The following is a 113968-nucleotide window of genomic DNA, read 5'->3' on the forward strand; positions in this document are numbered from 1 at the left end:
GATCTGTGTGTCTGGGGATTCAGCCGAGCAGCTTGCGCTGGCGGCTCTTGTGGTCTGTGTACGTCTTGTAGGCCTGCTGGGTGGATTCCAGCTCGGAGACTGCCGAAACGGGGACGTCCCACCAGGACTCGGAGCTCGGGGCGTCCAACAAGGGATCGGACTCGACGTGGATCACGATCGGACCGGTTTCCGGGGCTGCCTTGGCTTCCTTGATCGCCGCGCCGAGGGCTTCGATGACGTTTTCGCCGGGTTCGATGCGAATGACTTTCGCTCCAAGAGACTCGGCGTTCGTGGCGAGGTCAATGGGCAGGTGCTCTCCGGCGTCGAAGCTGTGCTGCTCTTTGTCCAGGACCCGGTACTGGGTACCAAAGCGCTGGGAACCGAGGGACTCGGACAGCGAACCTATGGACGCGTAGCCGTGGTTCTGGATCAGCACCACGATCAGTTTGATGCGTTCGGCGACGGCGGTAACCAGTTCGGTGTGCATCATCAGGTAGGAGCCGTCCCCCACCATGACCACCACATCCCTGTCGGGGCCGCCGGCTGCGGCTTCGGCCAGCGCTGCTCGTTTGACGCCAAGGCCGCCGGGAATTTCGTAGCCCATGCAGGAGTACGCGTACTCCACGTGGTAGCCGAACGGGTCCCGGACGCGCCACATCTTGTGCAGGTCACCGGGCAGCGACCCGGCGGCACAAACGACAACGTCGTGGTCGTCCATGGCCTTGTTGGTGGCGCCGATGATTTCGTTCTGGGCAGGCAACGGCGTGTAGCGGGTTTCGAAGGCTTCGTCCACGATCGCGTTCCAGCGCTTCTTCTCCGCCGCGACCTTCTCTTCCAGGTCCGCACCCACGCGGTAACCTCCCAAGGCCTGGTTGAGCTTCACCAGCGCCTTGCGGGCATCGGCGACGATCGGCAAGTGCGTGCCGTGCTTGTAGGCATCGATCGGGGCGACGTTGATGTTCACGAACTTCACGTCCGGGTTCTGGAACGCGGTCCGGGACGCGGTGGTGAAGTCCTCGTAGCGGGTGCCAATCCCGATGATCAGGTCCGCTTCGGCAGCGATGGCGTTCGCCGCCGTCGTACCGGTAGAGCCGATGGCACCGAGTGAGAACTTGTGGTCCCAGGGCAGGACGCCGACGCCGGCTTGGGTGTTACCCACCGGGATTCCCGTCAGCTCAGCGAACTTGGCAAGTTCGTCATTCGCGTAGGCGTACAGGACACCGCCGCCGGCAATGATCAGAGGCCGTTTAGCGGCGCGGATGGCCTCCACGGCACGGCGGATGTCATCGTCCTCGGCCTCGGGCCGGCGGATCCGCCACTCACGTTCGGACAGGAACTCTTCGGGAACATCGAAAGCTTCGGCCTGGACGTCCTGCGGCAGGGAAATCGTCACCGCGCCCGTTTCGGCCGGATCAGTCAGGACCCGGAGGCCGTGGTGGAACGCGGAGAACAGTTGCTCCGGCCGGGAGACCCGGTCAAAGAACTTCGACAACGGCCGGAACGCGTCGTTCACCGTGATGTCATACGCGTGCGGCAACTCCAACTGCTGCAGCACCGGGTCAGCAGCGCGGGTAGCGAAGGTGTCCGAGGGCAGCAGCAGAACGGGCAATCGGTTGGTGGTAGCCAATGCGGCACCGGTCAGCAGGTTCGAAGAGCCCGGACCGATGGAGGTGCTGATCGCGAACGTCTGCCGGCGACGTGTATGCCGGGCATAGCCCACGGCTTGGTGGACCTGGGCCTGCTCGTTGCGGCCCTGGTAGTACGGCATGATGGACGGGTCCGCGGCCTGGTACTGCTTCAACGCCTGGCCCACACCGGCTACGTTGCCGTGCCCGAAGATACCGAACGTGCCCGGAATCAGGCGCTCGCGGTACTCGACACCGGCCACCGAATCCACGGTGTACTGCTTGGAAAGGAACTCGACCACGGCCTGCGCCACGGTCATCCGGTGGGTAGACATCTTTTCTTACTCCGATACTTTCACGGGGATGCGGTCTGAGGAGGAATGGCCGTTGGCATCGGCGTTGGTGTTTGTGTCGGGCGCAGGGTTGTTCAGCAACGAGGCGGCCGTAGCGACGGCACCGGCCACATCGCCGTCGTGCGGGTAAAGCAAGGTTCGCCCCACCGTCAGGCCGCGGACGCCCGGAAGCGCGAGTGCCGCCTGCCAGGATGCGAACACCTCATCTTGCGTGCCGCTCGGGTCACCGCCCAGCAGGACGGTGGGAAGCGTCGTGGAAGCCATGACCCGTTCCATCTCGTCCACAACGGGCAACTTCATCCAGGTGTAGGCGCTGGTGGAACCCAGTCCTTCGGCGATACCGACCGACTTGATCACGGCATCGGCGCGGAGGTCGTTGCGGACCTTGCCGTGCGAATCGCGGACCGAAAGGAACGGTTCCACCATGGCGATGAGCTTGCGCTCAGCCAGGGAATCAATCGCCTTGGCGGTGGCTTCCAGGGTCGCGACCGTGTCCGGGTCGCCCAGGCAAATGCGGGTGAGCATCTTCCCGCCGTCAGCTCCGAGCGCTTCCAAGGCAGCGGCGGTGTGGCCGGTGAAGCGGTCGTCGAACTCGTTGACCAGGCCAGCGAGGCCGCCACGGTTCATGGAACCGAAGACGAGCTTGCCTTCCAAGGCGCCCAGGAGCAGGAGGTCGTCCATAATGTCCGGCGAAGCGAGGATGCCATCCACGGCCGGGTTGGCCAGGGCGATCTGCAAACGGTCCAGCAGTTCCCGGCGGTCAGCCATGGCCATGGGGTCCGTGCCCACTGACAGGGCGCCGCGGGCCGGGTGGTCTGCTGCGACGATGAAGTTCTGCACGCCGTGCTTCAGGCCAGGATGACGACGGCGGGTGGCGGCTGCGCGGGCAACGGCCTCCGGGTCTTCGAGCCGGATCCGGCTCAGGTGCTCATAGCGGCGGGGGTCATCGTTGGGGCTCAACGCACTGCTCCTTCGGTAAGGGTGGCACCGGGAATGGGGCGGCCGCGTTCGGCGAGCAGCGAGGTGACCTCGTCCGGCGTCGGCATCGCATCCGCGCACGAAAGGCGGGAGGCGACAATCGCGCCCGAGGCGTTGGCGTAGTCCAGGACCTCGGACAACGGCCAGCCGGACAGCAGGCCGTGACAGAACGCGCCCCCGAAGGAGTCGCCGGCTCCGAGGCCGTTGAGGGTTTCCACCGGAACCGGGGCGGAGACGACGCGTTCGGTGCGTGTCTTGGCCATGACCCCTTCGGCGCCAAGCTTGACGACGGCGATCTCGACGCCGGCGGCCAGCAGGCGGTCGGCCTGCTCGTCGGGTGTCCCTTCGCCGACTGCTACGGCGCACTCTTTGTCGTTGCCGATTGCCACCGTGGCGTACGGGAGGATCTTGGCGACCTCAGCGCGGGCTTCCTCTTCGGAGGCCCAGAACATGGGGCGGTAGTCCAGGTCCAGGACGGTGAACTGGCCTTCCTTAAGGCTGGTCCGGGGGCGGGCCTGGTGCGCCGCGAGGTGTGCACCGCGGCTGGGCTCCTGGCACAGGCCGGTCACCGTGGACCAGAAGATCCTGGCTTCGCGGATTGCGTCCAGGTCGAGCTCTTCGGCCTGGATCTGCAGGTCCGGGGCCGTGGGAAAGCGGCCGTAGAAGTAGAGCGGGAATTCGTCTGTTGCGGGCTTGATGGCGCAGAATGTCACCGCCGTGGGGTACTGCGTTACGGGTGAAACGAACGAATCGTCCACGTTGAACTTGCGCAGTTCCCGGTGGAGGTAGGTGCCGAAAGCGTCGTCGCCGGTGCGGGTAATGACTCCGGCGCGGCGGCCGTGGCGGGCGGCAGCAACAGCCACGTTGGAGGGCGAACCTCCGAGGTACTTGCCGAAGGACGTCACGTCCTCCAGGTCCACTCCGATGTCGTTCGGGTAGATATCAACGCTGATGCGCCCGATTGTGAGCAGTTCGTGGGTCACGATGATCGTTGACCTTTCTCTTGTGAACTCTGAACCTCTGAGCGCTGGGCCCCGATGCCATGCCACCCCTCAGTGAGCGGGGCCACATGACTACTTTGCACCAGATTTCATGTCCTGTCAAAGGTTTGTACTGACATATTTACAACATGACACGGACTGCTTTTACTTGCGCGGAACAGCCAGTTCTCCGGTGACATACTGGCTGCGCCCGAAGCCGAAGGACCAGTCCCCGGCAGTGTTTTCGACGTAGCCCACAAAGACGTCCTCGCCACGGACTCCCACAGCTGCCAACCCACTGGCAATGGCTTCGAAGAGGGAGCTTTTGGCCATCTGGCTTCGACCCTCCTGGGTGAAGATCTGGATCATGACCACGCCGGCGGTCCGCTCAAAACCAAGCCCTGCGTCCTGCGCGACGATCTGCCCCTGGGGATGTTCCGTGAGGATGTGAAAGTAGTCCCGCTCCGGTATTCCGTATTCAGCGAGGATGGCGTCGTGGATGGCGCGGCTGATTGCCGCCAGTTCCTCTGGCGCGCGGCCTTGGTTCAGATCGATTCGAACGAGTGGCAAGGTGTTCCTCCTCCAATAGTTTGTCCTGACATACTAACAAATTGAGGAGGTTGGTGTACAGACGTCGCCAAAGGATTTGCGCGGCACAAAATGCTTAAAGAACGACGGCGGCCCGTTACCTTCCGTGGGGAAGGTACCGGGCCGCCGTCGGGGGTCAGCCGTTGAATGCTAGAGCGTAGCGAAAACTTCGCGCAGCAGCGTAGCGGTCTCGGACGGCGTCTTGCCGACCTTCACGCCTGCAGCTTCGAGGGCTTCCTTCTTCGCCTGGGCCGTGCCTGCAGAGCCGGACACAATGGCGCCTGCGTGGCCCATGGTCTTGCCTTCAGGGGCCGTGAAGCCTGCCACGTAGCCGACAACCGGCTTGGTGACGTTGGCCTTGATGAAGTCGGCTGCGCGCTCTTCAGCGTCGCCACCAATTTCACCGATCATGACGATTGCCTTGGTCTCGGGGTCAGCCTCGAACGCAGCCAGGGCGTCGATGTGTGTGGTGCCGATGATGGGGTCGCCACCAATACCGATAGCGGTGGAGAAACCGAGGTCGCGCAGTTCGTACATCATCTGGTAGGTCAAGGTACCGGACTTGGACACCAGGCCGATGGGGCCCTTGCCCGTGATGTTCGCCGGGGTGATGCCAACCAGTGCTTCACCGGGGGTGATGATGCCGGGGCAGTTCGGTCCGATGATGCGGGTAACCTGCTTGCCGTCAGCGTCCACCTTGGACTGGGCGAGTGCCCAGAATTCGGCAGAGTCCTGGACCGGAACACCTTCGGTGATGACAACCACGAGGCCGATGCCGGCTTCGATGGCTTCAACCACTGCATCCTTGGTGAATGCCGGCGGTACGAAGACGATGGAAACGTCAGCGCCGGTTTCAGCCATGGCTTCCTTGACGGTGCCGAAGACGTTGATTTCCTTGTCGCCGTGCAGGACCGTGGTGCCGGCCTTGCGGGCGTTGACGCCACCAACAATGTTGGTGCCGGCCTTGAGCATCAGGGCGGTGTGCTTGGTGCCTTCGCCGCCGGTGATGCCCTGAACGATGACCTTGGAGTCTTTGTTGAGGTAGATAGACATTCTCGGGTCCCTTTACTTAGCTGCGTTGGCGAGCTCGGCGGCCTTGTCGGCGCCCTCGTCCATGGTGGCGGCCAGGGTAACCAGCGGGTGGTTGGCCTCGGTCAGGATGCGGCGGCCTTCCTCGACGTTGTTGCCGTCGAGGCGAACAACCAGCGGCTTGTTCGCGGAGGTACCGAGCTCGGCCAGTGCACCAACGATGCCCTTGGCAACAGCGTCACAAGCGGTGATGCCGCCGAAGACGTTCACGAACACGCTCTTGACCTGGGAGTCGCCCAGGATGACGTCCAGGCCATTGGCCATGACCTCGGCGGAAGCTCCACCGCCGATGTCCAGGAAGTTTGCCGGCTTCACGTTGCCGTGGTTTTCGCCTGCGTAAGCAACGACGTCCAGGGTGGACATCACAAGACCGGCGCCGTTGCCGATGATGCCAACTTCGCCGTCCAGCTTGACGTAGTTGAGGTCCTGCGCCTTGGCCTTGGCCTCGAGCGGATCAGCTGCGTCCTTGTCCTCCAGCGTGGAGTGGTGCACGTGGCGGAAGTCAGCGTTCTCGTCCAGGGAAACCTTGCCGTCGAGGGCAACGATGTCGCCTGCGCCGGTGCGGACGAGCGGGTTGACCTCAACCAGGGTTGCGTCTTCCTTCTTGAAGACGTCCCAGAGCTTCAGAATGACGTCGGCCACTTTGCCGCGCAGTTCTTCAGCGAAACCTGCTTCGGCGACGATTTCGTCGGCCTTGGCCTGGTCGATGCCTACAGCGGGGTCGATCGCGATCTTGGCGAGTGCCTCGGGACGCTCGACAGCAAGCTGCTCGATTTCCATGCCGCCCTCAACCGAGCACATGGCCAGGTAGTTGCGGTTGGCTCGGTCCAGGAGGACTGAGAAGTAGAATTCCTCGGCGATGTCAGCACCCTGCGCGATCATCACCTTGTTGACGGTGTGGCCCTTGATGTCCATGCCCAGGATGTTGGTGGAGTGCTCAAGCGCCTCTTCGGCAGTCTTGGCAACCTTGACGCCGCCAGCCTTGCCGCGGCCACCAACCTTAACCTGTGCCTTGACGACAGTTACGCCGCCGATCTTCTCGGCAGCTGCCTTTGCTTCTTCAGGAGTGTGCGCCACGATGCCGGCGAGCACGGGTACACCGTGCGCTTCGAACATATCGCGCGCCTGATATTCAAACAGGTCCACGGTTTAGTGTCCTTCTACGTCGAAGTAGTTTTCTGTTCAGCCGGGAACCGCGATGACCGCGATAGCCAGCTGCGGAGAGTACGCGGTCAACAACCGGATTGAAGCCGGTCACATTGCGTAAGGTCCTCTCGGAACTTTAGCCCTTTAGGGAGTCCCGCCAGCTACACACTACCTGTTAAGTGAGTAACCTTACACTTCTATCGGATGTAGAAAAACCGCATAAAGTCGCGGTTTTTGGGCTGGCCGGCGCCGGTTACGGCGTTTGTTTCAGCGTCCCACGGACCGTTTTGCCGCCGTCGGAAATCAGCTGGTACCCGTCCCGCGTCACGAAGAACGCCACGCCACCGGAGACGTTTCCGCAGGCGACCCCGCTGTTATAGGCCGAGCATCGAAGCCCGTTGCGCTCGATGTTCTGCCCGTCTGCCAGCTCGCGCAGCTTGGAAATGGGGCCGTTGCGGCTTCCTTTGGGCCCGAACTCGGACTCCATTTGTGTTACGCCGGAACGGCACGCGCCATAGACCGCTTCATCCGGGGACAGCAGCACTGTCCCGCCAAGGTACCCCAGGCCGGTGCCCGCACAGTCGTCGGCGATGTCCGCAACGTCCGGCTTGCCGTACTTTGCCAACTCACAGTGCACCACCGGGACCACCGCAAACTTGTTGTTCGCCGCGTCCGAATACGTATTGGCCTCATACGGCAGGTTGAGGTGCCCGCCACGGGACGAGGTCATGGCACAGACGATGTTCCGGTCGGCGGTGACGAACGCTGTCACGTCCCCGCCGACGGACAAGGCCGTCTGTTCAGTGACCGGAACCTGCTGGAGCTGCTGCAGTGGAGGCAAAGGCGCCGGCGGGACATAGTCCGGATCCTTGGTGGCAAAGGAACAGCCCGAAGCCAGAACCATGACCAAGGCGGCAAGAATCCCCCACGCAAACCGTCGCATGCCCTTCATTATGCCCGTCGGGCGCCGCTCCGCCCGGCGCGACGCCGCCGGCTGCCCGTTGCAGCCAACACGAATCCCATCGTCAGAAGGCCTGCGACGGCCCACAAGCTGGTGCTGAGCCTTCCGGATTGGACGCCGGTGGCCGCCAGTTCGGCCTCAATCAGTCCAGCGTCCGACGACGACTCCAGGGTCCCAGCCGGAAGTACCACTGCTGGAGGTGCTGGAGGTACGACGTCCAGGGGCGGGTTCGCTGCGGGAGGCGGTGCCGTGTCCGGAGGCCGGGTTTCGAGAACGGTTACGGTGGTCCAGAAGATGTCCTGGGTCAGAGCATCACCGTCCCGGACATAGACACGTATCAAAAATGAACCAGGCCGGGTGGGCGTGCCTGTGAGATACCCATTCGCGTCCATGTACAACCCGTCCGGACCAGGGTCGCTCGAGCTGAGGCCGCCGGCGAAGTGCCGCTGCGTGGCATAGCCGAAGACATAGGGCGCCACACCTCCCGTAGCGGAGGCGATCCTTGCGGAGTAAGGCTCCCCGAGCACTGCCGGCGGCACGGGATACCCTGCCGTTTCCATGCCCAGTTCGTGAACAATGATGCTGAAACTCTGGTCTCTGGAGCCGTACCGGTCCTGGACCCGCAGAGTGAACCGGTAGGTGCCGGCACTGGTGGGCACGCTGTGAACCCTTTCTTGGGCCAAGCTTAACCCTGTCGGAAGTTGTCCGGACAGCAAGGCAACGGTCACGTTCTGAAGATCGGACCCGGTATAGCCCAGTGGAACCTCGTACTGCCTTCCCACCACCCCGTCAGGGAAGCTTCCGTAGCCGGGCGGCAGCCCACCGACAGCCGGGTACACGGAGGGCTCCCAATAGGTAGCAACGTCGATGTAGACGGGTGCCTCCACCGTCTGCTGCGGTTGCGACGAATCAGTCACCTTTACAATCGCCGAGGACCCTGAATTCGTGGGGATACCCGAGAACGTCAGTGTTGACGGATCAAAGGACAATCCCTCGGGAACATTGGTCGCTGACACCTTGTACGGGGCTGTCCCTCCCGTAATCGTCAACGATTCTTCAAACTTCTTGCCGAGAAAAGCACGCAGGTTGCCGGGCGTCACAATGATTGGCTCTGCAGCCTGGACCAAAGCATCGGGCGTAGGCGTTGGCGCGGTCTCTGGCACGACGACGGGAGGTTCCGTGGCCGGTGGAGCCTGCGTCGGTGCCGGAGGTTCCGTGGCCGGTGGAGCCTGCGTCGGTGCCGGAGGTTCCGTGGCCGGTGGAGCCTGCGCCGGTGCCGGACTCGCCGAGGCAGCAGGCGCAGTGGGCGGCGGAGAAGCGTCGGCATCGGCGACTCCTGCCGGGGCGAACTGGAGCGCCAAAGCAGCAGCCAGGACTCCCGTCAGCGTCATTTTTACGGCCTTACCGGCAAATCCGTCTGCCCCAACCATGGCGCGCATGCGCGTCCTTCCCCCAACAGGAATGCAACTTTTCAGGCGGCGCGCAGGCGGGGTCAGAGTCACATCCGCCCCAAACGCAACGCCCGGTCAGTCTAGGGGTGTGTTGCGCCCGTGGCAATGGCTGGCGGCGAAGGGGCGGGGCTGCGAAAGTCTAGGCATCCAGTTTGGTCAGCGGGGCGTAACGCAGCAGCAGCCGCTTCTCGCCGACGTCGAACTTTACCTTCGCCACGGTCTTGTCCCCCGCGCCCTCAACACCGAGAACCACGCCGTTGCCGAAGCTCGTGTGGTTGACCTTGTCCCCCACCACCACCGAAATGACTTCCTTCTGTGGCTGCACCCTGTTGCGTGCGACGGCGGCCGGAACGTCTGCGTCGAAACCTGCGGTGGGGCTGGCGGCGGCTCCTCGGGAAGTACCCGCACCCCAGAACGAACCACCGTAACGATTGGAGCCGATAGGGGCACTGCCCCAACCGCCGGCCTGGCGGCTCATGCCTTCACGCTTCCACTCCACCAGCTCGGACGGAATCTCCTCGAGGAACTGGCTGGCCGGGTTGTACTGGCTCTGGCCCCACATGCTCCGGACCTCGGAGCGTGTGACGTACAGCCGTTTGCGGGCACGCGTCAGGCCCACGTAGGCCAGGCGCCGTTCTTCGGCCAGTTCCTTGGGATCCGTGGCCGAGCGCTGGTGCGGGAAGATCCCGTGCTCCATGCCGGTCAGGAATACCACCGGGAACTCCAGGCCCTTGGCAGTGTGCAACGTCATCAGCGTCACCACACCCATACGCTTGGCCTCTGCCACTGCGGCGTCGATATCCGCGCCCGGGGCGTCAGGGATCTGGTCTGCGTCGGCCACCAGGGAGACCTGTTCCAGGAACTCACCGAGCGTGCCTTCGGGGTTGTCGCGTTCATATTCGCGGACCACGGCCACCAGTTCGGCGAGGTTCTCCACCCGGGATTCGTCCTGCGGGTCATTGCTTGCACGCAGTCCGGCGAGGTAACCGGTCTGTTCCAGCACCGCTTCCAGTGCAGCCGCGGCGCCGGACCCGGAAGCAACCTCGGCGAGGTCGTCCAGGAGTTTCACGAATCCGAGCACCGCGTTCACGGAGCGGGTAGCCATGCCCGGAGCTTGGTCTGCCCGGCGTGCGGCCGCCATAAAAGACGTCCGTTCCCGCTCCGCCAAGGCCGCGACAGCACCCTCCGCACGGTCGCCGATCCCCCGCTTGGGTTCGTTCAGTACGCGGCGGAGGTTGACGTCGTCGTCCGGGTTCACCAGGACGCGCAGGTACGCCAGGGCGTCCTTGATTTCCTTGCGCTCGTAGAAGCGAGTGCCGCCTACAACCTTGTACGGCAGGCCCACCCGGACCAGGACGTCTTCGATGGACCGTGACTGCGCATTGGTCCGGTAGAAGATGGCGACATCGCCTGGGCGCAGCCCGTCCTCGTCCTGCAGCCGGTCGATTTCCTTGGCGATGAACTGGGCTTCGTCATGTTCGTTCTCGCCCACGTAGCCGACGATTTTCTCCCCATCGCCCTCGGCAGTCCACAAGCGCTTCTCCTGCCGGTTGGGGTTGCGGGAGATCACCGAGTTGGCGGCGCTGAGGATGTTCTGCGTGGAGCGGTAGTTCTGTTCAAGCTTGATGGTCCGGGCATTGGGGTAGTCGGCTTCGAATTCCACGATGTTGCGGATGTCCGCGCCGCGGAAAGCGTAGATGGACTGATCGGAATCGCCCACCACAGTTAGTTCGCTCGGTTCAACCCCGCTATCGCTTCCCAGGCCCACAATCTCCCGGACCAGCGCGTACTGGGCATGGTTGGTGTCCTGGTACTCGTCCACCAGGACGTGCCGGAAACGCCGCCGGTAGGACTCTGCGAGCGCCGGGAAGGCCCGGAACATGTAGACGGTCTCCGCAATGAGGTCATCGAAGTCCATGGCATTGGCTTGGCGCAGCCTTTGGGCGTAACCCTTGAAGACCTCTGCCACGGCCTGCTCAAAGGGGTCGTTGTGGTTTGCCGAGGAAATGAAGGAGTCGGCGTCGATCAGCTCATTTTTCAGGGCGGAGATCTTGTGTTGGATGGCTTTTGGCGGGAACTTCTTGGGATCCAGGTCCAGGTTTTTGGACACCAGTGTGATCAGGCGCAGCGAATCCGCGGAGTCGTAAATGGAGAAGTTCGAGTTGAGGCCAACATTCGCAGCCTCCCTGCGCAGGATGCGAACGCAGGAGGAGTGGAACGTGGAGATCCACATGGCCTTGGCACGGGCACCTACCAATGCCTCGATGCGTTCGCGCATCTCGGCGGCGGCTTTGTTGGTGAAGGTGATGGCCAGGATCTCGCCGTGGTGGGCGCGTTTGGTAGCGATGAGGTAGGCGATGCGGTTACTCAGGACGCGGGTCTTGCCCGAACCGGCACCAGCCACGATCAGCAAGGGGCTTCCGGCGTGCTTGACCGCTTCTTCCTGCTGCGGGTTCAGCCCTTGGAGGAGCGCATCCGCGGAGGGCAGGCCAGAGGCGCCGTGGTTGCTCCACCCTCCGGAGGCAGGACCCTCGGAAGGGCCCGATGAGCCGCCGCTGCCCTCCTGCAGTCGGGCGCCACCCGCGCCTCCACCGGAGCCGGAAAGCTCCGGGGCAGCCTTGACTGCGGCTTTGGTGCCTGCTTTGAAGGGTCCGTCTGCGTAGGGGTCGAACAACATATCCATGGTGCCTACCAGTCTAGGCGGTGCCCCTGACAGTCAGCGGCGCGTTGTCCACAGGCCCGGGTTACATGCCTTTCCCTGCACTAGTGGTTTGGGTCCTCCACCAGCCAGCCTCCTGCAACCAGCCTGTCCCTGAGTGCGAGCCTGGTCAGTGGTTCGGGACCGTCCTGGAACTTGCGTCGCACCGAAGCCAGGTGCTTCTTCACCCCATCGACGGAGATCCCCAGGACGTTGGCCGTCTCGGCAAGGGTTCCGGCGGTTCCGCCCAGATAAAGGGACACAACCTGGTGTTCCCGGGCCGACAACACCGGCCCGGACCGCTCGGAATCCAGTGCCGCCGCGACTTCCGCCGTAATGTAAGGCTCTCCCAGCGCTGCGTTGCGGATCGCATTTTCCACCACCCCTGCCGCCACGGTCTTGGGGATGTACGCCAGGGCGCCCGCCGCTATGGCCTGCCTCATCACTGCTGGATCCAGGACTGAGCTGCAGACCACCACTTGGGGTCCGGCGGACAGGATTGCCTGGATTTTGGCGCGCAGCGGCACATGGTCGCCCAGCAGGACGTCCAGGACCACGACATCCGAGAGGGCTCCGATGTGGGCGGCAGCTTCGGCCCAGGAGGCGAACTTTCCCACGACGCGGATCCCTGGGGCATTCGCTTGGATCCATTGGGCGAGGCCCTCACGCAGGACCGCGTGGTCTTCGACGATGTCCACTTCGATGGTGGGTCGGGATAGTGGGTAGCGCAGCATTTTGGACCTCCCCACATATGATTCTGCCTAAGTCGTCACCATATTAGGTGACACGTTTCGGGGGAGACATTCATGGGGGCATGGATCGACCGACCGGTGGCCAGCCGGGAGGCTCTGGGTAGTTCGGATTTATTGGCCCGCGGCGGGGCCGTGGTCAGCTTTGTTTTTGTTGCGGCCGCATGGATCTACGCCAGGCCGGCCAGCGACGGACCCGCGTGGCGAAGCCCCGCCACCACCGCTGTTGTGGTTGTCCTTATCTCCTGCCTTGCCGCGATGCTGCGCACTGATGCCTGGCCCGTCCGGCTGGTCACCGTCCTGGCCCTCATCACCTTGTCCGAGCTTTTGGCCGGAGTCACGTACCGGCAGGACTCCGACTCCCTGCTCCTGGCACATTCGGTTCTGCTGGCTACAAGCTCCGTCCTGGTCCTGGCGTTACGGAACACGTGGCGGTCCGTTCTGTTTACCGCGTTCCTCGGTCTGTTGGTATTCGGGCACACCTACACTGTGTCCGTGATCCATCGCCTGGGCCCCACCACCGTGCTGACGGTCCTGGGTGCCTGGTTCGTCATGCTCGTCATCCGCCATTCAGCACCAAAGGCCGTGGCCATCCACTGCGATGACCAGGCGATCCGGCAGGAATCGGCCACGGCCCAGGCCCTGGCGCGGGATGCGGCCGACACCGCCATGGCCCAGGCCCGGCTCCTCCACGACACGACCCTGAGGACGTTGACGGTGCTCGCCCGCGGTGGGGCCGGGGCCGACCCCGACGAGTTGCGTGCCCTGCTGGCCTCCGCCACGCACGACGCCGGCGGGCTGGGTTCGGGACCCACCGCAGCTGCCGCTGCCGTCGCCCCGGCGAGCAGCGGCGACGGCGTGCCGCGCACCCAGGCCGGGGTGGCCGTCGTCGAACCTTCCACTGTTCCTGAACTTGCCGAGGTGCTCAGGGACCGGGCCGGGCGCCACAGCGGCAAGCTTTTCACGGTCGAAGTCTTCGGTGAGGCCGGTGCGCTGCCGGACAACCTTCAAAGGGCGCTTGTTGACGCGGCAGAAGAGTGCATGGTCAACGCAGCCCGGCACGCGGGCACGGACCACGTCGATGTCCTCGTCTCAAGGTCGGGCTCAGCGGTTTCGGTGCTGATCAGCGACGCGGGCTCCGGTTTCAACGCAGACGCTGTGCCAGCGGAGCGCTTCGGCCTACGGCAATCAGTGGTGCAGCGCATGAACGACGTGGGCGGCCACGCCAGGGTGCTTTCCGCTCCCGGCCGTGGCACCACCGTGGTCCTGGACGTGGACACAGCATGAAGCCGGAACGCCCCTACATCTCGGGCAAAGCCGGTCCGCTGTTCCTTTCCCGCAGCATCCTTTTAGCCGGGACCCTCACCGTCTGGTCGGTCTCCTTTGTCACGTCCGCCAACTCCTTGGACGGAAGCGACCGGGACCTGATGAGGCTGGGCGCGCAGGCCTTCGACCTGCTGGGATTCACTCTTGCGCTGTTCGCTTCAGATCCAAAGACCAGGGCCTCGTACTTGCCGTGGCTGCGGCTGGGCTGGCTCGGTACATCCGTTGCCTCCGGATTCGCGACGGCGAGTACGGTCACCTTGGCCTCCGGTTATAACGCGTTGGCCTTCAACGTCCTCATGGGGACGGCCCTGGTTTTTCTGTTGAGCATGCGGTGGGACCTCATGGGTTTCCTGTTCCTGGTGGGAGTCAACGCGGCCCTCAGCGGCGCCTACTACGCTACGACGCCCCGTTTCGGGTCCGGGGAAGGGCTCTTCATTTTCTTCATCACCCTCATTCCGGGACTTTTGGGAGCCCTGGCGGTCATCGGCATCCAAAGCCGGCTGGAACAGGCCGTGTCCCGGCAGGGAAACGCATTGCCCTTCATGGAAGAACGACCCGCTGATGCACACCTACCCGCGCCGTCCGACGTGTTGGCACAGACACATCACCAAATACAGGAACTGTTCGCCAAGGTGGCCAGGAACCAGCACCTTCCCCTGGATCCAACGGTGGCCGAAGAAGCGCAGGCTTTGGCCTCACAACTAAGGGGGCAGTTGATGTTGCTGCAATCCAGTACGTGGCTGGTCGCCGCGCTGGGCTTGGCCAAGATGGAGTCCACGGTGGCCGTGGCTGCCCAGCCGGACCTTGCCGAGCGCATCCCGCAGGCGCAACGATTGGCGGTCCTGGCGGTGACCATGCTTCTGGCAACCCCCGTCGGCGGTCACGAGCGCGGCGGTCCCGAGCGCGGCAGCGCGGAAGCCGGCGGTCACGAGCGCGGCAGCGCGGAAGCCGGCGGTCACGAGCGCGGCAGCGCGGAAGCCGGCGGCAACCTCCAGGTCTTCCTTGAGCCTGACCTGGATGACCGCATCCTGATCACGTGGAGGGTGCGCAACCTTAATCCCAGCCGCTGCACCCCCGCCTTGTGGAGCGAACTGGAAACCCTGGGTGTCCCCCGGGTTCAAACGGACCCCAGCGGCGCCAGCATCATGGTCCACGTGAAAGCGCCCCGGCAATGGTGACGCGGGTGCTGGTGGTGGATCACCACCAATTAATGATCGACACCCTGGACGCCTGGCTCCGCTGCCACGCGCCGGACTTGGTGATCAGGGCCAGTTCCACCGCCCTGCCGCCCGGGGACCAGGGCGAGGGCTGGGCCGCACTAGGGATAGATGTCGCTGTGCTGGGCACCGTGGACAGCCACGAGGAGCTGGTACCAGCCGTGCGCCATTTGGTGGGGGCTGGCCTCCGCGTCGTCGTCCTTGCCACCGCCTTGGATGGGTGGGACGCCGGGGCAGCCTGCGCCGCAGGGGCCCTGGGGTACGTGCCAAAGGCCGCCGGACCCCAGTACATAGAGCACGCCATCCGCTCCGTGGCCAGGGGGAAGCTCTATGTGCCCCCGGAAGTCGCGGCCGTCATGGTGGACACGGCACCGGTGCGGATCAAGCTGTCGCTTCGTGAACAACGCCTCGCGGAACTCTACCTGGGCAGCGAAGCCATGCCTGTGCGCGGCGTGGCAGATGCCATGGGAATCAGCGAACAAACCGTCAAAGCCCACCTGCACCGGATCAGGCAGCGGTACGCAGCCGCCGGGATCAGGCTCGGCAACGTGATCAGCCTGCGGAAGCAGCTAAGCACTGACGGCTGGATCACGTAGCTCCTCCGGTCCCGCCTCCGGCATGGCTTGAGGTGCAGTTTGCTGCAGCGCCTTCTCCGGCCCGGACGCGAGGATGCTGGTCAGTGCAACCAGCAGCGGCACGCATAGTGCGGCGTGGAACCCGGAAACCAGGAGCTGCCGATAGATCTCGGGCTGCCCGGACCCCAGTATGACCACCCAGAACTGCAGCCACCCTGCCACGACCACCACCACTGCCACGCGTCCCACGGCGGCCTTCTTGCGGAAGGCCACAGCCAGTCCAAGCAGCAGCGTCAGCAGTTGCATTGCCACCAAGGCAACGGGTGCCGCCTTCAATGCGGTGAACAAACCCAACACCACCGGGAAGCGGCGGTCCTTGGCGAACGGCTCGTGGCCCTGGCCCTCCATGAACGAACCGATGTAGCCCAGTTCAGGTGTCAGCATGGCGGTGATCCCGCGTTCGCCCATCCCAATGAGCCGTTCAGGATGGGTGAGGTAGAAAGCTGCGAGCCTGCCCGCGCCCACCTGTTCCTGGAATTCGTGGAACCTCGGGTTCAGCGCAGCCGACCGCGGCGACGCGACTGTAGTGCCACTCGCGGCAACAAATCCCGGATCAAGGCCCAACCATTTCAGATCCTCCTCCGGGGTGGGACTGTGGGGCAGCAGTTCAGCGAAGACCGCGTTGTAGATGTTGAGGTCGGCAGTGCGCTTCGGTTGCGCCGCCATGAAGGCCACGGTGAAGGCTGCAATGGCCGTGATCGCCACCAGCGGCATCGCGAAACGACGCCATCGGCTTCCTTCTGGTGCGCGGCGCCCTGAGCGTCGCGTGCTCCCCTGCGGCAACCACAACAATGCCAACGCCAGCACAGGCAGCCACGACACCATCTCGGGTTTGGCCGCGATGGTGAATACGCCGGCACCGACCACCGGCAGGATGGTCACCCAGCGGCTCCGGGCACCGTTCCAGTAGTTCAACAGGGCCACCAACAACCCCAGCGTTCCCAGGAAAGCCGCGGGTTCGGGGTAGGGAGAGATGAAAAAATCAGCGAAAACGCCGTCGGCCATCACCACGGTCACCAAGGCGGCGACGAGAACCCGGAAGCTGGCACGACCCGGGAGCACAGCAACCAGCGCGGCGATCAACAGGCCGAAAACCAGGCAGCAGACGATGCCCACTGCCCGCATATCCAGACCACCACCCCAGCCAAAGAGCGGGGTAACCAGCTTCCCCAACCACAGGAAGGCCAGCTGGGACGAGTAGACCGGCTCACCGGATCCGGCGGCACCGCAGGCTTCACCCACCAGCGGATGGGCTGTCCAGCTGGGATAGATGAACCGCGTGAAATCTGCGTAGTCCCAAGGCCGGACGTTACTTACGCCCAGGGAACAGACCAGGCCATTGCCATCTCCCTGGTCGCCCACCCCCACCGGACCCGGCACAAACAGCCGCACCAGCATCGCAATGGCGGATACCAGCCCAGCAACGAGGGCCGGGGTTCGGACTCCCCCCAGGGTCAGTTCTCCGGGACCGAACGTCCGCGCGAGGAACCTCCCCGCCATACGCAGCGGGCCCGGCCGTGGGCCCATGCCGGACCTCACCGGAACGGGAGCGAACTCCTCGACGTCGGGCTTGGCTGATTTTCCAACCGTCGTCTCAACCATTGGCTACTTCCCCACTCACCGTGCCGGCAACGGGTGCAAGGGTCCCGGTCCAGCGTTCAGGGCCCGCTGACTGCCGCGGTGCCACGCCACAACGGACAGCCCGCGCACCGCCGTCGACGCGCACTATCGGCCGAACTTCCACATCTGCGGGGAGAACATCCACGTTCAGGAAATCGAGCACGAAAGGAAGGCAGCGTTCCTGCTGCGCGGCCAATGGCACCAACGAAGCGTCCTGGCCAAACCAGGCACTGACATCCTCAGTAGTATGCGGCTCGGAACAGGACGTGTCCGAACCTTCGGAACCCAGCACGCCGTCTTTGATTTCCTGGACGTAGCAAAGCCGGATCGGAGCGGAGCCCGGCCCAGCCAGGGCGCCTTTGAGGTCGCCCCTGCTCTCCCTGGGAGCCATATCAGCCGTGGTTGTCAGGACGTCGCAACGCACGGTCCTGCTGCCAGCCGACCAGTCAGCGCGGGTGGGATAGTAACCAGTGATTGCCATTCCTGTGGTGGCATCGCGCTCCGTGCCGCCAAGGTACCTGCGCAGTTCCGCGGCCGGGCATAAACGGGCGGTGAGGTTCTGGAGTTGCTCGTGCAGGGGACGCTCCGTCTCCTCGGACAGCGGCTGGGGCACAGCAGCCACCAGGAAAGTCTGGGTGGTGTGCGGCTCAGAACACGCAACCGCCGGACCCCTATGGCTACTGGCTCCATATTCCTCGGGAGTCGAAATGAGGTAGCACTGCCCCACGCGGATTCCACTGTCCGTGGAGACCGCGCCAACCTCCGCGTCCGTAGCAGCACCGGCACCGCAGCCGGTCAGGGCCAGGGTCAGGGCCAGGGCCGAAGCGAAAGCGAGAGCCGGGAGCACGGCCAGCCGTCTAGGACGCACGCCGCCCCCTCCGCTTGGCAACCGGGCGGTCCTTGCGGACGACGGCGGCACGCACCAGGACGATGATTGCGGCCACGAAACCGAAGATCACCACGAAGGAACCCAGGAAGTGGTGCATGAGGTCAAAGCCCTGCTGGCCCCAGCTCTGTTGGGCGGCGGCGATCATGAAGTACCGGGTTGCGTTGCTCAGGCACACGATAGCCAGGGCGGTAAGGGCAGCAGGCATGAGCCGCGACACGGGAATCCGCCCCATCAGGAACAGGATCCCCGCCAGGGCGGCGATGGGCGTCAGGAGAACCGCGCTGGAGCACAGTCCTGTCACCATGAGGGCGTAGGGCTGGCCCGCCCCCACGTTGTGGAAGATGATGTCGTCCACGCTGTAGGACGCCCCGCCCAGGATCCCGTCGAAAACCGTGGCCATGAGCCAGGCTTCCGCTGCCCTGATGTGGTCCTGCTGCAGCATGGCCACCGTGGCAGCGGCCAGGAACAGCAACCCGAGCATCCCTCCGCCACGGGCCTTCTGCGCGGGGATGGCGCGTGGCCCCCGGGGAACGTTGACATCGCTGAGGTTGGCGCTCGCAGCCACTAGGCTTCCTTCGCTAGTAGTTTGACGTCGGCCTCATGGTTGCGGCGTGTTTTCGCCCACCCGTGCCGGCCCGTGATGAGGCGGTACGTTGCCCTCAGCACGGTGACGTAGTTCTGGTACATGTAAAGCCAATAGCCAAGGCCCCACACGACGCCGGTCATGAAGTTCTTTTCCGGAGTGACTTGCCGCCTGTACACGAGCCCCCACAGGGCGAAAGGCAGGACGCCCGTTGCGAAGATCAAGGGGATGATGAACCACGCGGCCGAGATCCACGCCGCGAAGCTGCCCATGGTCAGGGCACCTTGGGCCACCATGGTGACAAACAGGGTGGGCCACAGCACCAGGCCGATGATCTGGATGAAGGGCTGAATGAGGAAGTAGCTGGATTCGATGGCGCCGACGTTGCTGAAGTACGGCGACTCAAAGATCCGTTTCAGGTAGGTGCTGCACTGCATCCCGCCGTGGCACCAGCGCGTCCGTTGTGTCAGGAGCCGCCGCAGGTCCGGCAGAGCTTCCTGGGCCACGTGCGTGTCATGCATGTAGACCGTTTTGTAGCCGCCCAGCATGATGTGGATGGCCAGTTCGTAGTCCTCCAGCAAGGCACCGTGCCATGGCTGGCCTGAGGTCCTGGCGATGGCATCGAGCGCGGACAACCGGGTAAATTGGCCGTTTCCGCCCAACCCGACCGTCAGCGTGTGCCGCCTCAGGGACTGCATGGCCGCGATGGTGGTCCTGAATTCCATGTCCTGCATCAGGACCAGGTAGCGGCCGAACGAGCGCTTGATCCGTTCCCGGCCTGTGCCGCCCTGGAGGTCGGGATCGTCCAGGTTGGACATCCAGACGGCGGTCTGGGCGGCACCTACCTCGGGGTCACCGAATGCGAGCGGACCGGCCGCCTGCCGGAAGGCATTGCCGGCAAGGTGGCCATCGGCGTCGACCACCAGGACGATCACCGAAGAACGGTCGACGCCGGCGGGCAGCCATGAGTCCAACGACCGGTAGGCGGCGTTAAGGGCGTCGCCCTTACCGGTGCGCGCGAGCGGACGCCGGCGGCGGACCAGGTGGATCATGTCGTCCTGGTGGGAGGCCGCGCTGACGAGGTCCGCAGTGGCGTCGTCGCTGTCGTCGTCGACAACCCAGACGTGGGCCTGCGGGAATTGCGCCCGGAGCAGTTCAAGGGTCTTGCCGATCACCACTTCCTCGTCACGGCACGGGATGAACACATGCCACGAGAAGCTGCCGGGATCGCCTTCGGGATCAGGCTTTCGCCGAAGGAACGGGACCAGGATCACCAGGATGTACGACAGAAAAACCACCAGCAGCACAAAAGCCAATGCCTGGGCGGATTCGAGTACCGACATGTATTTCCGATGCTTGGGGCTTGGCCGATCGGCCGGGATGGGAGGTAGGGGGTGGCGGGACGGCCCTTGCAGGAGCCGTCCCGCCGGTGGTGCTACGGGTTGGGGCCCGTATCCCGCTTCGCAGCCTTGAGCCTGCTGTTACGCAGGACCACGAAGCCGGTAATCAGCAGTGCGACACCCACCAGGATGACCCAACCAAGGGTTGGGGCACCGGTAACAGCGAGGGCGGTACCGCCGGCTGCTGTGCCGCCTGCAGTCCAGTTATGGCCGTACATGAGGCGTTCTCCTTTCGCTGTTGCCTGATGCGCTCACAGCGATCAGGCAGCAGCTACCGCAGTCTGGCGGCGCGAGCGGACGAACAGCCAGGTGAGCAGTGCCAGGAGTGCAACGCCACCGCTGATGGCCATGGTGTCGGTGTTGACCAGCGGGATGGCCGCTGCGTCCAGGTTGGGACCAACTGTGGCGCTGGCGAGGTTGACGGTGGCAATGGAGCCACCGGCAATACCAACCTGCAGGGCGCGCTGGGTGAAGGCACCCGACGGAGCTGTTTCCTGGACGTTGACCTTGGCCGAAACCAGGGCCGTCAATGCGTTGCCCAAAGGAGTGACCAGGCTTGTGGCCAGGCCCCCTACCAAACCGTTGACTGCCGTTTCCAGGGTGGTGACTGCAAGCAGGGCCGTGGTCTTGGCGACGTTCGGCAGGCCGAGCGGCGGGAGGGTGTCAGGCAATGCCTGAACCGCGGCGCGGGTGCTGGACAGGGTGGTGGCCAGGATGCTCTGGATCTTGGTGGACACGGCAGCCGGCAGGAAGGAGACGAGGTCGGTCCCGGCAGGCAGCGAGTTCAGGTCCGCGACACCGGCCGCAGCCAACAGGTCAGCCTCGGTGATCTCGATGACGCCGCTGGCAAGCGGGTTGGTGATGGGCAGGCCAACAGCGGACAAGGCCACGTTGGCGGTGTTAAGCAACGGAGTGAGTGCTGTGGAGACGCCGCCCACCAAGGTGCCGCCAACGTTCGCCGAGACGCCTGCGACGGCGTAGGCACCCTGCGGTGCAGCGCCTTGGTCCTTCTTGGCTGCTGCGGCAAGGGTGGTGATGTCCAGGTTGAGGTTCACCAGGTCGGTGCCACCGAGGATGGCGGCGGTACCGGCCGTGATGCGGGCCGCGGGGATGGACGGGTCGCCCGAGGTTGGGAGGCCCGCGGGCAGCGTGACCAGTCCGGGGGCGCCGCTTACGGTGCCGGAGAAGGCTTCCGAGGAGCCGTCGTTGACGGCCTTGCCGTACTGGCTGACCGCGCCAACCTGGATGATGCCGTTGTTCTGCAGCAGCGGAATGTTGCCCGCGCCGACGTTGACGACGCCGAACACGGCGCTGAGGTCGAGCGGGTCGCTGTTCTCGATAACCGCCGGACCGGTGGGCGGAGTGCCGATCTGCTGGGCGGTTGCTGCGCCATTAGCGGCGAGGTTGGCGAAGTTCGGGATGGCCAGGACGGAACCATCGATGATCTGTCCACTGCCGAGCGAAATCACGTCAGTGGGTGCTGCATTTGCCGCGGGTGCGGCGACGAGGCCGATGGCCAAAGCCGAGACGGCGGTAACGCCGACGGCTGTGGGCCACAGCTTGCTCTTGCTGTTCAAGTACTTCCCCCTTGCGAACGCTGCAGGACAGGGCTGTTCTGCAGCTGAGACCGTGGGGGCAGTCGCCCCCCGGTGCAAAGTAACAAGGGCAAACGGTGGCAGTTCGCGGTGGTACCCGAAGGGGTTAACGCCGCTTTCGGGCCCCTAGGCGAACTGGGGAACAGAGGCGAGGGCCGCGCTTAAGTCGCGGACCGCCGTCGAGCCTCCAGCGACGAACCAGTTCATTCCGTTGACCTTCACGACGGCGGTGTCCCCGCCGGCCGCACGGACGATCGCCTTGCCGGGGAGCCAGTCCCATTCGGGGCAGCTGTGCTGGAACCAGCACCCGAGTTCGCCGTCGGCGACGCGGCCGAGGTCGCAGGAACCTGAACCGAACATGCGCAGCGACGCTGCCGTGATGGCTGCGGCGTGCCAGGGCATGGCCGTGCGTGGATCGGCCAGCCACGTGGGGTGGATGTAGGTTGCGGCGCAGATCTCGCCCACCGCGCGGTCCCCGGAACCTGAAATGGGATCGCCGTTCAGCGTGGCGGCCTGTTCCTGTCCGCCCAGCCACAGCTTGTCCAGTTCGGGCTGGTAGATGGCGCCGAGCAACACCTCGGGGTCCACCACGGGGTTGCCACCGTGGTCCGAATCGTCACGCTTCAGGGCAATGGCCGAGCACCAATAGGTGGAGCCGTGCAGGAAGTTGTAGGTTCCGTCCACGGGGTCGATCACCCAGGTCCGGCCGCTGGTGCCGGTCACCGATGCGCCTTCCTCGCCCAGGATGCCGTCTTCCGGGCGGCAGCGCCGCAACTGTTCCAGGACGTAAGCCTCGGCCGCGTGGTCGGCTGCCGTGACGACGTCGGACACCGACGTCTTCCGTTCCCCCTGCAGGCCGCCCATCCGCATGAGCAGCGCCAGTTGGCCTGCTTCGCGGACCAGGGCGCTGGCCAGTTGGTAATCGTCGAGTGCTGGATCGAGTTCAGTTGCGGTGTGCCTGCCGGTGGTCATGGGTCCAGCTTATGTGGCGGGATAATGAATGACATGGCCAAGACACCAGCGCAGCGCATCAAGAAGCACGGAGCAAAGGCAGTGGTTCCCGATCACTCGCTGCCTCCCGTGATCAACACCACCACCCAGCGCACCCCGCAGAAGGCCCAGAGCAACTCCAAGCTCATTGTGATCGCGGGCGTCGTGGCCAGCCTGTTCCTGTTCTGGTACCTGCACCTGCTGACCCTGAACCAGATGACGCAGCTCTCCGGTGGCCTGGCCATGCCGGACTCGCTGATCGGCGGGTTCTCGCAGGAGTACGTGGCGCAGCTTCGCGCCGCGATGGACGAGTCCGCGCGCGGCCAGTTGAACTACGTCCACAAGACCGCCGGCACGTTGTTCCCCCTGATTTTCGGCTTCAGCTGGCTGTTGCTGATCGGCACCAACGTGGCCCGCAAGTCCTGGCGCTGGGCCATGTGTGCCGCTCCGTTGCTGTTCGCAGTGGCCCACCTGTGGTCCAACGTGGCCATCGATTCCATGCTGGCCGCCGAAACGCCCGACGCCGGTGCCGTGGCTTTGGCTTCCGGCCTCACCATCGCGTCGTGGGTGCTGTTCCTGGTCAGTCTCCTCTGCGGCGTGGCTGCCGTGTTCCTGGGGCGGAAGGGCGCAAAGACCGCCTGATTTTCCGTGCTCCTACCCGCCCAGCGCACCACTTGTTCGCGAGCGGCGCACCACTACCCGCCCAGCGCACCACCTGTTCACGAGAGGCGCACCCCTACCCGCCCGGCGCACCACCTCTTCGCGAGGGGCGCACCACTACCCGCCCAGCGCACCAGGGATGACGGGTGCGCTCGGCGGAAAAGGGTGCGAAGTCCCGGGCCCAGGCCACCTCACCCTGCCTTGATCTCCCTGCGATGCCGCTGCACCCGTTGGGCGATCACCAGGCCCGCCGCTGCCAATCCAACGGTGACGGGGTAGCCCATCAACCGCTCCAGGGTGCCGGGCTGGGGCACATGCATTCCGGTGATCCCGCCAATAGTGAGCGCACCGATACAGACCAGGCCGCACGCGCCGAGGAACCAACTCACCGGGGTCTGCCGGAACCACAGCACGGCAAGCAGGATCAGGGCAAACCCTCCCCCAATGAAAAACATGAGCGCCCCGGCGAAGTGCCACGGCGAATCCAGGTCCTCTGGCACCAGGCCCACCAACACTGTTCCCACACCAGCCACCCCGGTCAGGACGCGAACACCGACCGCCAGGAGCCACGGGACCGTGAGCACCCGAACGGGAGCTGGGGTGTTGGGTGCGTCCCGGAATCGCCGGGCAGGCATGCCCGGACGCGCCGCGACGCACAGCAGCCCGGCGGTGAGGAACAGTGCACCAAGGACCAGCCCCAGGCCTTGCACCACAAACGAGGCGTTCATAAGCAGATGCAACGGCGAGCACACCGACCTGTCCTCGTAGATACCGCAGGACACCGCGCCGAGGTCGCTGATGTACCCGGTTGCCCTGCTGTAGGGCTCGGGACCAGCCCAGGCCTGGATTACCGCGGCCTCGGCCACGAAGTACTGGACTACGCTGAGCTGCGCCCAGCCTCCGATGTTTGCGCGGACGCTTCGCACGTCGGGTAGGAACGATCCGGCTGGAGCCGCTGTGGTCAGGTGCCCTTTCATGGTCGCCAGCCTAGCCGTGTTCAGGCACTGCCCTGGCAGCTTGTATGCTTGTAGTCGTGTCCGGGCCCTGAGCTCCAGCAATGGGTTTCATGCCGTGGACACAGGCCCTCGTAGCTCAGTGGATAGAGCACGGCTCTCCTAAAGCCGGTGTCGTTGGTTCGATTCCAATCGAGGGCACTTGAACTACCAGCAGCCCACCCCGGACCTGCGGGCCTACCTGGCCGGCAGCTGGAACGTGGAGCGGACCCTCCTTGACCGGGCTACCGGCACCCGCGGTACCTTTACCGGCGTCGTGCGTTACAGCGGGAACGCCGACGGCGGGCTGGACTACCGTGAAGACGGAACCATGCACTGGCCCACCCATTCGGGCGCGGCATTTCGCGAATACATCCTCAGGCCCGGGGCCGGTCCGGAGTCAATGGACGTTTTCTTTCCCGACGGGCGGGCCTTCCACGTCATGAGCTTCTCCGAGCAGGGCCATGAGGACGAGCACTGGTGCGATCCCGACGATTACCGCGTCAGTTACACCTACGAAGGGCCGGATTCGTTCAGTTTCGCCTGGGATGTCCGTGGTCCTGCGAAGGATCTGCTGCTCGAATCGCATTTGAAGAGGCAAAAATGAACCTGATCATTGTCAGCGCAGTCTGCGTCTACAACGAAGCCGGGCACCTCCTTACCGTCCGGAAGCGCGGAACGGACAAATTCATGCACCCCGGTGGCAAGCCCGAAGCCGGCGAAACCGCGGCCCAGGCTGCTTCCCGTGAGCTGTTGGAGGAAGTCGGGATCGACGTGCCGCCCGAAGAGCTCCAACCCGTGGGTGTTTGGCTGGCTACGGCCGCCAACGAGGCTGAAACCACCATTGAAGCCACCGTGTTCACAGCCCCCGGCACCTGGCTGGCACACCCTTCCGCGGAGATCGCCGAGATCCGCTGGCTGGACCTCCATGCGCCGCTGCCCGGGGACCTTGCCCCACTCCTGACCGACCACGTGCTGCCGGCCCTCACCGCACCCCGGTAGGTGCGGGAGGCGTTACAACTCCGGGACTGCTTCCTGGGCTACCGCCGTGGCTTCCGCGAACTGGGTTTGGTACAGCTCGGCGTAGCGTCCGTCGGCGGCCAGCAGCTCGGCATGCGTACCGCGCTCCACGATCCTGCCGTCCTCAACCACCAAAATGGCGTCGGCGGCGCGGATGGTGGACAGCCGGTGCGCAATAACGACGGCGGTACGTCCCTCAAGCGCCTCGCCCAAGGCCGCCTGGACGGCGGCTTCGTTGGTGGAGTCCAGCGCGGCCGTTGCCTCATCGAGGATGACGACGCGCGGCTGCTTGATGAGCAGCCGGGCAATGGTGAGCCGCTGCCGTTCGCCGCCGGAGAGCCGGTAGCCCCGCTCTCCCACTACCGTCTCCAGGCCGTCGGGCAGGGAGCGGATCATTGTTTCCAGGCGGGCCCGCTTGAGTACGTCCCACATGTCCTCTTCGGTGGCGTCGGGGCGGGCAAGGCGAAGGTTGGAGGCAATGGTTTCGTGGAACAGGTGACCGTCCTGGGTGACCATGCCCAGGGTGTCACGCAGGGAATCGAAGCGGACGTCACGGACGTCCACGCCTGTCCCGGGGGCCTGGCCGCCCAACCGGACAGCACCGGAATCGACGTCGTACAACCGGGAGAGCAACTGTGCCACCGTGGACTTGCCCGCCCCGGAGGAACCCACCAAGGCCACCGTCTGGCCGGGCTCTACCCGGAAACTGACGCCGTGCAGGACTTCCTCGCCGCCCCGGGTGTCCAACGTGGACACCTCTTCAAGGGAGGCCAGGGAAACTTTGTCCGCCGACGGGTAGGAGAAACGGACGTTGTCGAACTCCACCGCCACCGGGCCAGCAGGCACGGAAACCGCGTCCGGCTTCTCGGTGATGAGGGGCTCCAGGTCCAGGATTTCGAAAACGCGCTCAAAGCTGACCAAAGCACTCATGATTTCCACGCGCGCGTTGGACAGGGCCGTCAGCGGAGCGTACAGCCGGGTCAGCAGGAGCGCCAGGACCACAACGTCGCCCGGAGCCAGCTGGCCGCCGAGGGCCAGCCAGCCGCCCAGACCGTAGACCAAGGCCAGGGCCAACGCCGAAACCAATGTCAGCGCCGTGACGAACGTGAACTGCAGCATTGCTGTGCGGATACCGATGTCCCGGACGCGTCCCGCGCGGTCGGCGAATTCACGGGACTCTTCATCCGGCCGGCCAAACAGCTTCACCAAAGTGGCGCCGGGCGCGGAGAACCTTTCCGTCATCTGGGTTCCCATGGCGGCGTTGTGGGCGGCAGCTTCACGGCGGAGGTCCGCCAGCTTGGAACCCATGCGCCGTGCAGGAATCAGGAAGATTGGCAGCAGCACCATGGCCAGCACAGTGACCAGCCACGAAGTATTGAGCATGACTGCCAGTGTCAGGGCCAAAGCCACCACGTTGCTGACTACGCCGGACAAGGTGCCCGCGAAGGCAGACTGGGCCCCGATGACGTCGTTGTTCAGGCGGCTCACCAGCGCACCCGTCCGGGTCCGGGTGAAGAACGCGATGGGCATGCGCTGCACATGGTCAAAGACCCGGGTGCGCAGGTCTACGATGACGCCTTCGCCAATGATCGATGACAACCAGCGCGTCAGCAGGCCTACGCCTGCTTCGCCCACGGCCACGATCGCGATGAGGACGGCCAACCAGATAACCGTTCCTACCCCGGCGTTGGCGATGATGGCATCAACCACCTGGCCCGCAAGGACCGGAGTTGCGACAGCCAGGAACGCTCCCGCGATCGACGCGATGACGAAGGCAATGAGCTTGCCCTTGTGCGGGGCGGCAAAAGCCATCACCCGTTTTAGCGTTTCCTTCGAGAACGGCTTGGAGCCTGACTTGGCGGTGGTGATGTTGTACAGCGAGCTCCAGGCCACGCGGTCCATGCTCATGGTTACTTCTCCTGGCTTGGGGTGTGATGGAGCTCCCGGACGTGGCCGTTGTCCACGTGCCAGCGCGAATCGAGCCGTACGTTTTCCAGCAAGCGGCGGTCGTGGGTGACCAGCAAGAGTGCGCCTTCGTAGTTTTCCAGCGCCTCTTCAAGCTGCTCGATCGCGGGGAGGTCCAGATGGTTGGTGGGCTCGTCAAGCACCAGCAGGTTCACGCCGCGGGCCTGCAGCAATGCGAGCGCGGCACGGGTCCGCTCCCCCGGTGACAACGAATCCACTGTCCGGGAAGTGTGGTCGGCCTTCAGGCCGAACTTGGCCAGGAGCGTGCGGACGTCCGCCGCATTCCAGTCCACCAGCACAGCTTCAACCGCGTCCCCAAGGTTGCTGCCGCCGTCGAGCAGTCCGCGGGCTTGGTCAATCTCGCCGACGGCCACCGAGGCACCCATGGAAGCGTCGCCGTCGTCCGGTTGCTGTGTTCCCAGCAGCAGCCTGAGCAGTGTGGACTTGCCGGCACCGTTGGGTCCGGTGATGCCGATGCGCTCACCACCGTTGAGCTGGAGGCTTACCGGTCCGAGCGTGAAGTCGCCTTGGCGCGCGACGACGTTGCGCAGGGTGGCGACGACGGCACTTGAGCGGGGCGCCTGGCCGATGCTAAACTGCAGCTGCCACTCCTTGCGGGGCTCCTCCACCTCGGTGAGGCGGGCGATGCGGGACTCCATTTGACGGACTTTCTGGGCCTGCTTCTCGGAGGATTCGGTGCTGGCGGCACGACGGATCTTGTCGTTGTCCGGGTTCTTCTTCATGGCGTTCCGGACGCCCTGGGAGCTCCATTCACGCTGCGTGCGGGCGCGGGAAACGAGGTCCGCCTTGGTGTTTGCGAAATCCTCGTAGCGTTCGCGGGCATGGCGTTTGGCAATGTCGCGTTCTTCCAGGAAAGCCTCGTAGCCGCCGTCGTATACGGCGACGGAATTCTGTGCGAGGTCCAGCTCCACCACGGCCGTTACGCACCGGGCCAGGAATTCGCGGTCGTGGGAGACCAGTACCACGCCGCCGCGCAGGCCCTGGACAAACGACTCAAGCCGGGCCAGGCCGTCCAGATCAAGGTCGTTGGTGGGTTCGTCCAGCAAAACCACGTCGAAGCGGCTGAGCAGCAGCGCGGCCAATGCCACGCGGGCCGCCTGTCCGCCGGAGAGCCCCGTCATGAGCGCATCGGTACCCAGTTCCAAGCCGAGGTCGGCCAGGACGGCCGGGATGCGGTCTTCGAGGTCTGCGGCCCCGGACGCCATCCAACGGTCGAACGCCAGGGAGTAGGCGTCGTCGGCTCCTGGAGCACCGGATCCGAGCGCTTCAGCGGTGGACTCCATCTCCGTTGTGGCCTTGGCGCAGCCTGTCCTGCGGGCAATGTACGCGGCGATGGTCTCGCCTTCCGTGCGTTCATGTTCCTGCGGCAACCAGCCCACGAAGGCGTCCGACGGCGCTAGGCTGACGGTTCCCTCCTGCGGCTGGTCGACACCGGCCAGGATGCGCAGCAGCGTCGATTTGCCCGCGCCGTTCGCTCCCACCACGCCAACGACGTCGCCGGGCGCTACGGTGAGGGAAAGTTTCGAAAAAAGGGTGCGGTGGCCGTGACCACCGGCAAGATCCTTGGCCACCAAGGTTGCAGTCATTGTGTCTATCCTCCAGCAAGGAAACGCAGGGAATCAGGCTGCGATTCCCGCAGGCATGGAAAAACCCGTTGGTCCGGACTTGGGGGGTGTACGGACCAACGGGTTCAATCATCAAGCATAATTCAATGTGGCGTCAGCGTAAAATCGATTCGTACTCCCACTTCCGGTTGCCCGATGAGCGAAACCGGGCTGCCCCTGCGACACGTTCCTGAAAGTTCCACATGCCCTTACAGTCCAAGGCGTTCCAGCGCTGGCTTCACGGCGTTGCGCCCGATGCCAGCACTGCAGACGTCTGCAGGATCGCCGGCATCAAGAGGACAACCCTTGCCCAGCAGCTGGTTCGCGGCAAGGTGGCAGAATCCACCCTGGTCAGCATCAGCCGCGGCTTCCATATCAATCCCGTGCAGGCGCTCTCCACTTTCGACCTCTACTCGGAGCTTCGTGGCGACCCCGTTCCGCCGACGCCCTGCGAACTTGTGAGCCAAGTGGCCACCATCGATTTATTGCGGGCCGTGGTGGAGCGCAGCGAACCGGGTTCCGACCCTGCCCCGCACCTTTCGGAGCCGCCGCACCCCACGTCCGTGCGGAACTGGGTGGACGCGATCGACGACGGCGAGTTGCGGCACCGCGTCAGTGTCGCCACCGGGATCGCTCCGCAGAACTTTTCGGCCCACCTGACAGCCAACAGGCTTCCGCCCGAACTCGCTGTAGCAACGTCGCGTGCTGCCGGGGTGGGGCCCGCGGGAGGGCTGGTGGCCGGCGGGCTCATCACCGAAGCGGAGGCGGGTTGGCCGCCGGATGCCCGCAGGAAAGCCTTGGACGCCATGACGCAGAGTTCACTGGTGACCTTGGCCGGCGAACGGCTCCTGGCGCTCGGTAAGACTCTGCGCCGCCAAGAACAAGACCACGAACGTACTGAAAGAATTTGGGAGAACCTCGGATGACGGCTGTCCTGCCCTGGGTCACGCTGGTTGTTTGCCTCGCGATAACCCTCGCACGAATCCCCAGCGCGTTGCGCGGCGAGAACAGGGATGTTTTCTACATCTTCTCGTTGATCACGCTGAGCATTTTCATCAGCATCGAAGCGCCGTACCTGGTCATTGACGGCTGGCTTGGCGGGATGAACATCGGCAACCTGGTGCTGCGCTTCCTCCTGTATGCCACGTTCTACTTCATGGGCATCAAGATCGCCATGGCGTTCGGATCAGCATCGGCCGTGCGCGCAATCCGCGGACCCATCGGTATCACCGCGGCGGTGCTGGTGGGAGCCTTGACCATCTACTTCTTCGCCATCACGGACACGCGGGGTTCCTCGGCCGGCATGAGCGGGCTCACGTGGGGGCCTTCGCTGGACGGCTATGCGGCCATGGGCCGGCTGTATCCCGGGTTTGTTGCCGCTTGCTTGGTGCCTGCGATCTGGCGGACGGTGGCCAGCACGGCTCCCGTGCTGCTGCGTGTGGCTTCCGGGTTCCTGCTCCTGGGTCTCTGCCTGCTGCTGCTCTCCCAGTTCTTTCCGCTGATTCCGTTTTCAGAGGCCTGGCTGCGGGTGCTCATCAACTACTCGGCGGCCATGGCCACGTGCATCGGGCTGGCCGGAATCTGGTTTTCGAAGGCTTACGCCCGTAGAAAACAACGACTCTTGGCGTAAGACTTTCACAAAAGCATTAGATCGTGGCACAATCATGAATGTGTGAAAGCGGCTGCAGCCTGACACCGGAATCAGAGAACGGGTTTCCGGTGGATGTGGCGCCCACCGGATCACAATTGGGGGGATGAGTGGTGGCGGGCTGTTGGGGACCGCCCCCACTCAGCCTTTTTAACGGCCAAATCGCCGCCCCCACCGGGCATCCACCAAGCCGGGTCCCGCGTGATGGCTAAGATGGCACCATGAACAGCCTTCGCACCCGCCGCACAGTCCTCGCTGCCACCCTGGCCTCGGTCGCCCTCGCACTTTCCGCCTGCGGTGGCGGGTCCACTCCTGCCCAGTCCGGCGGAGACACCTCCCTCTCGGACGTGAAGTCCAAAGGCGAGCTGGTTATCGCCACCGAAGGCACCTACCGCCCGTTCACTTTCCATGCCGAGGGCGCCGGGGACCTGACAGGGTTCGATGTCGAGATCGCACGGGCAGTGGCCGACAAGCTTGGCGTGAAGGCAACGTTCCAGGAAACCCAGTTCGATGGCATCTTCGCGGGCCTGGAAGCCAAGCGCTTCGATACCATCGCGAACCAGATCTCCATCAATGACGAACGCAAGGCCAAGTACGAGTTCTCCACGCCGTACACCGTGTCCACCGGCGTGGTGGTCACCAAGTCCGATAACAACAGCATCAACAGCTTCGCCGACCTCAAGGGCAAAACCACCGCCCAGTCGCTGACCAGCAACTTCTACAAGATGGCTGTCGAAGCCGGCGCGAACGTCCAGGCAGTTGAGGGGTGGGCCCAGTCGGCCACGCTCGTTCAGCAGGGACGCGTGGATGCCACGGTGAACGACAAGCTCACCTACCTCGATTACGCGAAGACCACCCCCGACTCCGGTTTGAAGGTCGCAGCTGAGGCGCCGGACAAGACCGAGAGCGCCTTCGTTTTCCGCAAGGGATCCACGGAACTCAGCACGGCCGTGAGTAAGGCCCTCGCCGATCTCCAGTCCGACGGAACCCTGGCGAAGATCTCCACCAAGTACTTCGGCGCGGACGTCACCAAATAGATGAACTGGGACCTCATCTGGAGCTCCTTCGGTCCCCTGATTACAGGGGCCGTGACGGGGACCATCCCCCTCACGCTCGCGTCCTTCGCTTTTGGCCTGGTGCTGGCCCTGTTGGTCGCCCTGCTGCGGCTGAGCCCCAACGTGGTCCTGTCCGGGATCGGTCGCTTCTACGTCTCAGTCATTCGCGGTACTCCCCTGCTGGTGCAGCTTTTCGTGATCTTTTACGGCCTGCCCAGCATCGGCGTCAAGCTGGATCCATGGCCCAGTGCGATCATTGCCTTCTCCCTGAACGTGGGCGGCTACGCTGCCGAAATCATCCGCGCGGCCATCCTCTCGGTGCCTAAAGGCCAGTGGGAGGCCGGACACACCATCGGCATGTCGCGCCCGCAGGCACTGCTGCGCATCATCCTTCCCCAGGCCGCCAGGGTGTCCGTCCCGCCGTTGTCCAACACCTTCATTTCCCTGGTCAAAGACACGTCCCTCGCATCCTTGATCCTGGTCACCGAACTGTTCCGCAATGCCCAGCAGATTGCCGCTTTCAGCCAGGAGTTCATGGCCCTGTACCTGCAGGCAGCCTTGGTCTACTGGGTTATCTGCCTGGTCCTCTCCACCGCGCAGTCCGCCGTTGAGAGGAGATTGGACCGCTATGTCGCCCACTAATACCCCGGAACCGCAGGCCGCCCCGGTACTGGAGGCGAGGAACCTCGCCAAGGCCTTTGGCAGCAACCAGGTACTGCGTGACATCGACATCGATATCCGCCGCGGCCAGGTGGTGGCCCTGATCGGGCCTTCAGGCTCGGGTAAGACCACGGTGTTGCGTTCGCTCAACGGGTTGGAAATTCCCGACGGCGGCACCGTCACCTTCGGCCAGGGTGATGCCTCAGGTGAGCTTGCCATCGATTTCGGGGCCAAAGTGGGCAAGAAGGAAGTGGCCGCCCTCCGCGACCGCAGCGCCATGGTCTTCCAGCACTACAACCTGTTCCCGCACATGACCGTGCTGAAGAACATCATTGAGGGGCCGGTCCAGGTCCAGAAGCGCCCCAAGGCCGAGGCCATCGCCGAGGCCGAACGGTTGCTGGAACGCGTGGGTCTTGCCGACAAGCGCGACGCTTATCCCTTTGAGCTTTCGGGCGGCCAGCAGCAGCGCGTCGGAATCGTCCGGGCACTTGCCCTGAAACCCCAGCTCCTCCTGTTCGACGAACCCACCTCCGCCCTGGATCCGGAGCTCGTGGGTGACGTCCTAGGCGTCATCAAGGAACTCGCCGAAGAGGGGTGGACCATGGTGATCGTCACCCATGAGCTGGCCTTCGCGCAGCATGTGGCGGACGAAGTCATCTTCATGGACGGCGGTGTCGTGGTGGAACGCGGCCCTGCTGCCGAGGTGCTGCGCGCACCCCGGCAGGAACGAACCAAGCTCTTCGTGAAACGGCTACAACACGACGTCTAGCCGCGGCTGAAGCGCAAGGTCACCAACTGGAACGGGCGGAGCACCAGGTCCACCACGGAGCCTTCCTGCACCACGACGCCGGGGGCATCCACGGGGCGTTCCAACAGGTCCGTGGCCGCGACGCCTTGAGCCTGGAATCCGGGTGCGACCTTGCCGGTCGAGCGCTCCCCCAAGGATTCGTAGAGCCGGACGACCACATCGCCCGATCCGTCCTCAGCCAGTTTGACCGCCTCCACCACGATCGCCGGATTGGTCACTGAGACCAGCGGCTCCACGGCGTGCCCGCCCGTGACGTACCGGGGCGCCAGGTTGGTGCGGTAACCCTCCTCCACGGCGTCAGCTATCCCTGCACCGGGCCTGATGGACAGTTCAAGGGTGTGTTCGCCCCGGTCCGCTTCCGGGTCCGGGAAACGGGCGGAGCGCAGCAGCGAGGTGCGTACCGTCGTCGTCGTTCCGCCGTCCTCACGGACCGCCCTGGTGACGTCGTGGCCATAGCTGGAGGAGTTGCTGACCGCCACCCCGTATCCGGGTTCGGCGACGTGAATCCAACGGTGGGCGCAGATTTCGAACTTGGCCACTTCCCACGAAGTGTTCGTGTGGGTGGGCCGGAACACGTGCCCAAACTGTGTCTCGGACGCAGACCGGTCAGCACGGACGTCCAGCGGGAAGGCGATCTTCAGCATCTTTTCGCGCTCCTGCCAGTCCACCGCGGTGGCGATGCCCAGTGACTTCGAGCCGGCGTCGAGCGTGATGCGCTGCGTGATGGTGGAGGAGCCCACCTTGCGTTTGACAACCACGACGGCGCCCGCTGCGGTGCGCTCGAGGTCGGCGCTGTCCGCCCGGGTCAGCGGGGTGACGTTTCGACGATAGAACTCCTCGATGTCCCAGGCATCCCACTCGTTCGGGGTGTCCCTGAACAGCTCCAGCAGGTTGCCCGCCTGGCCCGGCGCGATGGCCTCACGGCCGCTGGCATGGTCCACGAGCGAAGTGATGAGGCCATCGGAATTCAGGACGGCGCGGATGACGCCGTTGTCCAGGACGAAGCCTTCGGTGTCATCCTGGACCTGCACGGCCGGGCTCGGGGTGCTTGCTGCACCGACACCTAAAGCAAGGACTCCGGCGCGCACGTGCGGGGCAGCATTGAGCAGGTACTCGGTGCCGCCTGGTCCCACCAGGGCCTTCGCAGCGGCGCTGATGATCTCTTCAAGGTCGCGCGCAATGGCCTCATAATTGCGTTCCGCATCCTGGTGGACCCAGGCGATGGAACTGCCGGGCAGGATGTCGTGGAACTGTTGCAGCAAGACCAGCTGCCAGAGCCGTTTGAGCTCCTCATAGGGGTACGCGTAATCCGCGCCGAGGCGGACGGCGGCCGTGGAGCACCAGAGCTCTGCCTCACGGAGAAGGTGCTCGCTGCGGCGGTTTCCCCGCTTGGTCTTGGCCTGGCTCGTGTACGTTCCACGGTGCATCTCCAGGTACATCTCCCCCACCCATACCGGCAGGTTCGCGTACTCGGCCTCGGCTTTGGTGAAGAAATCCCGGGCCGTGCCCATTCGGACCTTCGGCGATCCTTCCAGGTCCGCGGTGCGGTGCGCGGCAGCGACCATTTCGCGCGTTGGCCCGCCACCGCCGTCGCCATAGCCGAACGGCACCAGCGACATGGTGCCGCGGCCGTGGTCGCGGTAGTTGCGCTCGGCATGGGCCAACTCCCTGGCGTGCAACTCCGCGTTGTAGGTGTCAACGGGAGGGAAGTGCGTGAACAGCCTGGTCCCGTCGATCCCTTCCCACGAGAACGTGTGGTGCGGCATCCTGTTGACCTTGTTCCAGGAGATCTTTTGGGTGAGGAACCAACGTGATCCGGCGGCCTTGACGATTTGTGGGATCGCTCCGGAGTAGCCGAAGGAATCCGGCAGCCATGCTTCCTGGCATTCGACGTCGAACTCTTTCAGGAAGAAGCTCTTGCCCTCCACGAACTGGCGTGCCATGGCCTCCCCACCGGGCATGTTCGTGTCGGACTCCACCCACATACCGCCGACGGGAACGAACTGTCCGGCTTTGACCTTCTCCCTGATCCGGACGAAGAGCTCGGGGAAGTACTCCTTCATCCACGCCATCTGCTGGGCGGAGGAGCAGGAGAAGACGAAGTCCGGGTCCTCGTCCATCAGGGCCACCACGTTGGAGAAAGTCCGGGCACATTTGCGGATGGTCTCACGGACTGGCCACAGCCACGCCGAGTCGATGTGTGCATGGCCTGTGGCCAGGAGTTGGTGGGCGGACGCATACGCCGGCCTGCTGAGGACCTCCCGGAGGGCTTCCCGGCCAGCGGCGGCGGTACCGGCGACGTCGTCGGGGTCCATGATGTCCAGCATGCGTTCCAGGGCGCGCAGGACCTCGTTGCGCCTGGGCAACTCGGTGGGCAGCTCATGCATCAGCCCGCTGAGGGTCCAGATGTCCTGGTTGAGTTCCCACACAGTTTCGTTCAGCTCCGCCATGGCGATCCGGCCCAGGCGGTAACGGGGTTCGTCACCGGAGGTCGCCTTGTCCCCCAGCGGGGTGGGCGCGAAGGACCATCCCTGCGCTACGTCCGGGTTGGCCGCGGCCTCCACATAGAAGTCCACTGAGTGTCCGCCGCCAAGAAGTTTCAGGGGAACGTGGTAGTTCCTGGGCGAGATCGCCTTGATGATGCTGCCGTCCGCCCGCCAAGCGGTACCTTCGCACTGGAAACCGGGGACATCGCTGTTGAACCCAAGATCCACGATGATCTCCACCTCGGTGGAATCCGACATTCCCCAGTCCTGGGGCACTTCGCCCTGCAAACGCAGCCATTTGGTGCTCCAGGCCTTGCCCCATGCGGCGCCCTGCTCCTGCGGGGTGAATAGCTGGCGCATGGCCTCGGCGACGGGCACCGGCTCACCAGGAGCATCCCAACTGCTGAGGTCCAACGGTATGGCCCTGCCATAGATGGCCGGAAGAATGCGTTCCCGAACAAATCGATCGAGACGCTGTTCAGTGATCCGGCGGTCGTCGTGCAATTAATTCCCCTTTGGGCGTAGGCTTTAAGGACACGGCGTGATGGCAGGTTCCCCACAGGCTGTTTTTCAACGCCTGTTCCTGATACCCACGGTTCCATTCGATGGATAAAATCTACGTTGTTCCAGCTCAATAGCCAAGTGACCGGCGAACCGACAGGGTGACCTTAAGAACCCGGCTCCCCCGTAATCCGGTCCCGTCCCGCGTACACATTGAGGCTGGAACCCCGGCTGAACCCCGCCAAGGTGATGCCCGATTCCACGGCCAACTCCACTGCGAGGCTGGATGGAGCACTGACTGCGGCCAGCACGGGTATGCCCGCCATCGCAGCCTTCTGGACGAGCTCGAAGGACGCCCTGCCCGAAACCTGCAGCACTGTCCCCCGCAACGGGAGCATGCCGGCACGCAAAGCCCAGCCAACCACCTTGTCCACCGCGTTGTGGCGCCCCACATCCTCCCGCAGGCAGAGCAGCTCTGAAGTGCCGTCGTCGTGAATCCTGAACAGCCCGGCGGCATGGACGCCGCCTGTCTTCTCGAAAACCGCCTGCGCCTCGCGGAGGCGGTCCGGGAGGGCAGCAAGGACGCCTACCGGAACGGTGACGTCGTCCTCCTGCGGCGTGTGGTGCGAGGATTTGCGGACCGCCTCGATGGAGTCCGTGCCACAGATGCCGCACGAGCTTGAGGTGTACACATTCCGTCCGGTGTCCGGGCGTACCACATCGGGGCGCAGCTGGGCGTCAACAACGTTGAAGGTCTGCACGCCGTTCTCGTCCTCCCCCGAGCAGAACCGCTCGGAGATCAACTGCGAAGGCTCCCAGATGATGCCCTCGGACACCAGGAATCCTGCGACGAGATCAAAGTCGTCACCCGGCGTACGCATGGTCACCGAGAAGGACATGTCGCCCAGCCGGATCTCCAGGGGCTCCTCCACGGCCAGGACGTCTTCCTTGAACCGGACTGGGTGCTCCAGCGCCTGGGGAGAGCCGTCCAGGACGAACTTGTGCACCTTGCGGCGCTGGGTTACGCGTCCCATGTCAGGCCACCTCGCTTTCGTGCCGGACGAAGCGCACCGTCATCGCTTTGTAGCCCGGGGTGTTGGATTCCCTGGCCACCAACTCGCGATGTACCAGTGCGTTGGCTTCCGGGAAGTAGGCGGCAGCGCAGCCCTTGGCTGTCGGGTACTCGACGAGCCGGAATTTGTTGGCCCGCCTTTCCGAGCCGGCAAAGGTGGAGATGACGTCCACCAGGTCACGGTCCTCGAAGCCAAGCTCCACCAGGTCAGCGGAATGGACGAGTATCACGCGGCGGCCCTCCGAGACTCCACGGTAACGGTCATCCAGCCCATAGAACGTGGTGTTGTATTGGTCGTGGCTTCGCACGGTCTGCAGGATCAGGTGGCCGGCGGGGGCTTCCAAATACTCCAGTGGACGAACGCTGAAGCGCCCCTTGCCGATGTCGGTGGCGAAGGTACGGGTATCGCGGGGCGGGTTGGGCAGGACGAAACCATTCTTGGTGCGCACCCGGGCGTTGAAGTCTTCAAATCCAGGAATGACACGCGAGATGTGGTCCCGGATCACGTCGTAGTCCTCCGCCATGGCCCGCCAGTCCACGCCATGGTCATCCCCAAGGGTTGCCTGTGCCATGCGGGCTACGATCACCGGTTCACTGAGCAGGTGCTCCGAGACCGGTTCCAGCCGTCCCTGCGTCTTGTGGATGACCGACATGGAGTCCTCCACGGAGAGGAACTGCTTACCCGTGGGGTGTTTGTCGTCGGTGTCGGTACGGCCCAGCGTAGGCAGGATCAAGGACGTCTTGCCGTGGACCACGTGGGCACGGTTGGGCTTGGTGGAAATGTGGACCGTCAGCCCCGCACGTTTCAGGCCTTCTTCCAGTGCTGCCGTGTCCGAACCTGCCGCGGCGAAGTTGCCGCCCATGGACACGAAGACATCCACTTCACCCTTCTCGAGGGCGTGCTGGGTTTCCACCGAGTCATAGCCGTGGTCGCGCGGCATCCGGAAGCCGAACTCCTCGTCCAGGGCCGCAAGGAACGACTCCTTGGGCTTCTCCCAGATGCCCATGGTGCGGTCGCCCTGCACGTTCGAGTGGCCGCGGACCGGGCAGGCTCCGGCACCCCGCTTGCCGAAGTTCCCTTGGAGCAGCAGGAGGTTGATGATTTCACGCAAGGTATCCACCGAGTGGGGCTGCTGGGTCAGGCCCAGCGCCCAGCAAATGATGGTCGCCTTGGAGGCAGCCATCATTTTCGCCGCCTTGGTGATCTCCGCGCGGGTCAGGCCGGTGGCGCGCTCCGTTTCATCCCAGTCCACCACGGACCGGGCCTCCGCGTAGGCAGCGAAGCCTTCGGTCTGCTGCGAGATAAAGGAATGGTCGACGACGGTCCCCGGGTTGAGTTTCTCCTCCTCCAGGAGCAGGTGGCCCAGCGCCTGGAACAGTGCGAGGTCTCCGCCCACCTTGATCTGCAGGAACTCGTCGGCGATGGTGGTGCCGCCACCGATCACTCCGTTGAGGGACTGCGGGTCCTTGAAGTTCAACAGTCCCGCTTCGGGAAGCGGGTTGACGGCAACGATCTTTCCGCCGTTGTTCTTGCAGTCCCGCAGCGCTGACAGCATCCGGGGGTGGTTCGTTCCGGGGTTCTGGCCAACCACCAACACCAGCTCCGCGTGGTGGATGTCCTCCAGGGACACCGTGCCCTTGCCGATTCCGATGGTGGGGTTCAGTGCGCTGCCGGAGGACTCATGGCACATGTTCGAACAATCCGGGAGGTTGTTGGTGCCAAGGCTTCTGGCGAACAACTGGTACATGAATGCGGTCTCGTTGGCGGTGCGGCCAGAGGTATAAAACACGCACTTGTCCGGCGTGGTGGCGTTGATGTGCTCCCCAATGAGGGCGAAAGCGTCTGCCCAGCTGATGGGCGAATAGTGGGTGTCACCGGGCTTGATCACCACAGGCTCGGAAATCCGGCCCTGGCTCCCCAGCCAGTACTCGGTCTTGCCTTCGAGGTCCTTGATGGAGTGCTCGGCCCAGAAAGGCGCGCCCACTGTCCTGGTGGTGCTTTCCTCGGCGATCGCCTTGGCGCCGTTCTCGCAAAACTCTGCCGGGCTTCGCCTGCCGGTGATGGATTCCGGCCACGCACATCCCGGGCAGTCGAAACCGCCATGCTGGTTGACCCGCAGCATGGAGCGGACCGTGCGGGTGACCCCTGCTTGCGAATAGCCACGTTCAAGGGCCACTGTGACGGCCTTGACGCCGGCTGCGGCTCGTTTGGGCGGGTGGATCTGCAGGTCATCTTCATTGATGTCCTGTTCGGGAGCGTGCCTGTTCATGAGTCCATCATTGCATCTTGGCCGGACACCCGGTCTACAGTGCACGCGCCGTTCAAGCGTCCAGCGCACTCCAGTCCACCGGACCGGCAGGGGCCTTCTTCGCTGGCCTGGCCGGTGCCTTGCGGGGCTTGTCATCCGCCGGCTTGGGTGCGGGCAGCGGCTTGCCCCAGGGCAGGGCGAAGGCGGGGACCAATTCCCCCATCTGTACGCCGTGCGGCGGGACCACCATGACCCCATCCGCAGCTGCGAGGCCGCGCATCATCCCAGGACCCGCATGCTGGGCCGGCGACGCCAGGCCATACATCAGCCTGAAGGGCATCAAGCGGGTCCGGCCAGGATCCGCGTCAATCATTGCGCCGCAGGGCACCTCGGCCACATCCTCGAGTTTTCCGTGTCCCAAGGCCGCCAGCAGCGGCCCGCCCACCGTAAACAAGGCCATCATCGCTGCGAGCGGGTTTCCGGGCAGTCCCAGCACGAAGCGGCCGTCCGGCAGTTCGGCCAACACCGCCGGATGGCCCGGACGCATGGCGATGCCATCAATCAGCAGCTCACCACCAAGCTCGGCCACCGCCTTCCGGAAGTGGTCAGTGCCCGAACGCCCGGTGCCACCGGTGGTAATAACGACGTCGGCTGGCGGCTCGGCTTCCACGTCAGGTCCGCCAGGCAGCGGCTCCGTGTCCTGGAAATCCGTGTCCTGGAGGGCAGCCAACCATTCCTCGTAGCTGTCGCCTACCCTGAGCTGCTCGCCCGCGATGCCGCCCAAAAGTTCCACGACGGCCCCCAGTTGCGGGCCAAAGGTGTCCCGGACCTGCCCCGGCCCTGGAACACCGTGGACAACTACCTCCGAACCCGTCAGGAGGAACCGGACCAGGGGTTTGCCCAGCACATTCAGGTGGTCCAGTCCGGCAAGGGCCGCCAACGCTATGTGCGCCGGATTCAGCACCGTCCCGGCCTTGAGCAGGACCTCCCCCTCCGTGGCCTCTTCGCCGGCCCTGCGGATGTGTTGGCCGTTGCGTGGCTCCCCCGGCTTCGCCCTGCCGCCAAGCGCAAGTATCGGCAGCCCGTCGTCGTCCGTGGTGATGTCGCCGCTCTCGCTGCGCAGCACCGCTTTGGCTCCGGGCGGTATCAGGCCACCAGTAACGATGGGGCTTGCCTGGTGTGGTGCCAGCCGCTGCCCTGGCTCGCTAAGAATCCACGGACCACTGCCGTTGACGGCCCAGCCGTCCATGGCCGACGACGCGTAGTGGGGCATGTCCTGTACGGCCAGGACGTCCGAGGCCAACGTGCGGCCGATGGCGGAACTGATCGGGACCGGACCGGGCGGGATGGGTGCAGCAACCTCGAATGCCCGGCTGCGAGCCTCCTGCCACGTGTGTGCCGCGTGATGGCCCTCCCTGGGGGCCTCCGTCATTCGGCGTCAGTCCCGGTCTCCGCGTATTCCTTGGCTACCTTGCGGGCCAGGTCCAATGCCGCGTTCATGGAGGCGTCGTCGCTTGCCTGGCCGATCCCCCGGGCCATTCCGGCCGCGTACCCGGCTATGAAGGTGGTCAAGGGAGCAGCGGGCCGCACTACTGAATGCGCGGCTACTCCGGCGACTGCGAGGACCTCATTGACGTCCACTTCGACGCCTTCCAACTCGAACGCCTGCAGCAGTGTGCGGCACCATTCCTCGAGCGTCTCTTCCTGGCTCTTCACGTCCGCCTCCAAGTCGTAGTCAATGCCCAATGCCGTGGCGTCCTCCCACGTATCCACATCATCCGTGGCCCCGGCGGGGACGTCGACCTCCAGCAGGTTCAGCCTAGCAAGCAGCCGGAACACAGAAGAGTCCGTTAACCCGGAACCGCTCGAAGCTTCCGCCACTTTACGTTCCAAGGCCGCGGTGCTGTACACCCCAAGCAACGGCTGCTTACGGCCGTCAACAGATACCGCCATGGCACCTTCCACCTCCGGATGCCTCTCGAGCGCCGCCCGAAGGGCACCGACTCCGCGGGCAGCGTGTGGCATGTCGCAAGCCAGCACCAACGTCCACGGGCACGGCAAGGCCCGGTCCCTCAGTGCGGCCAGCCCAGCGGCGATCGCAGCAGCAGGCCCTGCGAATGGCGGCTCCTCCCGCGCACGGAGGAAGCCTGCTTGTGACGCTGGATTGTCTGAACCGTCGGGGCCCACCACAACCACCGCAGCTGCACCGCGCGATGCCTGCAGGGCATGCGAAAGGAGGGTGGCGCCGTCGTACGTCAAAGACGGCTTGGGCACGCCACCGAGGCGGGTGGCCCTGCCACCCGCCAGGACGACGGCGTTGAACTCCATCCGCCCAGATTACCCGGGGCGGGCGGAGTCCGGCAGAAATCGATCAGGCAGCGGATTCCGGCAACAGGAACGGGTCCCAGTCCGGCGCAGGTTTCTCGAGTTCCTTGATCTGCCACATGGTTCCCTGGGGCACGCCAGGCTTGAAACGGAGTTTCCAACCCATCTCAGCCAGCGTGTGGTCGCTCTTGGCGTTGTTGCATTTCAAGCACGCCGCAACCAGGTTTTCCCAGGAATCCGCGCCACCCCTGGATTTGGGGTGGACGTGGTCTATGGTGTGCGCTGTTTTCCCGCAATAGGCGCAGCGGTGGCCGTCGCGGCGAAGGACGCCTCGGCGGCTCACGGCGGTGATCTTGTTGTACTTGGGGCGGATGTAGCGGTTGAGGAGGATCACGGATGGTCGTCCGAGAATCTCCTGTGGCCCGACGACAGGCTCGTCGCCTTCGGCCACTACGCTCGCTTTCCCAGTCAGCACAAGGACCAGCGCCCGGCGGAATGTTATTACCGCCAGCGGTTCATATCCAGCATTCAGAACGAGTGTGCGCATGCACGTACCTCTTCACGGCCGCACCCGTCAGGGGCACGAGGGCCGGCTGCCCTCTGCATGTACGGGCTGTGGATCGACAAGATAAGGGTAAGCACTTATATGCCGTATCAACGAATCTTTCTGTCGTTTCCCGTGTGGTGTCGGCAAAAGTTCATGCGTGGTTAAAGCGGAACACCCCGCCGGCCTCAGCCTGCGGGGTGTTTCGGGAAGTACGTTGATCAGCCGTTGACGCGGATGAAAACCGGCCCTGAGCCGACGTTGACGCTGAACAGTGCCGTGGTGGATCCGTTCCATCCACCGTGGACTGCCATGCCGTTGCCGACGTAAACAGCGATGTGGGCCTGTCCGGCCAAACCGCCGTTGGCGTAGTAGGCGAGGTCACCCGGCTGCGCTTCTGCTGCACTGACGGTACGGCCCAAAGAGAGGTAGCCGGCCGGCCAGTCATGGAAGTGGATGCCCACGGCTGCCAGGGAGTTGGTCACCAGCATGGTGCAGTCCTGGGTCACGCCGAGCTGGGCGTACGCTGCGGCGGCAATAGCTGCACCGAGGCCGCTGGAAGCTGCCGGAGCCTTGGCAGCCGTAGCCGAGCTGTTGACGGCAAGCGTCGCGTTGCCGGCGGGAGCAGCCGTGGTGACGCTCTCCGTTGCCTTGGCTTCAGCCTTGGCAGGGGCCTTCGTCTCCACGGGAGCCGGAGCTTCCACCGTGGTGACGACGGGACGTTCGTAGGAGATGGCCACCGTGGAGTCCGCGGCGATGGTCGACTGGACCACTGCCTGGACGTCAAGGGCGGAGGTCGCCGTGGATTCGCGGTCAACGTTGGTCTCGGCGGCGTTCGCTGCGACACCGCTGGTCAGGACCAAACCGGAAGCCGCAGCGATAACGGCCGCCTGGCGGCCTACGGTACCGGCGTTGCCGCCGACGGCCTTGGCAATGATGGCAAGCGAGCTGGTCTTGGGGGCCGCAGCGCGATGCCGTGCAACCTTGTTTGCACTGGTCATGATTTTCTCTTTTCGTATCCGCGCGCAGTGGGGTTACACGCGGGTAATGGGCAGCCAGCACTTGGGGGGTATGCTGGCCGGCCCCGAACCGGATGTTTTCTAGCGAAGGGTGAAGAAGGAAGAGGTGCCTGTGGAGGCTGCCGAGTGCAGGAGGGTGCCCTGGCTCGGGTTCAGTGCGCTGATCATCATGCCGTTGCCGACGTAGATGCCGACGTGGGCTCCACCGTTCTGCATGACCAGGTCGCCGGGGGCCGGGGTGCTGGTGGGCTTCATGGCCGTCCAGGCGTTGACGCGGGGAATGCTGATGCCAGCCTGTGCGTAGACCCACTGGGTGAAGCCGGAGCAGTCCCAGCCGTTGGGCGTGGTGCCGCCCCACACGTAGGGGTGGCCGATGCCGGTGTAGGCAATAGCGGCAAGGCCCGAGGCAGCGGCGCTTGCAGCACCGTCGGTAGCTTCGGAGGACTTAGCGGTGACCGCCGTTGCGGCATCCTGGGAACCCGCGGTGCGCTGGGTAACCTGCGATGCACGCTGGACAACCTTGGGGGCTTCCTTGGTGGCCACGACCGGGCTCTCGAAGGCCACGGTGGCGGTGGGCTCTGCCGTGACGACGGCGGTAGCGACCAGCTGTTGGGTGCTGGAGGCTTCCGACTTGGAGACATCGGTGTCAGCTGCAGTGGCCGGGAGGCCGACGCTGAGGACAAGGCCCGAGGCTGCTGCCAGAACGACGGCCTGACGGCCAACGGTACCGGCGTTGGACGAAACAGCCTTGGAAAGAGTGTTCAAGGGGTTCGTACGAACCGATTCAGCGCGGTGGCGCGCAGGGGTAGTGCGTGATGACACGTAGGTAGCCTCTCCCAATGCCTGCGAGGTGAGCTGTCGGATTCGGATGGGAGTCATCCGGCCGCGCTGCTTCAAGGAAGCTTTTGCGACTTAACCCCAAGGTCTTCTTGCGAAGACCAGAAGTGGTTCCCCCGCCCCTGCCAGACGATTTATGCGAACGGACCTCGAGTGGTGGCAGAGCTAGGCAATCCACTCAAGTGCACCGGCCCCCTAAAAAGCCGATGCGCTTTGTACGGTACAACAGTTGAACGCGAATGTCACATTCAGGTCACGGGGTGTCTCAAAATTCGAGAGACAACCATCAACTGGATTAAAGCCAGCCCATGGGGTCGACAACTTCGCCGTTGACCTGGACCTCGAAGTGGAGGTGGCAGCCCGTGGAAGCGCCCGTGGTGCCGCTCAGCGCGACGGTATCGCCGCGGGTGACGGTCTGGCCGACTTTGACGGTGAAGGACGACAGGTGGTTGTACGTGGTCTCGAGGCCATTGCCGTGATCGATGACCACGCGGTTGCCTCCGCCGTACTCGTGCCAGCCGGCAAAGGTGACCTTGCCAGTGGCAGCTGCATGGACGGCCGTGCCGCACTGGGCGACGAAGTCCTGGCCGCGGTGGAAGTCGCCGGTGCCGCCCGTGAGGGGGCTGACCCGGTAGCCAAAGGGCGAGGCCGTCGTCAGGGTGTCCAGGGGGCTGGCAAGGGTTCCTACGGATGAGGCGCGCTGGATGCTGCCGACCGACTGGGCGCTGAGCAGCTGCTTCAGCTTGCCGTCAGGGTCAGCTGCGGTTGCAACGGCAGCGCGGCTGAAGTCGATCTTTGCCGACGCGGCTGCGGAAACCTCTGGCTGGCTGCCGCCGGATACGGCAAGGGCGGACTCAGTTTGGCCCGACTCCGACGTTGCCATCACGGGGCTTGTGGCCGGCAGTCCGACAGTCAGGGCCAAGCCGGTGGCGGCGAGTGCCACTCCGGCTTTCTGCCCGACGCCACTGGCTGCGGCAAAGTCGGCAACCTGGCGCAATGGGCTCTTACGGCGGCGGACTTGACGCTCAGTGTCGCGGGGCCGGATCTCCATTGTGGCGCGGGCTGGCCGCAGCTCAACAGCGGGGCCGGTCGCGCGGCGACGACCCCTGACGTTCTGCGATGTCAAACTCTATTCCTCTCTGAAAAGCCTGCGAAGTTAGCTGTCGGATTCGGGTCAGAGAGTTCAAAGACCCGGTCCGCACGAAGCGCTCACGGCACACAGGTATCCCAGGAGGGACTTGCATAAATGGGCACTTCTGCTGCGGACTTCACCCCAAGGCTGCTTCTTTAGACAGCCGCTTGTGGTTCCCCCGCCTCTGCCAGTGGTGGATGGCACACCTGATCCGCTGGCAGAGCTCGGCTCCGGATCAGGTAACGCTTTGGTATCGGCGCTAGTAGATAACTATAGGCGATTAAAGCCTGCAGTAATAAATTCGTTATCAACAGGAAAGCGCGTGATGCCGGGGGCCTTTATCATCTATCCCGGAAAACCGAGGTCACACTGTCGCGCAGGGCGCGAAAGTGAGGTTTGACACGGCATCCCCGAGGAGGCGGCGCCCCGAAGGGAGGTTAGCCCAGGGAGACGAACACGTGGGCTGCAACCTCAGGCGGCAGCTCGAGCGCTCCCTCGATGCCGGGAACCCGGACGGAGATGTATTCGCCAACACGTTCCAACGACACTGCGGCACCGGGACGGATTCCGCCCTCGTCCAGTTGGGTGAGGAGTTCCGGTTCCACCTGGATGGGCTCGGCAAGGCGGCTGACCACTACCCGGGAATCGGACGCGTAGCCATCCATGGCCTGCAGCAGGTTGACGTCGAGCCGCGGGATGGTCTGCGTCGGCAGGCCGCCGAGGGCTTCAAGTCCTGGAATCGGATTGCCATAAGGGGACTCGGTGGGGTGTTCGAGGAGTTCGTAGAGCCGACGTTCAACCCGCTCACTCATCACGTGTTCCCAGCGGCAGGCTTCATCATGGACGTATGCCCAGTCGAGGCCAATGACATCGGCAAGGAGCCGCTCGGCCAGGCGGTGCTTTCGCATGACCTCAGTGGCGCGCTTGCGGCCCATCTGGGTCAGTTCAAGGTGGCGGTCGTTGGAAACGATCACCAGGCCATCGCGCTCCATGCGGCCGATGGTTTGCGAAACCGTGGGGCCGGAGTGCCGCAAGCGCTCGGCGATGCGGGCCCTGAGCGCCACAATGTTTTCTTCTTCAAGCTCCAAAATGGTCCGAAGATACATCTCAGTGGTATCGATCAGATCCGTCATCCAGCTCAGCTCTCCTCGAACGCAGTTTCCTTGCGTAATCTCCACCGTACCGCGTCCCTGGCCGGGGCAGCCGGTGTGCACCGCTGCCCCTTGAACGCCAACCCCCAGCCTAGCTTATTTGGAATTACTCTGGATAATTCCGGTCGCATCCGGTTGCTCCGCGTTCCACGTGGCGGACTATGACGGGTGCAGGTTCCTGCCCCCGAGCCGTGTCAGGCAGAATTGGGGAGTCGAAGGGGCAGCGGATGCCACCTGCCACGACCCATCTCTAGCCGATACCCATTGGAGCCACACGTGAGCGACAACAGCATCACCATTCCCGCCGATCTGCTGCCTAAGGACGGACGCTTCGGCGCAGGACCGTCCAAGGTCCGCCCGGAACAGATCGAGGCGTTGTCTGCCGCATCGGCCACCATCCTGGGCACATCCCACCGGCAGGCCCCGGTCAAGAACCTCGTCGGATCAGTCCGGGAAGGACTCAGCCAGTTCTTCCGCGCGCCCGACGGATACGAGGTTGTCCTCGGCGTCGGCGGGTCAACCGCATTCTGGGACGTCGCTGCCTTCGGCCTGGTGGAGAAAAAGGCCCAGCACCTTTCCTTCGGTGAATTTGGTTCCAAGTTCGCTGCTGCCACCAACAAGGCTCCGTTCCTTGAGGCTTCCTCCATCATCAAGTCCGAGCCCGGCACCCGCCCCGTGGCCCAGGCCGAAGCCGGCGTCGATGTCTACGCGTGGCCCCAGAACGAAACTTCCACGGGTGTCGCAGCTCCCGTGACGCGGGTGCAGGGCGCGGACGAAGGATCGTTGGTCCTGGTGGACGCAACCTCCGCTGCCGGCGGCCTGGATGTCGATGTCTCGGAGTCGGACGTCTATTACTTCGCCCCGCAGAAGAATTTCGCCTCGGATGGCGGGCTGTGGCTCGGCCTCTTCTCCCCCGCAGCCTTGGAACGCGCTGCCCGCGTCAAGGCATCCGGCCGCTGGATCCCGGATTTCCTGGACCTGCAGACCGCCATCGACAACTCCAAGCTCAACCAGACGTACAACACGCCGTCGTTGTCCACGCTGGTGACCCTGGATGCCCAGGTTCAGTGGTTGAACAGCAACGGCGGCCTGGACTTCGCCAGCAAGCGCACGGCGGACTCCGCCAACCGCATCTACTCCTGGGCAGAAGCCTCCGACTACGCCACGCCGTTTGTTGCCAAGGCTGAGGACCGCTCCAACGTCATTGCCACCATCGACTTCGACGACTCCATCGACGCCGCTGCGATCGCCAAGGTCCTGCGTGCCAACGGCGTGGTGGACACGGAGCCGTACCGCAAGCTGGGCCGCAACCAGCTGCGCATCGCCACGTTCGTTGCCATCGAGCCAGACGATGTTTCAGCGCTCCTTGCCAGCATCGACTACGTCGTGGGCGAACTGAAGAAGTAATCCACGGTAAGGATTCAGCTGGACCCAGGGGTCGGCGTCGTTCGGTAAAGCCGGACGGCGCCGTCGCTGCTTAACGCCCGGAACCGCCGTCGCCCTCTTCCGTGCCCGGAGGGGCAAGCAGCGACTCCACCCGGAAATGCTTCAGGCCGCGCGCCCGCCGATCAAAGCGGAGCCTTAATTGCTTCGCGCGGATGATCCATACCAAACCGACGACGGCGGTGCTGACGCCGGCTATCGCGGCGACGCCCACCGCCCAGCGCGGACCGCCGACGTTCGCCACCCACCCCACCAACGGGGCACCAATCGGTGTCCCGCCCATGAAGATTGCCATGTACAAAGACATGACCCGCCCCCGCATGACGGCCTCCGTGGTTGATTGCACGTACCCGTTGGCACTGGTGATGAGGGTGAGCGCGAACAAGCCGCAGGGAACCAGCGCAAGTCCGAAAAGCGTGGCGTTGGGCGCCAGCGCAGCGAGCGTGCTGGAGACACCGAAACCGCCGGCTGCCAGGAAGATCAGTCTCAGGCGGGGCCGGCCGCGTCGGGCAGAGAGCAGCGCTCCGGTCACTGAGCCGATGGCCATGACTGAACTCAAGGCCCCAAAAGCGCCGGCGTCCATACCGAACTGGGTGCCTACCATCGCAGCGATGAACAGCGGAAAATTGAGGCCGAACGTGCCCACGATGAAGATGGCCACCAGGACCACCTGGATATCAGGCCGTCCCCGGACGTACCGAAGGCCTTCGCGGATGCGCCCCTTACCTGGAGCAGCGCGCGGTTGCGCCCTCAGTGACGACGTCGGTATCAGCTTGAGCGCCCAGAGCATCGCGGCGAAGGACACCGTGTTGATGAGGAAGACCCAGCCGGGCCCCACCACCACCGTGAGGATGCCGGACACTGCCGGACCGATCATCCGGGCTACGTTGAAGGATGCGCTGTTCAGTGCCACCGCGTTGGGCAGGTAATCGTCGGTGACGAGTTCTGACACGAACGTTTGGCGGACGGGGGCGTCCAGCGCCATCACGATGCCCAACAGCAGGGCAAAGATGTAGACGTGCCATAACTCTGCGACTCCCAGAAGCACCAGGATGCCAAGACCGGTGCTGAGCAGGGCCATGGCCACCAGGGTGAGGAGGAGCAGCTTCCGCCTGCTGTAGCGGTCGGCGAGCAAGCCCGCCCAGGGGGCAAGGAACAGCTGCGGACCCAGCTGGAGGGCCAAGGTAATGCCCATGGCGCCGGCGTCGTGCGCGGTCAGGTGGTCAAACACCAGCCAGTCCTGCGCAGTACGCTGCATCCAGGTGCCGATATTCGAGATCAGGGCACCGAAGAACCAGATGCGGTAGTTGGGAATCCCCAGCGACTTAAAGGTGGACATCAGTGTCCACCATCGCTTGGTTCACCCCGGGTTTCCGCAATGCTTATTCAGCCCCGGCTTCGTCGGCGTCGTCTTCTTCTGTGTCGTCTTCTTCTGTGTCTGCTTCGGGGTCGTCCGCTTCGGCGTCCGCATCGACGGGCCCGGTAGCGTCATCCTCGTCGGCCTGGACGGATTCCTCCGTGACATCGCCGACGGTTTCCTCCACCAACGGAGTCTCGTCCTCGGGGCGGACACGCTTTGCCCACGGAACCCATTCCGGAGCGAGGATGGATTCCTCGGACGGCAGCAGGCCGAGCTCACTGACGGTCACGATCTTGGAACGCGAGTTGCGCGTCACCACCGCATACCACTGCCAGCCGCCGTAACCGGCGAGCTTGGACTCGAACAAGTGCGTGACTACGCGGTCGCCCTCCGACTTCGCGCCGAGGTGCGCACCCACTTCGCCCGGGTTGGCTATTCCTTGAACTGCCTCACGTGCAGTATCGACGGCGGCAGCCAGGAAAGCGTCAGGCTTGCCGGTTCGCCAAACAGGCAAACCGGCCCGCGGCTGCTCCGCAGCGGGCTTCCGCGCGGGGGCTTCCCCGTTTCCAGGAGCCTGGGCAGCGTCAGGGGCCGAATCAGGGCTTCCCTGCGCGCCCCTTCCGGCCTTTGTGTCCTGTGCGGATTCCGATGCCATGGGCCTAGGCTTCCAGCTCGTCGGCAACCTTGCGCAGCGCCATGCTGATGGCCTTGGCCTTGTTCCCGTCCGGGTACTTGCCGGAGGACAGCGAGCCGGAGAGGTTGTCCAGCACCGTGACGAGGTCCTGCACCATCGGTGCGAGGTCCTTGGCGTTCATGCGCTTGGCCTTGGCAATGGAAGGCGTCTTCTCCAGGACGCGAAGTCCCAGCGCCTGCGCACCGCGGCGACCGTCAGCCACACCGAACTCCACGCGGGTGCCGGCCTTGAGTTCCGTTACGCCCGCGGGCAGGGACGTCTTGGGCAGGAACACTTCCTGGCCATCTTCGGCCGCGAGGAATCCGAAGCCTTTTTCCTTGTCATACCACTTGACCTTGCCGGTAGGCACGTAATCAACCTTCTTCGTTTATTGCTTTGGGAGACACGTCGGGCCGTTACCGCATCCACAGGGTTCTGCGGGATCGAGGGTGACAGCCCGGTCCGTGTTGGTCTGTTCCTTCAAGGTTATCCTGCCGGACCCCCTAATCCCGCTTTGGGGCGCCCACGCGCGTACCCGCGCGGACCCATGATGTGCAGCGACGGTCGCGGAGGCATGCTCCTGCTAGCGTTGGTGGCATGAATTCCCCGGGTTACCGCCGCCCCCTCGTGATTGCTGCCGCCGTCATTGCCGTGTTGTCACTGGCGGCCGTCGGCGCCGTCATTGCGATTGCTTCGACGGGCGGCGCCGCCCCTGTTTGGATCACCTCTACGGCCCTTTACGGGCTGCCCGTGGCGTTCATGCTGGCTGCCGTCCTGGTGGTGGACGCCATCCGCCTTCGTCGCCGACAGTAACCGTCCCTCCTCCTGGCGGGCACGAGCGGCCCAAGGGCGGTACCGTTGGATTGATGTCCCTTATTCGCGCGCTCAGCAAGGAACTGGAAGCGCGCAGCGATGATTCGCTGCGGGCCTTGTTTGCCGCGCGGCCAGACCTCATCTCGCCCATGGCGCCGGACTTCGCAGCCCTGGCAGCCAGGGCGAGCGCCCGCGTGAGTGTCCAGCGGGCCTTGGAACGTTTGAACAAGCCCGAGATGCAGGTGCTCGAAACCCTCCATCTCTGCACCAATGCCGATACCGGGCACAGTGTTTCGGCGGCCGGTCTGAAGAAAGTCATTGCCGGTTCCACCCTCTCTGCCTTGGATCCCATCCTTGCCAAACTGCAGGAACTGGCCCTGATCCACCGGGCAGACCCGCCCGTCGGTTCACCGCCGACCAGCTCACGGCAGCGCTTCTACCTCCCGGTCGGCAGCCTCAAGGACGTCATCGGTATCTACCCCGCGGGACTCGGCCGGAGCTATACCGAACTGGTCCGGCTACAGCCCGCCTTTGCCCAGCGGGCGGTCCAGTTGGTGGCCGAACTGCACCAGAGCGGGCTCGGCATCCATCCGGCAAACACACCCATGGACGCGGCCCTTGCTCTGCAGCGGTGGACCTCCAATCCCGCTGAGCTGCGGGCCATCCTGGCAACAGCCCCGGAACGCACCGTCGCCCTCCTGGAGAAATTCGGGAGCTGGGCCATGGGCGCGGTACCCCAGGCCCAGCGGCGGGCGTCGGTCACCCACGAGAGCCGCGACGTCGGACCCATCGATTGGCTGTTGGCGCGTGGGTTGCTGGTCCCCTTGGACGCCAGCCACGTGGAACTGCCCCACAGCGTGGGACTCGCCCTGCGCGGCGGCGCGATCGTGGATGACTTCACGTTGGCCCCGCCGGTTCCGGAGCTTGGCCACACGAGTGCCGCACTCCGCCGTAATGCCGCCATGGGAGCTATTGCTGAGACCTTGCGGCTGACGGGTGAGCTGCTGTTTGCCGTCCGCGAGCAACCATTGGCCACGCTCCGGAGTGGTGGCGTGGGCGTCCGCGAGCTCCGGCGCCTGGCAGAATCCGTTCGAAACGGGGTGCACGAAACTGCCATCCTCCTCGAACTGGCCGCGTTGGCCGGACTCCTGCGACTGGACGTGGACAGCTCCACCTGGGTACAGCCGCCGGCATTGGAGTGGCTCAACCTGCCCCGCCAGGAGCAATGGCTCTGGTTGGTCAATGCTTGGTTGGCCAGCGAGCGCGCACCGTCCTTGGTGGGACAGCCGCTCACGGGCTCGGCATCCTCGCCCACCCACCAGGGCGCTGCCGGCACCACCATTAACGCCTTGTCCGCGGAGGCTCAACGGCCCGACGCTCCGGTGGTCCGGCGGCGGGTCCTGGAAATCCTGAATGAGCTGACCGTGGAAGCAGCCGCGCCGGACGGCAAAGCGCCCGTCCTGGATGCCAGGGCCGTGCTGCAGCGGGCCGAGTGGGCGCAGCCTCGGATGTCCAGGCGTTTCAGTTCACTGGTCCGCGGCATCCTCGAGGAGGCGACGCTCCTGGGCCTGATGGGCTCGGGCGCACTGACCCAGTTGGGTTCGGCGATTGCCGATGCACAACCGGAACAAGCCATGACCATCCTTGGCGAGCATCTGCCCGCCGCGGTGAACCACATCCTGCTGCAGGCCGACCTGACGGCTGTCGCGCCCGGTTACCTCGCGCCGGAACTCAGCGAGACACTGCTGTTGATGGCCGACGCCGAGGGCCAGGGCCCGGCGTCGATCTACCGGTTTTCTGCCGCCACCATCCGCAGGGCGCTCGACGCCGGACAGGATGCGGAATCGCTGTTGGCGTTCCTCCGTGAGCACTCAGCCACCGATGTGCCCCAGCCGTTGGCATACCTGATCCAGGACACAGCGTCACGGCACGGCCGTCTCCGGGTTGGCACGAGTGCCAGCTTCATCCAGAGCGACGACGAAACCGCCATCACCGACCTCCTCCAGGAGGCCAGGACATCCGTGTTGAGCCTGGTGCGGATCGCACCCACCGTTCTGACGTCGTCTGCGAGCCCACGGGAAACGGCGCGGGTGCTGCGCGAGCTGGGACTGTCGCCTGCGGTGCAGGAGGCCGAACCCGCCGTCGTGCGTTTCAAGCGGACAACGGCGGTTCCCGGCAGTGCCCGTCCCGTCTACACGGCACCTCGAACGGCTCCGCCGGACGAAGATGTCGAGGCACAACTTTCGGTCCTGCGCCAGCACCGCGGGGTTCCGGCGGAAGCGGCCGGGGAGGCGTCGACGCAACTCGGGTTGGAGACGCTGCAAACGGCCATCCGGTTGAAGCAGGCAGTGATCATGAACGTGGTGGACAGCCTGGGGAATGCCAACACCGAAACAGTTGTTCCTGTATCCGTCTCCGGCGGACGCGTCAGGGTGTTCGATCCCGCCAAGGAAACCGAACGGGTGTTGTCCATCCACCGGATCATCGATGTGGAACCCGCCAAAGAATTGCGTTCGTGAAACGCACAGATCGTGTAAACCGCGCCGTGAAGCTGCGCAAGTGAGGATTCAACAGTGACCGACGGTCCGCTGATCGTTCAAAGCGACAAAACCATCCTGCTGGAAGTCGACCACGAGCTCGCCACCGAGGCCCGGCATGCCATCGCCGCGTTCGCTGAGCTGGAACGCGCCCCGGAACATATGCACAGTTACCGCCTGACGCCCTTGGGCCTGTGGAACGCCCGGGCTGCGGGGTTGGACGCTGAGCAGGTGCTGGACACCTTGCTGAAGTACTCGCGCTTTCCCGTGCCGCACGCCTTGCTGATCGACATCGAGGAGACCATGTCGCGCTATGGCAGGCTTCGGTTGGAGAAGGACGCCCAGCACGGCCTCGTGATGCGGACCGATGACTACCCCGTGCTGGAGGAGGTCATCCGGGCCAAGAAAATCGCACCCCTGCTGGGGCCGCGGATCGATGGCGAAACAGTGGTGGTCCATTCATCCCAGCGCGGCCAGTTGAAGCAGTTGCTCCTCAAGCTGGGTTGGCCTGCCGAGGACCTTGCGGGCTACGTGGACGGGCAGCCGCACCTGATCATGCTGGACGAGAGCGGCTGGCAGCTTCGCCCATACCAGAAGCTGGCCACGGAGAACTTCTGGGCCGGCGGCAGCGGCGTCGTCGTGCTTCCCTGCGGTGCCGGAAAGACGCTGGTAGGCGCGGCTGCCATGGCGACGTCTTCCACCACCACGCTGATCCTTGTAACCAACACCGTTTCCGCGCGGCAGTGGAAGGACGAGCTCCTGAAACGGACGTCCCTGACAGAAGACGAGATCGGCGAGTACTCCGGCGCGGTCAAGGAAGTCCGGCCCGTCACCATCGCCACGTACCAGGTCCTGACCACCAAGCGCGGCGGGCTCTATCCGCACTTGGAATTGGTGGACGGCCACGACTGGGGACTCATCATCTACGACGAAGTCCACTTGCTGCCCGCTCCGATCTTCCGGATGACCGCGGACCTGCAGGCCCGGCGCCGGCTGGGCCTGACGGCAACCCTGGTACGGGAGGACGGCCGCGAAGGTGAGGTCTTCAGCCTGATCGGCCCCAAACGATATGACGCACCGTGGAAGGACATCGAGGCCCAGGGCTACATCGCACCTGCGGACTGCGTGGAAGTCCGGGTGGACCTCCCCCGTGACGAGCGCGTGGCTTACGCCATGGCTGACGACGCCGATAAGTACCGGCTATGCGCGACGTCGGAAACCAAAACGCAGCTGGTGGAGCAACTCGTTGAGGTACACAAGGGCGAGCAGTTGCTGGTGATCGGGCAGTACATCGACCAGCTGGATGAGATTTCCGAGCGGTTGGACGCCCCTCTGATCAAGGGCGAAACCAGCGTCAAGGCACGGCAGAAACTCTTCGACGCCTTCCGTAAGGGCGAGATCCACACCCTGGTGGTGTCCAAGGTGGCCAACTTCTCCATCGACCTTCCCGAAGCTTCGGTGGCCATCCAAGTGTCAGGCTCGTTCGGCTCGCGCCAGGAAGAAGCACAACGGCTCGGACGGCTCCTTCGTCCCAAGCAGGACGGCCGCGCCGCCAGGTTCTACTCCTTGGTTGCCCGCGACACCCTGGACCAGGACTTCGCAGCCAAGCGCCAACGGTTCCTGGCCGAGCAGGGCTACGCCTACCGGATCATGGACGCAAAGGACGTTGGTAAGGACGTCGGGCAGGAGCAGTAGGGTGGCCCGCGCGGACTTTTAAGGTCAGGACCCTTGCGGTTAATGTCCAGCAACTTTACGATTCCTAGTGAAGCTCTCCGCCCTTAAGGTTTGCCCCTGGTCCAGGCAATCCGGCGGCCAGCCGTCGGCGGTGGGGGGAAATCCCGCAGCCAGGGAGCCGGCGGTTCGAAGGCCTAGAAGAATCTGAGCATTTTCATCCAGAGGATTCCCCATGCGTAAAGCCCTCCTGGTCCTTTCCGCGATCGTCCTGCTGTCAGCACTCGCACAGTTACTGTTCGCCGGATACTTCCATTTCCAAAACACCATCGAAGCCCAGCATGAAGCGGGCGTCTACCACGTGATGAACGGCCAATACGTGCTGCGTTACGGCGCGCTCCTGGCCGCCATCGTCGCCGCCATCGCCCGGGCGGGTTCCCGGACGATCTGGCTTGCTGCAGGGATCTTCCTGCTCAGCTGGGTCCAGTTGTTCATCTTCATCATCGGCGGCATGCTGACGGGTTCGTCCGAGGATTACATCACCCCCGCCGGCTCCTGGGTGGTCTCCATCCATCCACTGACCGGTGTCCTGATGATCTTCATGTCCTACTGGCTCTTCAACCGTGCCCGTGCGGTCGCCCTGAACCCCCAGCCGCTTCCTCCCAAGGCCGCATCCTCGGATGCTCCAGCATCCCCCAGCACGGCCTGACCAGCGGCAGCTGTGAACATATCGCAGCTGCTGGCGGTGGACCTGGTGCTGTCCATCCTCGCGGCCGGCGCCTGGGTCGCCGCCGTCTGGATGACAGTTGCCGCAACCACTGATCGGAAGCAAGCCCCACCCCGCGCGACCGATCTGGCCCTCTTGTCCCTCGGGGTGGCTGCCGCTGCGACGGTGGCCCGATATGCCCTGCTACCTGCTTTGGTGGCCGGCAGTTGGTGGTTTGCCAACGAACGCATAACCATCAGCTTGCCTCTGACCGCCATCCCCGCGGCTTGGGCCGCGATGGCCGGTGTTCCGTACTTGCTGAGGAGGCGGAACACCGGCTCCAACACTTCCCGTCCGAGTGGCTGGTGGCGGTCCCGTGAGGGGGTTGTCCTGGCGCTGGTGGCCGCGGCGGCGACATCCGTGGCATCCCTGGCACTATCGCTCGTATTGGGGCCATTCCCGGCCCCCTGGACCATGGTTGTCTTCCTGTTCATGGTGGGCGGCACGCTGGTCCTTGCACGGCTTGCGCTGCTGGGAGGCCGTTCTGTTCGGCGCAGCCCCCAGGGGACAGTCCCGCACCCCCGCAGGCGTCCGACGGCGGCTGCCGCAGTTGCCGCCCTCATGGCCTGTACCGCTTTGGGCTCGGGAGTTTTTGCCTGGCTGGGGAGCCGGTCCGCTGACGGCGCGGTGATCGCTGCCGCCGTCGGACATCACGGCAACCCAGCCACGTACCAGAAGGAAAAGCCCACCCAGGTAACCGAGCTCCTGGGCGAGGTGCCGGCGGGCGCTGTGGTCCGGCATTATGAGCTGACTGCCCGCGTGGAACAAGTGACCCTGCCCTCGGGCCGGACCATGGAGGCATGGACCTTCGGGAGCGTCCCGGGACCAGCGCTGGAAGCGCAGCTGGGCGAAGTCATGGAGGTGGAACTCAACAACCGTGACGTCGCCGCAGGCGTCACCCTGCACTGGCACGGCTACGACGTCCCCAATGCCATGGATGGAGTGGCCGGCGCCACCCAGGACGCTGTCATGCCCGGACATTCCATGACGTACCGCTTCGAGGCCAAACAAGCCGGCACGTACTGGTATCACACACACCAGGATTCAGCCGAGGGCGTCCGTAAGGGCCTCTACGGCACATTCGTCGTGCACAATCCCGCCACGCCCCGCGCTGAGACGGACCTTGTGGTGGCTGGGCACGACCTCGGCGGTCTGGGGTTGCTGGGCTCCTCAGACCGCATCAGCGCGCACCCGGCCACACCAGGCTCATCCGTGCGTGTCAGGCTGGTCAACACTGATTCACTGCCGCAGCGGTACTGGGTGGACGGCACCCCTTTCAGGGCCGTTGCCGTGGACGGAACAGAGGTAAACCAGCCGGAGGAGGTGGCGGACAAACTTCTCAGGCTTGGTGCCGGAGGCAGGATGGACGTCGCTTTCACCATGCCAGCGTCACCGGTAACCGTGCGTTCGGACTCCGCAGCCGGGGCCGCCGTCGTCATTGCTCCGCCCGGTACCACTGCCTTGGCTGCTGCTTCGGCCGCTGCTTCAAGCGGGGACCCGGACAAAGCTCCGGCAGGCATCTTCGCCACCACCCCTGCACTGGACCTCCTGGCGTATGGCAAACCCGTGTCCGGTTCCGGTTCAGCGCAGCCGACAATTACCCGGGAAGAGGTGGTGGTCCTGGATCGGCAATTCCGTTTTGTCGACGGTGTTCCGCGTTTCGCCTTCACCGTCAACGGGGCGGCCTACCCCTTGGTCCCCTCCATCGAGGTGGCCCTCGGCGACACCGTGAAAGTGACGGTGGTTAACCGCACAGCCGAACCACACCCGATGCATCCCCACGGACACCACGTGCAGGTCCTTAGCAGGAACGGCTTGGCCCCCACAGGCTCTCCGCTGCTGCTGGATACCGTGGACGTGCTGCCCGGCGAGGTCTGGGAACTGTTGCTGCACGCCGACAATCCGGGCATCTGGATGGACCACTGCCACAATCTGGATCATGCGGCCGAAGGGATGATGATGCTCCTGAAGTACCAGGGCGTGTCATCGCCTTTCATGCATGGAGGCCACGCCCGCAACCGGCCCGAGTGACCGGCCTCGGATCGGGAGTCAGGCGACCATCCGGCTGGTTGCCGAGATGCTGACGTGGTCCACCACGGCCCAGCACTCTTCATCGCGCAGTTGTGCACTGGCGAAGCGTTCGGCCGCGGCGAGATCCTGGAAGTCCTCGCGGCGGACATGGCCTGTGTCCGTGTCCAGGTACGTCACGTGGAACTCGACGTCGTCCCTGTCGCGGAGCTGGTGGACGGTGTTGGGAGCTGCTGTGTTTGCCATGTTTTAAGTGTGGGACGGGGCACTGACATTATTGGAAGCATCGGCGGGCGTGTCCCGTTTTAGCCGTTCACGCCCTCCTCAGATACTGCGCAGAAACGTCCCGCACCGTCTCGCTGAGGATGTCCAGGACCCTGGATGCCGTGCGCCACCGTTGCCAATAAAGCGGAACATCGAACGGCCGGTCGGGGGCCAGCTCGACCAGCCGGCCGTCCGCGATGTCCTGACCACATTGCGCTTCCGGGATCAGGCCCCAGCCAAGGCCAAGGCGGATCGCCTCGCCAAAATCGTGCGAGGCAGGAACGAAATGGCGCGGGCCCCGGCGTTCGGGCACACTGCCGGTCCCAGGCCACGACTGCACGAAAGCCCACTGATAGGTGTCCTTGCGATCGAAGTCCACGGTAGGCGCAGCGTTGAGCGAGACCCCGTTGAGGCCCTTCGGGAAGTCCGGGAACCATCGCGCCAGATACTGCGGCGCGGCAACGGGAAGGTAGCGCATGACCCCCAGGCTCTCGACGCGGCATCCTTGCACTGGTTCAGGAGTGGCGGTGACAGCCGCCATGACTGTCCCGGATCGCAACAGGGACGTTGAATGCTGTTCGTCATCCCGATGGAGGTCGAACGTCACGTTGAGGTCCTGCGGAACCTTGACCAGCGCCTGCAGGAACCAGACGGCCAGAGAATCCGCGTTGACGACGATCGGTACGGCAAGTTCCGCCCCCTCGGAGCCCAACCCCAGTTCCGTGCCGGCATCGGCCTCGAGTTGGGCCACCTGGCGGGCCAGCCGCAAAACGACTTCTCCGGCTTCGGTAGCCTGCACGGGGTTGCTCCGCCGCAGCAGCACTCGGCCCGCCGCCTGCTCCAGCGCCTTGAGCCGTTGGGATACTGCCGACGGCGTGACGTGCAGTTGGCGGGCAGCGGCGTCCAACGTCCCTTCGGAGAGGACGGTGGCGAAAGTGAGCAGCTGGTCAGACGGGAAATGGAACATAAGAGAACCTTACGTGCCCTAAAAATCCTTAGCTGGTCTAATGAGTTGCCCATCCGTAGCTTCAAAGAGTGACTATTACTGACTTCTCCCACTCCGCAGGCCTCGGCCTCGCTACAGGCCTGGCACTCATCGTCGCGATCGGGGCACAGAACGCGTTCGTGCTTCGCCAGGGGATCCGCGGCGAGCACATAGGCCCCATCGTCGCTGTCTGCGCGCTCTCCGACGCCGTCCTCATCGCCGCCGGTGTGCTCGGCATTGGTGCCCTGGTCTCCGCCGCTCCGGCCGCCGTCGTCGTCCTCCGTTACGTGGGCGCGGCGTTCCTGGTGACCTATGGTTTGATGGCCGCACGACGGGCCTTCCGTCCGCAGTCGCTGACCGGCGACGGCCCGGACGACGGCGGGGCGAAGCGCGGCCTTGCCGGCGCTGTCGCCACCGTCCTGGCCCTGACGTGGCTCAACCCCCACGTCTATTTGGACATCGCCCTGATCGGCTCCCTGGCCAGTGGGCAAGGGACTCCCCTGCAATGGTGGTTCGGCGCTGGGGCGATGTTCGGCAGCATTCTGTGGTTTTGCTCGCTGGGATTTGGTGCGAGGTATCTTCGTGGCTTCTTTTCGAGGCCGCGCTCATGGCGGATCCTGGACGGTGGAATCGCCGTGACCATGGTGGCCCTGGGTGCAGGCCTGGTCCTCGGCGCGTGACTCAGCCCATGGACTCCGCGCGCAGTTCACTCACATGCAGCATTCAGAAAACTCCCAGTAACTGGGAGGATCATGGGTGACATGAAAAAGAACGGTCCCGAAGCCAAGCTTCTTGTGGTTGATGACGAACCCAACATTCGTGAGCTGCTGTCCACGTCGCTGCGTTTTGCAGGCTTCGAGGTGGTGGCCGCGTCCAACGGTCGCGAAGCCCTCGCGGCGGCCGATCTCCATGCCCCGGACCTCGCCGTCCTGGACGTCATGCTGCCGGATATGGATGGATTCACCGTTACGCGGCGCCTCCGCGCGGCCGGCAAGCACTTCCCCGTCCTGTTCCTCACAGCGAAGGACGACACCGAGGACAAAGTCACGGGCCTCACCGTGGGTGGCGATGACTACGTCACCAAGCCCTTCAGCCTCGACGAAGTGGTGGCCCGCATCCGAGCCGTCCTCCGCCGTACCCAGCCACTGGAAGACGACGACGCTGTCATCCGCGTCGACGACCTCGAACTCGACGACGACGCCCACGAGGTCCGCCGCGGCGGCACGGTCATCGAGCTGTCCCCCACGGAGTTCAAGCTCCTGCGCTACCTCATGCTCAATCCCAACCGCGTCCTTTCCAAAGCCCAGATCCTGGACCACGTGTGGGAGTACGACTTCAACGGCGACGCCTCCATTGTTGAGTCGTACATTTCGTACCTTCGCCGCAAGGTGGACATCGATCCCGACGCTGCGGCTCTCATACAGACCAAGCGCGGCGTGGGCTACGTGCTCCGGACGGCAGAGAAGCGCTGACCTTGCTGCAACGCTGGAAATCGGCCTCACTGAGGTCGCAGCTCGTCGCCATCATCATGGGCCTGCTTCTGCTGGCCCTGGCGGCGACGGGCTCGGGAACGCTGACCCTCGTCAAGAGCTACCTGCAGGGTCAAGTGGACGACAAGCTCAAGGCTGCAGTCGCGTTGGCGCAGGAGCAGGAGGGTTTCAACAAGCTGGCACAGCCCAACACGGCAGCCCCCACCGACTCCGCCGTACCCACGGACTACTCGCTGACGTTGTACATACCGGGCCTGGAACCGAATCCCTTCGGCGGCAGCCAGAGCGATCGTCCCGCGATCACCAACATCACGCCGGCCGAAGCCAAGCTTCGCGGCAATGCGCCCTACCAAGTTAAGGGCACTGCAGGTAGCAACTGGCGCGTGGTAGCCATTGCAGTCAACACTTCCGATGGTCGCAACGGCGTCGTGATTATCGGGCTGCCGCTCACGCCAGTGGACAAAGTCATGGAGCACGCCGTCCTGGTAGTGGTCGGCGTGGGCCTGCTGACGCTGGTGCTGGCCTTCTTCATCGCCACGTGGACCGTGGCCCGCTCCTTCAGGCCCTTGGCCAAAGTGGAAAAGACGGCTGCGGCGATCGCGGCCGGCGATTTGTCCCGCCGTGTGGAAATCGACAATCCGCACACCGAAGTTGGCCGTCTCGGCGGATCGCTGAACGCCATGCTGGCACACATTGAGGCCTCGTTCGCAGCCCGGGCTGCTTCCGAAGGCCGTATGCGGCGCTTTGCGGCCGACGCCTCCCACGAACTTCGCACGCCCCTGGTCACCATCCGGGGTTTCTCGGAGCTCTACAGGCATGGCGCCCTGACCACGGAAGAAGATGTGGCCATGGCTATGGGCCGGATCGAAAGCGAAGCCAAGCGGATGGGCTCCATGGTCGAAGACCTGCTGCTGCTGGCCAGGCTGGACGAACAGCGGCCACTGCAGCTCAAGCCAGTGGACCTGCACCTCCTGGCCCACGACGCCATGGTGGACACCAAAGCTTCCTCCGGCGACCGGACCATCACGCTGACAGGACTCGACGGCGGCTCCCCCGCTCCCGCGCCCGTACAAGGCGACGAAGCCAAACTCCGGCAGGTCATTGGCAACCTGGTGGGCAATGCCCTGCGTTATACGCCCGAAGGCAGCCCGATCGAACTTGCCGTGGGTGTCCGGAACACGCCCACAGGTGCCGAGTCGGTCATCGAGATCCGCGATCACGGACCGGGAATTCCGGAAGCCGAGACCAACAAGATTTTCGAACGCTTCTACCGCGCAGACACCTCGCGAACCCGCGAGACGGGTGGCAGCGGACTTGGCCTGGCGATTGTGGCTGCGATCGTGGGCTCGCACGGCGGAAGCGTCCGTGTTTCAGAGACCGACGGCGGTGGCGCCACCTTGGTGGTCAGCCTTCCCTTCCATGAGGAACCTGCCGAGCTTTTGTCGACGTAGCGCTGCACTTCGAAGCCGTTTTCCACATAGCGGCAAACGTCCGTTCCGCGGTTGAAGCCTCCTGCCTAGGCTCGATGTTGTGGCCCACACTTCCCGCCGCAACATGCGGAACATCTTCGTCGAAAGGCACAACCCATGACCGTCATCTCCGTCGATACCGAGATGCTCCAGCTCAAATCCGACAACGTTCGGGGCACTATCGACCGCATCAGTTCGGACGTCCACACCATGAAGCGCGGACTTGAGGAACTCCAGGCCACATGGAAAGGAACTGCGGCCGCGAATTTCCAGTCGCTGGTACTGGAATGGTCCCTGACGCAAAGCAAGGTTGAGGCATCGTTGGCCTCCATCACGCTGGCGTTGTCCACTGCGGCCTCGAGCTACGCGGAAGTCGAGCAGGGCAACACCCAGCGCTTCACGTACTAGGAACCGCCAAGCCCGAACAAGGCAGTGCCGTGCACTCCTGTGGGGCCGGATGTCTTCCCCTTATCCATCCGGCCCTACAGGTCATGGCGGCCTGATTCGTCCTCAGCGGGCGTCGCTTCCTTAGGGCTCCAGCGTGCCCTGGTGGAACCTTAGCCGCCATTGGCCGCGGTCCAGCATCCAGATCGAGCTGCGGAGGGCCGAGCCCGTGTGGGCGTAGCTGCGGTAGTTCAGCAAGATGGTGGTGTCACCGAGGCGGTCGGCGCTCAGGAGCTCCAGCTCTCCCGGTTCGCCGGGGTCCTCTTCCAACGCCACCATCATGGCATCCCGCGTCCAAAACCGGCCCGAGCTGCCAATTTCGGCGAAGTCCGGGTGCAGCAGCACTCCGATCCTGCCAATGTCCGCCCTCACGTCAGGTCTCAGCAGTTCCCGTTCCAGGGCAAGTACAGTTTCTTCCGGCGAGAGCTCCGGGGCCGACGCATCATCTTCCAGTTCGCTGAAAAGATCAGCTTGGCCGAAGATGCCTGACTCTCCGAAGAGCGTCGGTTCGAAGTGAGGTCGGGAACTCCGGGAGGGCGCGGCAACAGTGCTCGGGGACGAGGCCGTCGCAGCGGCGGCCCTGCTGGTGGTAACCGTCGCGGAGCTTGCTGTAGTCCCCATCGACGTGCTCACGGAGGTCCCGGAACCTGCGGCTACTGCTTCGTTCTTGGCCCCTGGGAAACCTGGCCCGACCCGGGGCGCAACGCCCTGCTGATAGGCCGTGGCCACAGCCCGGGCCCGCTCATCGGCCGCTTCGTTGAGATCGTGTCCCGCGTGGCCTTTGACCCACTCGAAGGTGTATTTGCGGCCAATGATCGCCTGGTCAATATCCTTGAGGAGGTCGACGTTGAGGACCGGCTTGCCGTCCGCCTTCCGCCAGCCCTTGCGCTTCCAGCCCGGCATCCATTTGGTGATGCAGTTGATGACGTACTGGCTATCGCACAGGATCAGCAGTTCCTCGTGGGGAACATGCGCGGTGGAGCGGAACAGGTCCAGCACTGCCATGAGCTCGCCTTGGTTGTTGGTGCCGTGAGGCCAACCTCCCGCGCGCCAACAGGAGTCGTCAACATACCAGGCCCAACCGGCCGGCCCAGGATTACCGAGGGCAGACCCATCGGCGGCAGCAATAATCGTCATACCGTTAATCCTGCCAGAACCCACAGACACTGAAACCGTGGTAGGCAGCAAAAACGGCGGCCCGCACCAGAAGGTGCGGACCGCCGTCGTTAGCTCTGAAACGTGATGTTCAGCGAGGGGCTTAGAAGCCGCCCATGCCGCCCATGTCGTCGCCGCCCGGAGCCGGAGCGTTCTTCTCGGGCTTGTCAGCCACTACAGCCTCGGTGGTCAGGAACAGACCAGCGATGGAAGCAGCGTTCTGGAGAGCCGAGCGGGTGACCTTTACGGGGTCGTTGACGCCGGCAGCCAGGAGGTCTTCGTAGACGCCCGTGGCAGCGTTCAGGCCGTGGCCGGAAGGCAGGCCGCGAACCTTGTCGACGACAACGCCCGGCTCGAGGCCAGCGTTGAACGCGATCTGCTTCAGCGGAGCGTCGATGGCAACCTTGACGATGTTGGCACCGGTTGCCTCGTCACCCTGCAGGGTGAGGTTGGCGAATGCCTTGGCGCCTGCCTGGATGAGGGCAACGCCACCACCGGCAACGATGCCTTCTTCAACAGCAGCCTTGGCGTTGCGGACTGCGTCCTCAATGCGGTGCTTGCGTTCCTTGAGCTCAACTTCGGTTGCGGCACCGGCCTTGATGACTGCAACGCCACCGGCCAGCTTGGCCAGGCGCTCCTGCAGCTTCTCGCGGTCGTAGTCGGAGTCGGAGTTTTCGATCTCGGCACGGATCTGGGCCACGCGGCCTGCGATCTGCTCAGCGTCGCCGGCACCTTCAACGATGGTGGTCTCGTCCTTGGTGACAACAACCTTGCGGGCGGTACCGAGGAGTTCCAGGCCAGCGTTTTCGAGCTTGAGGCCAACTTCTTCGGAGATGACCTGGCCGCCGGTGAGGATGGCGATGTCGGCCAGCTGTGCCTTGCGGCGGTCACCGAAGCCCGGAGCCTTGACGGCGACGGACTTGAAGGTGCCACGGATCTTGTTGACGATCAGGGTGGCCAGGGCCTCGCCCTCGATGTCTTCGGCGATGATCAGCAGCGGCTTGTTGGACTGCATGACCTTCTCCAGAACCGTGACGAGTTCCTTCACGTTGGAGATCTTGGAGTTGACGATCAGGATGTACGGGTCTTCGAGGACCGTTTCCTGGCGCTCTGCGTCGGTGACGAAGTAAGCGGAGATGTAGCCCTTGTCGAAGCGCATGCCCTCGGTGAGCTCGAGCTCCAAGCCGAAGGTGTTGGATTCCTCGACCGTGATGACGCCTTCCTTGCCCACCTTGTCCAGGGCTTCGGCGATCAGGCTGCCGATTTCCGGGTCACCGGCGGAGATGGAAGCCGTGGCTGCGATCTCTTCCTTGGTTTCGATTTCCTTGGCGGAAGCCAGGAGTTCGTTGATGACTGCTTCAACAGCCTTCTCGATGCCGCGCTTGAGGGACAGCGGGTCGGCGCCGGCGGCAACGTTGCGCAGGCCTTCCTTCACCAGTGCCTGGGCGAGGACGGTTGCAGTGGTCGTACCATCGCCAGCGACGTCATCCGTCTTCTTGGCAACTTCCTTGACCAGTTCTGCACCGATCTTCTCGTAAGGGTCGTCCAGCTCGATCTCCTTGGCGATGGAAACGCCATCGTTGGTGATCGTGGGGGCGCCCCACTTCTTTTCGAGGACGACGTTGCGTCCACGCGGGCCGAGGGTGACCTTAACGGCGTCAGCGAGGATGTTCAGGCCCCGCTCGAGGCCGCGGCGTGCCTCTTCATCAAATGCAATGATCTTGGCCATAACGGCGGTAGTCCTTTCGGGACAGTCGTTAAGAAGGTACCTGTCAGATGCGGTGCCCGCGACGGACGGTCCTTTGCTTGCGGCCTATGTATGCCCCGCGCTCCGAACCTCACCACACCAAGGTTTTTCTTGATCCTCCAGCGGTCCGGCAGCCGATCGGGACCGGCGTAAGCCGAGCCGTACTTAGCAGTCGAACCGTAGGAGTGCTAAATCAATAATTAGCACTCGACCGGGGAGAGTGCAAGCAGGAATGCGCCTTTGCGACGGAAATCAAGGGGGTTTCAGCCATGAGCTGAGCCGATGAAGTGCCGGTCTCCAGCGAGGCTAGGCGACGTGCACTCCTTCTGCCTGCGGCCCTTTCTGGCCCTCCCCCAATTCAAACTCCACCCGCTGGCCCTCCTCGAGGGCCCGGAAGCCATCCATCTGGATGGCGGACCAGTGTACAAAGACGTCGTCGCCGGACTCATCAACAGTGATGAAGCCGTAGCCTTTTTCGGCGTTGAACCATTTGACGGTTCCCAATGCCATGATGCCCACACTTTCGCAGTAGCCAAGACCGGTTGCCGGGATCTCCGTACCGGAATCAATCCACTGTAACCACAGTCACTATCACGGCGCTGCCGGTGAGGGGCGGGGCATCGTTTTTGTTATTGAGGCTTAACCGAGTTGGGGCTTGGGGGTGCTTCTACAGCGGCCCTCTACTGGTATCCGGGGCCGGCAACAACCACCAGGGGCTGCTGGATTTCCGGGGACTCCACGATCGATTGGATGCGCAGCAGAGCACCCAACGCCTCGGCGTTGGCCTTCTGCGCAGGACTGTTGTAGAAGATCACGGAGGTCTGCTGCGGCAGGCCGCCCCAGTTGCCAACCGTGCTCAGCGTCCATCCATCGCCCTCTACCAGGCCGGCCACCCGGCCTGCCAGGCCAGCCGTGCCGGCGCCGTTGTAAACCGCAACGGGGGTGGTTTTGTCCACCGCAGCCGAAGACGGAGTCTCGGACGGAACGTTGGACGGTGAAGCCTCCGGGCTCGGTTCGCCGGAAGCTGCGGGAGCTGATTCGCTGGGCGCCGCAGACGGTGAGGCATCAGTCTGCTGGGGCGCCGGCGTCGAGACGTTCGAGGAAGCGCTGGGGCCCACAACACCGAGGTTTGGAAGGATCAAGAACGCCACCAGGCCGAGCACCAGAGCGACGGCTCCAACGGTGAGGACCGGCCACAAGGTGGGGCGGGCAGTCTCCTGGGCGTCACGGTGAACGCCCTGGCGATTGGTGTTCTGCGGAACCTGGTCGAATTCATCCCTGGCATATTTGGTCATGGTGAAGCGTTGTCCTTGCTGGTTGCTGCTGACAGATCAGCCTGGCGATTTACGCGTCGGACCCCAAGCGACGTGCCGTCCGCGCACGTTGGCGGGACGTACGTAGTCTACGCAATCTCTTGACGAGCATGGGATCGTGAGCCAACGCGTCCTCGGTATCGATCAGCGCGTTCAGGATCTGGTAGTAATGGGTGGCGGAGAGATCGAACAGCTCGCGGATAGCCTGTTCCTTGGCGCCGGCGTACTTCCACCACTGCCGTTCAAGTGCCAGCATTTGCTGGTCCCGCTCACTCAGGGGGGATTCGCTGCGGGTTTCAGCCGCGAGGTCCTCGAGCGAAAAACCTGTCGCCTGCGGCGCCATCGGTTCCGGTGCTGGTTCGGCCACGGCACACTCCTTCGACGCTTGGTGGGAAATTGTCCTACCCCTATGTTACGGGCGAATAACAACGCTGTCATTCGCCCCGTTTGGCGGGTGCGGGAGACAATGGCGTGATGACTGGCGAGGATGCACTGTTTGAACTTGAACCGGCGGGCGTGGCGGATACCAACTTCGCCGAACTGATTGACCGTCCGTTGGAGGAGCTCATGGCGCCTGACTGGGCGGACGCCTTGCGGCCCGTGGAAGACCAACTCCGCGCCGCCCTCGCGTTCGTCGCCGGCCAGGCCGCCAATGGAAGCCAGGTCCTCCCTGCCTCTGACAATCTTCTGCGCACCTTCAAACAACCGCTGGCCGACGTCAAAGTACTCATACTCGGCCAGGACCCGTACCCAACCCCGGGACACGCCGTCGGCCTTTCCTTTGCCGTTTCACGGAGCACGCGCCCCATCCCGCGGAGCCTCGCCAATATCTACCGCGAACTTCACGACGACCTCGGCCTGCCACCGCGAGTCCATGGCGACCTCAGCGCCTGGACCAGCCAGGGTGTCCTTCTGCTGAACCGTGTCCTCAGCGTTGAAGCGGGCAATGCCGGCTCCCATCGCGGCAAAGGCTGGGAGGACATTACGACGGCGGCCGTCACCGCCGTCGCCGACCGCACCACCGGGGCCGGACAGCAACGCCCACTGGTGGCCATCCTGTGGGGGAAAGACGCAGAGGGCGTCGTGCCGCTGCTCAAGGGAGCGCCGTCGGTGGTATCGGTCCACCCCAGCCCCTTGTCGGCATCGCGGGGCTTCTTTGGCTCCAAACCGTTCAGCCGGGCCAATGAGCTTCTGACACAGCAGGGCGCCGAGCCGATCGACTGGGAACTGCCGGTCCTCTAGCGCTCCTCCACGTTCCGCCGCCTTCCCACCAACCCTCCATCACCAAGGCCGCGAAGCATACGGAACGTGAGAGAGCGTTTGCCCGAAGCGTACGGAACGTGAGCGAGCGTCCGCCCGAAGCGTACGGAACGTGAGAGAGCGTCTGCCCGAAGCGTACGGAACGTGAGAGAGCGTTTGCCCGAAGCGTATGGAACGTGAAGGAGCGCGTAACGTTCGACTCGCGCCCAGCAGACGTCCAGCGCATTAGCTTAGGCTTGCCTATATGGCCGCTCTCCCCGTCACCTCGTCCGCTACCCGCAATACCCGCCCACAGGTCAACCTGACCGTGCTCAGGAAAGAACTCCTTTCCCCACACATGGTGCGGATTGTGGCCGGTGGGCCGGGCTTCAGCGATTACGCAAACAACGACTACGTGGACCGCTACGTCAAAATCGTTTTTCCCCAGCCGGGCGTCGACTACGACTTCCCGCTGGACCTCTGGACCATCCGCGAGACCATGCCGCGCGAGCTATGGCCCCACACCCGGACCTACACCATCCGGTGGGTCGACCTGGCGGCCCAGGAGTTGGCGATCGACTTTGTTGTCCACGGTGACGAGGGACTTGCCGGCCCGTGGGCTGCAGCAGCCGAACCAGGCGAAACGCTGGTCTTCACGGGCCCTGGCGGTGGATTCAATCCCAACCCCGACGCCGACTGGTATCTTTTCGCGGGCGACGACGCCGCCATCCCAGCGGTTGCTGCAGCCGTGGAGGCCCTTGCCCCTGACGCGCGCGGTGTTGCCTACCTGGAGGTGGATAGTGAGGCGGACATCTTGCCAATCGCAGCGCCGGCTGGCCTGGAACTGCACTGGCTGCTGCGCCGCGGCGTACCTGCCGGATCGAGCGACCTCCTGCTGGAGGCACTGAGGAACACCGAGTGGCTGCCCGGCCGGGTGGACGTCTTCGCCCACGGCGAGCGGGGCTATATGAAGGGCCTCCGGGAGATCTTCTTCGTCCAGCGCGGCTTGGAACGTTCCCAGGTTTCCTTGTCCGGATACTGGGCACAGGGGCGCGTCGAAGAGGTCTTCCAAGCTGAGAAGAAGCTCCCCGTAGGGAAGATCTAGCAACTCGAGTTTGCCTACAAGTAATGCCCTTAAGAAACCTTCTTAAGGGCATTACTTGTACACAAACTTTCGGCAGGTTAGCGCCGGCGCACCCTCCGGCGTTCATTGCTGGACAGGCCCTTTGTGAGCGGCCTGGCCAGGTTGTCGCCCAGCACGATGCCCGCGGCCACACCCAGCACAATCGCACCGGCGTTGAGCATCCCGCCCGCGCCGGCCAGGAAGTCGCCCCCTTCAACTGTGAGAGCATACATCGAACGGAAGATGGTCAGGCCCGGCAGCAGAATCAGCGCCGCGGGGACAGCAACGACCAGCTGGGGGGCGCCCAGTTTCAGCGCTACGACACGCGCCAGCAAGCCGATGATCACCGCCGCGACAGCAGGCGACAAACGATCGCCAAGACCGGCTTGGCCGACCCCCCACAAAACGAAGAAGCCCACTATGCCGACTGCCGCCGTCGGAATTAACAAACGCGTTTGGGTTTGTTCCGTGACGCCGATGGCAACCACCGCGACGGCGATGAGGATGGCGCGGCCCCACAGCGGATACGCGTCGGGGAATGTTTGCGTGACATCCAGGACGGCGCTGCCCATCAGCGTGCCCACGACGACAGCGACGCCGATACCTGCCACGATCGCGCCAAAGGTAAGCAGTGTGGAGAGGAACCGGCCCGCGGCCGTGACCGGGAAGCCGTTGATCGCATCCTGTACCGACGAAACGAGCCGGCCCGTTGGGAGCAACAGCAGGATTCCGCCCGCCACCACAATGGAGGGAGCGATGTCCACACCAGCCCAGCGGAGCATCAAGGCGATGAAGGTGACAAGGAACGCGCAAGCCATGGTGTTGAAGAAGTCTGCTGTCCTCCATCTGGCCAGTTGACGGGAAAGCAGGCTGATCAGGATGTTGGAGCCGAAGGCCACCGCTGACGCGCCGAGCCCGCCGCCCAGGACGCCCACGAAGACAGCCGCGAAGATACCGAACGCTATAGTCACCATCCATCGCGGGAAGGGCTTGGCGCTGCGGATGATCTCGTTCAACCGGCGCACGGCTTCGTCGCGGCCCACTCCCCCGGCCACGATGTCCGTGACCAGTTGGTGCACCTGCGCCAGGCCGGCGTAGTTGTTTGTCCAGGAGCGCACCACGCGGAGGAGCGTGATGGGCGTCTGGTCCTTGGGCGCATAGTTGATGGCCACCGACTGGTTGGTGATGTCCACTTCAACGTTCTTCAGGCCCAGGGCAGCCGTGACGGCGATCATGCTCGTCTCGACTTCCAAGGCGCCGGCGCCGTACCGGAACATAACCTCAGCCAGGTGCAAGGCAAAGTCGATGGTCTTGCGGGCGGATGCATCAACACCAACCACCTGGATGGTGGGGTTGGCATAGGGGCTGCCCGCCAGCCGGTCCACGATGTTCATGGGCGCCGTCGGCGGGCTATCGCCTTGCACCAGGCGCATAAGCATGCGTTTGGCGTTGACGTTCTGCCGGACCTGCGACGGCCTAAGCGGCTGGGTCTTGGGCAAGCCGTCCGTGTGGGGCCTGCTACCGGACCCCTCGGGGCGTTCAGTCACGCGGTGATCCTCCCCTGCGCTTGTGTGATTAGTGGTTCCTCCGGAGTTTTCCTACGACCGGCAATTTCTCAAGTGGCAATCTTCCCAGTACTGTCTGGGCGGCTCCTGCAAGCTTCCTGGCCACGCGGTAGGCGTTGAACGTGAGCGGGTTCACTGGTGCCACGAAGTCGCCAATCAGCTGGACCACTTCGCCGCCAAACCCCTTCTTGAATTCATACCCACCGTGGCCGGTGTCGTCCTGGCCTTGGATGCCGAACGTGCCATAGAAGTTGTAACGCGAGTACCCGTTGTTGAGGGCGTGGAGCATCATGCCCCAGTACAGGGACGTGGCGCCGTTGAAGTAGATGTAGTCCTGCACCGTGCCGCCGATGACGCACGTCAGCTCGTCGCCGGAGCACGCGAAGTGGATGGCCGCCACCGTAGCCACCCCCACGGAATCGGGGAATCGCTCGATGTCCTTGAGGCTGCGCTCGTAGCTGTCCACGAGGTCCTGGACCACCTTGACGCGGTTGGCCTTCTTCTTGCTGCCGGTCTCCTCGACCTCGCGTTTCAGTTCGGCCAGGGTCTTGGATTCAGCTTCGAGTCGTTCGGTGATGGACGCGCGGTACTCGGGAATGTTGATCTTGGCCATCATGAGCTTGGTGAACTCATCAGGGGTGTTCCGGAGAAGTTGCTCGTAGTACTCCCGTTCGCGGTACGTGAAGCCCTTCTCGTCGCCAGCGGTGCTCAGCGCATTGTAGAAGTCATCCAGCGTCTCCAGCGTGGCCTGTTCCAGGTACACGCCGTTCTTCTCAGCCTTCCGGATGGCCTTGCGGGTGCGGTAGTTCATGCCCATGATGAGCTCTTCGGAGTCCGCGAAACCATCGAGCTGCTTGATGAACATCCAGTTGATGTTGGCGAAGTTCATGTCGAAGCCCTGGTGTTGGAAGCCCAAGCCTTCAAGTTCCTTGAGCAGCGGGCGGTTGTCCTCAACCTCCGGGTGCTCGGCGCCGTCTTCGTCACGGGCGATGTAACGAAGGTTCGGCGAGATCCGCAGTTCCGCCGCCTTCTTCGAGGCGGCATGCTTTTTCAACTGCTCGACGACGAAGCGAACCACGGCGGGGTCGCTGTAGTCCATCAGCGGTCCCTTGGCGCAGTCCGCGGTTTTGTAGCCAAAGCGGTTGGACGTGTACACGAGCTTTCCCGCCGCAATGAGGCTCTCGCCGCGGGTAACGCCGAAGAGTTCGACTTCCTGGCCACGTGCGCGTTGGAAACGCGTCAGGTCCATGGACTGGATGAAGCTCCCCTGCGGGTGTCCCTTGGCAAACGTCTCGAAATCAGCGTCACTGAGAATCACGAATTCCATGTCGGTTCCAGCCTCGATCGGAGTCAAAGAAATTACCTCACCTAGATTAGATTTGCGCCCGTTGGTGGCCGGGGCGGGCCTGTGGTTGGCTTGCTGGCTTTGGCTGTCCGTCAGTAGAACTGACCGCCGGTGCGCATGGTTTCGAGCCTTCTGAACACCTTCTCCGCACCCTTGAGCCACAGCTTGTAGCGGACAGGGCCCAGTACGAGGTCGTAGCAGCCCACGAAGTCCGTGACGGTCTTGGTGAAGCTTGTCTTGAAAGATCCCAGGCCGTAGAGCGGGTGGCTCTTGTCCTTGATCCTGGCAGCAGGGGGCGTGCCGCAAAAGTCGTATTCCACGCAGCCGAGCTCCTGCATGCGCTGGATCGCTGCCCACTGGACCAAGTGCGAGTCGCCATACTGTTTGCGGTTCTGCGTGGAACCGCCGTCCTTGTAGGTTGCCTTGGAACCGTAGTTGATGACGAAAGCGCCAACGCTGGGCGCACCGTCCTCGTAGACGAAGAAGAAGTGTCCCTGGCCCCGGCTGCAAAACTCTTCCCAGAACGTGGCGTAGTACTCGTAGCTTCGCAGGGGCATGGCGCCTTTGGCGTTCATGGTGTTCTGCATCAGGGCGTAGAGCTTCCTGTAGCTGTCCTCGCCCGGCTCCGCCTCCACAACTTCGCAGCCCTCGCGCTCCGCCCTCCGGACCGCGTTGCGGGCGCGGGACGAGATGCTGCGCAGCACTTCGTTGGCCGGGGCGGAGATGTCCAACAGCGCTGTGGAATCGTTGGATTGGATGTTCGGGGCCTTAACCAGGCCAGCGGCCTGCAGTTGGGCAGCCACCTCAGGTGAGTCCACGACGTCGGGCTCTATCTTGATGGTGAAGACGTTCATCTTCTGTTCCCTCGCCAACGCCGCCACCGCCCTGAGCATGGGCTCGATCTCATCCGCCGACGCAGCGTCCGGGCCCTTGATCAGGTACCAGAGCCGTCCCAGCACGGGGAACTTCTTCTCCAGCAGCAGGTTGTAACTGGAGTAGCCGGCGGCTTCAACCACCAGGCGGCGGACCAGCCAGCCGTTGCCATCCTTGACCGCCGCGTAGGCGTCCGACTGCAGCATGTTGCCGCCGTTCGGATTGGCCGTGACGTGCTTGTCCCAGTTATCGGTTTCCTCGGCGGTGGCAAAGCGGGCAGTAAATTCTCGCAAGGTGGCCGTGTCCAATCTCAGGGTTTTGGTGCTGTGTTCAAAAGCGTGATGCGCATGCGGACATGCAGCCCCAAGTCTATCGGGCTGAGAAAAATCGTCAGGTTCCGCACTACAACCGGATCTGGTCCGCACTTTCCAATTTGATGGCCTTCGGCGCCTTTCCGAGTTCCCGCTGGCCGCTGGCCAGTCGATCCGCGTTCACCAGCCGGCTGAGGCTGAGCCCGGTCACATCCGCAATTTCTCCGATGGGCACCTGGAACGTCCGGAACGGACCCAGCGGCGGCGGTTCGCCTTCAAGGAGCCGCTGGTCGATGGCCCTCTTCAGTTCCACTTTGCCCAGCAGCGGCGACTGGTCCAAAACGAACCCGACGGCGGCAAGCTTGGCATCGCTGGTCCACGCCGCGATCTTCCAGAATTTCCTTGGAACCTGGACACCCCTGTAGGGAGGATCATCATCGAGCAAGACCGGCCCGGTAAACACACTGAGCTTGGCGTCGTAGGCATCGGCATGTCCCAACACGTGGTCCTCCAGGCCCACCCAGAGTTCCTTGCCTTGGTTGAAGTCGTCCACCTGTGGCGCTGCGTTGGTGAAGGAAAAGGTGGCCTGGTTGGCTTTCTTGGCCGTTGCAGCGTCACCCCAGACGGGGTCCAGACGCCGCACCAAATGCCCGCGGTCGAAGGCGTTGTTTTTGTAGACGTCCGGACCGGCCTGCTGTTCCCGGGGAATCCTGTCATCGAAATGCCAGGTCCCCTCCCGGGCCAGTGGGTTCAGTTCCTTGCCGTTGATGTTCACTCCCACGATCGCCGCGAGCTTCCGGGAAGCCCGGAAACGCACGGAGAAGTGGATGTAGTCCAAAAGAATCGTCGTTGCCGACGGACTGGGCAGTTCAAGGCGTGCCCGCAAAAAATCCCTGTCGTATCCCCCGCTCATGGATACAGCATGGCACTAGGCACTGACAGTAAACAGACTCAGCATTCGACGACGTTGACGGCGAGGCCGCCCATCGCTGTTTCTTTGTACTTGTGGGACATGTCCTTGCCCGTTTCACGCATGGTCACGATCACCTCGTCCAACGAGACCCGGTGCGTCCCGTCACCCCACAACGCCATCTTCGCCGCGTTGATCGCCTTCGCCGCAGCAATCGCGTTCCGCTCAATGCACGGGATCTGCACCAACCCCCCGATCGGATCACACGTCAACCCCAGGTTATGTTCCATCGCGATCTCCGCCGCGTTCTCCACCTGACCCGGGGTACCACCCATCACCTCGGCCAGGCCCGCGGCAGCCATCGACGACGCCGACCCCACCTCGCCCTGGCAGCCCACCTCGGCACCCGAAATGGACGCCTGCTCTTTGTACAACACACCCACCGCACCGGCTGCGAGCAGGAACTTCACCACCACATCATCCCGGTCCTGCTGAGTGGCCTGGTCCATGCCCGGGGCGTAATTCAACGCGTAATACAACACCGCCGGAATGATCCCCGCCGCACCATTGGTCGGCGCCGTCACCACCCGGCCGCCCGAAGCGTTCTCCTCATTGACCGCCAACGCGATCAGGTTCACCCACTCCTGCCAATACTTCGGATCGTTCCGGTCCTTGTCCTCCTTCAGGAGCCGCTCCAGCCAGTCCGGTGCACGACGCCGGACCTTCAAACCACCCGGCAACACACCCTCACGCTTCAACGAGGTCTCAACACAGGCCTCCATCACCGACCAAATATGCAGCAAACCCTCCCGGATCTCCTCCTCGGACCGGGACGCCCGCTCGTTAATGAACATGATGTCGCTGATCCCCAACCCCTTGGACGCGCACCTGCCCAACAACTCCGCCGCCGTCCTAAACGGCAACGGCAACTCCTTCTTGGACTCCTCCAACTCAGCCTGCGCCGCGTTCTCCTCACCCTCACGGACAATGAACCCACCACCGACCGAAAAGAACGTCGCCTCCTTCAGCACATTGCCCCCGGCATCGGACACAGCAAACCGCATCCCATTCGTATGCCGCGGCAACACCGTCAACGGATGAAGAACCATATCCTCCACCGCATACGGCAACTCCACACCGCCACCCGAGGCCCCCGCCAGGTTCAACACACCCGTCTCAGCGATCGCCGCAAGCCGCTCCTCCACTTCCTCGGGAAGGATCAACTCCGGGTGGAACCCCTCCAACCCCAGCAACGTCGCCGTCATGGTCCCATGCCCACGACCCGTCGCAGCCAACGACCCATACAGGTCCACCCGCAACGACGCCACCGAATCCAGGACACCAGCGTCCCGCAACTCACCAGCAAACACCGCCCCAGCCCGCATCGGCCCCACAGTATGCGAACTCGACGGCCCAATGCCTACAGAGAACAGATCGAAAACACCAACAGCCATAGCCGTGATTCCTTCATAAAACTTGAGATGTCCCGGCAGATGGTCCTGCCGGATGGCCACTCCCGCTTGTGGCGGAAGGCGACCGAAGCACGACGCCGGATGGCCCCCAAAGGCGGCAACCCGGCGTCGCGAATTATTCAGTTACTACAAACCACGCTACGCCCACTGGGCTCGCGTGGCGGGATCCCTAGGACAGGTCTCCGCCATTCTTGGAGGCGTATTCCTCGGCGGAGAGCAGCGGGCCGTCCTCGGTGGCGGCCACCTTGAACAACCAGCCAGCGCCGTAGGGGTCGTTGTTGATGAGCGCGGGGTCGGAAACAACGGCGTCGTTGGTTTCCGTGACCTCGCCGGTGACGGGCGAGTACAGGTCGGAGACCGACTTCGTGGACTCGACTTCGCCACAGGTTTCGCCTGCGGTGACGGTGGAACCTACCTCGGGCAGGTCAACGTAGACAATGTCGCCCAGGGCGTCGGTGGCAACCTCGGAGATACCAACAGACACCGAGTTCCCTTCGCCGCGGGAAACCCACTCGTGCTCGTCGGAGTACTGAAGTTCGGGCGCTACTTTGGGCATTCTGTTTCCTTACGTGTGGTGAATGAAAAACTGGCTACTTTTGACGCTTGTAGAACGGCAGGGCAACGACTTCGAAGGGCTCGGCCTTGCCGCGCAGGTCGATGTCCAGCGCAGTCCCAACTTCGGCAAACTCGACGTCGACATACGCCAACGCTACCGGGTAGCCGAGCGTCGGGCTGGGTTGGCCGGAGGTCACCTCGCCAACAACAACCCCGTCCCTCAAGACCGGGTAGTGGCTGCGGCCAGCGCGGCGGCCCAGACCCTTGAGGCCTACGAGCTTGCGGCCGCTGGTGGAACCGGCACCCTCTGCCTTCAAGGCAGCCAGTGCTTCCTTGCCAACAAAGTCGCCTTCCTTGGACAGTGCAACCACGGGCCCGAGTCCCGCGGCGAACGGGTTGCCTTCACGGGAAAGCTCGTTGCCGTAGAGGGGCATGCCTGCTTCGAGGCGGAGGGAGTCGCGGGATGCGAGGCCGGCGGGGATGAGCTCACCCTCCTCCGCGACAGCGGCAATGGCCTGCCACAGGGCTGCGGCGGATTCGTTGGGCACGAAGATCTCGAAGCCGTCCTCGCCGGTGTAGCCGGTGCGTGCCAGGAGCAGTTCCTGGCCGCTGCCTGCTACCAGGAAGGTGACCTCGACGGCGGCGTAATACTTCAGTTCCATCAGCAGGGAGTGCTGCTCGGCAGGCACAAGGCGCAGGAGGATTGCTTCGGCGAGGGGACCTTGGACGGCGATGAGTGACGTCTCGGCGGAGGCATCCTTAACAACGACATCGAAGCCGGCGGACCGCTCCTGAAGGGCGTCAGCGACTACCTTCGCGTTGCCCGCATTGGGGACTACAAGGAACTTGTCCTCGCCTTCTTCGGGCGAGGGGCGACGGTAGGTGATGAGGTCATCGATGATGCCGCCGTCTTCCTGGCAGATCAGCGAGTATTTGGCTTTGCCCTCGGCCATGGCGGAGATTTTGCCCACCAGCGCGTAGTCCAGGAACGCAGCAGCTTCCGGCCCGGTGACCCAGACTTCGCCCATGTGGGAGAGGTCGAACAGGCCGGCGGACTTACGGACTGCATGGTGCTCAGCCAGTTCGGAGGAGTACTTGAGCGGCATCTGCCAGCCACCGAAATCGGTGAAGGACGCGCCGAGCTTCTTGTGCTCCTCGTAGAGGGCAGTGTAGTTCTCAGTCATTGCGGGAACCCCTTAGTTCTCGAAGTCTTCGATGGGCGGGCAGGAGCAGACCAGGTTGCGGTCTCCGGCTGCGCCGTCGATGCGGCCCACGGGCGGGAAGTACTTGTCCTGCTTCAGGTGGTGGACCGGGAAGGCGGCCTGCTCGCGCGGGTACGACCGGTCCCAATCGGAACTTACGACGGCGGCTGCCGTGTGCGGCGCGCGGCGAAGCGGGGAATCCTGCACGGAGAAGTCACCGGCAGCAACCTGGTCGATTTCCTTGCGGATGGTGATCATGGCTTCGATGAAGCGATCGATCTCGGCAAGGTCCTCGGATTCGGTGGGTTCCACCATCAGCGTGCCCGCCACCGGGAAGGCCAGGGTGGGAGCGTGGAAGCCGAAGTCGATGAGGCGCTTGGCTACGTCTTCAGCCGTGACCCCGGTCTCGGCCGTCAGTTCGCGGAGGTCCAGGATGCACTCGTGGGCAACAAGTCCGCCTTCGCCGGTGTAGAGCACCGGGAAGTGGTCGTTGAGGCGCGAAGCGATGTAGTTCGCAGCAAGCAGGGCTGACTTGGTGGCTTCGGTGAGGCCCTGGCCGCCCATGAGCTTCACGTAAGCCCAGGAGATCGGCAGGACGCCGGCGGATCCAAAGCGGGACGCGGAAATCGGGACGTCGTTGCCTTCGGTCCAGGACGCGGCATCGCCGGGCATGAAGGGTGCCAGGTGTGCCTTGGCCGCAACCGGTCCAACGCCGGGTCCGCCACCGCCGTGCGGGATGCAGAAGGTCTTGTGCAGGTTCAGGTGGGAGACGTCGCCGCCGAACTTGCCCGGCTGGGCCAAGCCAACCAGCGCGTTGAGGTTGGCGCCGTCGATGTAGACCTGGCCACCGGCCTCGTGGATGGCGTCACAGACTTCGCGGACGTCGGCGTCGTACACACCGTGCGTGGACGGGTAGGTGATCATGATGGCAGAGAGGACGTCCCTGTTGGCCTCGATCTTGGCCTTGAGGTCGACGTGGTCGATGGTGCCATCGGGCGCGGTGGCCACAACCACTACCTTCATGCCGGCGAGCACTGCCGACGCGGCGTTGGTGCCGTGGGCGGAGGCCGGGATCAGGCAGACGTTGCGCTGGTCATCGCCGTTGGAGAGGTGGTAGCCGCGAATGGCCAGCAGGCCAGCCAGCTCACCCTGGGAACCGGCGTTGGGCTGGATGGAGACCTGGTCGTAGCCGGTGATCTCGGTCAGCTGCGCCTCGAGGTCGGTGATCAGCTCACGCCAGCCTTCGGTCTGGGAGTCCGGCGCGAACGGGTGGATGGAGGCGAACTCCGGCCAGGAAATGGCTTCCATCTCTGCCGTGGCGTTCAGCTTCATGGTGCACGAACCCAGCGGGATCATGGTGCGGTCCAGTGCGAGGTCCCGGTCGGAGAGCTTGCGGATGTAACGCAGGAGCTGGGTTTCGGAGCGGTGGGTGTTGAACACCGGGTGCTGCATGAAGTTGCTGGTGCGCTCAACTGAAGCTTCAAGCGCGAAGCCCTCAGCGGACTCAAGTACCGAAGCGCCGAAGACATCGAGGACACGACCGACAATCTCGGAAGTAGTGGTTTCATCGACCGAAATGCCAACCGTGTCCGCGTCGACGCCGCGCAGGTTAATACCGCGCGCATCGGCCGCTGCAACAACTTCGGCAGCCTTGCCTGGAACGCGGACCGTGATGGTGTCGAAGAACGAGCCGTGGAGGACCTCGACGCCGGCAGCCTTCAGGGATGCGGCCAAGGTGCGGGCGTGTCCGTGTGCGGTCTCCGCGATCGCCTTCAGGCCCTCGGGGCCATGGTAAACCGCGTACATCGAGGCCACGATGGCCAGCAGCGCCTGTGCGGTACAGATGTTGGACGTGGCCTTCTCGCGGCGGATGTGCTGCTCGCGGGTCTGCAGCGCCAAGCGGTAGGCGGGGACACCGGCGTCGTCCTTGGAAACGCCCACCAGGCGACCGGGCATGGAACGCTCCAGGCCCTTCTGGACCGCCATGTAAGCGGCGTGCGGACCGCCGAAGAACAGCGGCACGCCCAGGCGCTGCGCGGAACCAACAGCAATATCGGCGCCCTGCTCACCGGGAGGGGTGATGAGCGTCAGGGAGAGGAGGTCGGCCGCGACGGTGACCAGCGCACCGCGCTCCTTGGCCTCGGCAATGACGGCAGAGTGGTCGAACACGCGACCGGAAACGCCCGGCTGCTGGAGGACGACGCCGTTGATGGCACCCTCCGGGAGGCCGGCGCTGAGATCGGCAACCTCAACCTCGAAACCCAGTGCCTCGGCGCGGCCCTTCACGATCGCGATGGTCTGCGGGAGGCAGTCGGCGTCGAGAACGGTCTTGCCGTCCTGGGCAGCCTTGTTCTTGTTGGCGCGGCGCATCATCAGGACGGCCTCGGCCACGGCCGTTGCTTCGTCCAGGAGGGAGGCGTTGGCGATGGGCAGGCCCACCAGGTCCTGGACCATGGTCTGGAAGTTGAGCAGTGCTTCGAGGCGGCCCTGCGAGATTTCCGGCTGGTACGGGGTGTACGCCGTGTACCAGGCCGGGGACTCAAGTATGTTGCGGCGGATGACAGCCGGCGTGACGGTGTCGTAGTAGCCCTGCCCGATCATCTGGACGGCAGTCTTGTTCTTCGAGGCGAGCTTGCGCAGCTCAGCCAGGACTTCGACTTCGCTCAGGGCGTTCTGCAGGGTGAGGGCGACGTCCTGGCGGATATCGTTGGGAACGGCGGTGTCGACCAACGAATCAACAGTGTCGTAGCCGACGGACTTGAGCATGGTCTCAATGTCGGCCTGGCGGCGGGCGCCGATATGCCGATCGACGAAGGTGGTGGAGGCAGAACTAACCGTCACGAAGGAACTCCATTACTTGGGCGGCGTTTGGGTACGCCACAGCGGCTGGGTTCCTCCCCGCTCTGTATTGGACCTGAGAGTTTCCGCGCTGTTTGGACAACATCGCTTGCACCGTCGGTGAGCACAACGCTCTTTCACCCTTAGGTGGGCAGAACGCCTGCTGCTTTCCAGAGTTGCCTTGCCGCGGCGGTGCGTGGGCCTGAGAGATTCCTGGGGAGGGTTTGCTCCTACGGCGCCTGCATCACATGCTTGCAGGACTCTCCCGCCGCAGATCATAGGCAATGTTCAGTTATAACGTGACCCCGGTTCAGGGCAGGCCACAAGGGTTAATTGTCCTACGTGCGGGGCGTCGCCGCAAATGGGCTGACGTGCTACTTCCGCAGCCGCTCCAGCACTCCGAGCAGGATTTCGACGTCGGCCTCCCGGCCATCGTTGCCGGCCTCCTGGCCGCCCTCGAACATTGCGTTGAAATACAGCCCGTCGCCCATGTAGCTAACGGCCTTCGCGACCTCGGGGCCGACATCCTTGGCGAGGACATCGAGCCATTGCTTTTGGATTCCGGCAAACCTGCGGCGGGTTTCTTCGTGGGCAACCTCGGCCAGGCGGGTCGCGGCAACAAACGCACGGTCCATCGGCGTCCCGGCCCACAGGGACGTCCGGATGAAGTAGGCGGCAGCACCGTCCGGCGCGGCCCTCATCTGCTCAATATCCTGTTCGGCCAGTTGGTCCAGGCGTTCCAGCAGGGCGCTGATCAGCGACTCCTTGTTGGGAAAGTGGTACAGCAACCCACCCTTGGAGACGCCGGCCCGTTTGGCGACAGCGTCGAGCGTGGCAGCCCGCTCCCCTACCTCTATGAGGAGGGCTTCGTAGGCATCCAGGACGGCGTCCCGGGCAACTGGTTTTCGTGGCATGTGTACATCATTCCCTAAAGGTTTGCTGGGGTTTAATTTGAAACTATACCGTCTGGACGGTACAGTAAGAGCATGTTCTCGCCGTCCTCCACCAAAGCTCCCCGTTCCGCTCGTCCCGTCATGGGCCCTGCAGCACCGTGGCGCGACTGGACGGCCCTGGCACTCCTGATGTTCCCGGTACTGCTGGTGGCCGTCGACAACACCGCGCTCACCTTTGCCCTGCCCGAAATTGCCCGATCCCTGGATGTTGGCGGCGTGCAGCTGCTCTGGATCGTGGACGCCTACCCGCTGGTCCTTGCCGCGCTCCTCGTTTCCATGGGCAACCTCGGCGATAGGATCGGACGACGGCGGCTGCTCCTGATCGGCAGCACAGGCTTCGCTGCGGTGTCGGCTGCTACGGCGTTCGCGCCTTCCGCCGAATGGCTGATTGCCGGCCGCGCCGGCCTTGGCGTCTTCGGCGCAATGCTGATGCCCTCCACGCTTTCCCTGATCCGGAACATCTTCACCGACCCCAACCGCCGCCGGCTCGCAATCGCCGTATGGGCTGCCGGGTTCTCCGGTGGTGCCGCCCTCGGCCCGATCTTCGGCGGTTGGCTGGTAGAACACTTCTGGTGGGGCGCCGTTTTCCTGGTGGCAGCCTTCCTGCTGCTGCCGCTGCTCGCCTTCGGCAGGGCCTTGATCCCCGAGTCCAAGGACGCAAACCCCGGCCGCGTGGATGTCCCCAGCATCGCTCTGTCGATATTCACCATGGCTCCGTTTGTCTACGGCATCAAGGAATTCGCGGTGCACGGCTTTGGGCCGACAGCAGCGGTGTTCATGCTTTTCGGCTTGGTGATGGGTGTTCTCTTCGTCCGTCGCCAGCAGAAGATCGACAGCCCGATGCTGGATGTCAGCCTGTTCAAGAACAAGGTGTTCAGTACGGCGATCATTGCCAACGTACTCTCGCTGTTCTCCATGACCGGCTTCATCTACTTCTTCGCGCAGCACCTGCAATTGGTTGAAGGTCAGTCCCCCATGGAGGCTGGTATCGCAATGATCCCCGCGCTCCTGGCAACAGTCATCGCCGGCCTGCTGGTGGTGCCCCTGGTCAAAAAGATCCGGCCCGGCTACGTGGTGGCTGGCGGGTTGACGCTCAGTGCCGTCGGCTACTTCGTAGCTGTCGTGGGCGACCACGGTAGCGGCCCGGTGTTCCTCCTGTCGGCACTCACTGTGCTTGCCGTCGGCGTTGGTGCTGCGGAGACCATCTCCAATGACCTCATCCTGGCCTCCGTACCGGCTGACAAATCGGGAGCGGCGTCAGCCATCTCCGAGACCGGTTACGAGTTGGGTTCGCTTTTGGGAACGGCAGTCCTTGGCTCCATCCTCACCGCCTCGTACCAGCACAACCTGGTCATACCCGACGGTGTGGCCGGCCATGCCGCCGAGAAGTCCGGGGAAACCCTGGCCGGCGCGGTTGATGTAGCTTCCACGCTCCCGGCCCCGTTGTCCGAAGCGCTGACAGCCGCCGCACGCGTCGCCTTCGACTCCGGTGTCCACATCACCGCGGCGATTGGGCTGGTACTCATGGCCGGAGCGGCAGCCCTTGCCGCCGTCGTACTTCGCCGTGTCCCCAAGGCGCAATAGCCGACAACGAGTAAAACAGTCCGCCCACACAAGGAGGCCGGGTCGCTGAGCGGCCCGGCCTCCTTGTTGTTTGAGAATCTAAACGGCGCTGTTGAGTGAGGTACCGAGGCCGAAGCCGCGGGTGATTCCACCCGTGGTTGCGGCGGCCAAGGCTGAAAGGTAGTCGTTGCGGCGGCGTGCCGTGATGCGCGATTCCGGTTCGAAAACCTGGTCGGGCGAATCGGCGTAATGGGCCGCCAGGCCGTCGCGCATGAGCCGGATCCCCTCAGCCCGCTGCTGCGAGACGGCGGCATGCGTGGAACCCAGTTCCTCGGCAAGCTCCTTCACGGACCGTCCAGCGAGATAGATCTCCTGGACCACGAAGCGCATTTTTTCGGGGAGGGCATCGACGGCGGCACGGAGGTACTTGATCCGCTCATCAGCCAGGACCGAGTGTTCCGGGGAATCCGTGGGGGAAGCAACGGTGTCCGCCACCACCTCATCCAGTGAAGTCAGCGTCCGGGACGCATCTACCAGGGCAGCTTCGACATGGCTGCGCTCGACACCCAGGGCCGAAGCCATCTCAGCCATGCTGGGACCCCGTCCCAGCATGCTGGTCAGGGTTTCCTGGACGCCCAGGGTTTCCTTGATCCGCTTGCGGGCCGACCGCGTAGCCCAATCTCCGGCTCGCATCTCGTCCGCGAAGGCACCTACTATCCGGCGGCGCGCAAAAGCACCGAACGGAACACCGAGGTCCGGATCGAAGGAATCAGCAGACGTTATAAGGGCAACGGCACCGACAGAAGCAAAATCATCGCGCGATAAATGCGTTGCGCGCGCACAAAGGTCAGAGACCAGGTAACCAACGAGCGGAAGGTGCTGCAACACCAGCTCGTTGCGCTGTTCGCGATTCAAAAGTGAGTCCCCCCATGAGACCGGATTATTGAGTTGCAAACCCGACTTTTTGCCGTTTCGCCGATGTCCAGAGACCAACCAGAGCATCGTTGTTGAGCGTCGAATCAGGTACGTATTCAGTGAACATACCACCTGAAAAGCTCCCTGCGTGTACGCTCGACAGAAGTAAAGATAAACCCTGCCAAATTGTGATTTTGGCGGGACAAAAAATGAATTGGGGAACCGTGGGGGCGGACGAGCTATCGGCAACGCTGTGGCGCGAACGGAGGCAGCTGGATTTCCTGCTTTTCCTCCTCGAAACACAGCTCCTGCATCTCCGGGCGGGCAACTGGCACCGGTTGAACTTCACCGCGGCCGAACTCGAAAAAGTCCTGGAAAATCTGCGCTTCGAATCCCTCGCCCGCGGGGTGGAAGCCTCGGCGCTGGCCGCCGAATGGAAAGCCCCGGATCAATCCACCCTTCCATCCCTCATTTCGCTCGCGCCCCCGGGACTGTGGCCAGAACTCCTTGACGATCACCGCCGGGGATTGACTGCATTGTTGGCAGGAATTGACCTTGCCGTTGCCCGCAATGTCGAGCTGTTGAATGCTCCGCCGGACGTGTCCCTCGTACCGGCGTCGGGCACCGATGAGGCACTGGGTAGTGACGTTGCGGACCTGGACCTCCTGGCCCGTGATTCGAACATCCAACGCGCCTTGGCTGCAGTGTGCTCGGCTACCCTGCCCACGCTCCGCGATTTCCTGGACGTGGGCTGACTCCCGCCCACGCTCCATCACTTCCCGGCGCCTTCCGCCCAACCCTCACTCACAACCCGGCCCCATCAGCCCAACCCTCACTCACAACCCGGCGCCTTCAGCCCAACCCTCACTCACACCCCGGCGCCTTCAGCCCAACCCTCACTCACAACCCACCCCCCATCAGCCCAACCCTCACTCACACCCCGACCCCATCAGCCCAACCCTCACTCACACCCCGCGCCTTTAGCGGTAGACGCCCATCCGTGACCCGCATTGACTGCGCCACCATGGGTGGCGAGCTCTACCCGCGGATCCCAAGGTCCGGCGTCGGCCTTCCCCCGAGGGACGCATCCGCCTCAAGAAGGCGGAACGTGAGCGAGCGTCCGGCCCAACACGGCGGAACGTGAGAGAGCGTCCGGCCCAACACGGCGGAACATGAGAGAGGGTTCGGCCCAACACGGCGGAACGTGAGAGAGCGTCCGGCCCAACCAGGCGGGACGTGAGAGAGCGTCCCGCTCAACACGGCGGGATGTGAGAGAGCGTCCGGCCCAATAGGGCGGAACGTGCGAGAGGGTCAGTCTTTGGGGGCCGGGGGACGGAGGGCGGCCAGGAGTTCTTCGGCGTCGGGGCCGGCCTGGGTTGCTGCCAGGTTGGCTGCGGCTATGGCTTCCACCACTTCGCTGCGTTGGATGGACACGCCCCGGGGCGCCTCGATTCCGATCCGAACGCCGTCGCCGCGCCCTTCCATGACGGTGATGACAATGTCGTCCCCGATCATGATCTTTTCGCCCGGCTTACGCGTCAGTACCAGCATGGTTTCAATCTACCTTTCCAAGGACGGGCGCGGTGGCGGGTTTGCCTTCCACCCAACCGACAGGAAGCTCCAGCGTATCCACCGTTTGCGGGCTCGCGGTTTCCGAGGCACCGATGACGGCGAGCGCGTCAACGCCCACGGACTCCCCTGCCAGCACACGCTGGAGGGCCCGCACCCAGGCCTTCGTGTCTTCTGCTTTGTGCCTCGCATCGACCACCACCCACACCTGATCGGCGGCCAGGAGGGAGATGTCGGCCCCGTTTGACGGCACGTCCCCCGGGCGGCCGAGCCCGAACGCAACCACAACGGTCTGGCCGGTGAGGACGGCCTGGGCGCGCGCCGCCGTCGTGCCCTGCCTTCCTTGGATGTGGAGGTGACCGAAGGCGGTGAGGCGGCCTGCGGTGCGGACGTCTGAGCCGCCGGCGGCTATGGACATTTCCAGGGCCGATCCCAGCGCGTCGTCGCCGAGGCCCAGGAGGACAATGAGGTTACCGTCGCCGGTCATGGGCTGCGGAACCTTTGGCGTTCGGATGGCGGTCGACGGCGGCAAGGTCGCCAAGGCCGGTACGGCGGGAGATGGACCAGCCGGTTGCAGTTCCTTGCCGAGTTGTTCCAGCAGGCCCGCGAAGTCCGGGGATGCGGTGGAGACCGGTGCGGGAGCGGGCTTGTGCATTGCGAGTTCGGCGGCGTCGGCTCGTTCCAGGAGGGCCGCGATGGCTGGCCCGTGGAGTTCGTGAACGGGACCGGGCTCAACCAGCGGGGCAGCTGGCGGCGCCTGGTGGTCGACGGGACCGGGGGCGTCCGAAACCTCCACTGTGGCCTCAAACCTGGCGGCGGCGAACAGACCCACGATGCCCGGATTGGTGACCTTCTCGGCGGATACTATGCGCGCGCCCGGCCCATACTGCTTGAGGGCCTTGGCGCGGATGACTTCCAGCGTGGCGCCACTAAGCTTGTAGCGCTTCTGCATGGCGCACCACCCCCACCGTTTCGATACGGATGTTCGCCGAGGTCACTTCGCGGTAGGAGAGAACGGGGACACCGCCGTCGGGGGCTGCAACAAGGCGCCGGATCGCAGGGCGCAGGGCAGGTGCGCAGACCAGCACGGCTTCCCGACCGGCAGCGGCGGCACCGTCCGCGGCGGATTTCAACGAGCTAAGGACGCTGTCCAACTTCGCCTGGCCCATGACAATCTGGGTGCCCCCTTCACCGGGACGCATGTCCTCCAGCATGGATTGCTCCAGCAGCGGATCGATCATGATCACGTTGAGGACTGCCCCGTCCATGTACTTGTCCGCCAGCACCGGACCCAGCGCGTGCCGAGCGGATTCCACCAGGGATTCCGGGTCCGTGGAGATCTTGGCCCGCAGCGCCAGTGCTTCATAGATCCGCGGGAGGTCGTTGATGGGGACCTGCTCTTCGAGGAGTCCCTGGAGCACGCGCTGGATTTCGGCCAAGGACAGCAGGGCAGGCGTGAGTTCTTCCACGGCGGAGGGGCTCTGCTTACGGACCCCTTCGGTGAGCACCCGGACGTCTTCGCGGGTCAGGAGCCGGGCAGCGTTCGCGGAGATGATCGAGGACAGGTGCGTGACCAGCACCGATACCCGGTCAATCACGGTAGCTCCGGTCATTTCGGCACTGTGCCGCATTTCCGTCGGGACCCATTTGCCGGAGAGTCCGAACACGGGTTCCACGGTTGCGGTTCCCGGCAACGCGTCCAGGAATTCGCCCAGGGCAAGCAGCTTGCCCGACGGCGCCACTCCCCTTCCAGCCTCGACGCCGGCGATGCGGATGGCATAGGTGGACGGTGGCAGGTCCATCGCGTCGCGTGTGCGGACGGGAGGGACCACGAGTCCCAGTTCCATGGCGATCTTGTGCCGGAGTGACCGTACCCGGGCCAGCAGGTCATCGGAGGCACCCGAAACAATGTCCACAAGGTCCGGTGCCAGCAGGATCTCCACAGGATGGACGCGCATGTCTTCCATGAGCCGCTCGTTGGGATCCTCCTCCCCGGTCAGTGCTGCAGCGCTCTCCGCCTCCTGGGTTTCGGCTTGGAGCTTTTGTGCTGTGGCTACACGCCTCGAAGCGAGGACCAGCAGCGCGCCCACCACCACGAACGGAAGGATGGGCATGCCGGGAATGACGGCCATGCTGCCGGCCGCCAGTCCTGCGATCAGCAGGGCATTGGGTGACTGCATGAGCTGCGAGGACGCGGTGCGACCCATGTCTTCTTCGGCATTGGACCGGGTGACGATCATGCCGGTGGAGACGGCCATGAGAAGTGCGGGAATTTGGGTAACCAGGCCGTCGCCCATGGTCAGCAGGCCGTATGTGTTCAGGGCATCGCCGGCATCCATGCCGCGCTGCAGCACGCCGATGGCGATCCCGCCCACGAAGTTGATGATGATAATGATGATGCCCGCAATGGCATCACCTTTCACAAACTTCGAAGCACCATCCATTGCACCGTAGAAGTCGGCTTCGGCGGACACTTCGGCACGCCGCCTTCTGGCTTCGGCGTCGGTGATGAGTCCGGCGTTGAGGTCCGCGTCGATGGCCATCTGCTTGCCGGGCATGGCATCCAGGGTGAAGCGTGCGCCCACCTCTGCCACACGTTCCGCACCTTTGGTGACCACCACGAACTGGATAACCACCAGGATCAGGAACACCACCGCGCCGATGATCAGCGAACCACCAACGGTGACCTTGCCAAACGCCTCGATGACCTGGCCCGCGAAGCCCTGGCCCAGCACCAACCGGGTGGACGCGACGTTGAGCCCCAGCCGGAAGAGCGTGGCCACGAGCAGCAGCGACGGGAAGACGGAGAAATCCAGGGGCTTTTTCACGAACATGCTGGTCAGCAGGATCAGCAAGGCCAAGAGGATGTTGCACACGATCAGGAAGTCCAGCAGCGCGGCGGGCAGCGGAACAACCAGCAGCAGCACAATTCCTACGATGCCAACCGGCACGGAAAGCCGGGCGAACTTGTTGTTCTTCATGCCTGCATACTTTCTTTCATCTGATGGATTCCCCGTGCAGTTCCGCGTTTCTTCAGCGACATCACGAACGCCAGCACTCCGGCGACCGAGCGGTACAGCTCAACCGGGATTTCCTGGCCCAGCTCGCACGCTGAATGCAGGGCCCGGGCCAGCGGGATGTCCTGGACCATGGGCACGCCCTTGGCTTCGGCTTCCTCCCTGATGCGCGCAGCGATCAGCCCCGACCCTTTCGCCACGACGCGTGGCGCCGATTTGCCGGCGTCGTACTTCAACGCAACTGCCACGTGCGTCGGGTTGACCAGCACGACGTCGGCGTCCCCTATCGCGCCGATCATGCGGTTGCGGCTCATGCTGAGCTGGCGTGAGCGGCGCTGGGATTTGATCAGGGGGTCGCCGTCGGTGTTTTTGTTCTCGTCCTGGACTTCTTTCTTGGACATCCGCGTTTTCTTGCGGTTACGGCGCATCACCACAAAGATGTCCGCGGCGGCCAACACCAGCCCTGCGGCCACGGCGAACTGGATGAGCGCCCCAATTCCACCGGCAGCGGCTGCCAGGACACCGGCAACGGGCAGCCCGCCAGCGGTGAGCAGCACCGGCATCAGCCCCTGCACCACGGCGTACAGGACAAGTCCGACGACGGCGGTCTTCAGCAGCGCTTTGATGCCTCCCCACAGTGCCTGGCCACCGAACATGCGTTTGAAGCCGGCGAGCAGGTTGAAATGCTCAAACTCGGCCCTGAACTTCTTGAAGCGAATACCGCCCTGCAGCGCCGAACCTGCAAGCACCACCACGGTGACAACCAGGAGCAGCGGCCCCAGGATTCCGGCCAGGGACCCCAGCCCTGCCTCCAGGGCAGCAACGGCTTTGGCGGGATCGGGCTGCGCGATGACGCTTTTCACGGTGAAGAGCTGGTCGACGGCGGCGTTCGAGGCGTGATCGATGGTTGCCGGGAGCATCGCAGCGGCGGCCCCGACTGCCAGCCAGGCCATGAGGTCCTGGGAGCGGGACAGCTGCCCCTTCTCCCGGACTTCGCGCATGCGTTTGTCGGTGGCTTGTTCAGTCTTCTCCTGTGAATCCGCCACTAGCCCACCCCCATCAACGTGTTGGCGGCCTGCTCGGCCAGGGTGGCCACGAGCCGGGGCAACGCCAGGAACAGGAAGCCTGCCAGGGCCAGGGTTATGAAGATCTTGAGCGGAAAGCCGAGCGAGAAGGCGTTGAGTGCCGGGGCCACGCGCGTCAGGAGTCCCAGTCCGACGTCGGCGAGCACCAGGACCACCAGGAGCGGACCGGCGATCTGCACGGCGGCGAGGAACATGCCAGTGACGGCGCCGATCATGGCCTCAATGGGCTGGCTGAGGTCGATGCCACCAGCCAAAGGCAGGGCGTTGAAGCTTCCCATGAGGCCGCCAAGGACCATCTGGTAGCCGTCCGAGGCGAAAAGGAGTGCAAGGGCCGCCATTTGGAGGAGCCTGGTGAACTGGGCACCATTGACCATCATTTGGGGGTCGAACGCCTGTGCCATTTGGAAACCACTGAAGAGGTCCACCAGGCTGCCTGCGGACTGGATTGCCGCGAAGATGACCATCACCAGGAAGCCCAGGACCAGGCCGGTGACCAGCTCAAGGACCACGGCCATGACGAATCCTGCCGTGTCCGACGGGACGACTCCGGAGGAGAGCCGCTGGGAGACGGCCAGCCCCAACCCGATCCCGAGCATGGCCTTGATGCGGGCCGGGATGGCGTGGTGGGCGAACGGCGGAGCAACCACCAGGAAGGCTGTCATGCGAACCGATGCCAGCAACAGGACCTGGATCCACGACTGGTCCACGGGGATGTCCACTTCACGTTCCGCCGATCAGACCGGGGATGCGGGCGAACAGCTCGTTGGTGAAGGCAACCATTTCGGAAATCATCCAATGGCCACAGACCACCAGTGCGATCGCTACTGCAACGGCTTTGGGGACGAACGACAACGTGGCTTCCTGCAGTTGCGTGATGGACTGCAGGAGCGAAATCGCCAGTCCAACCACCAGCGCCGTGACCAGTGTGGGCGCCGCGAGTTTAGCCGCGACGATCATGGCCTGGAGGCAGATGTCCAGGACTGCGTTGGTATCCATCAGCCGCTCGAATAGCTCTGGATCAGGGACGTGATGACCAGTCCCCAACCGTCCACCAGGACAAACAGGAGGATCTTGAACGGCAGCGAAATCATCACCGGCGGAAGCATCATCATGCCCATGGACATGAGCGCTGCGGAAACCACGAGATCGATGACCAGGAAGGGAATGAAAATAACGAAGCCGATAATGAACGCGGCACGCAGTTCCGAAATCATGAAGGCCGGGACCAGCGTCTGGAACGGCACGGATTCAGGGTTGGCGGGGTTGTCCATCTTCGCGGCCCGGGTCATCAGGGCGATGTCTTCCTCCCGGGTGTGGGCCAGCATGAAGTGCTGGAGCGGGGACCAACCAGCGGACATGGCACTGTTGAAATCCAGCCCGCCGTTCAGGTACGGCTGCACCGCCGCTGTGTTGATGTCCGACACCACGGGCCACATGACGAACAAGGACAGGAACAGCGCCAATCCCGCCAGGACCTGGTTGGGCGGGATAGCCGGCAAGGACAGCGCGTTCCGGGTCATGGCCAGCACCACGAAGATCTTGGTGAAGGACGTCATCATCAGCAGCAGCGCGGGAGCTACGGAAAGCAGCGTGATCCCGATCAGGGTTACTACCGCTGTGGATGGTGTCCCGTCCAGGCCGTTGATGTCGATGCTGACATTCCCGGAACCGGGGGTCGCAGGCGGGGTTGGCGGTGTGGGCTGCGTGGGATCGATGGGGGTCGCTTGGGCGGCTGCCATTCCAAGCAACAGCAAAGCACCCGTGAACAACACAACCGCCGCAGCAGACAGCAACTGCGGGAGGGCGCGCCGGCGTGCGGCAGGAAATGGCCGGCCCGGGAGGCCGAACCCAGCAGTTCTGATCAATTGCGGCGTCCCCGGATGGCATCCGAGGCTTGCCGCCAAGTGGAAGCGGACAGGATGGAACCGTGCATCGGGTGCTCGGGCATTTGGCCGCGACGGTGCAGTTCGCTCCGACGCCGGAGCACAGGGAGCGAACCCGTGACCGGCTCAGGGAGCGAGCCCGTGACCGGCTCAGGGAGCGAGCCCGTGACCGGCTGTGCACGCACCGCAGGCTGCGGCTGGCTCGATGCCTGCCGGAACAGCTCCGCGAAACTCCCGGCCGGCTGGGCGTCCACTGCCTCGGCGGCGTCCGGCGCTGTGGCAGGCGCGTCGCCGCTGTGCAGCACTGTCACCGCATGCTCGGTGACGCCCAGCAGGAAACGCTTGTCCCCGGCGTCGACAACTACGACAGACGCTTTCTGCCCTACCACCTGACGGCTTACAACCGTCAGTGCCGCATCCGCGCGTCGGCGGCCTTTGCCTTTGCCCAGACGCTTCTGAACGAGCCAGATGAAGCCCAGCACGGCGCCGAGGGCCACGAGCACCCGCAGCCCGAGGATAAATGAGTCCATCTACAGTGTTCCCTCGACCCCGTCCAAGATGCGGGTGATCCGGACGGCGTAGTCCTGGTCCACCACCACAACCTCACCGTGGGCGATCAACCTGCCGTTCAACAGCACATCAGCGGGGGCGCCGGCAGACCGGTCCAGTTCAATGACCTTCCCGGGTTCCAGTGCCAGTGCGTCCCGCACGGACATTCGGGTCCGCCCAATCTCCACGGTCAACGCCATTTCAACACTGCTGATGAGGCCCAGCCGGGCAGCCAGGTCGTTGCCCTGTCCACGCGCACCGGTTTCAGTGCCCGTACCGTTGTCCCGTACGCGGACAGCGAACCAGCCAAAGGGGGCACCGCCGTCGTTCAGTTCAAAAACGGCCGTGTCGGGGTCCGACAGCAGCCCTCCGGCGTCCTCCTCGCGCAACTCCCCCAGCACACCGGCGTCGAACGCTAACGCGGCCTGTTCAAGAGCGGGACGCAAGACGTCACCGGCCCGCACGGCATGCTGGACCGCGCCGCCCAGCCCAGCCCCGCCCGCGGCGGCAAGGAACGAGCGGTCCACCAGCAGCAGCGCGAAATCGGCCGTCAGGGCTCCGACGAACGTCGCCGTAACGGCCGGAGAGGCATAGGCGGCGGCGTCCTGTGCCGGAACGATGCCGGCGACGCGGAGGGTGGAGGCGCTGGGCAGGTGCAGCGCCAGGCGCTCGGCAGCAGCCGCCTGCAGGGTCAAAATGTTGCTCATCGCTGATGCTCCTCGGTTGTGACGATGACTGCGGCGGCGCGGGAGCCGTTGCGGGCGGCCGCGGCGGTGGCCAGGCGGGTGCCGTTGATGGTGACATCGAACGGCCTGTTCTCAAGGTGCGGCAGCGGCAGGACATCCCCGACGGCGAGACCCAGGATCTGTGCGGGCGTCACCGGAGCGGCGGTCAACTGGACGGCAACATCCACCGGTACCTGCGCGAGCTGGGTGCGGACCAGCGCTTCGTTGTCCACGCTGTGGACTGTGGGGTTCACATCGCCCAACCTGGACAGCAGCACGTCGGCAGGAACTGCCAGAGTGGCCGCGCACTGGGTTTCGCCCACGTTGACGCTGAAAGACGCCACGATCATGAGCTCGGAAGGTGCGGCTGCCTGCGCGAACTGCGAGTTGTACTGGATGCCGTCCATCACCACGGCCTGCGTCAGGAGATTGCCCAGCGAATACCGGAGATCCTCCAGCACTTCCTCCACCATCCGGGAAACCAGCGCATGCTCGATCTGCGTGAACTTCCGCTCCGGCACGGCGGTTTCCGTTGATCCCCCCAGCATCCGGCTCAGCCACGACAGTGCGGCCGTTGCAGGGAACTGGATGACCAGGCGGGATTCGCTGCCGTCGATCCTGCAGAGCACCATGGACGTGACCGACGGGAGGGACGCGGAGTATTCGTCGTAGCTCTGCATGCTCAGTTGTTCCAGCGTGGCCGTGGACTTCAACCGGACCTTGGCCGTGAGCTGCGTGCCCCACTGCCGGGCAAACGTTTCGAAAGCCACTTCCAAGATCCGGCTATGCTGGCGCGGCAAGGTGGTGGGTCGACGGAAGTCGTAGACATCCACGGTGCGCTGGCGTGCCGCCGCGCGATCTTCCTGTTCTCCCACGGACGGCACTATCGGCACGTCGGAGGGGCGCGTAAGACGTTTCCCGGTACGACTATTCCGCGGCTACTTAGCGGCTACTTAGCAGCTTTCGCGGCGGCCGCTGATTCCTTGGTTTGGGCTTCGATCGCGCCAGGAATCAGCGCACGCACATCCTCCGGGCTGGAGGACAGCAACACCACGTCCACGCGGCGGTTCAGCTCCATGAGCTCCTCGGTGGAGTCGTCCGTCACCTGGCGTGCGGCACCAAAAGCCACTGCGCCGATCCGGCCAGCCGGCATGCCGGCGTCGTCCACAAAGTAGCGCAGGACGTTCACTGAACGGGCGGCCGAGAGCTCCCAAGTGGAAGCGTAGGCAGTGATTCCCTTGGCGGCGTGGCCCTCCACCATAACTTCGAGCCCGGATCCCACCACGGTTGGTGCGATGGTCTTCAGGATCTCGAGGGCACGGTTGGTCAGGTCCGGCATGTCAGGCTGGAAGAACGTCTGGGAGCCCACCAGCTTCACGGACAGTCCCCGCTCGCCGACGTCGAACTGCACGTTCTTGCCCAGGCCCTGGGCATCGAGTTTGGCTTTCATTTCATGTTCAAGGGCAGTGAGCTTGTCCGCTTCCTTGATGGCCAGGTCCAGCGCCGAGAATCCTTCGCCGTCGGAAGCAGCGAGCTCCGCCGGGACCACAACGCCGGTAGCCGTGTCCACTTTCTGGCTGATCTGCGAACCAAAGCCCGTAGCCAGCGAATTGCGCAGCTTCTCAAACTTGTCCTGGTCCACCGAAGACATGGCGAACAGGACAATGAACATGCACATCAGCACCGTGACCATGTCCATGTAGGAGGCCATCCAGCGTTCGTCGACGTGGTGCTCCTCGGGCTGGGAGCCCCGTCTCCTGCGGGACCTCATGCTGCCCTGGACGCCGGCAACTTACCGGACTTGCCGGCGTCGTCCGCTGTGCCCTTGGCGTCCTTTGACTTGCTCTTCGCATCGGCCGGGGCCATAGCGCGCAGCCGTTCGGCCAAGAGCAAGGGCTGGGTGCCGTTCTGCACGGCAAGCAGGCCCTCCATGAGGAGCGTCATGCGCTCGATTTCCAGCTCGGACAGGCGCTTGAGCTTGGCGCTCAAAGGCAGCCAGATGAAGTTCGCGGACAGCAGGCCCCACAAGGTGGCCACAAAGGCTGCCGCGATCATCGGCCCCAAATGGTCGGGCGAGGAGAGGTTTTCCAGGACGTGCGTCAGTGAGACCACCGTGCCGATGATGCCGATGGTGGGTGCGTACCCGCCCAGGGCGGCGAAGAACTTGGACGACACGTGGTCGGCACGCATCTTGGTGTCGATTTCGTCTTCCATGAGCAGGCGCAGTTCCTCGGCGTCAGTCCCGTCGGCGATGTTCTGGAGCGAGCGTTGCAGGAACGGATCCTTGGCGTTGTTGGCCTCCTCCTCCAAGGAAAGAAGGCCCTCGCTGCGGGCCTTCTCGGCGAGGCGGACCAACTCGTCGACGCTTTCCGTGGGCTTGGCGGGCTTGCCGAGGAAAGCCTTGGGAGCGTCCTTGAAGGCTTTGATGACATCCGCGAGGGTGTTCCCGGCCAGGCCTACCGCGATGGTGGCACCGAAAACCAGGATCATTGGCGCCGGCAGGAGCAACGACATGAGGTTCGCGTGCTCCAGGGTGACCATGGCCACCACGGATGCGAAGGCCAGCAGGAGGCCAAGAATTGTCATCGACTACGTTCCGTTCGGGTGGTTGTTCGTGCCAGGTCCGTCTTCCGTGCCGGACCCGGGCTCGGGCTCGGGCTCGGGCTCGGGCTCGGGCTCGGGCTCGGGCTCGGGCGACCGGACCAGGCTCAGCGGATACCCCGTGACGGCGGGAAGATCGTGGGCACGGCGAAGGACACTGGCACGGTAGTTCGCGATCAGCTCCACCACCTCGGCGAGCGATTCCCGCACGACGTAAGCGGCGCCGTCGAGAGTCACCAGATGGGTGTCCGGACTCTCGTGGATCCGTTCAAGGATGTCCGGATTCACGGCGAAGCGTGTGCCGTTCAGGCGGGTGACAACGATCATGGGCCGTTTCTGGTTGGGGTGTGGCTGGAAGTGGTGCTGTCCCGTACTGTCGGCCGGACCGGGCCGGGCGTTAGCTTGCGTGCTGCCTTCTCCCGCCCTTGTCCGAATATCCCCGCGTAGCAGGCTGCTGGAATCCGAAAAAGGGCGGGATCCGGTTAGCGCTTCAGGTTGCTCAGTTCCTGCAGGACCTCATCTGAGGTGGTGATGATGCGGGCGTTCGCCTGGAAACCACGCTGGGCCACAATCAGGTTGGTGAACTCCTGGGACAGGTCCACGTTGGACATCTCCAGCGAACCCGAAGTCAGCGAACCAAGTCCGCCTTCACCGGCAACCCCGAGCTGCGCGGCGCCCGAGTTGGCCGTGGCAACGTACGCGGAGCCGCCCGCCTTCTCCAAGCCTTCCGGGTTGGTGAAACGCGCCAGTGCCACGCGTGCCAGGACTTCCTTGGCACCGTTGCTGAAGGAACCCACCAGGGAACCGTCGCCGGCCAAAGTGAACGACTCGAGTTCGCCCGCTTCCGCACCGTTCTGGCCGGTAACGGAGAGGGTGCTCATCTGCGCGAAGCCGGTGACCGCGCCCATGTTTACCGTGATTCCGCCAACCGTCATGGTCCCGCCGGACGTCAAGGCACCGTTCGCAAAGGCCAAGGTGGCCGTTCCCCTGGCTCCATTGGCGTCCGCACCGGCCACATTCCAGCCCGTGGCAGAACGGCTGAACGTCAGGGTGAGGCTGCGCTCCGCTCCGTTGGCGTCGTAGACCTTCACCTGGCGCTCAACGGAGGTGCCCACTGCGGCGTCGGACGGCAGGTTGCCGCTCAGGGTAGCGCTCGTCGTGGCAACTGCCGGTGCGGTGGTGCCCGGCGACAAAGTGATGGGGCCGGTGGCCCCGCCCTGGTTGACCACACCGTTGGTGGCCGTCCAGCCTTGGAGGATGCCGCCGTCGGGACTGACCAGACGGCCCGCAGCGTCCATCTGGAAGTTGCCCGCGCGGGTGTAGTACTGCTGGGTGCCCTTGCCCGTGACAAAGAAACCCTCCCCGGAAATCATCAAGTCCGTGCCGCGGCCGGTGCTCTGCGACGATCCCTGGCCGAAGTTGGTGCTCACGCCAGCCACGCGAACTCCGAGACCGATCTGCGCAGGGTTGGAACCGCCCACATCCTGCTGCGGTCCTGCGGCGCCCTGCGTCATCTGCGAGAGCGTGTCCTGAAACTGGGCGGAAGATGACTTGTAGCCGGTGGTGTTCACGTTGGCGATGTTGTTGCCGGTGACGTCGAGCATGGCCTGGTGGGCGCGGAGGCCGGAAATTCCGGAGTACAGCGAACGGAGCATGGTGTTGCCTTTCTTCGGTTTGGTTCGGGGTAAGTATTTTTGGGGATCAGGTGGTCTTCGTGGGCGCAACGGGCGTTCGTGCCGTCATGCCGGTGATCAGGTCCAGGGGCACTTTGGCGTCGCCCACAGTCACGGTGGGGACGCCATCAGCGAAGGACACCGCACTCGCGACACCCGCACCCTTGGTACCGTCGGCGAGCGTGTAGCTCACCTCTGTTCCGATGATCTGCGCCGCAGCGGTACGCATCTGCAGCGAGAAGCTTTCCTTCGCCCCCGCCGTCAGCTCGGTCATTTTCTCCATCATGGACAGCTGCACGGACTGGCTCATCATCTGGTTGGTGTCCATGGGAGCACTGGGGTCCTGGTACCTCAACTGGGTGACCAGCAAGGACATGAAGACCTCCGAATCCATCGCCTTGACCGGCGTCCTTGGTGCGCTGCCCGGCGCTGCGCCGTTGTTGGCCGCGATTGCGGGAATAGTTGTCATGCTCGTCTCCTTCGTCAGACCAGGATGTCCAGGCGGTTCGGGGTACTGAGGCCGCGTACGACGCCGGGTGGCAGCTGCGGTTGGGCATCGGCACCATCGGGCCCGCCCTCGCCGGAGGCCGCCTCGCCGGAGTGCGCACCGCCGGAGTGCTCGCCGCCGGGGCCGGGTTCGCCGGCGCCTCGGGGCCGGGCGTCCGGGTCACGTGTTCCGTTGCCGGGTCCTGCGCCCTGCCCTGCTCCTTGGCCGGGATCTCTTCCGCTGCCTTGGCCGGGGTCCTTTCCGGCGTCGGGTGGGCTGTTTTGCGAGGACAGGCTCAGGCTCGCCCCGGAGTCTTCAAGGCTTCGTCGGAGCTCCGGGAGGACATGCCGCACTGCGTCCCTGCCCGCGTCCCCGGGTGCGAACAGTTCAATCCGCACGCCCGCCGCGTCGATGTGGGCCCTGACCGTGAGGGGTCCCAGGTCGTCCGGGGCAACACGCAGGGTCATCACGTGTTCCCCGGGTGCCGCCGACGCCAACGAAAAGAGTGGCGCGGCGAGCTGGGGCGCGAGGGCCGGCTGGGGCGGGCTGGCCAGCTGGGGTGGGCTGGCAAGGGGCACGGGCGCCAGCGGGACTGTGTTGAGCTGTGGGGGTGCAGGCTGGATCGGGGTGATTTGTGCGGCCTGCGTGACTTGGAGTGCCTGGAGGGGGCCCGATTCGATGCTTCCCTGCTGGTTAGACGGCAGGAAGCGTCTGTCGTGCAGCGATCCGTCGAATTGGAGGGCCGGCGACAGCGCCGAAACAGTGCCCAGCCCTACCCCGGCACTGGATGAAGGAGTGGGCTGACTCGGCTGAGGGCCAGCGGCATCGGCAAGCCCATCCGTCCCGGCTAACCCTGTGCTAGCAGCGAGCCCAGCGCTCCCAGCGTTGCCAGCCGCATCGGCCAACCCTGCACTCCCAGCATTGCCAGCCGTCCCGGCGAACCCTGCGTTGCCAGCGAGGCCGGCGCTCCCAGCGGTCCCAGCGAGCCCAGCACCCGCCACATCCACGGCCAAGCCGCTGGTCCCGGGCTCGCCCGATTCGGGGGTTTGCTGCGAAACAGGCCGTGCGCCCGGCACACTCGGCAGCTGAGCATCGAATTGGAGAGCACCAGAAAGCGCCGGAAGGGCATCAACCGCTAGCCCGAAGCCAGGAACCACGGCCTCGGGCACGCCCATTTCGACGGCTTGCTGCCCATTAGACGATAGGAGTCGTCTAGCCGGCTGCGAAGCGTCTAAATGGGTGGCCGAAGGCGCATACACAAGTGCGCCCGATTCGGGGGCTTGCTGCGAAACAGGCCGTGCGTTCGGCACACTCGGCAGCGAGGCATCGAATTGGAGAGCACCAGAAAGCGCCGGAAGGGTATCAACCGCTACCCCGACGCCAGCACCCACGGCCCCGGGCATGCCCGTTTCGACGGCTTGCTGCCCATTAGACGGTAGGAGTCGTCTGACCGACAGCGAAGCGTCTAAATGGGTGGCCGAAGGAGTACCGGACACGTCAGCATCATCCTCAACCCGGGCCAATCCCGACACTCCGTCGGCCACATAAACATCAGCGGGCCCCGCAGACACGAGTACGCCCGATTCGGGGGCTTGCTGCGAATCGTGCCGTGCGTTCGGCACACTCGGCAGCGAGGCATCGAATTGGGCGGGCGACGGAGCGACAAGAGCAGCCAGACCGGCCGTAGGCTCATCCGATTCGATGATTCGTTGCGGATTCGATGGCTGGGACCGCCTCATGGGCAGCGGAGCGTCGAATTGGGCAACAGGATCCGCGTCCGGGCTGGACGCGAGCCCGTCCATTTCGTGGCAAAGCTGAGACGTGGCCGGCTGCGCACCCAGAGACGGCCCGGACCCGTCAGATCCCTGCGCACCAGGAAACGGCTGCGCACCACGAGACCGCTGCGCGCCCAGCGAAGGCTGTGCATCGTTGGGAGAGGAACCTGGCACCGGCTCGGAAGCCATCACTGCGTCAAACGCCCCAGCGCTCGACGTCCCGCCGCCGGAGCCCGCAAGCCCGGCACGGCGGGCGCCAGCACTTCCCGCGCCGTGCACTCCCCCACCGTTTTCAGCACGGGATGCCCCGGAACCCGCCGCAGCCAAGGCTCCACGCCCAGCGGGCCCACCAGCCGAACCCCCAACCACCGACGACATCAGGACACCCCGGCCGGGATAATCCGGCGGATCGAGGTCAGGTTGGAGTACTTTTCCCAGGCGTCCCGGATCTGGATGGTCTGCCCGGGCACGGGTGCGTCGATGGCTTTCCCGTTGCCCAGGTAGATGGAGATGTGCTCGCCGCCGTAGCTGACAAGGAGGTCCCCGGGCTTCGCTTCGGCCAGTGAGGCCACGGGGGTACCTTTCTGCATCTGGTCGCTGACCACGCGGGGCAGCTCCACGCCGAGGTCCTTGAAAACCCTTTGCACGAAGCCGGAACAGTCCATGCCTACTGCCGGGCTGGTTCCTCCCCACACGTAGGGCACACCGATGTACTTCTTGGCTGCTGCAACCACGGCGTCACCGGACGCCGTGCGGCCGCTGGTGCCGGCTGCCGCCGCCCCGCTGGCCGCCGTCGTGCTTCCAACAGCCGCGCTCGCAGCCGTTCCACTGCCGACAGCCGGCAACAGGGAACCCAGGCCCGAAGCAAGGGAGGAGGACGTGCCCATTGCGCTGCTCAGCGCGGAGGCGAAGGACGCGGCGTCGGACGCTGAGGAGGCGGAGGAGGCGGAGGAGGTAGAGGGCACGGAAGAACGGGCGGCCGGTGAAGTCAGCTGCTGCAGGGACGCTTCGATGTTCTGGATCCGGCCGATGGCGTCGGTCACGCTCACGGGGTGGCCTTCCTGTGCCAGGAGGTGGATGCGATCTCGTCCAGGACGCCCTGTTCCGCGTTCAGCAGTGAGGCAACGAAGGCGGCGTCGTGACGGACTTCGAGCTTCTCCAGCCCCACCGCCCTGCGCTTGGCTTCGGTGTATTCGGCGCGGGCGGCGTCGGCGTCCGCCTCGGCGCTGGCTACCAGGGCATCGAGTTCGGCGAGCATGCTCTGCGAGGACGCCCGTGCCGCTGCGATGGCCAGCAACGACGCCGAATCCCCCGCGTGTCCGCCCGAATCGGCAAGCACCTCGCGGGCTTCCGCGCGCCGGACGCGCAGTGACGCTGATCGTGAGTTGGCTGCGGCCAGCCCGCTTTCCGCGGACGTTTGTTCAGCCTGCCGCAGCCTCAACAGCCCGGCAAGGGAAAATTGTCGGTTCACGCCGCTCCTTCAAGGTGTCCAAGGTTTGCTGTGAGCTGGGCCAACGCGTCCCACGACCAGCTGTTGGGCGTCGATTCGCCCATCGGCTGACGCAGGAACTGGTTGATCGCGGCCTCGTGGTCAAGGGCTGCGTCCACCAGCGGGTTGCTGCCGTGCCGGTACGCGCCGACGTCGATCAGGTCCTGGGCGCCGCGCCTCGCCGCCAGGACGCGCCGCAGGGTGACGGCGAGCGCGGTGTGCGCGGCAGGGTTCACTTTGGAGGCCACACGCGAGACTGAGCCCAGTACGTCCACGGAGGGAAAGTGTCCGGTGACGGCGAGTTTCCGGTCCAGGACCACGTGTCCGTCCAGGATGGAGCGGGCGGCGTCGGCGATGGGTTCGTTGTGGTCATCGCCGTCCACCAGAACGGTGTAGATGCCGGTGACGGAGCCCGTTTCTGCGGTGCCGGCGCGTTCCAGGAGCCGAGCCAGGACGGAAAAGGTCGACGGCGGGTAGCCGCGTGTCGCTGGCGGCTCGCCTGCGGAGAGGCCAATCTCGCGTTGGGCCATGGCCACGCGGGTGAGGGAGTCCATCATGAGCACCACATCCTTGCCGGCTTCGCGGAAGGACTCGGCGATGCGGGTGGCAGTGACGGCGGCCCGGAGCCGCATGAGGGCGGGATCGTCGGAGGTTGCAACCACCACTACGGAGCGGGCCAACCCTTGGGGGCCGAGGTCGTCTTCCAGGAACTCGCGGACTTCACGGCCGCGTTCCCCAACGAGGGCGATCACGGAGACTTCGGCGTCGGTGCCTCGGGCCACCATGGACAACAGCGAGGACTTTCCCACGCCGGAGCCGGCGAAGAGCCCCATGCGTTGGCCGCGGCCCAGGGTGGTCATCGTGTCGAGGACGCGGACTCCGGTTTGCAGGGGCGTGTCGATGCGGGCGCGGCTCATGGCGTTCGGTGCTTCCTGATCCAACGGCACCAAGCGGGAGGGCGGAAGCGGGCCCTTGCCGTCGATGGGTCGGCCCAGCGCGTCGAGCACCCGGCCGAACAGCCCGGCGCCGGTGGGTACAAGCATGGGAGACCCCGCGGCCCGTGCGGATGCCCCGGCCGCGACACCGGTCAACCGGCCCAGGGGCATGCACCGCACTGTGCCACCCACTGAGGCGACCACTTCGGCGTCGAGCGCTTCCGTTCCGGAGCCGACCGTCACAAGCTCGCCCACCGCGCAGTGCAGCCCGGCGATCTCCAGTCCCAGCCCGAGCACGGATGTCACGGTGCCGACGCGTTGGGGGGCGGAGGCGGCCAGCGCTGCACGGAAGCGGTCGGCGTGGGGGCGGTAGGCCGTCACTGTTGGACCTCGAGCAGGGTTCGCCTTGCCCGGTCCAGCGCGGTGCTGATTTGGGCGTCAATCCATCCGTTTGGATACTCCCCGATGGCGTCGCCGGGGCTGAGCGTGGCGTCGGCTTTCAGCTCCACACCGGCAATGTCCGCGACACCTGAGGCCTGAAGTACTGCGATGTCGCGTGGGTGGAGGCGCACTGCAGTGACGGGTTCGACGGCGGTGCTGCCGCCGGCTCCCAGGGCCCGGTTCAGTGCCGCCCGGGCCGTATCCGCGCCGTGGGCGAGCTCGTGTCCGAGGATTGCCTCGGCCAGTTCCAGCGCACTGGCCGCCAACACGTCCTGCATCTGGCCCAGGGTGACTTCCTGGCGCTGCTGTGCCGCCTGTGCTGCAGCCTGAAGGACCTCCACCGAACGGGCCAGGGAAGTGCGGCCGGCGTCGAGCATTTCTTCGTGTTCAGCCCGCAAGCGCTGCTGGAGCTGGAGGTGTTCGGCTGCGGCTGCCTGTATGCCGGCGGCGTAGCCAGCCGCGTGGCCTTGGACGAAGCCCCGATCGATGTCGTTGGAACGGTCGGTGGGGCTCACGGAGGGGAATGTGACGCGGGTGAAGGGCTCAGTAGACAAAGTCGTCCTCGTCCCCGCGCCGGACCACGATCGCGCCTTCGGCTTCGAGTTCGCGGATGGACCGGACGATCTCCGCGCGGGCTTCTTCCACCTGCGAGGCGCGAACGGGACCGGAGGCGGCCATCTCGGACTCGAGGATTTCCAGGTTGCGGCCGGACATGTTGGCCCGGACGGTATCCAGCACTACGGCGGGGGCGCCCTTCATGGCCACGGCCAGGATGTCGGCGCTGACTCCGCGGAGGATCCGCTGGATGTCCCGCGGTTCCAGCTTCACGATGTCCACGAAGGTGAGCATGCGTGCCCGGACCTCCGTGGCGAGCTCGGGATCCAGCGTGCCCAGGCCGTCAAGGACGGAGCGTTCGGTGGTGATGTCGGAGCGGTTGATGATGTCCACCAGCGGTTGGATGCCGCCGACGATCTCGTTGGACTTCCGCTGCGACATGACCGCGCCGGCCCTGGCTTTGAGGGTCTCGGCCACGATCCCTACGGCTTCCGGCGAAGCTGAACCCATGGTGGCGATGCTGCGGGCAACATCGATGCGCTGGGTGTCGCCGAGACCCGCCATGACGGCGGAGGCTTTCCCCGGCCGCAGGTGGGCGAGGATGAGCGCAATGGTTTGTGGGAGCTCGCCATCGATCAGAGCCAGGATTTGCCCGGGGTCCATCATTTCCAGGAACTCAAACGACTTCCCGGCCATGGTGGACGCGAGCCGGTCCATGAACCCGGCGGCTTTGTCCGCGCCGAAGGACGCTTCGAGGAGCCCGACGGCGAATTCCTGGCCGCCGCGGGCAGTGCGGCGTCCGCTGACGGCCAGGCCGTGGAATTCGTTGATCACATGGTCCGCGACCACGGAGGACACACGGCGGAGCCGGACAATTTCGGCAGCGATGTCTTCGGCTTCGGATTCGGAGAATTGGGCCATGACGGCGGCTGCGCTGGCCGGGCTCATCTGCATGAGCACCACCGCTACTTTTTGCACCCCGTTCAGGGCCGAGGCTTCGGGGACCACCTGGCTCATACGGATTGCCTTTCATCCATGAGTCCGCGCAGGTACTCGGCGGTGCGTGCCGGGTTGTCGGCCACCATGGCTTCGATTTGGGCGCGCTTCAGTTCGCCGTCGAGAGCCTCGGAGCCTGGCAGCGGCAGGGCCGGGGTGGGTTGGACCGGGGCCTGTGGCTGGATGGAGGTCAGCTCGATCGCGGTGGTCGGCGGGCCGGTGAGGGCCGCCGTCGAAAGGGCTTCCGGGAGGGCGTCGTAGTCCATCCGCTCGCCCAGGTCCACGGGCTCGCGGCGTTGGCGGCGTTTGAGGGTGATGAGCACAACCACGATCAAGGCGATGGCTGCCAGCATGATGCTGCCTGCCAGGATGAGGGTGTTCATTAGGGCTGCGTCTTTGGCAGCCGCCGCGTCGGCTTGCGCGGCACCGAGTGCTTCGGCGGCTTTGTCTGCGGCCGCGGTGCTGAATGGCAGCACCTCAACGGTGACCACGTCACCCCGTCCGGCATCGATCCCTGCGGCTGAGGTGACCAAGGCACGCACTGAGTCAACGTTCACCCCTCCAGCGGCGGCCTGGTTGATCGCCACGGAGATGGTCTGGCGTTTCACGGCCCCTTGCGGGATGGTCCGGTCTTCGGTGACTTTGTTGACGGCGTTGTTCTTGGTGGTATCGCTGGAATCGTAAGATCCGTTGGCGTTGGTGCCACCAGGCACGGCGATGTTGTCCGGGCCGAGGACGCCCGCGGCGCCGCCACCCGTACCCGTGTATTTTTCGGTCTTGGTGGACTCGCTGAGTGCCGGAGTGTTGGCGGCGGGCGTGAACGTTTCGCTGCGCTGCTGGGCCGACTCGGCGGTGACATCGGCTGCGACGGCGACGGTTGCGTTGCCGGGGCCCACCACCTTGTCCAGGACTGCCTTGACGGCATCCGAGGTGCGTTGCTGGTAGTCGGTAGCCTGCTTGGAGGACGAACCTGTGGCACCGCCGCCCACGGTGGAGAGGACGTTGCCTTGGGAATCCACCACCGAAACGTTGGTTGGTTTGAGGTTTTCGATGGCCGCAGAGGTCAGGTGCACAATGGCCTGCACCTTGTCAGCGGACAGGGTGGTGCCGGGCTGGGTTTCAACGAACACCGACGCCGTGGCCTCAGGGGTTTTGTCCACGAACACGGACTTTTCGGGAATGGCGAGCCGGACAGCTGCGCTCTTCACGCCGTCCATCGCCTGCACCGTGGTGCTCAGCTCGCCCTCCAGCGCCCTTTTGTAGGTGACGGACTGTTGGAATTCGGAGGATGTGACGCCCAATTTATCCAGCAGCGAATATCCGGTGGCAGCAGCGGACGGGAGCCCTGCCGCGGCAGCCTTCAGCCGTTCGTCGTACACCTTGTCCTCCGGGACCAGGATGGTGGAACCGCCGTTGCTGAGCTCGTAGGGGATGTTGTCTTTCCGGAGCTGCTCCACGATGCTGTTCGCGTCGGTGTCTTTCAAACCGGAGAACAGTGGTGAGTAGGCGGGCTTTCCCAGCCATGCCGTCAGGGCGACGCCACCAAGCACCAGCACGGCCACGCCCAGGATGGCGAGGGTGCGCTGGGCGGGGCTGAACGCCTGGACACCGCTGCCGAGCTTGCGGAAAAACCGGGAAATCGCCGGTGGCATCAGGCCTGCATCCTCATGATCTCGTTGAACGCGTCAATACCTTTGTTCCGGACGGCGGCCACCAGTTCAAAGGTCACCTGCGCGCGGGTGGATGCAAGGGTTGCTTTGTGGATGTCGTCCAGGTTGCCGGTCACCGCGGACACGGCCAGTTCCTTCGACGCCGATTGCAGGGACTGCAAATTGTCGACGGCGCCGGTCAGCGCGGCTCCGAAGTCGCCGCCGGTGGTGGCTGGCGCTGCCGGGCTTGCGTAGCCGGTTCCGCTCACGCCTTGGATCGCTGCTATGGGGCCGATGGCCATCAGGATTTTCCTATCTCAAGGGCCGCAAGGTATGTTTCGCGCGCACGGTCAACCACTTGGGCGTTGGCCTGGTAGCCGCGTTGGGCGATGATCAACGTGCCCATTTGCTCCGCCATGTCGATGTCCGGGTACCGGACGTTGCCGTTGGCATCGGCCAAGGGGTGGTCCGGTTGGTAGACAATCCGGCCTTCGCCATTTCCCAACGGTGTGCTCTTGACGTACACACCGTCACCGTTGGTGCCCTCCGCGGCCTCGACGTAGCGTGCACGGAACGCTTGCCCGTCGGTTCGGGACGCGTTGTTCATGTTGGCGAGGTTGTCCGAGACTGCATCCAACCATTTGCGGTGGACCGTCAGTGCGGAACCGGCAATCCCGATTGCGTCAAACGTCATTAGTTGGTCCTCAGCGCAGTTCGGAGGGACGTGAATTCGCCGGCCACTGCCCTTGAGGCGAATTGGTAGCGCAGCACGGTGTCAATGTTGGAGAGGGTTTCAGTGTCGAGGTTGACGTTGTTGCCGTCGGTCCGGGTGGGCTCATCGGAGGGGGTGATGGAGGCATTGACGTTGCCGTCGCCTGAACGCACCGAGGCGGCCAGTTGGTCTTCGAAGGACACTCTTTTGGCCTGGTAATTGGGTGTGTTGACGTTCGCGATGTTGTTGGCGATGGTCCGCTGGCGCAAGGAAAGCGCGTCCAAGGCGCTGGCCAAGGCGGCGGATGTCACGGATTCAAGCACAAAGTCCTCACCTGGTGGTGTCCTAAGGCCAATCCGTGGCCATGCATCGAGCGATCCCTGCTCAGCAACAGTTATCGGCAGCGCCTGCGAACCCGTTAGGAGAATACTTCGACTTATTTTTGGCGCTGTGTCGGTGCGGCCTTCGTGTCCACGCTGGCCGTCAGTTCGTCGATGCGGTCCAGGGCTGTGCTGAGCCGGGTGACCGTGTCCCATAGCGTGGGGTGTTGCTCCCGTACTTGCTCCAGGTCGGCACCGGCTGACGTCAGCGAGCCGAGGTCGAAACTGACGTTGGTCCTGGCACCGGCAATCGCTGCCCTGAGCGCCCCGAAAGCAACCACGACATCGGCGATAAGCGCCGGATTTCCGTGCGAAGCAAGCCATCCGAGGTCCTCGATAGCTTCGATGGCCCGCTCGCCCAGGACAGCCGATGCTTTGGCCGCGTCAACGGATGCCCGGTGAATTGCTTCGTCGCGTTCCGGTCCCGGATCCAAGCGGAAGGCGGCGCCGAACGCCTTGGATGCGGCAGCGTCGTCGTCGGCCAGCCGCAGTGCCGTTTCGCGCAGTGCCTTGGCCCGCCCGTGCAACTCCTCCAACCTGGACTCCTGCTCCCCCTCAGCTTCCGTGTATCCGGCCACCATCGAGGTAAGCGACGCAGCGATGGCCAGCATCACCCCGGTTCCCGCGCCACCGCCGGGCGAGCCCGTGGACTGGGCGAGGGCCTCCGTCCACGCTTCCACGGTGGATGCCTGCGTAGTCACTGACCCGGAATCATTCATGGCACCAGTCTGCCCTTTGGCTTCCCAGCATGCGTGGATTTCGCATCGATACACTGGCCGTACCGACGACGTCGAAAGAAAAGGGCAAACCCATGACCATTGACCTCGAAGAGCTTTACAAAGACCTGCACGCGCATCCTGAACTCTCCTTCCAGGAGGTCCGGACCGCCGGGACCGCCGCCCAACACCTCCAGGATCTTGGCTTCACCGTGCACCGCAACGTGGGAAAGACAGGCGTGGTGGGTGTCCTGGAGAACGGCCCCGGCCCTGTGGTCATGCTCCGTGCGGACATGGACGCTCTTCCCGTCAAGGAAGCCACCGGCCTGGATTACGCGAGCACGGCGACAGGCGTCGATCATGAGGGCAAGGACGTTCCCGTCATGCACGCCTGCGGACACGATGTGCACGTGACCTGCCTGGTGGGGGCCATCGAAACACTGGCGGGGCAGCGGCAGGAATGGCAAGGCACCCTGATTGCGGTGTTCCAGCCTGCCGAGGAATGGGGTGGGGGCGCCCAAACCATGGTGGAGGACGGCCTCTACCACCAGGTTCCGAAGCCCGATGTCGTCCTGGGCCAGCACGTGGCGCCGTTCCCCGCCGGATGGTTCGGCATCCGCCCGGGCGTCACCATGGCATCCGCGGATTCCCTCAACGTGACCCTGCACGGACGCGGCGGCCACGGCTCCCGCCCCGAAACCACCGTTGATCCGGTCCTTATGGCTGCCGCGGCCACGGTCCGGTTGCAGGGCATCGTTTCACGGGAACTCGCCGCCAGCGACTCAGCAGTGGTGACGGTGGGACAAATCCATTCCGGAACCAAGAACAACATCATCCCCGAGACAGCGAGCCTTGGACTCAGTGTGCGGTCCTTCAGCAACACCACCCGGGATAGGATCCTGGGTTCCATCGAACGGATTATCCAGAGCGAAGCAACCGCTTCCGGTGCTGCCAAGGACCCGGAGTTCCATTACGAGGAGCACTTCCCCTTGACGGTCAACGATGAAGCCGCTGCCGCACGGGTGAAAGCCGCATTCCAGGCAATCTTCGGCGAAGGGCACATCATCGATCCGGGACCGGTGTCCGGCAGCGAAGACGTGGGAGCTTTGGCCAAGGCCGCCGATGCTCCCCTGGTGTTCTGGTTCCTGGGCGGAGCGGACCCTGCACTCTTCCAGGAGTTCGCCACTACGGGCCGCCTGCCGGAGGACATCCCCTCCAACCACTCCCCGTACTTTGCGCCCGTCATCCAGCCAACCCTCAAGCGCGGAACGGAAGCGCTGGTCATGGCGGCCCGCGAATTTCTCGGTACCGCCCCCAGCTAGGTCAGCCGCGCACGTCGAGCAGCAGCGGCCTGTCCGAAGCCGAACCCGAAGGAACGGCGTCGATGGCACTTAGCTGCGTGCCGGCGTCGTGCTTTAACCGCGTGAGGATGGCCACCGCGTCCGCCTGGGCATCAAGGACCCGACGGGCGCGGTCGGCCAGGGCAGCGGGCAAGGGACCGGCGTCTGCCGGCGGCACCCACCCCGCTGCCGGACCGCCCGAAACGGCAGCGGCAATGTCGTGTTCAAAACCGTCCAGGATCGCGGACCAGGCCTCAAGCGACTCCAAGGGCCCTGCCTGACGAAGCCGTGGCCGCAGCAACTGACGAAGCCGGAGCGCCAGCCGACAATGCAGCCGAGGCCTCGTGCCAGCCCTGGCGGAGCGGCTCCAGAAGGCCGATGCACTCCTTGGTCCGTTCCACGTCCCGGTAAATGTTGGCGCCGATCAGGGCTTCCATGGAGTAGTCGTAGATGCTCGCGAGTGAAGCCGCGCCATCCCAGGCATCGGTGCGCAGCGTGGAGCGCAGCTCAGCCACGATCGCCTGGGCATGCAGCAGGTTCTCCCGGGCCGTGTCCCAGTTGCTGCTTTCCTGCGCCAGCTGGGCGCGTTTGAGGTCGAGCAGGAGCCGATCGTAAAGCATGGTGAGCAGACGCGCCGGAGGTGCCGAGAGGACGGCGTCGTCGTTGTACCGGGAAAGTTGCTGGGCGCGGAGAGACATCATGCTCCTGAAGACTGCTTGGAGAGACTGGAAATTTGGCCGGACAACCACGCCGACTGGGACTGGAGGCCGCCGAGCAGCACCTCCATGTTGGTGTAAACGGATTGGAGGGTTGCGCGGCGGGTAATGAGGCGCTGATCCCAGTCGGCGATTCTGTTGCCAAGGTCGCGTACTTCAGATTCGCGGCCTTTGATCAGGCCGGACACCGCGCCCTTGTACGGATCAGCTGCCGCGGTGGCTGCCTCGGCGAGCCTGGCAGCCAGCCCCTGAACGGCTGCTTGCGTGGCGGCGGGGTCTGCTGCGAGGGACTTCGCGAACTTGTCGGCGTCGAAGGTGAAGTCGCCGGCCTTGGTGATGTTGATTCCATACTCGGAGGGCGACTTCCCGCCGATAGGCCGGGACAGTGCTGTGAGTACTTGGTCGTTGACGGCGCGGACGGTGCTGTTGCCGGTGAAGATTCCTGCTTTGGGCACTGTGGCGCCCTTGGCATCCGTGGTCTTGGAAACGGCCGAGTAGATGGCGATGAACCCCAGGACATCGTTCACCGACTTGACCAGGTCCTCGGCCTTCGTGGTGATCCCGGGAACGTCGCTGGCCACCGTCACGGTCACAGGCCCGGTGGTCACAGCCGTGGCCGTGACCGAAACGCCAGGAAGAACGTCCGCGAATGTATTCGTCCCGGACGTCAGGACCTGCGCGGCCGGCGTGCCGGCATACAGTGTGGCTTTGGCATCCTGGGCGGACTTCACGACGGCGGCACTTGGGTCCGCCATCAGGTCCACCGCGGTGCCGTCCCCCACTTGCGCGGAGGTTCCCTGGTAGGCGGTAAAGGCACCTGCCGCGCCCGCAGTGGTGGCAGTCAGCTGCAGACGGTAACTGCCGTTGCCGGCGGGAACCTTCACGGCGTGCGCGCCGGCCGAGGCTGCGTTGATCGCAGAAACCACGTCATCCAAGGAAGTCCCTGAGGGGGCGATCTCGGTCTTCTTACCCGTGGAATCGACAATCGTCAGCCGTTCAGGCACGCCGGCGTTGGACGGCCAGGAGGTCATGGCCGCCGTGACGTTGACCTGCGTTTGTGCCAGCTGCGTCACGGTCAGGTCGATCGATCCGGCGGCGGCCGCCGTCGTGGTCTTCGCGGTGATGGCAGGTGAGCTGCTGGTTGCGGTGAACAGGTTCAGGGCACCGGCAACAGTCCCGGCCGCCGAGAGGTCCTTCAGCGCCGTGAGTTTGGTGTTGAAGGATTGCAGCGTGGAAATGATGGTCTGGTTGGACGCCAGCTTGGTCTTGAGCTGGGTCTGCGGCAGGGCTTCGACGGACATCAACGAGTTGATGATGTCGGTGGTTTTGAGGCCGCTGACAAGGCCATCGATTGCTGTTCCCACGCGTGTCCCTTCCGGAAGGCTCGTATAACTGGGTGTCCGACGACGGCCGGCCAGGATGGGGCCTGGTCGGCCGCCGTCGACTCATGCGGCTAAATGCTGTGAAGGCTTAGCGCAGGAGGGACAGGACACCCTGGCCGGACTGGTTTGCCTGGGCCAGCATCGCGGTGCCGGCCTGGGACAGGATGTTGGCCTTGGTGTACTTGACCATTTCAGCTGCCATGTCCGTGTCGGCGATGCGGGACTGTGCGGCCTGCAGGTTTTCGCCGGAGACGTTCAGCGTCTTGATCGCGTGGTCCAGACGGTTCTGGTTAGCGCCAAGGTCCGAGCGCTGTGCGGAGACCGTGGTGATCGCTGCGTCAATCGCGGTGATCGTGGTCTGGGCTGCGGCGTTGGTGCTCACGTCGAAGCCGGTGGCGCCGGTGGCCGAGGACAGCGTGCCCGCAGCCGTTGCAACATCGCCGAGGTTGACGGAGATGGTGTCGTTGGCAGTACCAGCGGTGCCTACCTGGATGTTCTTGGAACCGCCCTTGAGCAGGTCGATGCCGTTGAAGTTGGTGGACTGCGTGATGCGGTCCAGCTCCTTGCCCAGCGAATCCGCTTCATCCTTGATGGCACCACGTGCTGCGGTGTTGTTGGTGTCCGATGCACCCTGGACTGCGAGGTCGCGCATGCGCTGCAGTACGGAGTGAACCTCGCTGAGGGCACCTTCTGTGGTCTGGATGAGGCTGATGCCGTCCTGGGCGTTGCGCGCTGCTACTGCAGAGCCGCTGACCTGGGACTTGAGGCCTTCCGAGATGGCAAGGCCGGCTGCGTCGTCTGCAGCACGGTTGATGCGCAAGCCGCTGGAGAGCTTCTCCATCGACTTGGACAGGGTGTCCTGGGTGGCGTTCAGGTTGCGGTACGCGTTGTTCGCCATCAGGTTGTTGTTGATCTGCATGCCCATGTTGTTTTCCTCCATGATGTGGACTTACTGTGCAACAGCCCATCCGTGGGCCGTCACACAGCACTATCGACTGGCCATCGCGGACCCGTTAGGAAAAATCCCAAGGAAAGATTCAGGGACCACGCCGCCTAACCCCAGCCGGCCATCGGCCGATAGCTAAAGGGGAGTTGGCGGGAGGTACGCCATCACAACCGCACCCGATACCGACCTGAACTGGAGTTGACCCCCTGTGGCCATCCATGAACTGTCAGCCCTGCTGTGGCGCGAGCGCGAACTTCTCGATCTCCTGACCTTCAAGCTCGAAGAAGAGCAACTGCTCCTGACAGCAGGCAAGTCCCGTTGGCTGCCCCACGGCACCAGGGAAGTGGAGCAGGTCCTGGAGCGCGTTTCCCAGGCCGGCCTGGCCCGTACGGTGGAGATCGCGGCCGTCGCCGCGCAATGGGGTGTCTCCCAGGACTGTTCCTTGGCCGAGTTGGCCGCCGCAGCGCCGGATCCCGCCTGGGCCGAGGTCCTCACGTCCCATGTCACGGCGATGCGCCAGCAGGCAGCGGCCATCAAGGAACTCCGCGATTCCAATGAACAATTCCTGCGCGCAGCCGTCCGTTCCACCCAGGAAACACTTGCCGACCTGAAACCCGCGGCCGGAACCTACGACTCCCACGGCCGGACCGGGGACCGATCGGCCGCGCACCTGGTCGACCGGCAATTCTGACCGTCCACTCAGCGAAAAGGACATCTTCACGTGAGCACTTTCGGCGGACTCAACACGGCCTACCGCGGCCTCACCGCGGCACAGCAGGCCATCAACCTGGCCGGCCAGAACATCGCCAACGCCACCACCCCCGGCTACACCCGCCAACGGCTGGACCAGTCGGCCATCGGCGCACCCGCCCCGATTGGCCTGAACCCGGCTACCGGCCAGGCCGGCCAAGGCGTCTCGGTGGACGGTATCGCGCGGCTCGGCAGCAGCTTCCTCGACGCCGGGGTTCGCAGGACCGGTGCCCAGTCCGGCTTTACCGGGATCCGGTCCACGGAACTCCAACGGCTTGAAGACACACTGCAGGAACCCGGGCCGCACGGTATTTCGACGGCGTTGCACACCTTTTGGGCATCATGGCAGGGAGTCTCCAACCACCCCGGCGAATCCGCTCCGGCGTCGGTCCTGCTTGAAGCGGCCGCTACCCTCAGCGAAACGGTCTCGGCCGGTTACAAAGCGCTCGACGCCCAGTGGAGCCGGGTGCGGGGTGAAACCTCGGCCACCGTGGAAGAACTGAACGACACAGCAGGAAGGGTGGCCGACTTGAACGCCACCATTCGCTCGGTCCTGGCCTCAGGGGGTTCCGCGAACGAACTCATTGACACGAGGAACCAGCTGACCGAGTCCATAGCTGCGCTGGCGGGCGGCACCGTCCGGGAGAATCCGGACGGCACCGCGGACGTGTTCATCGGTGGCAACGCCCTGGTATCGGGGACGTCGCACCGCGCGCTCACGCTGGCGGGACAAACCTCCATGGGCGGCCCCGGACAGCCGGTTCAGTTGGAGTGGGCGGACCGCTCGGGTCTGGCGGTAAACCTCGACGGCGGCCAACTCGCCGGAGCGGTCTCGCTCCTGGCCCCTGCGGCCGCGGGAAGCAAGGGAGCCGGAACGGGGGGCGCGATCGCCGAAGCAGCAGCGGCTTACAACGCCTTTGCCACCCAGGTGATGAACGACGTCAATGCAGTCCACCGCACAGGCCAGACGGCCAGCGGTGCGGGAAACCTGGACTTCTTCACCAGCACGCCCGGCGTCCCCGTCGCACTGTCCCTCCGGGTGGTTCCCACCAGTGCCGCGGGAATCGCTACCGGCGCACCTGGTGCAGGCTCCCTGGACGGCAGCATCGCGGACGCCGTGGCCCAAATCGGCTCGAAGCCGGACGCGCCGGACACTTTCTGGAACGGAGTGGTGGCAGGGATTGGGATGGCTTCCAGGTCAGCCCAGCAGCACTCGCAACTGGCAGACGCGGCGAGTGTCGCCGCCGTCGGGCAGCGTTCCTCTGCCGCCTCGGTGAGCCTTGATGAGGAGAACGTCGCACTTCTCGCCAGCCAACACGCCTACCAGGCTGCGGCGCGCGTCATGACCGCTATCGACGAAGCCCTGGATGTCCTGATTAACCGCACCGGATTGGTGGGAAGGTAAGCCGTGCTCAATCGCGTCACCAACCAGATGATGTCAGCCTCCGCGCAGCGGAACCTCCAGACCGCCCAATCCCGGCTCGCGGAGTTGCAGGAACGGGCCCAGACCCTGAAGAACATCAGCCGCCCATCCGACGACCCCGCGGGTGCCGCCCAAGCCATCGCCATGCGGGCCCAGCTCAGCGCGGCCACGCAATACGGCTCCAACATCAGCGACGGCAATGGCTGGCTCGCTGCTGCGGACACGGCTTTGGGACAGTCCACCAACATCCTCAACCGCGTTCGCGACCTCGTGGTCCAGGCCTCCAACGGCACCCTCAACAGCAGCGCCAAGGAGGCCATCGCCGTCGAGATCGAAGGCCTGGGCAAGGACCTGCTGACCCAGGCCAATACGCAGTACCTGGGCCGCAACGTCTTCGCCGGCAGTTCGGACACCGTGGGCGCGTTCACCAACACCACTCCCCCGACGTACGTGGGCGCAGGAGGTGGTTCCGTGGAACGTCGCGTTGACGCCGCCCGGACGGTGCGCGTGGATTCCGACGGCGGTGCGAT

Annotated in this window: 109 protein-coding genes, 1 tRNA gene and 4 riboswitches (1 of these 114 running past the window's edge); of the genes, 30 read left to right on the plus strand and 80 right to left on the minus strand. The window is 64.5% G+C overall.

All coding sequences use genetic code 11. The annotated features are described in order from the left end of the window. Positions 1 to 19: 19 nt before the first annotated feature. The 10 genes from iolD to AC5RU9_RS14900 all read right to left on the minus strand — a co-directional run bounded on the left by iolD (position 20) and on the right by AC5RU9_RS14900 (position 12603). Entirely contained in the window at positions 20 to 1945 is a 1926-nt protein-coding gene (gene iolD, locus AC5RU9_RS14855) for a 3D-(3,5/4)-trihydroxycyclohexane-1,2-dione acylhydrolase (decyclizing) (RefSeq protein WP_494017142.1), read from the minus strand. A gap of 21 nt (positions 1946 to 1966) precedes the next feature. After that, the gene (locus AC5RU9_RS14860; RefSeq protein ID WP_494017036.1) at positions 1967 to 2938 is read right to left on the minus strand and encodes a Cgl0159 family (beta/alpha)8-fold protein; all 972 of its coding nucleotides are present in this window, start codon (positions 2936 to 2938) and stop codon (positions 1967 to 1969) included. Further along, positions 2935 to 3939, minus strand: coding sequence for a 5-dehydro-2-deoxygluconokinase (gene iolC, locus AC5RU9_RS14865; RefSeq protein ID WP_494017037.1), 1005 nt, complete (start codon positions 3937 to 3939; stop codon positions 2935 to 2937). The genes AC5RU9_RS14860 and iolC overlap by 4 nt, the downstream gene beginning before the upstream one ends. A gap of 162 nt (positions 3940 to 4101) precedes the next feature. Continuing rightward, positions 4102 to 4506, minus strand: a complete 405-nt coding sequence (locus AC5RU9_RS14870) for a tautomerase family protein (RefSeq protein WP_494017038.1) — start codon at positions 4504 to 4506, stop codon at positions 4102 to 4104. Between the two features lie 168 nt (positions 4507 to 4674). Then, the gene (gene sucD / locus AC5RU9_RS14875) at positions 4675 to 5577 is read right to left on the minus strand and encodes a succinate--CoA ligase subunit alpha (protein WP_211712898.1); all 903 of its coding nucleotides are present in this window, start codon (positions 5575 to 5577) and stop codon (positions 4675 to 4677) included. 12 nt (positions 5578 to 5589) lie between these two features. After that, positions 5590 to 6759, minus strand: a complete 1170-nt coding sequence (gene sucC, locus AC5RU9_RS14880; protein ID WP_211712897.1) for an ADP-forming succinate--CoA ligase subunit beta — start codon at positions 6757 to 6759, stop codon at positions 5590 to 5592. Between the two features lie 253 nt (positions 6760 to 7012). Beyond that, the gene (locus AC5RU9_RS14885; RefSeq protein ID WP_494017039.1) at positions 7013 to 7711 is read right to left on the minus strand and encodes a hypothetical protein; all 699 of its coding nucleotides are present in this window, start codon (positions 7709 to 7711) and stop codon (positions 7013 to 7015) included. Next, entirely contained in the window at positions 7711 to 9159 is a 1449-nt protein-coding gene (locus AC5RU9_RS14890) for a putative Ig domain-containing protein (protein ID WP_494017040.1), read from the minus strand. Before AC5RU9_RS14890 ends, AC5RU9_RS14885 begins: the two co-directional genes overlap by 1 nt. A gap of 151 nt (positions 9160 to 9310) precedes the next feature. Continuing rightward, positions 9311 to 11854 (minus strand): DNA helicase PcrA, encoded by a 2544-nt coding sequence (pcrA, locus tag AC5RU9_RS14895; protein ID WP_494017041.1) that lies wholly within the window; start codon positions 11852 to 11854, stop codon positions 9311 to 9313. 80 nt (positions 11855 to 11934) lie between these two features. Further along, positions 11935 to 12603, minus strand: a complete 669-nt coding sequence (locus AC5RU9_RS14900; protein ID WP_494017042.1) for a response regulator — start codon at positions 12601 to 12603, stop codon at positions 11935 to 11937. A gap of 72 nt (positions 12604 to 12675) precedes the next feature. On the opposite strand from AC5RU9_RS14900, the gene AC5RU9_RS14905 reads away from it, so the two are divergent. From AC5RU9_RS14905 to AC5RU9_RS14915, 3 genes are read left to right on the plus strand one after another with little or no spacing between them, the layout of a single operon-like run. Further along, on the plus strand, positions 12676 to 13905 hold the full coding sequence (locus AC5RU9_RS14905; RefSeq protein WP_494017043.1) for a sensor histidine kinase: 1230 nt from the start codon (positions 12676 to 12678) through the stop codon (positions 13903 to 13905). Beyond that, the gene (locus AC5RU9_RS14910) at positions 13902 to 15122 is read left to right on the plus strand and encodes a hypothetical protein (RefSeq protein WP_494017044.1); all 1221 of its coding nucleotides are present in this window, start codon (positions 13902 to 13904) and stop codon (positions 15120 to 15122) included. The genes AC5RU9_RS14905 and AC5RU9_RS14910 overlap by 4 nt, the downstream gene beginning before the upstream one ends. Further along, positions 15116 to 15757: a hypothetical protein gene (locus AC5RU9_RS14915; protein ID WP_494017045.1), complete on the plus strand. Its 642-nt coding sequence runs from the start codon at positions 15116 to 15118 to the stop codon at positions 15755 to 15757. The genes AC5RU9_RS14910 and AC5RU9_RS14915 overlap by 7 nt, the downstream gene beginning before the upstream one ends. Here the strand turns inward: AC5RU9_RS14915 and wsfD are convergent. From wsfD to AC5RU9_RS14950, 7 genes are all read right to left on the minus strand, one after another. Continuing rightward, positions 15731 to 17398 carry a glycan biosynthesis hexose transferase WsfD gene (gene wsfD, locus AC5RU9_RS14920; RefSeq protein ID WP_494017046.1) on the minus strand — a complete coding sequence of 556 codons (1668 nt, stop codon included), beginning with the start codon at positions 17396 to 17398 and terminating at the stop codon, positions 15731 to 15733. The two genes, AC5RU9_RS14915 and wsfD, sit on opposite strands and share 27 nt — an antisense overlap. Next, complete coding sequence (locus AC5RU9_RS14925; protein ID WP_494017047.1) at positions 17391 to 18284, minus strand: septum formation family protein; 894 nt, start codon at positions 18282 to 18284, stop codon at positions 17391 to 17393. The genes wsfD and AC5RU9_RS14925 overlap by 8 nt, the downstream gene beginning before the upstream one ends. After that, positions 18274 to 18870, minus strand: a complete 597-nt coding sequence (xrtS, locus tag AC5RU9_RS14930) for an exosortase S (protein ID WP_211712888.1) — start codon at positions 18868 to 18870, stop codon at positions 18274 to 18276. Before xrtS ends, AC5RU9_RS14925 begins: the two co-directional genes overlap by 11 nt. Next, a complete protein-coding gene (locus AC5RU9_RS14935; protein ID WP_494017048.1) occupies positions 18870 to 20231 on the minus strand; it encodes an XrtP-associated glycosyltransferase in 1362 nt (453 codons plus the stop codon). Before AC5RU9_RS14935 ends, xrtS begins: the two co-directional genes overlap by 1 nt. 92 nt (positions 20232 to 20323) lie before the next feature. After that, positions 20324 to 20506: a hypothetical protein gene (locus AC5RU9_RS14940; protein WP_159703403.1), complete on the minus strand. Its 183-nt coding sequence runs from the start codon at positions 20504 to 20506 to the stop codon at positions 20324 to 20326. A 42-nt stretch (positions 20507 to 20548) separates the two neighbouring features. After that, complete coding sequence (locus tag AC5RU9_RS14945; protein ID WP_494017049.1) at positions 20549 to 21865, minus strand: PVV-CTERM domain-containing choice-of-anchor G protein; 1317 nt, start codon at positions 21863 to 21865, stop codon at positions 20549 to 20551. Between the two features lie 144 nt (positions 21866 to 22009). Beyond that, positions 22010 to 22855, minus strand: coding sequence for an inositol monophosphatase family protein (locus AC5RU9_RS14950; protein WP_494017050.1), 846 nt, complete (start codon positions 22853 to 22855; stop codon positions 22010 to 22012). A 33-nt stretch (positions 22856 to 22888) separates the two neighbouring features. Here AC5RU9_RS14950 and AC5RU9_RS14955 point away from each other — a divergent pair, with 33 nt between their 5' ends. After that, positions 22889 to 23515, plus strand: a complete 627-nt coding sequence (locus tag AC5RU9_RS14955; protein ID WP_494017051.1) for a hypothetical protein — start codon at positions 22889 to 22891, stop codon at positions 23513 to 23515. Between the two features lie 209 nt (positions 23516 to 23724). On the opposite strand, the gene AC5RU9_RS14960 is transcribed toward AC5RU9_RS14955, so the two are convergent. Further along, a complete protein-coding gene (locus tag AC5RU9_RS14960) occupies positions 23725 to 24510 on the minus strand; it encodes a DUF998 domain-containing protein (protein ID WP_494017052.1) in 786 nt (261 codons plus the stop codon). 104 nt (positions 24511 to 24614) lie between these two features. Between AC5RU9_RS14960 and AC5RU9_RS14965 the strand changes: the two genes are divergently transcribed. From AC5RU9_RS14965 to AC5RU9_RS14975, 3 genes are all read left to right on the plus strand, one after another. Then, positions 24615 to 24687 (plus strand) — tRNA-Arg (locus tag AC5RU9_RS14965). A gap of 1 nt (position 24688) precedes the next feature. Next, positions 24689 to 25132: a DUF6314 family protein gene (locus AC5RU9_RS14970; protein WP_494017053.1), complete on the plus strand. Its 444-nt coding sequence runs from the start codon at positions 24689 to 24691 to the stop codon at positions 25130 to 25132. Further along, positions 25129 to 25527, plus strand: a complete 399-nt coding sequence (locus tag AC5RU9_RS14975; protein WP_494017054.1) for an NUDIX hydrolase — start codon at positions 25129 to 25131, stop codon at positions 25525 to 25527. Before AC5RU9_RS14970 ends, AC5RU9_RS14975 begins: the two co-directional genes overlap by 4 nt. Before the next feature lie 12 nt (positions 25528 to 25539). Here the strand turns inward: AC5RU9_RS14975 and AC5RU9_RS14980 are convergent, their stop codons facing one another. Both AC5RU9_RS14980 and AC5RU9_RS14985 read right to left on the minus strand, forming a co-directional pair. Beyond that, positions 25540 to 27453 (minus strand): ABC transporter ATP-binding protein, encoded by a 1914-nt coding sequence (locus tag AC5RU9_RS14980; RefSeq protein WP_211712880.1) that lies wholly within the window; start codon positions 27451 to 27453, stop codon positions 25540 to 25542. Positions 27454 to 27455: 2 nt separating this feature from the next. Then, the gene (locus tag AC5RU9_RS14985) at positions 27456 to 29117 is read right to left on the minus strand and encodes an ABC-F family ATP-binding cassette domain-containing protein (RefSeq protein ID WP_494017055.1); all 1662 of its coding nucleotides are present in this window, start codon (positions 29115 to 29117) and stop codon (positions 27456 to 27458) included. 221 nt (positions 29118 to 29338) lie between these two features. Between AC5RU9_RS14985 and AC5RU9_RS14990 the strand changes: the two genes are divergently transcribed. The 5 genes from AC5RU9_RS14990 to AC5RU9_RS15010 all read left to right on the plus strand — a co-directional run bounded on the left by AC5RU9_RS14990 (position 29339) and on the right by AC5RU9_RS15010 (position 33267). Further along, positions 29339 to 30061: a hypothetical protein gene (locus AC5RU9_RS14990; RefSeq protein ID WP_494017056.1), complete on the plus strand. Its 723-nt coding sequence runs from the start codon at positions 29339 to 29341 to the stop codon at positions 30059 to 30061. Then, positions 30058 to 30765: a hypothetical protein gene (locus tag AC5RU9_RS14995; protein ID WP_494017057.1), complete on the plus strand. Its 708-nt coding sequence runs from the start codon at positions 30058 to 30060 to the stop codon at positions 30763 to 30765. The genes AC5RU9_RS14990 and AC5RU9_RS14995 overlap by 4 nt, the downstream gene beginning before the upstream one ends. A 239-nt stretch (positions 30766 to 31004) precedes the next feature. Further along, positions 31005 to 31820: an amino acid ABC transporter substrate-binding protein gene (locus AC5RU9_RS15000; RefSeq protein WP_494017058.1), complete on the plus strand. Its 816-nt coding sequence runs from the start codon at positions 31005 to 31007 to the stop codon at positions 31818 to 31820. Further along, positions 31821 to 32480 (plus strand): amino acid ABC transporter permease, encoded by a 660-nt coding sequence (locus AC5RU9_RS15005; RefSeq protein ID WP_211712875.1) that lies wholly within the window; start codon positions 31821 to 31823, stop codon positions 32478 to 32480. It begins immediately after the preceding gene. Then, positions 32467 to 33267, plus strand: a complete 801-nt coding sequence (locus AC5RU9_RS15010; protein ID WP_211712874.1) for an amino acid ABC transporter ATP-binding protein — start codon at positions 32467 to 32469, stop codon at positions 33265 to 33267. Before AC5RU9_RS15005 ends, AC5RU9_RS15010 begins: the two co-directional genes overlap by 14 nt. Here the strand turns inward: AC5RU9_RS15010 and AC5RU9_RS15015 are convergent. The 10 genes from AC5RU9_RS15015 to AC5RU9_RS15060 all read right to left on the minus strand — a co-directional run bounded on the left by AC5RU9_RS15015 (position 33264) and on the right by AC5RU9_RS15060 (position 46604). Continuing rightward, positions 33264 to 36296 (minus strand): alpha-mannosidase, encoded by a 3033-nt coding sequence (locus AC5RU9_RS15015; RefSeq protein ID WP_494017059.1) that lies wholly within the window; start codon positions 36294 to 36296, stop codon positions 33264 to 33266. The genes AC5RU9_RS15010 and AC5RU9_RS15015 overlap by 4 nt on opposite strands. A gap of 164 nt (positions 36297 to 36460) precedes the next feature. Beyond that, positions 36461 to 37327 (minus strand): formate dehydrogenase accessory sulfurtransferase FdhD, encoded by an 867-nt coding sequence (fdhD, locus tag AC5RU9_RS15020; protein ID WP_211712872.1) that lies wholly within the window; start codon positions 37325 to 37327, stop codon positions 36461 to 36463. Position 37328: 1 nt separating this feature from the next. Further along, positions 37329 to 39635: an FdhF/YdeP family oxidoreductase gene (locus AC5RU9_RS15025; protein ID WP_494017060.1), complete on the minus strand. Its 2307-nt coding sequence runs from the start codon at positions 39633 to 39635 to the stop codon at positions 37329 to 37331. 52 nt (positions 39636 to 39687) lie between these two features. Next, a complete protein-coding gene (locus AC5RU9_RS15030; RefSeq protein WP_494017061.1) occupies positions 39688 to 41046 on the minus strand; it encodes a molybdopterin molybdotransferase MoeA in 1359 nt (452 codons plus the stop codon). Beyond that, positions 41043 to 41942 (minus strand): NTP transferase domain-containing protein, encoded by a 900-nt coding sequence (locus tag AC5RU9_RS15035; RefSeq protein ID WP_494017062.1) that lies wholly within the window; start codon positions 41940 to 41942, stop codon positions 41043 to 41045. The genes AC5RU9_RS15030 and AC5RU9_RS15035 overlap by 4 nt, the downstream gene beginning before the upstream one ends. A gap of 43 nt (positions 41943 to 41985) precedes the next feature. After that, positions 41986 to 42486 (minus strand): HNH endonuclease, encoded by a 501-nt coding sequence (locus AC5RU9_RS15040; RefSeq protein ID WP_039240018.1) that lies wholly within the window; start codon positions 42484 to 42486, stop codon positions 41986 to 41988. Positions 42487 to 42704: 218 nt separating this feature from the next. Further along, on the minus strand, positions 42705 to 43484 hold the full coding sequence (locus tag AC5RU9_RS15045) for an NlpC/P60 family protein (RefSeq protein ID WP_494017063.1): 780 nt from the start codon (positions 43482 to 43484) through the stop codon (positions 42705 to 42707). A 99-nt stretch (positions 43485 to 43583) separates the two neighbouring features. After that, the gene (locus AC5RU9_RS15050; protein ID WP_494017064.1) at positions 43584 to 44324 is read right to left on the minus strand and encodes a C40 family peptidase; all 741 of its coding nucleotides are present in this window, start codon (positions 44322 to 44324) and stop codon (positions 43584 to 43586) included. 4 nt (positions 44325 to 44328) lie between these two features. Continuing rightward, positions 44329 to 44490: riboswitch (cyclic di-AMP (ydaO/yuaA leader) on the minus strand. A gap of 144 nt (positions 44491 to 44634) precedes the next feature. Further along, positions 44635 to 45465, minus strand: a complete 831-nt coding sequence (locus AC5RU9_RS15055; RefSeq protein ID WP_211712866.1) for a M23 family metallopeptidase — start codon at positions 45463 to 45465, stop codon at positions 44635 to 44637. 4 nt (positions 45466 to 45469) lie between these two features. Continuing rightward, a riboswitch (cyclic di-AMP (ydaO/yuaA leader) is annotated at positions 45470 to 45684 on the minus strand. A 224-nt stretch (positions 45685 to 45908) separates the two neighbouring features. Beyond that, on the minus strand, positions 45909 to 46604 hold the full coding sequence (locus AC5RU9_RS15060; protein ID WP_211712865.1) for an iron-dependent transcriptional repressor DtxR: 696 nt from the start codon (positions 46602 to 46604) through the stop codon (positions 45909 to 45911). Positions 46605 to 46898: 294 nt separating this feature from the next. On the opposite strand from AC5RU9_RS15060, the gene serC reads away from it, so the two are divergent. After that, complete coding sequence (gene serC, locus AC5RU9_RS15065; protein ID WP_494017065.1) at positions 46899 to 48029, plus strand: phosphoserine transaminase; 1131 nt, start codon at positions 46899 to 46901, stop codon at positions 48027 to 48029. Positions 48030 to 48099: 70 nt separating this feature from the next. Here the strand turns inward: serC and AC5RU9_RS15070 are convergent, their stop codons facing one another. The 3 genes from AC5RU9_RS15070 to AC5RU9_RS15080 are packed head-to-tail and all read right to left on the minus strand — an operon-like array spanning position 48100 to position 50468. Then, positions 48100 to 49404: an MFS transporter gene (locus tag AC5RU9_RS15070; protein WP_494017066.1), complete on the minus strand. Its 1305-nt coding sequence runs from the start codon at positions 49402 to 49404 to the stop codon at positions 48100 to 48102. Positions 49405 to 49447: 43 nt separating this feature from the next. Beyond that, the gene (locus AC5RU9_RS15075; RefSeq protein WP_494017067.1) at positions 49448 to 50080 is read right to left on the minus strand and encodes a DUF3027 domain-containing protein; all 633 of its coding nucleotides are present in this window, start codon (positions 50078 to 50080) and stop codon (positions 49448 to 49450) included. Between the two features lie 4 nt (positions 50081 to 50084). After that, positions 50085 to 50468: a cold-shock protein gene (locus AC5RU9_RS15080; RefSeq protein ID WP_090820714.1), complete on the minus strand. Its 384-nt coding sequence runs from the start codon at positions 50466 to 50468 to the stop codon at positions 50085 to 50087. A 227-nt stretch (positions 50469 to 50695) separates the two neighbouring features. On the opposite strand from AC5RU9_RS15080, the gene AC5RU9_RS15085 reads away from it, so the two are divergent. From AC5RU9_RS15085 to AC5RU9_RS15105, 5 genes are all read left to right on the plus strand, one after another. Then, complete coding sequence (locus tag AC5RU9_RS15085; protein WP_211712861.1) at positions 50696 to 50911, plus strand: hypothetical protein; 216 nt, start codon at positions 50696 to 50698, stop codon at positions 50909 to 50911. Positions 50912 to 50964: 53 nt separating this feature from the next. Then, complete coding sequence (locus tag AC5RU9_RS15090) at positions 50965 to 53430, plus strand: helicase-associated domain-containing protein (RefSeq protein ID WP_494017068.1); 2466 nt, start codon at positions 50965 to 50967, stop codon at positions 53428 to 53430. Positions 53431 to 53484: 54 nt separating this feature from the next. Then, positions 53485 to 55143, plus strand: a complete 1659-nt coding sequence (locus AC5RU9_RS15095) for a DNA repair helicase XPB (protein WP_494017069.1) — start codon at positions 53485 to 53487, stop codon at positions 55141 to 55143. A 211-nt stretch (positions 55144 to 55354) separates the two neighbouring features. Next, on the plus strand, positions 55355 to 55828 hold the full coding sequence (locus tag AC5RU9_RS15100; RefSeq protein WP_211712858.1) for a hypothetical protein: 474 nt from the start codon (positions 55355 to 55357) through the stop codon (positions 55826 to 55828). Between the two features lie 12 nt (positions 55829 to 55840). Then, positions 55841 to 57916, plus strand: a complete 2076-nt coding sequence (locus AC5RU9_RS15105) for a multicopper oxidase family protein (protein ID WP_494017070.1) — start codon at positions 55841 to 55843, stop codon at positions 57914 to 57916. 18 nt (positions 57917 to 57934) lie between these two features. Here AC5RU9_RS15105 and AC5RU9_RS15110 read toward each other — a convergent pair whose 3' ends face one another. Further along, positions 57935 to 58159 carry a hypothetical protein gene (locus tag AC5RU9_RS15110; protein ID WP_494017071.1) on the minus strand — a complete coding sequence of 75 codons (225 nt, stop codon included), beginning with the start codon at positions 58157 to 58159 and terminating at the stop codon, positions 57935 to 57937. Positions 58160 to 58226: 67 nt separating this feature from the next. Then, complete coding sequence (locus AC5RU9_RS15115) at positions 58227 to 59144, minus strand: LysR family transcriptional regulator ArgP (protein ID WP_494017072.1); 918 nt, start codon at positions 59142 to 59144, stop codon at positions 58227 to 58229. A gap of 68 nt (positions 59145 to 59212) precedes the next feature. Between AC5RU9_RS15115 and AC5RU9_RS15120 the strand changes: the two genes are divergently transcribed. The 4 genes from AC5RU9_RS15120 (at position 59213) to AC5RU9_RS15135 (ending at position 62529) form a co-directional block, all read left to right on the plus strand. Further along, entirely contained in the window at positions 59213 to 59842 is a 630-nt protein-coding gene (locus tag AC5RU9_RS15120) for a LysE/ArgO family amino acid transporter (protein ID WP_494017073.1), read from the plus strand. Between the two features lie 81 nt (positions 59843 to 59923). Further along, positions 59924 to 60634 carry a response regulator transcription factor gene (locus AC5RU9_RS15125; RefSeq protein ID WP_026543233.1) on the plus strand — a complete coding sequence of 237 codons (711 nt, stop codon included), beginning with the start codon at positions 59924 to 59926 and terminating at the stop codon, positions 60632 to 60634. Positions 60635 to 60636: 2 nt separating this feature from the next. Further along, on the plus strand, positions 60637 to 62103 hold the full coding sequence (locus tag AC5RU9_RS15130; protein ID WP_494017074.1) for a sensor histidine kinase: 1467 nt from the start codon (positions 60637 to 60639) through the stop codon (positions 62101 to 62103). Positions 62104 to 62238: 135 nt separating this feature from the next. Then, positions 62239 to 62529, plus strand: coding sequence for a WXG100 family type VII secretion target (locus AC5RU9_RS15135; RefSeq protein ID WP_211712852.1), 291 nt, complete (start codon positions 62239 to 62241; stop codon positions 62527 to 62529). A gap of 120 nt (positions 62530 to 62649) precedes the next feature. Here AC5RU9_RS15135 and AC5RU9_RS15140 read toward each other — a convergent pair whose 3' ends face one another. The 5 genes from AC5RU9_RS15140 to AC5RU9_RS15160 form a co-directional block, all read right to left on the minus strand. Then, positions 62650 to 63702 (minus strand): RNase H family protein, encoded by a 1053-nt coding sequence (locus tag AC5RU9_RS15140; RefSeq protein ID WP_494017075.1) that lies wholly within the window; start codon positions 63700 to 63702, stop codon positions 62650 to 62652. Positions 63703 to 63823: 121 nt separating this feature from the next. Further along, positions 63824 to 65449 (minus strand): chaperonin GroEL, encoded by a 1626-nt coding sequence (gene groL / locus AC5RU9_RS15145; RefSeq protein WP_172324129.1) that lies wholly within the window; start codon positions 65447 to 65449, stop codon positions 63824 to 63826. A gap of 324 nt (positions 65450 to 65773) precedes the next feature. Continuing rightward, the gene (locus AC5RU9_RS15150; RefSeq protein ID WP_091467554.1) at positions 65774 to 65977 is read right to left on the minus strand and encodes a cold-shock protein; all 204 of its coding nucleotides are present in this window, start codon (positions 65975 to 65977) and stop codon (positions 65774 to 65776) included. A gap of 170 nt (positions 65978 to 66147) precedes the next feature. Beyond that, a complete protein-coding gene (locus AC5RU9_RS15155; protein WP_494017076.1) occupies positions 66148 to 66762 on the minus strand; it encodes a LytR C-terminal domain-containing protein in 615 nt (204 codons plus the stop codon). 49 nt (positions 66763 to 66811) lie between these two features. Continuing rightward, a complete protein-coding gene (locus AC5RU9_RS15160; protein WP_397334646.1) occupies positions 66812 to 67147 on the minus strand; it encodes a DUF3263 domain-containing protein in 336 nt (111 codons plus the stop codon). Positions 67148 to 67254: 107 nt separating this feature from the next. Here AC5RU9_RS15160 and AC5RU9_RS15165 point away from each other — a divergent pair, with 107 nt between their 5' ends. Both AC5RU9_RS15165 and AC5RU9_RS15170 read left to right on the plus strand, forming a co-directional pair. After that, positions 67255 to 68022, plus strand: coding sequence for a uracil-DNA glycosylase (locus tag AC5RU9_RS15165; protein ID WP_494017077.1), 768 nt, complete (start codon positions 67255 to 67257; stop codon positions 68020 to 68022). 262 nt (positions 68023 to 68284) lie between these two features. After that, complete coding sequence (locus AC5RU9_RS15170; RefSeq protein WP_494017078.1) at positions 68285 to 69124, plus strand: siderophore-interacting protein; 840 nt, start codon at positions 68285 to 68287, stop codon at positions 69122 to 69124. 77 nt (positions 69125 to 69201) lie between these two features. Here AC5RU9_RS15170 and AC5RU9_RS15175 read toward each other — a convergent pair whose 3' ends face one another. The 9 genes from AC5RU9_RS15175 to AC5RU9_RS15215 all read right to left on the minus strand — a co-directional run bounded on the left by AC5RU9_RS15175 (position 69202) and on the right by AC5RU9_RS15215 (position 81127). Beyond that, the gene (locus tag AC5RU9_RS15175; RefSeq protein ID WP_211712847.1) at positions 69202 to 70689 is read right to left on the minus strand and encodes a threonine/serine exporter family protein; all 1488 of its coding nucleotides are present in this window, start codon (positions 70687 to 70689) and stop codon (positions 69202 to 69204) included. Between the two features lie 28 nt (positions 70690 to 70717). Continuing rightward, positions 70718 to 72034: a peptidoglycan bridge formation glycyltransferase FemA/FemB family protein gene (locus AC5RU9_RS15180; RefSeq protein ID WP_494017143.1), complete on the minus strand. Its 1317-nt coding sequence runs from the start codon at positions 72032 to 72034 to the stop codon at positions 70718 to 70720. A gap of 110 nt (positions 72035 to 72144) precedes the next feature. After that, positions 72145 to 73233 carry a lipid II:glycine glycyltransferase FemX gene (locus AC5RU9_RS15185; protein WP_494017079.1) on the minus strand — a complete coding sequence of 363 codons (1089 nt, stop codon included), beginning with the start codon at positions 73231 to 73233 and terminating at the stop codon, positions 72145 to 72147. A gap of 94 nt (positions 73234 to 73327) precedes the next feature. Continuing rightward, on the minus strand, positions 73328 to 74149 hold the full coding sequence (locus AC5RU9_RS15190) for a DNA/RNA non-specific endonuclease (RefSeq protein ID WP_494017080.1): 822 nt from the start codon (positions 74147 to 74149) through the stop codon (positions 73328 to 73330). A gap of 38 nt (positions 74150 to 74187) precedes the next feature. Further along, positions 74188 to 75600 (minus strand): L-serine ammonia-lyase, encoded by a 1413-nt coding sequence (locus AC5RU9_RS15195; RefSeq protein ID WP_494017081.1) that lies wholly within the window; start codon positions 75598 to 75600, stop codon positions 74188 to 74190. Positions 75601 to 75787: 187 nt separating this feature from the next. Beyond that, a complete protein-coding gene (gene gcvH, locus AC5RU9_RS15200) occupies positions 75788 to 76174 on the minus strand; it encodes a glycine cleavage system protein GcvH (RefSeq protein WP_211712838.1) in 387 nt (128 codons plus the stop codon). 34 nt (positions 76175 to 76208) lie between these two features. Continuing rightward, positions 76209 to 77357 (minus strand): glycine cleavage system aminomethyltransferase GcvT, encoded by a 1149-nt coding sequence (gcvT, locus tag AC5RU9_RS15205; protein ID WP_494017082.1) that lies wholly within the window; start codon positions 77355 to 77357, stop codon positions 76209 to 76211. Positions 77358 to 77369: 12 nt separating this feature from the next. Next, a complete protein-coding gene (gcvP, locus tag AC5RU9_RS15210) occupies positions 77370 to 80216 on the minus strand; it encodes an aminomethyl-transferring glycine dehydrogenase (RefSeq protein WP_494017083.1) in 2847 nt (948 codons plus the stop codon). A 52-nt stretch (positions 80217 to 80268) separates the two neighbouring features. Continuing rightward, positions 80269 to 80392: riboswitch (glycine riboswitch) on the minus strand. A 1-nt stretch (position 80393) separates the two neighbouring features. Beyond that, positions 80394 to 80491: riboswitch (glycine riboswitch) on the minus strand. 96 nt (positions 80492 to 80587) lie between these two features. Then, positions 80588 to 81127: a TetR/AcrR family transcriptional regulator gene (locus tag AC5RU9_RS15215; protein WP_211712835.1), complete on the minus strand. Its 540-nt coding sequence runs from the start codon at positions 81125 to 81127 to the stop codon at positions 80588 to 80590. Positions 81128 to 81199: 72 nt separating this feature from the next. Between AC5RU9_RS15215 and AC5RU9_RS15220 the strand changes: the two genes are divergently transcribed. Next, positions 81200 to 82750 carry an MFS transporter gene (locus AC5RU9_RS15220; RefSeq protein WP_494017084.1) on the plus strand — a complete coding sequence of 517 codons (1551 nt, stop codon included), beginning with the start codon at positions 81200 to 81202 and terminating at the stop codon, positions 82748 to 82750. 78 nt (positions 82751 to 82828) lie between these two features. Here the strand turns inward: AC5RU9_RS15220 and AC5RU9_RS15225 are convergent, their stop codons facing one another. Beyond that, entirely contained in the window at positions 82829 to 83644 is an 816-nt protein-coding gene (locus AC5RU9_RS15225) for a sigma-70 family RNA polymerase sigma factor (RefSeq protein ID WP_494017085.1), read from the minus strand. Positions 83645 to 83853: 209 nt separating this feature from the next. Between AC5RU9_RS15225 and AC5RU9_RS15230 the strand changes: the two genes are divergently transcribed. Then, positions 83854 to 84399, plus strand: a complete 546-nt coding sequence (locus tag AC5RU9_RS15230; protein WP_494017086.1) for a flagellar protein FlgN — start codon at positions 83854 to 83856, stop codon at positions 84397 to 84399. 556 nt (positions 84400 to 84955) lie between these two features. Here the strand turns inward: AC5RU9_RS15230 and csrA are convergent. From csrA to AC5RU9_RS15360, 26 genes are all read right to left on the minus strand, one after another. After that, positions 84956 to 85195 carry a carbon storage regulator CsrA gene (gene csrA / locus AC5RU9_RS15235; RefSeq protein WP_211712831.1) on the minus strand — a complete coding sequence of 80 codons (240 nt, stop codon included), beginning with the start codon at positions 85193 to 85195 and terminating at the stop codon, positions 84956 to 84958. A 4-nt stretch (positions 85196 to 85199) separates the two neighbouring features. Then, on the minus strand, positions 85200 to 86165 hold the full coding sequence (locus AC5RU9_RS15240; protein WP_494017087.1) for a hypothetical protein: 966 nt from the start codon (positions 86163 to 86165) through the stop codon (positions 85200 to 85202). Beyond that, positions 86143 to 88194, minus strand: a complete 2052-nt coding sequence (locus AC5RU9_RS15245; protein ID WP_494017088.1) for a flagellar biosynthesis protein FlhA — start codon at positions 88192 to 88194, stop codon at positions 86143 to 86145. The genes AC5RU9_RS15240 and AC5RU9_RS15245 overlap by 23 nt, the downstream gene beginning before the upstream one ends. After that, a complete protein-coding gene (locus AC5RU9_RS15250; protein ID WP_494017089.1) occupies positions 88191 to 89276 on the minus strand; it encodes an EscU/YscU/HrcU family type III secretion system export apparatus switch protein in 1086 nt (361 codons plus the stop codon). The genes AC5RU9_RS15245 and AC5RU9_RS15250 overlap by 4 nt, the downstream gene beginning before the upstream one ends. Further along, the gene (locus tag AC5RU9_RS15255; protein WP_494017090.1) at positions 89276 to 90034 is read right to left on the minus strand and encodes a flagellar biosynthetic protein FliR; all 759 of its coding nucleotides are present in this window, start codon (positions 90032 to 90034) and stop codon (positions 89276 to 89278) included. Before AC5RU9_RS15255 ends, AC5RU9_RS15250 begins: the two co-directional genes overlap by 1 nt. A gap of 1 nt (position 90035) precedes the next feature. Further along, a complete protein-coding gene (gene fliQ / locus AC5RU9_RS15260; protein ID WP_211712826.1) occupies positions 90036 to 90311 on the minus strand; it encodes a flagellar biosynthesis protein FliQ in 276 nt (91 codons plus the stop codon). Next, positions 90311 to 91054: a flagellar type III secretion system pore protein FliP gene (gene fliP / locus AC5RU9_RS15265; RefSeq protein WP_211712825.1), complete on the minus strand. Its 744-nt coding sequence runs from the start codon at positions 91052 to 91054 to the stop codon at positions 90311 to 90313. The genes fliQ and fliP overlap by 1 nt, the downstream gene beginning before the upstream one ends. Before the next feature lie 122 nt (positions 91055 to 91176). After that, a complete protein-coding gene (gene fliO, locus AC5RU9_RS15270; RefSeq protein WP_494017091.1) occupies positions 91177 to 91728 on the minus strand; it encodes a flagellar biosynthetic protein FliO in 552 nt (183 codons plus the stop codon). Next, the gene (gene fliN, locus AC5RU9_RS15275; RefSeq protein WP_494017092.1) at positions 91729 to 92454 is read right to left on the minus strand and encodes a flagellar motor switch protein FliN; all 726 of its coding nucleotides are present in this window, start codon (positions 92452 to 92454) and stop codon (positions 91729 to 91731) included. It abuts the gene before it with no gap. Beyond that, positions 92451 to 93347: a flagellar motor switch protein FliM gene (locus tag AC5RU9_RS15280; protein WP_494017093.1), complete on the minus strand. Its 897-nt coding sequence runs from the start codon at positions 93345 to 93347 to the stop codon at positions 92451 to 92453. The genes fliN and AC5RU9_RS15280 overlap by 4 nt, the downstream gene beginning before the upstream one ends. 74 nt (positions 93348 to 93421) lie before the next feature. Further along, complete coding sequence (locus tag AC5RU9_RS15285; protein ID WP_494017094.1) at positions 93422 to 94243, minus strand: OmpA/MotB family protein; 822 nt, start codon at positions 94241 to 94243, stop codon at positions 93422 to 93424. Next, positions 94240 to 95058 (minus strand): motility protein A, encoded by an 819-nt coding sequence (locus AC5RU9_RS15290; protein ID WP_494017095.1) that lies wholly within the window; start codon positions 95056 to 95058, stop codon positions 94240 to 94242. Before AC5RU9_RS15290 ends, AC5RU9_RS15285 begins: the two co-directional genes overlap by 4 nt. A 3-nt stretch (positions 95059 to 95061) precedes the next feature. Next, positions 95062 to 95400, minus strand: coding sequence for a flagellar FlbD family protein (locus tag AC5RU9_RS15295; protein ID WP_494017096.1), 339 nt, complete (start codon positions 95398 to 95400; stop codon positions 95062 to 95064). A gap of 155 nt (positions 95401 to 95555) precedes the next feature. Then, positions 95556 to 96728, minus strand: a complete 1173-nt coding sequence (locus AC5RU9_RS15300; protein WP_494017097.1) for a flagellar hook protein FlgE — start codon at positions 96726 to 96728, stop codon at positions 95556 to 95558. A gap of 46 nt (positions 96729 to 96774) precedes the next feature. After that, positions 96775 to 97215 (minus strand): flagellar hook assembly protein FlgD, encoded by a 441-nt coding sequence (locus tag AC5RU9_RS15305; protein WP_494017098.1) that lies wholly within the window; start codon positions 97213 to 97215, stop codon positions 96775 to 96777. A 14-nt stretch (positions 97216 to 97229) separates the two neighbouring features. Beyond that, the gene (locus tag AC5RU9_RS15310) at positions 97230 to 97811 is read right to left on the minus strand and encodes a flagellar hook-length control protein FliK (RefSeq protein ID WP_494017099.1); all 582 of its coding nucleotides are present in this window, start codon (positions 97809 to 97811) and stop codon (positions 97230 to 97232) included. A gap of 1574 nt (positions 97812 to 99385) precedes the next feature. Then, entirely contained in the window at positions 99386 to 100057 is a 672-nt protein-coding gene (locus AC5RU9_RS15315; RefSeq protein ID WP_494017100.1) for a C40 family peptidase, read from the minus strand. Beyond that, positions 100054 to 100479, minus strand: a complete 426-nt coding sequence (locus tag AC5RU9_RS15320; protein WP_211712814.1) for a flagellar FliJ family protein — start codon at positions 100477 to 100479, stop codon at positions 100054 to 100056. Before AC5RU9_RS15320 ends, AC5RU9_RS15315 begins: the two co-directional genes overlap by 4 nt. Beyond that, the gene (locus AC5RU9_RS15325; protein ID WP_494017101.1) at positions 100476 to 101813 is read right to left on the minus strand and encodes a FliI/YscN family ATPase; all 1338 of its coding nucleotides are present in this window, start codon (positions 101811 to 101813) and stop codon (positions 100476 to 100478) included. Before AC5RU9_RS15325 ends, AC5RU9_RS15320 begins: the two co-directional genes overlap by 4 nt. Next, positions 101810 to 102427: a FliH/SctL family protein gene (locus AC5RU9_RS15330; RefSeq protein ID WP_494017102.1), complete on the minus strand. Its 618-nt coding sequence runs from the start codon at positions 102425 to 102427 to the stop codon at positions 101810 to 101812. The genes AC5RU9_RS15325 and AC5RU9_RS15330 overlap by 4 nt, the downstream gene beginning before the upstream one ends. Continuing rightward, positions 102417 to 103445 (minus strand): flagellar motor switch protein FliG, encoded by a 1029-nt coding sequence (gene fliG, locus AC5RU9_RS15335; protein ID WP_309990117.1) that lies wholly within the window; start codon positions 103443 to 103445, stop codon positions 102417 to 102419. The genes AC5RU9_RS15330 and fliG overlap by 11 nt, the downstream gene beginning before the upstream one ends. Beyond that, positions 103442 to 105076, minus strand: coding sequence for a flagellar basal-body MS-ring/collar protein FliF (fliF, locus tag AC5RU9_RS15340; RefSeq protein WP_494017103.1), 1635 nt, complete (start codon positions 105074 to 105076; stop codon positions 103442 to 103444). Before fliF ends, fliG begins: the two co-directional genes overlap by 4 nt. Next, the gene (fliE, locus tag AC5RU9_RS15345) at positions 105076 to 105375 is read right to left on the minus strand and encodes a flagellar hook-basal body complex protein FliE (protein ID WP_494017104.1); all 300 of its coding nucleotides are present in this window, start codon (positions 105373 to 105375) and stop codon (positions 105076 to 105078) included. The genes fliF and fliE overlap by 1 nt, the downstream gene beginning before the upstream one ends. Further along, positions 105375 to 105767, minus strand: coding sequence for a flagellar basal body rod protein FlgC (locus AC5RU9_RS15350; protein WP_494017105.1), 393 nt, complete (start codon positions 105765 to 105767; stop codon positions 105375 to 105377). Before AC5RU9_RS15350 ends, fliE begins: the two co-directional genes overlap by 1 nt. Continuing rightward, entirely contained in the window at positions 105767 to 106108 is a 342-nt protein-coding gene (gene flgB, locus AC5RU9_RS15355) for a flagellar basal body rod protein FlgB (RefSeq protein WP_211712807.1), read from the minus strand. Before flgB ends, AC5RU9_RS15350 begins: the two co-directional genes overlap by 1 nt. A gap of 113 nt (positions 106109 to 106221) precedes the next feature. Then, positions 106222 to 106884 carry a cyclodeaminase/cyclohydrolase family protein gene (locus AC5RU9_RS15360; protein ID WP_494017106.1) on the minus strand — a complete coding sequence of 221 codons (663 nt, stop codon included), beginning with the start codon at positions 106882 to 106884 and terminating at the stop codon, positions 106222 to 106224. Between the two features lie 92 nt (positions 106885 to 106976). Between AC5RU9_RS15360 and AC5RU9_RS15365 the strand changes: the two genes are divergently transcribed. Next, positions 106977 to 108203, plus strand: a complete 1227-nt coding sequence (locus tag AC5RU9_RS15365; RefSeq protein ID WP_494017144.1) for an amidohydrolase — start codon at positions 106977 to 106979, stop codon at positions 108201 to 108203. 1 nt (position 108204) lies between these two features. On the opposite strand, the gene AC5RU9_RS15370 is transcribed toward AC5RU9_RS15365, so the two are convergent. The 4 genes from AC5RU9_RS15370 to AC5RU9_RS15385 form a co-directional block, all read right to left on the minus strand. Next, complete coding sequence (locus tag AC5RU9_RS15370; RefSeq protein WP_211712804.1) at positions 108205 to 108489, minus strand: hypothetical protein; 285 nt, start codon at positions 108487 to 108489, stop codon at positions 108205 to 108207. Beyond that, positions 108476 to 108922 carry a flagellar export chaperone FliS gene (gene fliS, locus AC5RU9_RS15375; RefSeq protein ID WP_494017107.1) on the minus strand — a complete coding sequence of 149 codons (447 nt, stop codon included), beginning with the start codon at positions 108920 to 108922 and terminating at the stop codon, positions 108476 to 108478. The genes AC5RU9_RS15370 and fliS overlap by 14 nt, the downstream gene beginning before the upstream one ends. Beyond that, positions 108919 to 110301, minus strand: coding sequence for a flagellar filament capping protein FliD (gene fliD, locus AC5RU9_RS15380; protein WP_494017108.1), 1383 nt, complete (start codon positions 110299 to 110301; stop codon positions 108919 to 108921). Before fliD ends, fliS begins: the two co-directional genes overlap by 4 nt. Positions 110302 to 110407: 106 nt before the next feature. Further along, positions 110408 to 111244, minus strand: a complete 837-nt coding sequence (locus AC5RU9_RS15385; protein WP_283091489.1) for a flagellin N-terminal helical domain-containing protein — start codon at positions 111242 to 111244, stop codon at positions 110408 to 110410. Between the two features lie 229 nt (positions 111245 to 111473). Between AC5RU9_RS15385 and AC5RU9_RS15390 the strand changes: the two genes are divergently transcribed. The 3 genes in view from AC5RU9_RS15390 to flgL are tightly spaced (at most 30 nt apart) and all read left to right on the plus strand, a layout consistent with a single transcriptional unit that may run on beyond the window. Further along, positions 111474 to 111956 (plus strand): flagellar protein FlgN, encoded by a 483-nt coding sequence (locus tag AC5RU9_RS15390; protein WP_494017109.1) that lies wholly within the window; start codon positions 111474 to 111476, stop codon positions 111954 to 111956. 30 nt (positions 111957 to 111986) lie between these two features. Then, complete coding sequence (flgK, locus tag AC5RU9_RS15395) at positions 111987 to 113420, plus strand: flagellar hook-associated protein FlgK (protein WP_494017110.1); 1434 nt, start codon at positions 111987 to 111989, stop codon at positions 113418 to 113420. A gap of 3 nt (positions 113421 to 113423) precedes the next feature. After that, a protein-coding gene (gene flgL, locus AC5RU9_RS15400; RefSeq protein WP_494017111.1) for a flagellar hook-associated protein FlgL crosses the window boundary here: on the plus strand, positions 113424 to 113968 show its 5' portion. 343 nt of this gene lie beyond the right edge of the window; the window shows 545 of its 888 coding nt (coding positions 1-545); the start codon lies at positions 113424 to 113426; its stop codon lies off the right edge, out of view.

It is taken from the genome of Arthrobacter sp. B0316-5-4, assembly GCF_059090325.1.

Bases quoted from the DNA above. Each gene is read 5' to 3' on its own strand.
- iolD (WP_494017142.1), bottom strand. From the start codon at position 1,945: ATGACCGTGGCGCAGGCCGTGGTCGAGTTCCTTTCCAAGCAGTACACC.
- sucD (WP_211712898.1), bottom strand. From the start codon at position 5,577: ATGTCTATCTACCTCAACAAAGACTCCAAGGTCATCGTTCAGGGCATC.
- AC5RU9_RS14885 (WP_494017039.1), bottom strand. From the start codon at position 7,711: ATGAAGGGCATGCGACGGTTTGCGTGGGGGATTCTTGCCGCCTTGGTC.
- AC5RU9_RS14890 (WP_494017040.1), bottom strand. From the start codon at position 9,159: ATGCGCGCCATGGTTGGGGCAGACGGATTTGCCGGTAAGGCCGTAAAA.
- pcrA (WP_494017041.1), bottom strand. From the start codon at position 11,854: ATGGATATGTTGTTCGACCCCTACGCAGACGGACCCTTCAAAGCAGGC.
- AC5RU9_RS14900 (WP_494017042.1), bottom strand. From the start codon at position 12,603: ATGCTGCGCTACCCACTATCCCGACCCACCATCGAAGTGGACATCGTC.
- AC5RU9_RS14905 (WP_494017043.1), top strand. From the start codon at position 12,676: ATGGGGGCATGGATCGACCGACCGGTGGCCAGCCGGGAGGCTCTGGGT.
- AC5RU9_RS14910 (WP_494017044.1), top strand. From the start codon at position 13,902: ATGAAGCCGGAACGCCCCTACATCTCGGGCAAAGCCGGTCCGCTGTTC.
- AC5RU9_RS14915 (WP_494017045.1), top strand. From the start codon at position 15,116: ATGGTGACGCGGGTGCTGGTGGTGGATCACCACCAATTAATGATCGAC.
- wsfD (WP_494017046.1), bottom strand. From the start codon at position 17,398: ATGGTTGAGACGACGGTTGGAAAATCAGCCAAGCCCGACGTCGAGGAG.
- AC5RU9_RS14935 (WP_494017048.1), bottom strand. From the start codon at position 20,231: ATGTCGGTACTCGAATCCGCCCAGGCATTGGCTTTTGTGCTGCTGGTG.
- AC5RU9_RS14940 (WP_159703403.1), bottom strand. From the start codon at position 20,506: ATGTACGGCCATAACTGGACTGCAGGCGGCACAGCAGCCGGCGGTACC.
- AC5RU9_RS14950 (WP_494017050.1), bottom strand. From the start codon at position 22,855: ATGACCACCGGCAGGCACACCGCAACTGAACTCGATCCAGCACTCGAC.
- AC5RU9_RS14955 (WP_494017051.1), top strand. From the start codon at position 22,889: ATGGCCAAGACACCAGCGCAGCGCATCAAGAAGCACGGAGCAAAGGCA.
- AC5RU9_RS14960 (WP_494017052.1), bottom strand. From the start codon at position 24,510: ATGAAAGGGCACCTGACCACAGCGGCTCCAGCCGGATCGTTCCTACCC.
- AC5RU9_RS14975 (WP_494017054.1), top strand. From the start codon at position 25,129: ATGAACCTGATCATTGTCAGCGCAGTCTGCGTCTACAACGAAGCCGGG.
- AC5RU9_RS14980 (WP_211712880.1), bottom strand. From the start codon at position 27,453: ATGAGCATGGACCGCGTGGCCTGGAGCTCGCTGTACAACATCACCACC.
- AC5RU9_RS14985 (WP_494017055.1), bottom strand. From the start codon at position 29,117: ATGACTGCAACCTTGGTGGCCAAGGATCTTGCCGGTGGTCACGGCCAC.
- AC5RU9_RS14990 (WP_494017056.1), top strand. From the start codon at position 29,339: ATGCCCTTACAGTCCAAGGCGTTCCAGCGCTGGCTTCACGGCGTTGCG.
- AC5RU9_RS14995 (WP_494017057.1), top strand. From the start codon at position 30,058: ATGACGGCTGTCCTGCCCTGGGTCACGCTGGTTGTTTGCCTCGCGATA.
- AC5RU9_RS15000 (WP_494017058.1), top strand. From the start codon at position 31,005: ATGAACAGCCTTCGCACCCGCCGCACAGTCCTCGCTGCCACCCTGGCC.
- AC5RU9_RS15005 (WP_211712875.1), top strand. From the start codon at position 31,821: ATGAACTGGGACCTCATCTGGAGCTCCTTCGGTCCCCTGATTACAGGG.
- AC5RU9_RS15010 (WP_211712874.1), top strand. From the start codon at position 32,467: ATGTCGCCCACTAATACCCCGGAACCGCAGGCCGCCCCGGTACTGGAG.
- fdhD (WP_211712872.1), bottom strand. From the start codon at position 37,327: ATGGGACGCGTAACCCAGCGCCGCAAGGTGCACAAGTTCGTCCTGGAC.
- AC5RU9_RS15025 (WP_494017060.1), bottom strand. From the start codon at position 39,635: ATGAACAGGCACGCTCCCGAACAGGACATCAATGAAGATGACCTGCAG.
- AC5RU9_RS15030 (WP_494017061.1), bottom strand. From the start codon at position 41,046: ATGACGGAGGCCCCCAGGGAGGGCCATCACGCGGCACACACGTGGCAG.
- AC5RU9_RS15035 (WP_494017062.1), bottom strand. From the start codon at position 41,942: ATGGAGTTCAACGCCGTCGTCCTGGCGGGTGGCAGGGCCACCCGCCTC.
- AC5RU9_RS15040 (WP_039240018.1), bottom strand. From the start codon at position 42,486: ATGCGCACACTCGTTCTGAATGCTGGATATGAACCGCTGGCGGTAATA.
- AC5RU9_RS15045 (WP_494017063.1), bottom strand. From the start codon at position 43,484: ATGACCAGTGCAAACAAGGTTGCACGGCATCGCGCTGCGGCCCCCAAG.
- AC5RU9_RS15060 (WP_211712865.1), bottom strand. From the start codon at position 46,604: ATGACGGATCTGATCGATACCACTGAGATGTATCTTCGGACCATTTTG.
- AC5RU9_RS15070 (WP_494017066.1), bottom strand. From the start codon at position 49,404: ATGTCCACCTTTAAGTCGCTGGGGATTCCCAACTACCGCATCTGGTTC.
- AC5RU9_RS15075 (WP_494017067.1), bottom strand. From the start codon at position 50,080: ATGGCATCGGAATCCGCACAGGACACAAAGGCCGGAAGGGGCGCGCAG.
- AC5RU9_RS15085 (WP_211712861.1), top strand. From the start codon at position 50,696: ATGAATTCCCCGGGTTACCGCCGCCCCCTCGTGATTGCTGCCGCCGTC.
- AC5RU9_RS15090 (WP_494017068.1), top strand. From the start codon at position 50,965: ATGTCCCTTATTCGCGCGCTCAGCAAGGAACTGGAAGCGCGCAGCGAT.
- AC5RU9_RS15100 (WP_211712858.1), top strand. From the start codon at position 55,355: ATGCGTAAAGCCCTCCTGGTCCTTTCCGCGATCGTCCTGCTGTCAGCA.
- AC5RU9_RS15110 (WP_494017071.1), bottom strand. From the start codon at position 58,159: ATGGCAAACACAGCAGCTCCCAACACCGTCCACCAGCTCCGCGACAGG.
- AC5RU9_RS15115 (WP_494017072.1), bottom strand. From the start codon at position 59,144: ATGTTCCATTTCCCGTCTGACCAGCTGCTCACTTTCGCCACCGTCCTC.
- AC5RU9_RS15125 (WP_026543233.1), top strand. From the start codon at position 59,924: ATGAAAAAGAACGGTCCCGAAGCCAAGCTTCTTGTGGTTGATGACGAA.
- AC5RU9_RS15135 (WP_211712852.1), top strand. From the start codon at position 62,239: ATGACCGTCATCTCCGTCGATACCGAGATGCTCCAGCTCAAATCCGAC.
- AC5RU9_RS15140 (WP_494017075.1), bottom strand. From the start codon at position 63,702: ATGACGATTATTGCTGCCGCCGATGGGTCTGCCCTCGGTAATCCTGGG.
- groL (WP_172324129.1), bottom strand. From the start codon at position 65,449: ATGGCCAAGATCATTGCATTTGATGAAGAGGCACGCCGCGGCCTCGAG.
- AC5RU9_RS15150 (WP_091467554.1), bottom strand. From the start codon at position 65,977: ATGGCATTGGGAACCGTCAAATGGTTCAACGCCGAAAAAGGCTACGGC.
- AC5RU9_RS15155 (WP_494017076.1), bottom strand. From the start codon at position 66,762: ATGACCAAATATGCCAGGGATGAATTCGACCAGGTTCCGCAGAACACC.
- AC5RU9_RS15165 (WP_494017077.1), top strand. From the start codon at position 67,255: ATGACTGGCGAGGATGCACTGTTTGAACTTGAACCGGCGGGCGTGGCG.
- AC5RU9_RS15170 (WP_494017078.1), top strand. From the start codon at position 68,285: ATGGCCGCTCTCCCCGTCACCTCGTCCGCTACCCGCAATACCCGCCCA.
- AC5RU9_RS15180 (WP_494017143.1), bottom strand. From the start codon at position 72,034: ATGGAATTCGTGATTCTCAGTGACGCTGATTTCGAGACGTTTGCCAAG.
- AC5RU9_RS15190 (WP_494017080.1), bottom strand. From the start codon at position 74,149: ATGAGCGGGGGATACGACAGGGATTTTTTGCGGGCACGCCTTGAACTG.
- AC5RU9_RS15195 (WP_494017081.1), bottom strand. From the start codon at position 75,600: ATGGCTGTTGGTGTTTTCGATCTGTTCTCTGTAGGCATTGGGCCGTCG.
- gcvH (WP_211712838.1), bottom strand. From the start codon at position 76,174: ATGCCCAAAGTAGCGCCCGAACTTCAGTACTCCGACGAGCACGAGTGG.
- gcvT (WP_494017082.1), bottom strand. From the start codon at position 77,357: ATGACTGAGAACTACACTGCCCTCTACGAGGAGCACAAGAAGCTCGGC.
- AC5RU9_RS15215 (WP_211712835.1), bottom strand. From the start codon at position 81,127: ATGCCACGAAAACCAGTTGCCCGGGACGCCGTCCTGGATGCCTACGAA.
- AC5RU9_RS15220 (WP_494017084.1), top strand. From the start codon at position 81,200: ATGTTCTCGCCGTCCTCCACCAAAGCTCCCCGTTCCGCTCGTCCCGTC.
- AC5RU9_RS15230 (WP_494017086.1), top strand. From the start codon at position 83,854: ATGAATTGGGGAACCGTGGGGGCGGACGAGCTATCGGCAACGCTGTGG.
- csrA (WP_211712831.1), bottom strand. From the start codon at position 85,195: ATGCTGGTACTGACGCGTAAGCCGGGCGAAAAGATCATGATCGGGGAC.
- AC5RU9_RS15240 (WP_494017087.1), bottom strand. From the start codon at position 86,165: ATGCAGAAGCGCTACAAGCTTAGTGGCGCCACGCTGGAAGTCATCCGC.
- AC5RU9_RS15245 (WP_494017088.1), bottom strand. From the start codon at position 88,194: ATGAAGAACAACAAGTTCGCCCGGCTTTCCGTGCCGGTTGGCATCGTA.
- fliQ (WP_211712826.1), bottom strand. From the start codon at position 90,311: ATGGATACCAACGCAGTCCTGGACATCTGCCTCCAGGCCATGATCGTC.
- fliP (WP_211712825.1), bottom strand. From the start codon at position 91,054: ATGGCAGCCGCCCAAGCGACCCCCATCGATCCCACGCAGCCCACACCG.
- fliO (WP_494017091.1), bottom strand. From the start codon at position 91,728: ATGGACTCATTTATCCTCGGGCTGCGGGTGCTCGTGGCCCTCGGCGCC.
- fliN (WP_494017092.1), bottom strand. From the start codon at position 92,454: ATGAGCAACATTTTGACCCTGCAGGCGGCTGCTGCCGAGCGCCTGGCG.
- AC5RU9_RS15285 (WP_494017094.1), bottom strand. From the start codon at position 94,243: ATGAGGTCCCGCAGGAGACGGGGCTCCCAGCCCGAGGAGCACCACGTC.
- AC5RU9_RS15290 (WP_494017095.1), bottom strand. From the start codon at position 95,058: ATGACAATTCTTGGCCTCCTGCTGGCCTTCGCATCCGTGGTGGCCATG.
- AC5RU9_RS15295 (WP_494017096.1), bottom strand. From the start codon at position 95,400: ATGATCGTTGTCACCCGCCTGAACGGCACACGCTTCGCCGTGAATCCG.
- AC5RU9_RS15300 (WP_494017097.1), bottom strand. From the start codon at position 96,728: ATGCTCCGTTCGCTGTACTCCGGAATTTCCGGCCTCCGCGCCCACCAG.
- AC5RU9_RS15305 (WP_494017098.1), bottom strand. From the start codon at position 97,215: ATGACAACTATTCCCGCAATCGCGGCCAACAACGGCGCAGCGCCGGGC.
- fliG (WP_309990117.1), bottom strand. From the start codon at position 103,445: ATGAGCCAGGTGGTCCCCGAAGCCTCGGCCCTGAACGGGGTGCAAAAA.
- fliF (WP_494017103.1), bottom strand. From the start codon at position 105,076: ATGCCACCGGCGATTTCCCGGTTTTTCCGCAAGCTCGGCAGCGGTGTC.
- fliE (WP_494017104.1), bottom strand. From the start codon at position 105,375: ATGGCCATCGGCCCCATAGCAGCGATCCAAGGCGTGAGCGGAACCGGC.
- AC5RU9_RS15350 (WP_494017105.1), bottom strand. From the start codon at position 105,767: ATGACGTTTGACGCAATCGGGATTGCCGGTTCCGCACTGACGGTCCAC.
- AC5RU9_RS15360 (WP_494017106.1), bottom strand. From the start codon at position 106,884: ATGAATGATTCCGGGTCAGTGACTACGCAGGCATCCACCGTGGAAGCG.
- AC5RU9_RS15365 (WP_494017144.1), top strand. From the start codon at position 106,977: ATGACCATTGACCTCGAAGAGCTTTACAAAGACCTGCACGCGCATCCT.
- fliS (WP_494017107.1), bottom strand. From the start codon at position 108,922: ATGATGTCTCTCCGCGCCCAGCAACTTTCCCGGTACAACGACGACGCC.
- AC5RU9_RS15385 (WP_283091489.1), bottom strand. From the start codon at position 111,244: ATGGGCATGCAGATCAACAACAACCTGATGGCGAACAACGCGTACCGC.